This window comes from Comamonas sp. Z3, assembly GCF_008121565.1.
Taxonomy (GTDB): Bacteria; Pseudomonadota; Gammaproteobacteria; order Burkholderiales; family Burkholderiaceae_C; genus Comamonas; species Comamonas brasiliensis.
On sequence record NZ_VOQU01000003.1, the window covers coordinates 1 to 112,975 of the forward strand.

Annotated in this window: 106 protein-coding genes and 1 pseudogene; 38 read left to right on the forward strand and 69 right to left on the reverse strand. The window is 64.2% G+C overall.

The window, feature by feature from the left end:
• Positions 1-336 precede the first annotated feature (336 nt).
• The 7 genes from gshB to FSY59_RS08590 form a co-directional block, all read right to left on the reverse strand.
• Complete coding sequence (gshB, locus tag FSY59_RS08560; RefSeq protein ID WP_148728815.1) at positions 337-1,284, reverse strand: glutathione synthase; 948 nt, start codon at positions 1,282-1,284, stop codon at positions 337-339.
• Positions 1,285-1,357: 73 nt separating this feature from the next.
• Positions 1,358-2,536, reverse strand: coding sequence for a benzoate/H(+) symporter BenE family transporter (locus FSY59_RS08565; RefSeq protein WP_148728816.1), 1,179 nt, complete (start codon positions 2,534-2,536; stop codon positions 1,358-1,360).
• A gap of 138 nt (positions 2,537-2,674) precedes the next feature.
• Positions 2,675-4,543: a potassium transporter Kup gene (locus tag FSY59_RS08570; protein ID WP_003060516.1), complete on the reverse strand. Its 1,869-nt coding sequence runs from the start codon at positions 4,541-4,543 to the stop codon at positions 2,675-2,677.
• 78 nt (positions 4,544-4,621) lie between these two features.
• Complete coding sequence (gshA, locus tag FSY59_RS08575) at positions 4,622-5,917, reverse strand: glutamate--cysteine ligase (protein WP_003060514.1); 1,296 nt, start codon at positions 5,915-5,917, stop codon at positions 4,622-4,624.
• A 78-nt stretch (positions 5,918-5,995) separates the two neighbouring features.
• Positions 5,996-7,462, reverse strand: coding sequence for a TrkH family potassium uptake protein (locus tag FSY59_RS08580; RefSeq protein WP_043375692.1), 1,467 nt, complete (start codon positions 7,460-7,462; stop codon positions 5,996-5,998).
• Between the two features lie 9 nt (positions 7,463-7,471).
• Positions 7,472-8,932, reverse strand: a complete 1,461-nt coding sequence (gene trkA / locus FSY59_RS08585; protein ID WP_003060510.1) for a Trk system potassium transporter TrkA — start codon at positions 8,930-8,932, stop codon at positions 7,472-7,474.
• 81 nt (positions 8,933-9,013) lie between these two features.
• Positions 9,014-10,294, reverse strand: coding sequence for a glutamate-5-semialdehyde dehydrogenase (locus tag FSY59_RS08590; protein WP_003060508.1), 1,281 nt, complete (start codon positions 10,292-10,294; stop codon positions 9,014-9,016).
• A gap of 107 nt (positions 10,295-10,401) precedes the next feature.
• Here FSY59_RS08590 and FSY59_RS08595 point away from each other — a divergent pair, with 107 nt between their 5' ends.
• Positions 10,402-10,707: a hypothetical protein gene (locus tag FSY59_RS08595; protein ID WP_003060506.1), complete on the forward strand. Its 306-nt coding sequence runs from the start codon at positions 10,402-10,404 to the stop codon at positions 10,705-10,707.
• A gap of 145 nt (positions 10,708-10,852) precedes the next feature.
• Here the strand turns inward: FSY59_RS08595 and holA are convergent, their stop codons facing one another.
• The 3 genes from holA to leuS form a co-directional block, all read right to left on the reverse strand.
• Entirely contained in the window at positions 10,853-11,905 is a 1,053-nt protein-coding gene (gene holA, locus FSY59_RS08600; RefSeq protein ID WP_003060504.1) for a DNA polymerase III subunit delta, read from the reverse strand.
• 130 nt (positions 11,906-12,035) lie between these two features.
• Entirely contained in the window at positions 12,036-12,548 is a 513-nt protein-coding gene (gene lptE, locus FSY59_RS08605) for an LPS assembly lipoprotein LptE (RefSeq protein ID WP_003060502.1), read from the reverse strand.
• Between the two features lie 152 nt (positions 12,549-12,700).
• Positions 12,701-15,409 (reverse strand): leucine--tRNA ligase, encoded by a 2,709-nt coding sequence (leuS, locus tag FSY59_RS08610; protein ID WP_148728817.1) that lies wholly within the window; start codon positions 15,407-15,409, stop codon positions 12,701-12,703.
• Between the two features lie 368 nt (positions 15,410-15,777).
• Between leuS and FSY59_RS08615 the strand changes: the two genes are divergently transcribed.
• The 3 genes from FSY59_RS08615 (at position 15,778) to FSY59_RS08625 (ending at position 18,112) form a co-directional block, all read left to right on the forward strand.
• Positions 15,778-16,998 (forward strand): mechanosensitive ion channel family protein, encoded by a 1,221-nt coding sequence (locus tag FSY59_RS08615; RefSeq protein WP_003060498.1) that lies wholly within the window; start codon positions 15,778-15,780, stop codon positions 16,996-16,998.
• 59 nt (positions 16,999-17,057) lie between these two features.
• Positions 17,058-17,639 (forward strand): DJ-1/PfpI family protein, encoded by a 582-nt coding sequence (locus tag FSY59_RS08620; RefSeq protein ID WP_003060496.1) that lies wholly within the window; start codon positions 17,058-17,060, stop codon positions 17,637-17,639.
• Positions 17,640-17,758: 119 nt separating this feature from the next.
• Positions 17,759-18,112 (forward strand): ribbon-helix-helix domain-containing protein, encoded by a 354-nt coding sequence (locus FSY59_RS08625; protein WP_148728818.1) that lies wholly within the window; start codon positions 17,759-17,761, stop codon positions 18,110-18,112.
• A gap of 3 nt (positions 18,113-18,115) precedes the next feature.
• Here the strand turns inward: FSY59_RS08625 and FSY59_RS08630 are convergent, their stop codons facing one another.
• The 3 genes from FSY59_RS08630 to trxA all read right to left on the reverse strand — a co-directional run bounded on the left by FSY59_RS08630 (position 18,116) and on the right by trxA (position 20,755).
• Positions 18,116-18,604, reverse strand: a complete 489-nt coding sequence (locus FSY59_RS08630) for an META domain-containing protein (RefSeq protein ID WP_253279283.1) — start codon at positions 18,602-18,604, stop codon at positions 18,116-18,118.
• A gap of 65 nt (positions 18,605-18,669) precedes the next feature.
• On the reverse strand, positions 18,670-19,650 hold the full coding sequence (locus tag FSY59_RS08635) for a nuclease-related domain-containing protein (protein WP_148728819.1): 981 nt from the start codon (positions 19,648-19,650) through the stop codon (positions 18,670-18,672).
• Between the two features lie 154 nt (positions 19,651-19,804).
• Positions 19,805-20,755: a thioredoxin gene (gene trxA, locus FSY59_RS08640; RefSeq protein ID WP_003060488.1), complete on the reverse strand. Its 951-nt coding sequence runs from the start codon at positions 20,753-20,755 to the stop codon at positions 19,805-19,807.
• Positions 20,756-21,074: 319 nt separating this feature from the next.
• Here trxA and FSY59_RS08645 point away from each other — a divergent pair, with 319 nt between their 5' ends.
• The 10 genes from FSY59_RS08645 to FSY59_RS08690 all read left to right on the forward strand — a co-directional run bounded on the left by FSY59_RS08645 (position 21,075) and on the right by FSY59_RS08690 (position 31,325).
• A complete protein-coding gene (locus FSY59_RS08645; RefSeq protein ID WP_003060483.1) occupies positions 21,075-22,052 on the forward strand; it encodes an ABC transporter ATP-binding protein in 978 nt (325 codons plus the stop codon).
• Positions 22,049-23,461, forward strand: coding sequence for a hypothetical protein (locus FSY59_RS08650; RefSeq protein WP_003060481.1), 1,413 nt, complete (start codon positions 22,049-22,051; stop codon positions 23,459-23,461). Before FSY59_RS08645 ends, FSY59_RS08650 begins: the two co-directional genes overlap by 4 nt.
• A gap of 100 nt (positions 23,462-23,561) precedes the next feature.
• Positions 23,562-24,056 (forward strand): 5-(carboxyamino)imidazole ribonucleotide mutase, encoded by a 495-nt coding sequence (gene purE / locus FSY59_RS08655; RefSeq protein WP_019044139.1) that lies wholly within the window; start codon positions 23,562-23,564, stop codon positions 24,054-24,056.
• Positions 24,057-24,067: 11 nt separating this feature from the next.
• Positions 24,068-25,225 (forward strand): 5-(carboxyamino)imidazole ribonucleotide synthase, encoded by a 1,158-nt coding sequence (locus FSY59_RS08660; protein ID WP_003060477.1) that lies wholly within the window; start codon positions 24,068-24,070, stop codon positions 25,223-25,225.
• 177 nt (positions 25,226-25,402) lie between these two features.
• A complete protein-coding gene (locus FSY59_RS08665; protein ID WP_003060474.1) occupies positions 25,403-26,401 on the forward strand; it encodes an L-threonylcarbamoyladenylate synthase in 999 nt (332 codons plus the stop codon).
• A gap of 110 nt (positions 26,402-26,511) precedes the next feature.
• Positions 26,512-27,528: an ABC transporter substrate-binding protein gene (locus FSY59_RS08670; protein ID WP_003060472.1), complete on the forward strand. Its 1,017-nt coding sequence runs from the start codon at positions 26,512-26,514 to the stop codon at positions 27,526-27,528.
• On the forward strand, positions 27,525-28,418 hold the full coding sequence (locus FSY59_RS08675; protein WP_148728820.1) for an ABC transporter ATP-binding protein: 894 nt from the start codon (positions 27,525-27,527) through the stop codon (positions 28,416-28,418). The genes FSY59_RS08670 and FSY59_RS08675 overlap by 4 nt, the downstream gene beginning before the upstream one ends.
• On the forward strand, positions 28,415-29,248 hold the full coding sequence (locus FSY59_RS08680) for an ABC transporter permease (RefSeq protein ID WP_003060468.1): 834 nt from the start codon (positions 28,415-28,417) through the stop codon (positions 29,246-29,248). Before FSY59_RS08675 ends, FSY59_RS08680 begins: the two co-directional genes overlap by 4 nt.
• Complete coding sequence (locus tag FSY59_RS08685; protein WP_003060467.1) at positions 29,241-30,122, forward strand: hypothetical protein; 882 nt, start codon at positions 29,241-29,243, stop codon at positions 30,120-30,122. Before FSY59_RS08680 ends, FSY59_RS08685 begins: the two co-directional genes overlap by 8 nt.
• A 36-nt stretch (positions 30,123-30,158) precedes the next feature.
• A complete protein-coding gene (locus tag FSY59_RS08690) occupies positions 30,159-31,325 on the forward strand; it encodes an acyl-CoA dehydrogenase family protein (RefSeq protein ID WP_148728821.1) in 1,167 nt (388 codons plus the stop codon).
• 61 nt (positions 31,326-31,386) lie between these two features.
• Here FSY59_RS08690 and FSY59_RS08695 read toward each other — a convergent pair whose 3' ends face one another.
• From FSY59_RS08695 to dacB, 3 genes are all read right to left on the reverse strand, one after another.
• The gene (locus FSY59_RS08695; RefSeq protein ID WP_003060463.1) at positions 31,387-32,058 is read right to left on the reverse strand and encodes an OmpW family protein; all 672 of its coding nucleotides are present in this window, start codon (positions 32,056-32,058) and stop codon (positions 31,387-31,389) included.
• Between the two features lie 33 nt (positions 32,059-32,091).
• Positions 32,092-33,282 (reverse strand): SGNH/GDSL hydrolase family protein, encoded by a 1,191-nt coding sequence (locus FSY59_RS08700; protein WP_019044142.1) that lies wholly within the window; start codon positions 33,280-33,282, stop codon positions 32,092-32,094.
• 239 nt (positions 33,283-33,521) lie between these two features.
• Complete coding sequence (gene dacB / locus FSY59_RS08705) at positions 33,522-34,970, reverse strand: D-alanyl-D-alanine carboxypeptidase/D-alanyl-D-alanine-endopeptidase (protein WP_003060458.1); 1,449 nt, start codon at positions 34,968-34,970, stop codon at positions 33,522-33,524.
• 173 nt (positions 34,971-35,143) lie between these two features.
• Between dacB and tsaB the strand changes: the two genes are divergently transcribed.
• From tsaB to corA, 4 genes are all read left to right on the forward strand, one after another.
• Positions 35,144-35,851 carry a tRNA (adenosine(37)-N6)-threonylcarbamoyltransferase complex dimerization subunit type 1 TsaB gene (gene tsaB, locus FSY59_RS08710; protein ID WP_003060457.1) on the forward strand — a complete coding sequence of 236 codons (708 nt, stop codon included), beginning with the start codon at positions 35,144-35,146 and terminating at the stop codon, positions 35,849-35,851.
• Positions 35,852-35,858: 7 nt separating this feature from the next.
• Positions 35,859-36,371, forward strand: coding sequence for a ribosomal protein S18-alanine N-acetyltransferase (rimI, locus tag FSY59_RS08715; RefSeq protein WP_003060455.1), 513 nt, complete (start codon positions 35,859-35,861; stop codon positions 36,369-36,371).
• Positions 36,362-37,273: a uracil-DNA glycosylase family protein gene (locus FSY59_RS08720; RefSeq protein WP_148728822.1), complete on the forward strand. Its 912-nt coding sequence runs from the start codon at positions 36,362-36,364 to the stop codon at positions 37,271-37,273. The genes rimI and FSY59_RS08720 overlap by 10 nt, the downstream gene beginning before the upstream one ends.
• A 212-nt stretch (positions 37,274-37,485) precedes the next feature.
• Positions 37,486-38,472, forward strand: coding sequence for a magnesium/cobalt transporter CorA (gene corA, locus FSY59_RS08725; RefSeq protein ID WP_003060450.1), 987 nt, complete (start codon positions 37,486-37,488; stop codon positions 38,470-38,472).
• A 246-nt stretch (positions 38,473-38,718) separates the two neighbouring features.
• Here corA and FSY59_RS08730 read toward each other — a convergent pair whose 3' ends face one another.
• From FSY59_RS08730 to FSY59_RS08840, 22 genes are all read right to left on the reverse strand, one after another.
• Complete coding sequence (locus FSY59_RS08730; protein WP_148728823.1) at positions 38,719-39,990, reverse strand: MFS transporter; 1,272 nt, start codon at positions 39,988-39,990, stop codon at positions 38,719-38,721.
• Between the two features lie 151 nt (positions 39,991-40,141).
• On the reverse strand, positions 40,142-41,206 hold the full coding sequence (locus FSY59_RS08735) for a porin (protein ID WP_003060445.1): 1,065 nt from the start codon (positions 41,204-41,206) through the stop codon (positions 40,142-40,144).
• 196 nt (positions 41,207-41,402) lie between these two features.
• Positions 41,403-42,362: a PDR/VanB family oxidoreductase gene (locus FSY59_RS08740; RefSeq protein ID WP_019044144.1), complete on the reverse strand. Its 960-nt coding sequence runs from the start codon at positions 42,360-42,362 to the stop codon at positions 41,403-41,405.
• On the reverse strand, positions 42,359-43,384 hold the full coding sequence (locus tag FSY59_RS08745; RefSeq protein ID WP_148728824.1) for an aromatic ring-hydroxylating dioxygenase subunit alpha: 1,026 nt from the start codon (positions 43,382-43,384) through the stop codon (positions 42,359-42,361). The genes FSY59_RS08740 and FSY59_RS08745 overlap by 4 nt, the downstream gene beginning before the upstream one ends.
• Positions 43,385-43,408: 24 nt before the next feature.
• Positions 43,409-43,630 carry a recombinase-like helix-turn-helix domain-containing protein gene (locus tag FSY59_RS08750; protein WP_003060438.1) on the reverse strand — a complete coding sequence of 74 codons (222 nt, stop codon included), beginning with the start codon at positions 43,628-43,630 and terminating at the stop codon, positions 43,409-43,411.
• A gap of 213 nt (positions 43,631-43,843) precedes the next feature.
• Positions 43,844-44,821: a tripartite tricarboxylate transporter substrate binding protein gene (locus tag FSY59_RS08755; protein ID WP_019044147.1), complete on the reverse strand. Its 978-nt coding sequence runs from the start codon at positions 44,819-44,821 to the stop codon at positions 43,844-43,846.
• Positions 44,822-44,889: 68 nt separating this feature from the next.
• Positions 44,890-45,864: a VOC family protein gene (locus FSY59_RS08760; RefSeq protein WP_003060432.1), complete on the reverse strand. Its 975-nt coding sequence runs from the start codon at positions 45,862-45,864 to the stop codon at positions 44,890-44,892.
• A gap of 9 nt (positions 45,865-45,873) precedes the next feature.
• Positions 45,874-47,349 carry an aldehyde dehydrogenase gene (locus tag FSY59_RS08765; RefSeq protein WP_019044148.1) on the reverse strand — a complete coding sequence of 492 codons (1,476 nt, stop codon included), beginning with the start codon at positions 47,347-47,349 and terminating at the stop codon, positions 45,874-45,876.
• A gap of 35 nt (positions 47,350-47,384) precedes the next feature.
• Entirely contained in the window at positions 47,385-49,082 is a 1,698-nt protein-coding gene (locus tag FSY59_RS08770) for a thiamine pyrophosphate-binding protein (protein WP_019044149.1), read from the reverse strand.
• Between the two features lie 126 nt (positions 49,083-49,208).
• The gene (locus FSY59_RS08775) at positions 49,209-50,009 is read right to left on the reverse strand and encodes an SDR family oxidoreductase (protein WP_003060424.1); all 801 of its coding nucleotides are present in this window, start codon (positions 50,007-50,009) and stop codon (positions 49,209-49,211) included.
• Positions 50,002-50,874 carry an IclR family transcriptional regulator gene (locus FSY59_RS08780; protein ID WP_172671673.1) on the reverse strand — a complete coding sequence of 291 codons (873 nt, stop codon included), beginning with the start codon at positions 50,872-50,874 and terminating at the stop codon, positions 50,002-50,004. The genes FSY59_RS08775 and FSY59_RS08780 overlap by 8 nt, the downstream gene beginning before the upstream one ends.
• 161 nt (positions 50,875-51,035) lie before the next feature.
• A complete protein-coding gene (locus FSY59_RS08790; protein ID WP_003060420.1) occupies positions 51,036-51,812 on the reverse strand; it encodes an SDR family oxidoreductase in 777 nt (258 codons plus the stop codon).
• 314 nt (positions 51,813-52,126) lie between these two features.
• Positions 52,127-52,885, reverse strand: a complete 759-nt coding sequence (locus FSY59_RS08795) for a 5'-methylthioadenosine/adenosylhomocysteine nucleosidase (protein WP_148728825.1) — start codon at positions 52,883-52,885, stop codon at positions 52,127-52,129.
• Positions 52,886-53,005: 120 nt separating this feature from the next.
• A complete protein-coding gene (locus tag FSY59_RS08800) occupies positions 53,006-53,992 on the reverse strand; it encodes a tripartite tricarboxylate transporter substrate binding protein (protein ID WP_003060416.1) in 987 nt (328 codons plus the stop codon).
• A gap of 190 nt (positions 53,993-54,182) precedes the next feature.
• A complete protein-coding gene (locus FSY59_RS08805) occupies positions 54,183-54,983 on the reverse strand; it encodes an aspartate dehydrogenase (protein ID WP_148728826.1) in 801 nt (266 codons plus the stop codon).
• Positions 54,984-55,025: 42 nt separating this feature from the next.
• A complete protein-coding gene (locus FSY59_RS08810) occupies positions 55,026-55,832 on the reverse strand; it encodes an IclR family transcriptional regulator (protein WP_003060412.1) in 807 nt (268 codons plus the stop codon).
• Between the two features lie 5 nt (positions 55,833-55,837).
• Complete coding sequence (locus tag FSY59_RS08815) at positions 55,838-56,716, reverse strand: alpha/beta fold hydrolase (protein ID WP_003060410.1); 879 nt, start codon at positions 56,714-56,716, stop codon at positions 55,838-55,840.
• Positions 56,717-56,724: 8 nt separating this feature from the next.
• Entirely contained in the window at positions 56,725-57,258 is a 534-nt protein-coding gene (locus FSY59_RS08820; RefSeq protein ID WP_003060408.1) for a cupin domain-containing protein, read from the reverse strand.
• 236 nt (positions 57,259-57,494) lie between these two features.
• The gene (locus FSY59_RS08825) at positions 57,495-59,171 is read right to left on the reverse strand and encodes a long-chain-fatty-acid--CoA ligase (protein WP_148728827.1); all 1,677 of its coding nucleotides are present in this window, start codon (positions 59,169-59,171) and stop codon (positions 57,495-57,497) included.
• 213 nt (positions 59,172-59,384) lie between these two features.
• A complete protein-coding gene (fba, locus tag FSY59_RS08830; protein ID WP_003060402.1) occupies positions 59,385-60,449 on the reverse strand; it encodes a class II fructose-bisphosphate aldolase in 1,065 nt (354 codons plus the stop codon).
• Positions 60,450-60,579: 130 nt separating this feature from the next.
• Positions 60,580-61,938: a two-component sensor histidine kinase gene (locus FSY59_RS08835; protein ID WP_003060400.1), complete on the reverse strand. Its 1,359-nt coding sequence runs from the start codon at positions 61,936-61,938 to the stop codon at positions 60,580-60,582.
• A complete protein-coding gene (locus FSY59_RS08840; RefSeq protein ID WP_029158795.1) occupies positions 61,935-62,630 on the reverse strand; it encodes a response regulator transcription factor in 696 nt (231 codons plus the stop codon). The genes FSY59_RS08835 and FSY59_RS08840 overlap by 4 nt, the downstream gene beginning before the upstream one ends.
• A 155-nt stretch (positions 62,631-62,785) precedes the next feature.
• Here FSY59_RS08840 and FSY59_RS08845 point away from each other — a divergent pair, with 155 nt between their 5' ends.
• From FSY59_RS08845 to FSY59_RS08855, 3 genes are all read left to right on the forward strand, one after another.
• A complete protein-coding gene (locus FSY59_RS08845) occupies positions 62,786-63,376 on the forward strand; it encodes a phosphatase PAP2 family protein (RefSeq protein WP_003060394.1) in 591 nt (196 codons plus the stop codon).
• 240 nt (positions 63,377-63,616) lie between these two features.
• The gene (locus FSY59_RS08850) at positions 63,617-64,372 is read left to right on the forward strand and encodes a phosphatase PAP2 family protein (protein WP_148728828.1); all 756 of its coding nucleotides are present in this window, start codon (positions 63,617-63,619) and stop codon (positions 64,370-64,372) included.
• Between the two features lie 26 nt (positions 64,373-64,398).
• Positions 64,399-64,974 (forward strand): phosphatase PAP2 family protein, encoded by a 576-nt coding sequence (locus tag FSY59_RS08855; RefSeq protein ID WP_148728829.1) that lies wholly within the window; start codon positions 64,399-64,401, stop codon positions 64,972-64,974.
• Positions 64,975-65,130: 156 nt separating this feature from the next.
• Here the strand turns inward: FSY59_RS08855 and pyk are convergent, their stop codons facing one another.
• The 5 genes from pyk to FSY59_RS08880 form a co-directional block, all read right to left on the reverse strand.
• Complete coding sequence (gene pyk / locus FSY59_RS08860; RefSeq protein WP_003060387.1) at positions 65,131-66,567, reverse strand: pyruvate kinase; 1,437 nt, start codon at positions 66,565-66,567, stop codon at positions 65,131-65,133.
• A gap of 318 nt (positions 66,568-66,885) precedes the next feature.
• Entirely contained in the window at positions 66,886-67,665 is a 780-nt protein-coding gene (locus FSY59_RS08865) for a hypothetical protein (protein WP_043375759.1), read from the reverse strand.
• A gap of 22 nt (positions 67,666-67,687) precedes the next feature.
• Positions 67,688-69,097: an aminopeptidase P N-terminal domain-containing protein gene (locus tag FSY59_RS08870; RefSeq protein ID WP_043375761.1), complete on the reverse strand. Its 1,410-nt coding sequence runs from the start codon at positions 69,095-69,097 to the stop codon at positions 67,688-67,690.
• Positions 69,098-69,124: 27 nt separating this feature from the next.
• Positions 69,125-69,961, reverse strand: a complete 837-nt coding sequence (locus tag FSY59_RS08875) for a sulfite exporter TauE/SafE family protein (protein ID WP_148728830.1) — start codon at positions 69,959-69,961, stop codon at positions 69,125-69,127.
• Positions 69,962-70,136: 175 nt separating this feature from the next.
• Entirely contained in the window at positions 70,137-70,904 is a 768-nt protein-coding gene (locus FSY59_RS08880) for a nucleotidyltransferase family protein (RefSeq protein WP_029158796.1), read from the reverse strand.
• Positions 70,905-71,057: 153 nt separating this feature from the next.
• On the opposite strand from FSY59_RS08880, the gene tkt reads away from it, so the two are divergent.
• From tkt to FSY59_RS08895, 3 genes are all read left to right on the forward strand, one after another.
• Positions 71,058-73,106 (forward strand): transketolase, encoded by a 2,049-nt coding sequence (gene tkt, locus FSY59_RS08885; protein ID WP_043375765.1) that lies wholly within the window; start codon positions 71,058-71,060, stop codon positions 73,104-73,106.
• A 142-nt stretch (positions 73,107-73,248) separates the two neighbouring features.
• Complete coding sequence (gap, locus tag FSY59_RS08890) at positions 73,249-74,247, forward strand: type I glyceraldehyde-3-phosphate dehydrogenase (protein WP_003060372.1); 999 nt, start codon at positions 73,249-73,251, stop codon at positions 74,245-74,247.
• Between the two features lie 210 nt (positions 74,248-74,457).
• Positions 74,458-75,960 carry a rhomboid family intramembrane serine protease gene (locus FSY59_RS08895; protein WP_148728831.1) on the forward strand — a complete coding sequence of 501 codons (1,503 nt, stop codon included), beginning with the start codon at positions 74,458-74,460 and terminating at the stop codon, positions 75,958-75,960.
• 17 nt (positions 75,961-75,977) lie between these two features.
• On the opposite strand, the gene FSY59_RS08900 is transcribed toward FSY59_RS08895, so the two are convergent.
• A complete protein-coding gene (locus tag FSY59_RS08900) occupies positions 75,978-77,297 on the reverse strand; it encodes a hypothetical protein (protein WP_148728832.1) in 1,320 nt (439 codons plus the stop codon).
• Positions 77,298-77,601: 304 nt separating this feature from the next.
• On the opposite strand from FSY59_RS08900, the gene FSY59_RS08905 reads away from it, so the two are divergent.
• Positions 77,602-78,018 carry an OsmC family protein gene (locus tag FSY59_RS08905; RefSeq protein WP_003060365.1) on the forward strand — a complete coding sequence of 139 codons (417 nt, stop codon included), beginning with the start codon at positions 77,602-77,604 and terminating at the stop codon, positions 78,016-78,018.
• A 53-nt stretch (positions 78,019-78,071) separates the two neighbouring features.
• On the opposite strand, the gene FSY59_RS08910 is transcribed toward FSY59_RS08905, so the two are convergent.
• A complete protein-coding gene (locus FSY59_RS08910) occupies positions 78,072-78,353 on the reverse strand; it encodes a hypothetical protein (protein ID WP_003060364.1) in 282 nt (93 codons plus the stop codon).
• A gap of 232 nt (positions 78,354-78,585) precedes the next feature.
• On the opposite strand from FSY59_RS08910, the gene FSY59_RS08915 reads away from it, so the two are divergent.
• On the forward strand, positions 78,586-79,518 hold the full coding sequence (locus FSY59_RS08915) for a pirin family protein (protein ID WP_003060362.1): 933 nt from the start codon (positions 78,586-78,588) through the stop codon (positions 79,516-79,518).
• Between the two features lie 301 nt (positions 79,519-79,819).
• Positions 79,820-81,220, forward strand: coding sequence for an aspartate ammonia-lyase (locus FSY59_RS08920; protein ID WP_003060360.1), 1,401 nt, complete (start codon positions 79,820-79,822; stop codon positions 81,218-81,220).
• 117 nt (positions 81,221-81,337) lie between these two features.
• On the opposite strand, the gene FSY59_RS08925 is transcribed toward FSY59_RS08920, so the two are convergent.
• The 5 genes from FSY59_RS08925 to FSY59_RS08945 all read right to left on the reverse strand — a co-directional run bounded on the left by FSY59_RS08925 (position 81,338) and on the right by FSY59_RS08945 (position 84,655).
• Complete coding sequence (locus tag FSY59_RS08925) at positions 81,338-81,715, reverse strand: HPF/RaiA family ribosome-associated protein (RefSeq protein WP_003060358.1); 378 nt, start codon at positions 81,713-81,715, stop codon at positions 81,338-81,340.
• Positions 81,716-81,994: 279 nt separating this feature from the next.
• On the reverse strand, positions 81,995-82,438 hold the full coding sequence (locus FSY59_RS08930; protein WP_148728833.1) for a biopolymer transporter ExbD: 444 nt from the start codon (positions 82,436-82,438) through the stop codon (positions 81,995-81,997).
• 11 nt (positions 82,439-82,449) lie between these two features.
• Entirely contained in the window at positions 82,450-83,109 is a 660-nt protein-coding gene (locus FSY59_RS08935; RefSeq protein ID WP_148728834.1) for a MotA/TolQ/ExbB proton channel family protein, read from the reverse strand.
• Between the two features lie 60 nt (positions 83,110-83,169).
• On the reverse strand, positions 83,170-84,003 hold the full coding sequence (dapB, locus tag FSY59_RS08940) for a 4-hydroxy-tetrahydrodipicolinate reductase (protein ID WP_003060352.1): 834 nt from the start codon (positions 84,001-84,003) through the stop codon (positions 83,170-83,172).
• A gap of 106 nt (positions 84,004-84,109) precedes the next feature.
• Positions 84,110-84,655: an outer membrane protein assembly factor BamE gene (locus tag FSY59_RS08945; protein ID WP_043375773.1), complete on the reverse strand. Its 546-nt coding sequence runs from the start codon at positions 84,653-84,655 to the stop codon at positions 84,110-84,112.
• 145 nt (positions 84,656-84,800) lie between these two features.
• Between FSY59_RS08945 and fur the strand changes: the two genes are divergently transcribed.
• From fur to FSY59_RS08960, 3 genes are all read left to right on the forward strand, one after another.
• Positions 84,801-85,226: a ferric iron uptake transcriptional regulator gene (gene fur, locus FSY59_RS08950; protein ID WP_003060349.1), complete on the forward strand. Its 426-nt coding sequence runs from the start codon at positions 84,801-84,803 to the stop codon at positions 85,224-85,226.
• A gap of 155 nt (positions 85,227-85,381) precedes the next feature.
• Complete coding sequence (locus tag FSY59_RS08955) at positions 85,382-86,977, forward strand: DUF1800 domain-containing protein (protein WP_003060347.1); 1,596 nt, start codon at positions 85,382-85,384, stop codon at positions 86,975-86,977.
• 11 nt (positions 86,978-86,988) lie between these two features.
• Entirely contained in the window at positions 86,989-88,209 is a 1,221-nt protein-coding gene (locus FSY59_RS08960; RefSeq protein WP_003060346.1) for a DUF1501 domain-containing protein, read from the forward strand.
• On the opposite strand, the gene hprK is transcribed toward FSY59_RS08960, so the two are convergent.
• The 3 genes from hprK to hpf form a co-directional block, all read right to left on the reverse strand.
• Complete coding sequence (gene hprK, locus FSY59_RS08965; RefSeq protein WP_003060345.1) at positions 88,206-89,165, reverse strand: HPr(Ser) kinase/phosphatase; 960 nt, start codon at positions 89,163-89,165, stop codon at positions 88,206-88,208. The genes FSY59_RS08960 and hprK overlap by 4 nt on opposite strands.
• A 35-nt stretch (positions 89,166-89,200) precedes the next feature.
• Positions 89,201-89,674, reverse strand: coding sequence for a PTS sugar transporter subunit IIA (locus tag FSY59_RS08970; protein ID WP_003060344.1), 474 nt, complete (start codon positions 89,672-89,674; stop codon positions 89,201-89,203).
• A 156-nt stretch (positions 89,675-89,830) separates the two neighbouring features.
• Positions 89,831-90,190, reverse strand: a complete 360-nt coding sequence (gene hpf / locus FSY59_RS08975) for a ribosome hibernation-promoting factor, HPF/YfiA family (protein ID WP_003060342.1) — start codon at positions 90,188-90,190, stop codon at positions 89,831-89,833.
• A 442-nt stretch (positions 90,191-90,632) separates the two neighbouring features.
• Between hpf and FSY59_RS08980 the strand changes: the two genes are divergently transcribed.
• Complete coding sequence (locus FSY59_RS08980; RefSeq protein ID WP_003067010.1) at positions 90,633-91,550, forward strand: phosphoribosylaminoimidazolesuccinocarboxamide synthase; 918 nt, start codon at positions 90,633-90,635, stop codon at positions 91,548-91,550.
• 145 nt (positions 91,551-91,695) lie between these two features.
• On the opposite strand, the gene FSY59_RS08985 is transcribed toward FSY59_RS08980, so the two are convergent.
• From FSY59_RS08985 to FSY59_RS09000, 4 genes are all read right to left on the reverse strand, one after another.
• Complete coding sequence (locus tag FSY59_RS08985) at positions 91,696-92,181, reverse strand: peptidylprolyl isomerase (RefSeq protein WP_019044168.1); 486 nt, start codon at positions 92,179-92,181, stop codon at positions 91,696-91,698.
• A 77-nt stretch (positions 92,182-92,258) separates the two neighbouring features.
• A complete protein-coding gene (locus tag FSY59_RS08990; protein ID WP_148728835.1) occupies positions 92,259-93,236 on the reverse strand; it encodes a tripartite tricarboxylate transporter substrate binding protein in 978 nt (325 codons plus the stop codon).
• A 77-nt stretch (positions 93,237-93,313) separates the two neighbouring features.
• Positions 93,314-93,688, reverse strand: coding sequence for a hypothetical protein (locus tag FSY59_RS08995; protein WP_019044170.1), 375 nt, complete (start codon positions 93,686-93,688; stop codon positions 93,314-93,316).
• A 15-nt stretch (positions 93,689-93,703) separates the two neighbouring features.
• The gene (locus FSY59_RS09000; protein ID WP_148728836.1) at positions 93,704-95,065 is read right to left on the reverse strand and encodes an acyclic terpene utilization AtuA family protein; all 1,362 of its coding nucleotides are present in this window, start codon (positions 95,063-95,065) and stop codon (positions 93,704-93,706) included.
• 127 nt (positions 95,066-95,192) lie between these two features.
• Between FSY59_RS09000 and FSY59_RS09005 the strand changes: the two genes are divergently transcribed.
• A complete protein-coding gene (locus tag FSY59_RS09005; RefSeq protein WP_148728837.1) occupies positions 95,193-96,080 on the forward strand; it encodes a LysR family transcriptional regulator in 888 nt (295 codons plus the stop codon).
• A 7-nt stretch (positions 96,081-96,087) separates the two neighbouring features.
• Here the strand turns inward: FSY59_RS09005 and FSY59_RS09010 are convergent.
• Positions 96,088-96,999 (reverse strand): annotated as a pseudogene (locus tag FSY59_RS09010) (LysR family transcriptional regulator).
• Between the two features lie 88 nt (positions 97,000-97,087).
• Here FSY59_RS09010 and FSY59_RS09015 point away from each other — a divergent pair.
• From FSY59_RS09015 to FSY59_RS09025, 3 genes are read left to right on the forward strand one after another with little or no spacing between them, the layout of a single operon-like run.
• Positions 97,088-98,074: a tripartite tricarboxylate transporter substrate binding protein gene (locus tag FSY59_RS09015; protein ID WP_003060326.1), complete on the forward strand. Its 987-nt coding sequence runs from the start codon at positions 97,088-97,090 to the stop codon at positions 98,072-98,074.
• A gap of 16 nt (positions 98,075-98,090) precedes the next feature.
• Positions 98,091-99,500 (forward strand): lyase family protein, encoded by a 1,410-nt coding sequence (locus FSY59_RS09020; RefSeq protein WP_003060323.1) that lies wholly within the window; start codon positions 98,091-98,093, stop codon positions 99,498-99,500.
• Positions 99,472-99,927: a carboxymuconolactone decarboxylase family protein gene (locus tag FSY59_RS09025; RefSeq protein ID WP_003060322.1), complete on the forward strand. Its 456-nt coding sequence runs from the start codon at positions 99,472-99,474 to the stop codon at positions 99,925-99,927. The genes FSY59_RS09020 and FSY59_RS09025 overlap by 29 nt, the downstream gene beginning before the upstream one ends.
• Positions 99,928-99,935: 8 nt before the next feature.
• Here FSY59_RS09025 and FSY59_RS09030 read toward each other — a convergent pair whose 3' ends face one another.
• Positions 99,936-100,985: a pirin family protein gene (locus FSY59_RS09030; RefSeq protein WP_148728838.1), complete on the reverse strand. Its 1,050-nt coding sequence runs from the start codon at positions 100,983-100,985 to the stop codon at positions 99,936-99,938.
• A 146-nt stretch (positions 100,986-101,131) separates the two neighbouring features.
• The gene (locus tag FSY59_RS09035) at positions 101,132-101,854 is read right to left on the reverse strand and encodes a glutathione binding-like protein (RefSeq protein ID WP_003060318.1); all 723 of its coding nucleotides are present in this window, start codon (positions 101,852-101,854) and stop codon (positions 101,132-101,134) included.
• Between the two features lie 234 nt (positions 101,855-102,088).
• On the opposite strand from FSY59_RS09035, the gene FSY59_RS09040 reads away from it, so the two are divergent.
• Positions 102,089-103,132 carry a tripartite tricarboxylate transporter substrate binding protein gene (locus FSY59_RS09040; RefSeq protein ID WP_043375784.1) on the forward strand — a complete coding sequence of 348 codons (1,044 nt, stop codon included), beginning with the start codon at positions 102,089-102,091 and terminating at the stop codon, positions 103,130-103,132.
• Positions 103,133-103,149: 17 nt separating this feature from the next.
• Here FSY59_RS09040 and FSY59_RS09045 read toward each other — a convergent pair whose 3' ends face one another.
• The gene (locus tag FSY59_RS09045; protein WP_003060314.1) at positions 103,150-104,034 is read right to left on the reverse strand and encodes a LysR family transcriptional regulator; all 885 of its coding nucleotides are present in this window, start codon (positions 104,032-104,034) and stop codon (positions 103,150-103,152) included.
• A gap of 164 nt (positions 104,035-104,198) precedes the next feature.
• Here FSY59_RS09045 and FSY59_RS09050 point away from each other — a divergent pair, with 164 nt between their 5' ends.
• On the forward strand, positions 104,199-105,008 hold the full coding sequence (locus FSY59_RS09050) for a substrate-binding domain-containing protein (protein WP_003060312.1): 810 nt from the start codon (positions 104,199-104,201) through the stop codon (positions 105,006-105,008).
• Positions 105,009-105,074: 66 nt separating this feature from the next.
• Here FSY59_RS09050 and FSY59_RS09055 read toward each other — a convergent pair whose 3' ends face one another.
• Entirely contained in the window at positions 105,075-105,605 is a 531-nt protein-coding gene (locus tag FSY59_RS09055) for a hypothetical protein (protein WP_003060310.1), read from the reverse strand.
• 287 nt (positions 105,606-105,892) lie between these two features.
• Between FSY59_RS09055 and FSY59_RS09060 the strand changes: the two genes are divergently transcribed.
• A complete protein-coding gene (locus tag FSY59_RS09060) occupies positions 105,893-106,555 on the forward strand; it encodes a DUF924 family protein (RefSeq protein WP_148728839.1) in 663 nt (220 codons plus the stop codon).
• Positions 106,556-106,560: 5 nt separating this feature from the next.
• Here the strand turns inward: FSY59_RS09060 and FSY59_RS09065 are convergent, their stop codons facing one another.
• From FSY59_RS09065 to FSY59_RS09095, 7 genes are all read right to left on the reverse strand, one after another.
• The gene (locus tag FSY59_RS09065) at positions 106,561-107,664 is read right to left on the reverse strand and encodes an acyltransferase (protein ID WP_019042693.1); all 1,104 of its coding nucleotides are present in this window, start codon (positions 107,662-107,664) and stop codon (positions 106,561-106,563) included.
• A 435-nt stretch (positions 107,665-108,099) separates the two neighbouring features.
• Positions 108,100-108,870: a sterol desaturase family protein gene (locus tag FSY59_RS09070; protein WP_148728840.1), complete on the reverse strand. Its 771-nt coding sequence runs from the start codon at positions 108,868-108,870 to the stop codon at positions 108,100-108,102.
• A 50-nt stretch (positions 108,871-108,920) separates the two neighbouring features.
• Positions 108,921-109,883, reverse strand: a complete 963-nt coding sequence (locus FSY59_RS09075) for a transporter substrate-binding domain-containing protein (RefSeq protein WP_148729019.1) — start codon at positions 109,881-109,883, stop codon at positions 108,921-108,923.
• A 156-nt stretch (positions 109,884-110,039) separates the two neighbouring features.
• A complete protein-coding gene (locus FSY59_RS09080; RefSeq protein WP_019042691.1) occupies positions 110,040-110,876 on the reverse strand; it encodes a tRNA-uridine aminocarboxypropyltransferase in 837 nt (278 codons plus the stop codon).
• An 81-nt stretch (positions 110,877-110,957) separates the two neighbouring features.
• The gene (locus FSY59_RS09085; RefSeq protein ID WP_148728841.1) at positions 110,958-111,740 is read right to left on the reverse strand and encodes a hypothetical protein; all 783 of its coding nucleotides are present in this window, start codon (positions 111,738-111,740) and stop codon (positions 110,958-110,960) included.
• A 72-nt stretch (positions 111,741-111,812) separates the two neighbouring features.
• Positions 111,813-112,424 carry a class I SAM-dependent methyltransferase gene (locus FSY59_RS09090; protein ID WP_043377070.1) on the reverse strand — a complete coding sequence of 204 codons (612 nt, stop codon included), beginning with the start codon at positions 112,422-112,424 and terminating at the stop codon, positions 111,813-111,815.
• Positions 112,425-112,578: 154 nt separating this feature from the next.
• Positions 112,579-112,821, reverse strand: coding sequence for a hypothetical protein (locus FSY59_RS09095; RefSeq protein ID WP_019042688.1), 243 nt, complete (start codon positions 112,819-112,821; stop codon positions 112,579-112,581).
• Positions 112,822-112,975: the final 154 nt, after the last annotated feature.

The window sequence follows — 112,975 nt, forward strand, 5'->3', positions numbered from 1 at the left end:
TTTTTGTGAGCGTTTGATAACTCCGAAGAGTTTGTTCCGAAGAACTGGCTGCTTGCCCTCAAACGCCCACGCTTATCGGCTGTATTTTTTTAAGGAGCCGAGTGCAAAATCAAGAAGCTTGACTTTGGATCTCGTTGCTTGCTGCGATCAGCGAAGCCTTGAATTCTATCACAACTTTACCGACTGATTTCTTTCAGGCCGGCTAGCAAAAATTTGCATTTCGCTCAGTGCAGCCTTGCATTGTACACAGATTTTTGCTGTCCAGACAACACTCGCACGGACATCCAGACAAAGAACCCCGGCAGGCCTTGCCTGCCGGGGTTCTTTGTCGCTTCCTCAGACGCGAGCGGCCTGCTCCAGTGCGTCGACAAACAGCGACGCCACATCGCAGCCGGTCTGATCAAAGATCTCCTGGAAGCAGGTGGGACTGGTCACATTGATCTCGGTGACGTTATGGCCGATGACATCCAGCCCGATCAAGAGCAAGCCACGCTGCACCAGACGCTCCCCAATGAACTCGGCAATTGCCTTGTCCTGCTCTGCCAACGGCTGTGCAACCCCTTTGCCGCCGGCCGCCAGATTGCCGCGCACCTCATTGCCCTGCGGAATGCGAGCCAGACAGAACGGCACGGGCTTGCCGCCGATGATGAGCACCCGTTTGTCGCCATGAACGATGTCGGGCAGGAACTTCTGCACCATGACACTGGTGGAGCCGCCCTGATTCAGGGTTTCGATGATGCTGCCTAGATTGCGACCGTCTTCGCCGACTCGGAAGATGCCCATCCCCCCCATGCCGTCCAGCGGCTTGAGGATGATGTCCTGGTGCTCTGCATGAAAGGCACGGATGTCCTCGGCACTGCGCGTGACCAGCGTCGGCGAGATGAATTGCGCAAACTCCATGATGGCAAGCTTCTCGGGATGCTCGCGCAGGGCACCGGGCTTGTTGAAGACCTTGGCTCCCTCACGCTCGGCCTGGCCGAGCATGTGCGTGGCATAGAAGAACTCGGAATCGAACGGAGGGTCCTTGCGCATGACGATGGCGCCAAAGTCCGCCAGCACCGCCCGCGTAGACTGGGTTTCCTCGAACCAGCGATCCTTGACCCCGGTCAGGGTGATATGCCGCACCCGAGCCTTGACCTTGCCACCGCTTTGCCAGGAGATATGGCAAGGCTCGCAGGCCACGATCTGGTGACCTCGGCGCTGGGCCTCACGCATCATGGCAAAGGTGGAATCCTTGTAGATGACAAAAGATTCCAGCGGATCGGCGACAAACAGTATTTGCATGGTGAAGAACTCTAGCGGTTGATACAGGCATCATGCCGAGCCGGACATAACACCACAATATGACGGCTGATACTCAGGCCTTGCGAGCCCGCAGACTCTGGACAAGCAGGGCAAGGCTACCCGCGACCACACCCCAGAAGGCAGAGCCCACACCCGCGATGACGACACCGCTGAGCGTCACCAGAAAAGTGATGAGCGCGGCCTCTCTGTGCTTTTCCTCCTTGAAGGCCGTAGCCATGCCGCCGCCTATGGAGCCCAGCAAGGCCAATCCGGCGATGCAGGCCACCAGCTCCTTGGGAAAAGCCGTCAGCAGACCGGTGACCACCGCGCCAAAGATAGCTATCAATATATATAGCAGTCCACACACGGCAGCAGCGGTATAGCGCTTGTTTCTGTCCTCATGCGCCTCGTCTCCCATGCAGATCGCCGCCGTGATGGCGCTGAGGTTGAGGGCATAGCCGCCAAAAGGCGCCAGCAGCAAGGTCGCCACGCCGGTCATGCTGATGACCTTGGACACCGGTATCGGATAGCCCGTGGCGCGAATCACCGCCACGCCCGGCAGATTCTGGGAAGCCATGGTCACGACAAACAGGGGTAACGCCAGACTGATGAGCGCCTGCAGCGAGAACTCGGGGGCCGTATAGACGGGCATGGCCAGCCCGCCATGCACGGCCGACCATTGCATCTGCCCGCGCAGCGCCGCCCAGGCGGTTCCGGCCAGCAGGGTGATGATGACCGCATAGCGCGCAGCCATACGCCGCGAAAGCAGATAGGCAAGCAGCATGACCAGTACCAGCGACAGATTGGTCTCGGCCGCAGAGAAAGCCTGCATGCCGAACTTGGCCAGAACGCCGGCCAGCAGGGCCGACGCAATTTCCATGGGGATGCGGTTCATGATGCGCTCGAACCAGCCAGTCACCCCCACCAGGATGATGAGGGCCGCACTGACGATGAAGGCACCGATCGCCTCCCCCATGGAGAAACCGCCCGCCAGCCCGGCGGTCGCCAGCACCGCCGCCCCTGGGGTGGACCAGGCCACCATGACCGGCATGCGCAGAATCAGCGATGGGACCAGCGAACACAGACCCATGCCCAGGCCCAGCGCCCAGATCCAGGAAGTGATCTGCTCAGGCGTGGCATGAAACGCCTGTGCCGCCTGAAACACAAGGGCTACCGAACTGGTAAAGCCCACAAGCACGGCCACAAAGCCTGCGGCCACGGCGGCAGGACTCAAGTCTTTGAAAAAGCGCATCCGTGCATTCTGGCACCAGCCCCGCCAAAAATGATGCAGCCCGCGGAAGCGCGAATGGCGAAGCCGATCATCACTTCAAGATCAATAGCTATCAGCGCTTGCTGGTAAAGCGCCAAAGGCCTATTTGACTCAAAGTATCTACAGCTCGATCTTGGAGCCCAGCTCCACCACCGAGTTGCTCGGCAGGTGCAGGAAGTCCGCCACACGGCTCGCGTTCTTGTGCATCTGAGCGAACAGCTTTTCGCGCCAGTGTGCCATGGAGTTGTTCATGCGCGGAATGATCACGTCGCGCGACAGGAAATAGCTGGTGGCCATGGAATCCAGCTTGCAGCCCTGGGTGCGCAGCTGCGCCAGCGCTGCCGGCACGTCGGGTTCGTTCTTGAAGCCGTAGTGGATGATGACTTCCCAGCAGTCGCCCCCCAGAGACTCGGACTCCACCCGCTTGTCCATCCCCACCCAGGGCACTTCGTGGTTACGCACGGTCACAAAGAGATTGCGCTCGTGCAGCACCTTGTTGTGCTTGAGGTTGTGAAGCAGCGCATGCGGCACGGTACCGGGCTCGCCCGAGAGAAAGACTGCCGTGCCGGGGACTCGCATGGGCGGATGGCGCCAGGTGGCTTCCAGGAACTGGCGCAGATCCAGCGCATCCGCCTGCAGCTTCTGATGCAGCAATTCACGCCCTCGGCGCCAGGTCAACATCAGCGTGAAGACCGTGCCACCGATGAGCAGCGGGAACCAGCCACCTTCAAACAGCTTGAGCAGGTTGGAGGCAAAGAACGCCAGATCCACGACGAAGAAGAAGCCCGTCGCCAGCAGGCACAGGGCCAGCGGATAGTTCCAGCGGTAGCGGATGACAAAGAAGGTCAGCATGGTGGTGATCAGCATGTCCAGCGTCACCGCGATACCGTAGGCCGCCGCCAGATTGCCGCTGCTGCGAAACAGCAGCACGGCCAGAGCAATCGCCACAAACAGGCCCCAGTTCACCAGAGGCATATAGATCTGGCCGGTTTCCTTCACGCTGGTGTGGCGCACTTCAAGACGCGGGAAGTAGCCCAGCTGTATGACCTGGCGCGTCACGCTGAAGGCCCCGGTGATCAGCGCCTGCGAGGCGATCACCGTGGCCATGGTGGCCATGATGACCAGCGGCAGCAGCGCCCAGCTGGGTGCCATCATGAAAAACGGGTTCTTGACGGCCTCGGGATTGGCCAGCAGCAAGGCGCCCTGCCCGAAGTAGTTCAAGGTCAGCGCCGGCATGGCAATGCTGAACCAGGCCAGGCGGATCGGCTTCTTGCCAAAATGCCCGAGATCGGCATACAGCGCCTCGGCGCCGGTCACGCAGAGCACGACCGAGCCCAGAATGATGAAGCTGATGCCCGGACTGCCCCACATGAAGCGGACCGCGTAATGCGGGCTCAGCGCGGCCAGGATTTCCGGATGCCCCATGATCTGGTGCACGCCGAGCAAGGCGATGCAGGCAAACCAGGTCACGGTGACGGGACCAAAGAACTTGCCTATGCCTGCGGTACCGCGCTTTTGCACGAAGAACAGCAGAAACAGGATCACCAGCGTCAGTGGAATCACGGCCTTGGTGAAATGCGGCGAGATGACCTCCAGCCCCTCGACCGCCGAGAGCACGGAAATCGCCGGCGTGATCACGCCGTCGCCATAAAACAGCGAGGTGCCGAACATGCCCACCAGAAACAGCGTGCTGGACAGACGCGGCTTGTCCTTGACCGTCTGCGAGGCCAGGGCCAGCATGGCCACCAGTCCGCCCTCGCCGTTGTTGTCGGCGCGCAGCACCAGGACCACATACTTGAGGGAGACGATGACCGTGAGCGTCCAGAACAGCACCGACAGCACGCCATAGACGTTGTCCGGCGTGAACGGCACATAGCCCGAGCCGAAAACCTCCTTGACCGAGTACAAGACACTGGTGCCGATGTCTCCATACACGACACCGATCGCGCCCAAGGTCAGGGCGCCTAGCGAGGATTTCGAATTTTGCACAGGTCAGGAGCGACTCGTAAGGCAGTCACCGAGTGGGGAAATTGTCGGCATTGTGCGCTGTCCTCAGCGTCCGTGAAATCAGTCGTAGATTTCTGCGTCGGGATTAGTGGCTTCCAGCTCGTAGCTGGCAGCCAACATGGCCAAACGTGCTATCACGCCATACATATAGAAGCGGTTCGGTGCGCTGGCGCCCGGACGCGCGCTGACCTGAGGCAGGTGATTGCTCTGCTGGAAAGCCAGGGGCACATAGCCCGCACCGGGGGCGTTGAGGTTCTCGTCCTCGCCGCGCTCGGGGTGCATGCGGTAGAAACCACCCACCACGTAACGGTCCATCATGTAGACCACAGGCTCGGCCACGGCGTTGTGCATGCGCTCATAGGTCAGCACGCCCTCCTGCACGATGACGTCATGCACGGTCTGGCCATCCTTGATGACACCCATCTTGTTGCGGCTCTTGCGCGGCAGCGCGGCCAGTTCCTTGGCGTCGCGCACAGTCATCACGCCCATGCCGTAGGTGCCGTTGTCGGCCTTGACCACGGCAAACGGCTTCTCCTTGATGCCGTATTCCTTGTATTTGCGGCGCACCTTGGCCAGGATCACGTCCACCTGCTCGGCCAGGGCTTCCATGCCCGTGCCTTCGGCAAAATCGATGTTCTCCACATGCCCGAACAAGGGATTGATCAGCCAGGGATCGATGCCCAGCAGCTTGCCGAAGCGCTTGCCGACTTCCTCGTAGCTCTGGAAGTGGCGACTCTTGCGACGCACATTCCAGCCCGCATGCAATGGCGGCAGCAGGTATTGCTCGTAGAGCTCCTCGATGATGCCGGGCACGCCGGTCGAGAGATCGTTGTTGAGCAAAATCGTGCAGGGGTCGAAATCCTTGAGGCCCAGGCGACGCTTGCTGCGGATCACCGGCTCCAGCTTGATCTCGTCGCCCAGCGGCAGCGTGATGGACAGCGTCTTCTTGATCTCGGGGCTGATGGAGCCGATACGCACATTGAGACCCGCCATGCTGAAGATGCGCTTGAGCTGCAGCACGCTGGCCAGATAGTGGGTGTTGCGCGTGTGGTTCTCGGGGATGATGAGCAGATTGCGCGCCTCGGGACATATCTTTTCGATAGCAGCCATCGCAGCCTGCACGGCCAGCGGCAGCATTTCATCGGTCAGATTGTTCCAGCCACCTGGAAACAGGTTGGTATCCACCGGCGCCAGCTTGAAACCCGCATTACGAATGTCCACCGAGCAGTAGAACGGAGGCGTGTGCTCCATCCATTCCAGGCGGAACCAACGCTCAATGGCAGGCATGGAGTCGAGAATGCGCTGCTCAAGTTCGTTAATGGGGCCGGTCAAAGCCGTGACGAGATGTGGAACCATAAATACCCTCAGGAGACGGTGGTGGGGGGCAATTGTAGAGATTGAAGCATGAGATAGGTGTTTTCCCCAGCCTTTGTCTCAACGACGCCAAAATGCCGGCGAAAGCAAAGCCATGAAACTCAGTATCTCGAGCCGCCCCAACAGCATGCCCAGAGTACACACCCAGATCTGGAAATCCGTCAACACCGTGTAGTTGGATGCGGGCCCAACGGCCCCCAGGCCCGGCCCCATGCAGTGCACGCTGGCCAGCACGGCGGAGAAGGCGGTCAGAGGGTCGAGATCGGTCAGCAGCAGCACCATGCTCAGCACAATGACGGTGGCACCGTAGACCAGCATGTAGGCCAGCACCGAAAAAATCATCGGGTTATCTACCACCGCATCGCCCAGCCGCACCGGCTGCACAGCGCGTGGATGCACCAGACGCGTCATCTCGCGCCTGGCCTGCTTGACCAGAATCAGCATGCGCACCATCTTGATGCCGCCGCCTGTCGAGCCCGCGCTGGTGGCAACCCCCGACAGCAGCAGCAACAGAACGGGAATGAACACCGGCCAGGACAGATAGTCCGTGGTGGAAAAGCCGGTGGTCGTGGCGACCGAAACCGTATGGAACATGCCGTTGCGCAAGGCATCCAGCGGCCCGTAGACCCCCTTGACCCAGAGCAGCAGCGCCACCAGCAGGCCCGAGCCCAGCAGCACGCCGATCGTGGCGCGCATTTCGGGGTCACGCATAAAGCTATCGATGCGCCCCTTGCGCATGGCCACGAAGTACAGCGCAAAGTTGCAGCTGGCCAACAGCATGAACAGCAGGGCCGCGGCCTCCAGCAGCGGCGAATTGAAATAGGCAAAACTGGCATCGTGCGACGACAGCCCACCCAGACTCACCGTGGCGAACATATGCATCAGCGCATCCAGCGGCTGCATTCCGCAGACCCAGAAGGCCAGGAAACAGCCAATGGAGAACAGCGCGTACACGCCCCACAGGCCCTTGGCCGTTTCGGTAATACGCGGTGTCAGCTTGGTGTCCTTGACCGGGCCGGCGGCCTCCGCCCTGAAAAGCTGAGCACCACCGACCCCCAGCAGCGGCAGCACGGCCACGGCCAGAATCAGAATCCCCATGCCCCCCATCCACTGCATGAAGGTACGCCAGACATTGATGGACACCGGCAGCTGATCCAGACCGCTGAGCACCGTGGCCCCGGTTGTGGTCAGGCCCGAGACGGCCTCGAAGTAGGCATGGGTGAAACTGATGGAAATGCCCACCCGGTTCAGCCCCATCACCAGCGGCACCATGGCGCACAGCGGCAGCACCACCCAGACCAGCGTCACCAGGATCACGCCATGGCGCGGCTGCAGGTCCTGCTTGTGGCGGTGCAGGCCACCCCATAGCAGCAGACCCACGCCAACCGTCAGTCCGATTGACCAGGGGTAGATGCGCCAAATGCCATCCTGCGTGAACCAGGAGATGCCGAAGGGCAGCAACATGGCGCCGGCAAACATGATCATCAGCATGCCCAGCACACGCAGGACAGGAAGCAGGTCTTTCATGTACGCAGCTTAGAAAAAGGTGGCGCTGACACGGAACAGGTTTTCCACGTTGCGCACCAGTCGCTTGTTGGGCAGAAAGAACACCACATGGTCGCCGGATTCAATCACGGTATGGCTGCGTGGAATGATGACCTCGGTCTCCAATGCCGTGCCCGCCACCTCCTCGCAGGTCTTGCCCTCGGGAATGCCGCGCACGATGAGGCCGATGTGTACCTCCTCGGGCAGACGCAGCTCCTCCACCTTGCGCCCCACCACGCGTGAGCTTTTGCGGTCGCCGCGCGCCACGATCTCCAGGGCCTCGGCCACGCCACGGCGCAGACTGTGCACGGCCTGCACGTCGCCGCGGCGCACATAGGCCAGGAACTCGCCCAGCATGGCCTGCGCCGGCGACAGCGCGATATCGATCTGCGTGCCGTGCATCAGATCGGCATAGGCGCGGCGATTGATCAGCGACAGCACGCGGCGCGCGCCCATGCGCTTGGCCAGCAGGCTGGACATGATGTTGTCCTCGTCGTCGTCCGTCAGCGCGAGGAACAGATCCACCTCTTCGATGCCCTCTTCCTCCAGCAAGGCCTCATCGGTGGCATCGCCTTCCAGCACCAGCACTTCGGCAGGCAGCACCGACGACAGGCTCAGACATTGCTGGGCATTGGACTCGACGATCTTGACGTGAAAGCGCCCCGGGGTCTGCGCCAGCTTTCTGGCCAGCCGCAGGCTGACCTGGCCGCCGCCTGCAATCATGATGCGGAACACCGGGCGACTCGGACGCCCCTCGGGCAGGTTGATGGCCTTGAGAGCCTCGGATACATGTTCGGTCGCGGCCAGCATGAAGACTTCGTCACCTGGCTCTATGCGCGTGACACCGTCGCAGCGCACAAACCGGTCGGGCTCGTCCATGAAGCGGCGGTAGATCGCCACGATACGCATGGCCAGTTCCGGCATGCGCTCTCGCACCTGGCCAATCTGCAGGCCCACGGCAGGCGCGCCGGCGCGCGCGCGCACCGAGGCCAGGGCGGCCCGGCCGCCCGCAAAGGCGCGCACCTGCATGGCTTCCGGGTATTCGATGAGCTTGCGGATGTAATGGGTGACCGATTCCTCGGGACAGATGATGCGATCGACCGCAAAACCCTCCTTGCCCAGCACCGGGTCATCCACCGCAAAGCTGGACGAGCGCACCCGCGCAATGCGGGTCGGAATGTCGAACACGGCCTGGGCAATCTTGCAGCAGACCAGGTTGGTCTCGTCCATGGAGGCGCAGGCGATCAGCAGGTCGGTATCCTTGGCGCCAGCCTCGGCCAGGACCTGGGGATCGATGCCGTTGCCGACCACGCCGCGCAGGTCGAAGCGCGACTCCAGCTCACGCAATGCTCGCGCATCCGTGTCGATGACGGTGATTCCGTTTTGCTCGGACACCAGACTTTCGGCCACACTCTGGCCTACGCGCCCGGCACCCAGAATAATGATTTTCATGGTGTTATGGAAAGGGATCCAAGCTGCGGCATCAATTCAGACCGATGAGGGCCGCAAGCAGCCCCCTTCGGCGGGTGGATCTCAGGAACGGACTTCGCCGTCGCCCAGGACCACGTATTTGAGCGAAGTCAGGCCCTCGATGCCTACCGGCCCGCGCGCATGGAACTTGTCGGTGCTGATGCCGATCTCGGCACCCAGCCCGAACTCGAAACCATCGGCAAAGCGGGTGCTGGTATTGACCATGACGCTGGCCGAATCGACCTCGCGCAGGAATTTCTGTGCGTGCAGGTGATTGGTCGTCAGAATCGACTCCGTATGGTGGCTGGAGTACTTGTTGATGTGGGCAATGGCCTCGTCCACACCGTCCACCAGCTTCACGCTGATGATGGGCGCCAGGTATTCCTCGTACCAGTCCTGCTCCACCGCCTGGGCCAGCTTGGCATCCTTGACGGTCTGCAAAATGGCCAGCGCCTCGGCATCGCAGCGCATCTCCACGCCCTTGGCGGCATAGACGGCACCGATCCTGGGCAGGAAGTCCGCTGCCACGGCGCGTGCCACCAGCAGGCTTTCGCTGGCGTTGCAGGGGCTGTACTTGTTGGTCTTGGCATTGTCGGCCACTTTCACGGCCATGGCGATGTCGCAGGGGTCATCCACATAGGTGTGGCAATTGCCGTCCAGATGCTTGATGACGGGCACCTTGGCCTCGCGGCTGATGCGCTCGATCAGGCCCTTGCCGCCACGGGGGATGATGACGTCCACATAGTCGGGCATGGCGATGAGTTGGCCCACGGCGTCGCGGTCGGTGGTCTCCACCAGCTTGACACCGTCTTCAGGCAGCCCGGCCTCGGCCAGCGCCTGGGCCACCAGCTTGGCCAGCGCCTTGTTCGAGTCAATCGCCTCCGAGCCACCGCGCAAAATGCAGGCATTGCCGCTCTTGATCGAGAGGCTGGCCGCTTCGATGGTCACATTCGGGCGGCTTTCATAAATCATGCCGAACACGCCCAGGGGTACACGCATCTGGCCCACGCGGATGCCGCTGGGCATCTGCTTGAGGCCGCTGATCTCGCCGATGACATCGGGCATGGAGGCGAGTTGCTCGCAACCTTCGGCACAGGTCTCCAGCACCTTGGGCGTCAGACGCAGCCTGTCGACCATGGGGGCCGACAGACCATTGGCCACGGCACGCTCCAGATCGCGGGCATTGTCGATCTGCAGCGGCTCGACGTTCTCGCGCAGCAGACGGGCCAGCGCCTTGAGTGCTTTGTTTTTAGTAGCTGCAGACGCACGCGCCATCAGTGCAGAGGCGGCTTTTGCCTGTACACCGAGGTTGTGCATGTATTCGACGGTATTGAGCGCGTTCATGGCGTGATTTTCGCCGAGATAAGCAAGTTGCGCAGACAAGCCCGACCATGAGGGGGTTTATGGCCCTGCTGACACCTACACTCGGCCTCTGAATCGCAAGGAGACCTATGAGCCACAACACCACAGCGCTGCAGGAAAGCGCCCGCCAGCTTCAGCAGCTGCGCAGCGGATTCGAGCAGCTCGCCCACTCGCAGATCAGCGCCAGCGCCCTCGGCCAGCAGGCACGCGCAGCGACCAACTTGCTTGCGGCACTGCCGCCACGCTATGGCGAGGTGCTGCTCAATCTGCTGGACCGGCTCGAATCCAGCGCGCTGTTCACCGAGGAAAGCTGCTCCTTCAGCCAGAAGGACCTGCTGGACAACCTCCGAGCTTGGGCGGACAAAGCGCAGATACAACTGGAGAAGGTGCACTGAGCCGAGCACAACGAAAAAAAGACTCAGCTCTAGCGCGAGGGACACCGAGGAAGGGCCTACGCCGGCCGCGCCGCCCCGCACCGAAGGTGTCGTCCCCCTCCCGAAGAGAGAGGGGGAAGGCGGGGCCGCCCAGGCGCGCAGCACCTCAGGGGGTGTTCCCTATTGTCGCCAGCTGCATGGCCAGCTGTCGCAGGGCCTGCCAGCTGTCGCGCGGCCAGCCCTCGCTGGGCAGGCCTTTGACAATGCCGTCCACGGAATGGGCTGCCTGCAGCAACTCGGCCGCGCGTGCATCGCTGACACGTGGCAGCAGCCGCTCCATCAGCCTCTCCTTGGGGCCCCAGATGCGATTTTCGCGCAGCGCCATGGGCAGAGGCTTGCCGCCCGCCATGGCATCTTTCACGCGCTTGATGTTGCGAATGTCCTCGGCCAGCGCCCAATGCACCAGCACCTCGGCCTCGCCTTCGGCCTGCAGGCCGTCCAGCATGCGCATGCTGCGCGCCACCTGGCCCGAGAGCACGGCCTCGGACAGTTTGAACACGTCATAGCGCGCCACATTGAGCACCGCCTGCTCCACCTGCGCCAGGCTCAGCTCGCCCTCGGGGTGGAGCAAGGCCAGTTTCTGAATCTCTTGGTGCGCGGCCAGCAGATTGCCTTCCACGCGGTCGGCAAAGAACTGTAGCGTGCGCTGACCTTCTTCCCCGGCCGCCACGCGCTGGTTCTGCAGCGCCAGACGCTGGGCAATCCAGTGCGGCAGCGCACCGCGCTCCACCGGGTCGACCTGGATGGAGACACCGTTGCCGTCCAGCGCCCCAAACCAGGCCCCGGTCTTGGTGGCCTTGTCCAGACGCGGCAGACTGATCAGGGTCAGCGTGCTGTCGTTGCCCTGGGCGCTGCTGGCCAGCTGCTGCAGCGCAGCACTGCCATCCTTGCCGGGTTTGCCACTGGGAATGCGAATTTCCAGAATCTGCTTGTCCGCAAACAGGCTCAGGCTGCCGCCGGCCGCCAGCACGCCGCTCCAGTCAAAGTGCGCCCCCATGACGGTATAGCTGCTGCGCTCGGTATAGCCCCGAGCACGCGCCGCTGCACGAATCGCGTCGGCCGCTTCCTGCTGCTGCAAGGGCTCGTCGCCATGCAGCACATAGAGCGAGCGCAAGCCCTTGGCCAGATGGGAGGGAAGCTGGTTCAGCGCAAGCTGCATGGAGAAAAATTTTCTATAAAAAGCATCTGAAACGCCTTTATTTCGAGCGTCAGCAGCTATCAAATTTACCGAACCAGCAGTGGCGACTCGCTGGCCCGGGGGGGGAGCCGCTCAACAACTCAAAGAGGGTTCACGACACTTGCAGGCTCTTGACTGCAGCCAGACGGCGAATGATCTGCTGCACGATGTCGTTGCGCATGTCCTTGTTCAGCATTTCCTCTTCCGAGGCCTTGGACAAGGCATTGGTTTCGTTATAGGTCACGTTGCGGATCTGGCGAATCTCGACAGGCTCGATCAGCTCGTCGCCACCGGGCGTACGCAACGAGAAGCGCACGATCAGGCGCAACTCGATTTCACGGACCTGACCAGCCACGTTGGAGCCAATGATCACGCGCTGGGCCTGCTCGCTGATGATCTGGCAGATCACTTCGGCGGTATCGGGCGAAGCCGGGTCTTTGATCACGGTCAGCTTGTCGCTGGCCGACTCCAGACTGCGACGCAGCAGCACGCCCACGGGCGCACCGCGCCCCGCCTGTACGTAAATGGAGCGAAACACAAAATTCGGCGCACCGCGCAGGCGAAAGCCGCAGGCTCCCAGCAAAGGCGTCAGGGCCATCGCGGCCAGCAGCGTACGTTTTTGCATCAACTGTCCTTTTATCTTCAACCCGAGCAGCGAATTCGCCGCCCTGCCGCGAGGACCGCCTCTTGCGCCAGGGATAGCAAGCAAGGGCAGCCCCGCAGCGAGGCTATCGTCCCCCCTGGGAAGAAGGCGCGAAGCGCCTCAGGGGGAGTCATTTACACAACGATATTCACCAGGCGGCCCGGCACCACGATGATCTTCTTGGGTGCACGGCCTTCGGCAAACTTCTGATACTCCTCGTTGGCCAGTGCAGCCGCCTCGATGGCAGCCTTGTCGGCAGTGGCGGACACCAGGATCGCACCGCGCAGCTTGCCGTTGACCTGCAGCACCAGCGAGATCTCGTCCTGGACCAGGGCCTTGGGATCGACCTGCGGCCAGGGGGCATCGAGCAGATCGCCCAGGTGGTTGGCATAGCCCAGCTCGCTCCACAGCACATGGGCCAGATGGGGCGTAGCGGGGTAGAGCACGCGCAGCAGAATGCCGAAGCCTTCGATCAGCGCCACCTTGGCACCGGTGTCATCCAGGGCCTTGAAGTCTTCCAGCGCATTGATCATCTTCATCGCGCCGGACACCACGGTGTTGTACTGCATGCGCGAGTAGTCGTACTCGACCTGCTTGAGCACGTTGTGGATTTCCAGACGCAGGGCCTTGGCCGCCTTGCCGAATTCCACATCGTCCAGCGACTTGGCACCGGCCACGCCCTGCACGGCGGAAGCCATGTCCATGGCTGTCAGCTTGCTGCCGAAGTTGTAGACGCGGCGCAGGAAGCGATAGCTGCCTTCCACGGCGGCGTCGTTCCACTCCAGCGTCAGCTCGGGGGGCGAGGTGAACATGGTGTACAGACGTGCGGTGTCGGCGCCGTACTTCTCGATCAGATCCTGCGGGTCCACACCGTTGTTCTTGGACTTGGACATGGTGCCCACGCCCTCGTAGTCGATGGCGGTGCCCACGGGCAGCAGGCCGTCGGCGCTATCCACTTCGACCTTCAGCTTGGCGCCGATGATCTTGCCGGACTCGTCGAACACATGCTCCACATCCTTGGGCCAGAAGTATTCCTTGGCGCCCTTGACCGTGCGACGGCTATAGATGTGATTGAGCACCATGCCCTGGGTCAGCAGCTTGGTGAAGGGCTCGTCGATCTTGACCAGACCCAGGTCGCGCATGACCTTGGTCCAGAAGCGCGCATACAGCAGGTGCAGGATGGCATGTTCCACGCCGCCGATGTACTGGTCCATGGGCATCCAGTAGTCGGCGCCGTCGGCCACCATCTGTTCGCCGTTCTTGGCGTCGCAATAGCGCATGAAGTACCAGGACGAATCCACAAAGGTGTCCATGGTGTCGGTTTCACGGCGGGCGGGCTTGCCGCAGCAGGGGCAGACCACGCCGGCGTGGAAGGCCTCTGACTTGACCAGCGGATTGCCGGAGCCATCGGGCACCAGATCCTGGGGCAGGACCACGGGCAGGTCCTTCTCGGGCACGGGCTGAGGGCCGCAATCGGCGCAATGAATGATGGGGATGGGTGTGCCCCAGTAGCGCTGACGGCTGATGCCCCAGTCGCGCAGACGCCAGGTGGTCTTGAGCTCGCCCAGGCCGTTGTCGCCCAGGATCTTGGCCACGGCCTGCACCGCATCCTTGTGGTTCAGACCGTCGAGATCGCCGGAGTTGATCAGTACGCCGCGCTCCTTGTCGCCATACCAGTCGTTCCACTGCTTGTCGTCATAAGCGGCCTGGCCTTCCACGGCCACCACCTGCTTGATGGGCAGGCCGTATTTGTTGGCAAAGGCGAAGTCGCGCTCGTCGTGGGCGGGAACACCCATCACGGCGCCGTCGCCATAGCTCATCAGCACATAGTTGCCGATCCAGACCTCGACCTGTGCACCGGTGATGGGGTGGGTGACGAACAGGCCCGTGGGCTTGCCTTCCTTTTCCTTGACGGCCAGCTCGGCTTCGGTCGTTCCGCCCTTTTTGCACTCCTCGATGAAGGCTGCCAGCTCGGGGCTGGAGGCCGCGGCATGCAGCGCCAGCGGGTGCTCGGGGGCAACCGCGCAGAAGGTCACGCCCATGATGGTGTCGGCACGCGTGGTGAAGACATACATCCTGCCGTCCTGGATCAGCTGGCCGTCAGCGCCCTTGATGTCATGGGTGAACGCAAAGCGCACGCCTGCGGACTTGCCAATCCAGTTTTCCTGCATCAGGCGCACCTTGTCGGGCCAGCCGTTCAGAGTGGCCTTCTCGTTGCCGACCTGTACATGGTCCAGCAGTTCCTGAGCGTAGTTGGTGATGGCCAGGTAGTAGCCGGGAATCTCACGCTTTTCCACCAGCGCACCGGTACGCCAGCCGCGGCCATCGATGACCTGCTCGTTGGCCAGCACGGTCTGATCCACCGGGTCCCAGTTCACCACCTGGGTCTTGCGGTAGGCAATGCCTTTTTCCAGCATCTTGAGGAACAGCCACTGGTTCCACTTGTAGTACTCGGGGTCGCAGGTGGCGACCTCGCGGCTCCAGTCGATGGCCAGGCCCATGGCCTGCATCTGCTTCTTCATGTACGCGATGTTCTCGTACGTCCACTTGGCAGGCGGCACCTTGTTCTTCAGCGCAGCGTTCTCGGCAGGCAGGCCGAAGGCGTCCCAGCCCATGGGCATGAGGACGTTGTAGCCCTTCATGCGCAGCTGGCGCGTGAGCATGTCGTTGATGGTGTAGTTGCGCACATGCCCCATGTGCAGCTTGCCGCTGGGATAGGGCAGCATGGAGCAGGCGTAGTACTTGGGCTTGCTGCCGTCTTCGGTGACGCGGTAGGCGTCCTTGGCTTGCCAGTGATCTTGCGCGGCGCGCTCGACCTCGATGTGGTTGAATTTTTCTTGCATGGTGCAGTGCAGTGGCCGCCAGCCCCACTTGGGACCCGGCAAGGTAGAAATCTGAAATCAGCAGGGATTTTAGGCTGCCCGACCGCTTGCGCCGTTTTAGCCCTGCATGACCGCAGAACCCGCTGCGCCATCCCAGCGGCCTTCCTGCACGCCACGCTGGGAAATACGGCTTTGCGTAAGCTAGTGGCTGTTCACACATTGCTGAACTTTTTGCACGCCTGCCGGTCTGAACGGCCTGCTTCCGTGCCCGACGCCATCGCCTGCCTTCTGCCCGAAGTTGCCAGACTTGCGCTCCTGCCCCGGTCCATTCTTCTGAGGAGCTGCTCTTGCTTTCCCGCTGGTCTTTTGTTTCTGACTGGAATCCCGCCATGCAAATGCTGGCCTCGCTCTGCGTCCTGGCCCTGACCGCTCTTGTGGCCGGCTGGCTGACCCAGTGGCTGGGGCTCAAGGTCTTTCGCCGTATGCGCGACACCCTCAGGACCGGCTGGGCCCAGATCCTCATGCACGACAAGGTGCTGCGCCGCCTGGCCAAGGTCGTGCCCTCGCTGATCGTGCAGTTCGGCGTCCAGGGCGTGCCGCATCTGGAGCCGCGCTGGACCACGCTGATCACCAATGTGGCGGTTGCCTTCACGCTCTACCACCTGGCGCGCGTGCTGTGCGATCTGCTCAATGCCACGAACGAGGCCCATGAACGCGACGAGGCACGCAAGGCCGCCGTCCAGACCCATTCCATCAAGAGCTATGTACAGCTGGGCAAGCTGCTGGTCTGCAGCTTTGCCGTGGTGCTCATCGTGGCCACGCTGATGGACCGCTCGCCGCTGCTGCTGCTCTCGGGCCTGGGCGCCATGTCGGCCGTGCTGATGCTGGTGTTCAAGGACACCATCCTCTCCTTTGTCGCCGGCGTTCAGCTCGGCAGCAACGACATGCTGCGCGTGGGCGACTGGATAGAGATGCCCCAGGTCGGCGCCGACGGCTTTGTGACCGATATCGCGCTCAATACCGTCAAGGTGCAGAACTGGGACAAGACCATCACCACCATTCCCACCTGGCGGCTGATGACGGACAGCTTCAAGAACTGGCGCGGCATGTTCGACTCGGGTGGACGCCGCATCATGCGCTCGCTGAACCTGGACGCCAACACCGTGCATCTGCTCTCGCCCGAGGAACGCGCAGGCATGGGCCATATCGCGCTGCTGCAACCCTACTGGAGCGAGCGCGACGGCCTGCAGGCCATGCCGGGCGCAGCCGAGGCCGCCATGCCAACCCAGGCCATCGCCGCCCACCAGGTGACGAATCTGGCCGCCTTCAAGGCCTATGCCTACGCCTATCTGATGGGCCATCCGCGCATTGGCAAAGGCCCGGGCATGTTCCTCATGGTACGCACCATGGAGACATCGCCCACGGGGCTGCCGCTGCAGCTGTTCTGCTACACCAACACCACCGTCTGGGTGGAGTACGAAGGCATACAGGGCGAAATCTTCGACCATCTGATCGGCGTGCTGCCGCAGTTCGGGCTGACGCTGTACCAGCGCTCGTCGGACTACGGCACCCACTATCCGCCCTCCCGTCCCGATGTAGTAGCCCGTTAATACCCGCCGCGTGCCCTGACTGCCCACAATGGCCTGACCCAACCACAAGGAGACAGACCATGGCAGGCAAGAAGATTTTGATGATTTGCGGCGATTACTGCGAGGACTATGAAACCATGGTCCCGTTCCAGGCCCTGCTGGCCGTGGGCCATACGGTGCACGCGGTCTGCCCCGACAAAAAGGCCGGCGACCAGATCAAGACCGCCATCCACGACTTCGAAGGCGCACAGACCTATAGCGAAAAGCCAGGCCACAACTTCACGCTCAACGCCACATTCGCCGACGTGAAGCCCGAGCAGTACGACGCCCTGGTCATACCCGGCGGCCGCGGCCCCGAGTATCTGCGTGGCTATGAAAGCGTGCGCGCGGCCGTACGTCACTTCTTCGACACCAACAAACCCGTGGCCGCCGTCTGCCACGGCGCGCAGTTGCTCGCCGGGGCCGGAGTGCTCAAGGGCCGCACCTGCTCGGCCTACCCCGCCTGCCGCGCCGAGGTGGAACTGGCCGGAGGCAGCTATGCCGACATTCCCGTCGACCAGGCCCATACCGAGGGCAACCTGGTCAGCGCCCCGGCATGGCCCGCCCACCCGGCCTGGATCGCCCAGTTTCTCGCTCTGCTGGGCACGAAGATTTCGCACTGAAATCAGCCTCCAGAGCTTTCCCATCAAGCGCAGCAGGCTATCAATTCAAGAGTTCTCCTCTTGACGCCGCAGTCACCGGGCCACACCATGGCCCGGTTTTGTTTTTGGAGAGTCGCGCCATGTGCCAGGTCTTTGTCAGCGCCGATCCCCAGCTCTGGGCCCACCGGGCCCGCTCCATCCGGCTGCATGGAGTCGCCACCAGCATCCGGCTGGAAAACCTGTTCTGGCAGGTACTCGAAGAGATTGCCGCGCGGGACGGCTATACCGTGCCCCAGCTCTGCACCAAGCTCTATGACGAACTGCTGGCCGAGCGCAAAGCGGTGGACAACTTCAGCTCTTTTCTGCGCGTCTGCTGCACCCGCTATCTGGCGCTGCAGCTGTCGGGGGAGATTGCGCAGGACATGGGCATACCGATTCGCTCGCTGGGCAATGCCTCGTCACCCCAGTCCGCCAGCCCGCAACTGACACACTGAGGCTCAGCGCAGATACACGGCCTCGAACCGCAGCAGCACACGCCCCTCGGCATCGCTGAGCACCAGTTTCTGCCCCTGCACGGCGTAGCTGCTGACCTGAGCCAGAGTGGCCAGCAGCTGCTGCTCCCGGCGCATGCCCTGCACACAGGCCATGCGGGTGCCGCCCACGGCCGAAAAACGCAGCCAGCGCCCGTCCAGGCTGTAGTTGCCGCGCAGGCGATTGCAGCCGCCCGCGCCATGAAAACGGCCGCTGCCGGTCTCCAGCACCAGATGCGGCTCGGGCTGATTGTCATAGGCGCTGACATGCGGGCCGTCACCCAGCTGGACCAGCTTCCAATAGGTATTGAGCAGCGGTGCCGGCACGGCGGCCATGGCTTCGCCCTCGGACGCCACGCTCCCTGCATCTGCAGCGGCGCCAGCCGGGACTCCCAACAGCAAGAGCACCCCCAGTGCTGGGCCAAGCAGGGCGCGCAGGTTCGAGAAAGCAGTCATTACAAACACCTCTCTGGCCATCGACACACACAGACAAAGCGCTGGCAGCTCATATTTCAGGAGTATCAGACGTGCCCGCGCACAAAGCTGCAGGCCGCCGCATTGGTACAGCGCCAGATGGCCTGCCCCGCCAGCGGCCCGCGCTGCATCAGCAACTTGCGCAGCGGCCATTCGCATTGCGGGCAGACCGGCACATCATTGATCCGTTCGGGCTGCACCGGCTCTGCAACCTCTGCCGCAGTGTCAGCTACCGCAGCCGAAGCCGCAACCGCTGACTGGGCACGCGGTACCGGAATGACAGGCTCCGGCAGAATATCCACGGTCTCGGGCGCGGGCGGCTTGACCAGCTGTGCCGCGGCTTCCGCCACCGGCTCCCGCCTGGGTTTGCGTGCCTTGCTGGCCGCCTGCAGCTGGCGGACATGCGCCACATGCCGCCTGTCGGTGGCACGACCGGGCTGCAGCCGAAGTGCATCGAGCTTGTCCAGCAGCGCCTGCATTTGCTCGGGGCTCCACACGGGCTGGGTAAAGCTCTGGATATGGTCGACAAAGCCGAGGCCGCGCGTGACATGGGCCGGCATCTCGGTCTTGAACTCGCAGTCGCCCACAAAGGCGATCACCGAGTGCAGATGCTCGGGCGCAATGTCCAGCAGCGACTGCAAGGTCTTGACGTGCTTGTAGTTCTGGCGCAGCGGGTTCTGGAAGCGGCTGCGCTTTCTGAAAATCTGCTGCGTCCATTCGCGCTGCTTTTCGGTGCCGAAAATCCAGCCCTGGTAGTTCTTGGTTTCCAGCACGAACAGGCCGTAGGGCGAAAAGATCAGATGGTCGATCTGCGTGCTGCCGCCATCCGCCGTGGGCAGGGTGACGTTGTGCATGTCCACATAGATCAGCGGATTGAGCTGCCGGCGAATCGCCCCCTGCACGGCCCGCTCGCCGCGCCAACCCTTGAAGCGTGGCGAGCGCAGCAGTCCCGCCAGCACCACGAATGCCAGCGCCAGTCCCAGATAAACAAAGAGGCCCTGAAAGGCCACTGAAAAGATCTGATCCATCGCGAGTCTCATTCAACGCAAGCAGCAAAAACTGGCATACCCCAAGGCAAGGGACAGCGAGCAAGCGCCGCCGCGCAGCGAAGCTGTCGTCCCCCTCCCATAGCGCGAAGCGCGTAGAGAGAGGGGGAAGGCGCAAGCGCCTCAGGGGGAGCCTTCAATTCAACGCCATGCTCAGCCTGCGGCGATAGCTGTTGACCAGCGCCGTGGCCTCGTCCTGCTCGGCACTGCTCTTGCCCAGCAGCTCGATGCCGCCGCTGGTCTTGCCGGGCACGGCGTCCTGCTTCTTGGGCTTGGGCGGGGTCAGCAGCTCCAGCACGCCGACGATGAGCTTGCGCGCCGCCTGATCGTTCCAGGTCTTGTCGCGCATGATGATTTCGAGCATTTCGTCCATGGCATCAGTCCACTGGCTGTGGGCCAGCAGGGCACGGGCGCGGCCAAAGCGGGCGTCGAAGTCGCGCTTGTTGGCCGCGATGGCGGCGTCGTACTTGGCCACGTCGGCATTGTCGCCCTGCACGGCGAATTCCAGCGCCTTGAGCCACTGGTTCAGCGCTTCGAAGCGCAGCGGCTGGGGAATGCGCTTGACGGGCTCGGCCAGCAGTGCCGCAGCCTCCTCGAAGCTGCCGGTGGCGATCAGCAGGCGCACATAGTCAAAGCGCGCATCGTCATTGGCCGGGTCGGCCGCCAGCGCATCGGCCAGCTTCTGCAGCGCCGCCTGGGTGTCGCCGGACTCCAGCAGGGCCTGGGCTTCGTCGGCATCGGCCTCGGCCGCCAGCTCGCCTTCGGAGGGCAGATGCTTGTCCAGGAACTCGCGCAGCTTGCCTTCGGGCTGGGCGCCCATGAAGCCGTCCACGGGCTTGCCGCCGATCATCAGCACGCAGGTCGGGATGGAGCGAATGCCGAACATGCTGGCCAGTTGCTGCTCCTGATCGGAGTCGATCTTGACCAGCTTGAAGCGGCCCTCATAGGCGACTTCCAGCTTTTCCAGCACCGGACCCAGCGTCTTGCAGGGGCCGCACCAAGGCGCCCAGAAGTCCACCAGCACGGGCACTGCCATGGAGGCGGCTACGACTTCGGCTTCAAAATTCTCGAGGGTGACGTCAATCATGTGATTCCCAATGCTGCTTGTGCGCTGCCACGCGGGCAGCGGCGCTGAAAAGTCTGCGAGCCGGCCACTCCAGCAGAGTGCCCACCGCGCGATGCTGCGATTCTCCACGCAAATGCGCGAGCGCAAGCCATAGACCAGGCCGAACCGGGTCTTTGCTACTCAGATGGGAGCAGCTTGCGCATGTTTCAAGGTCGATTCGAGGTGTTTTATGCCGAAAACCAATGGAATGCATGCGCAAGCAGCTACGGTTTCAAGAGTAACCGCACCGCAACCGTGCTCGCCCCTGGGCTATATTGCTTGCGAACCAAGGAGCGCAGACTTGATTGAAGTTTCACAACTGGTGTTTGAATATCCGGGCCACCGCGCCCTCGACGGCGTGAGCCTGTCCATCGCTGCGGGCAGCGTGACGGCACTCGTCGGGCCCAACGGCGCCGGCAAGTCCACGCTGATGCGCTGCATCGCCGGACTCGAGCAGCCGCTGTCGGGCCAGGTGCGCGTCAAGGGCCTGTCGGTCGAGCAGCAGCCGCGCGAGGTGCATCGCCACCTGGGCTATCTCTCGGATTTCTACGGCCTGTACGACCGGCTCAGCGTGACGCGCTGCCTGCAGTACTCGGCCCTGTCCATGGGCGTGGCACCCGACGGCGTGGAGGCCCGCGTGCAGCAGGTGGCCCAGCAACTGGGCCTGACGCAGCTGCTGCACCGCCACCCGACCGAACTCTCGCGCGGCCAGCGCCAGCGCGTGGCGATCGGCCAGGCCATCGTCCACCAGCCCAGCGTGCTGCTGCTTGACGAGCCGGCCAGCGGCCTCGACCCCGATGCGCGCAGCAGCCTCTCGACGCTGTTCCGCCAGCTGCAGGCCCAGGGCATGACGCTGATCGTCTCCAGCCACATCCTCAGCGAGCTGGACGAGTACTGCACCCACATCCTGAGCATCCGCGACGGCCGCATCGAAAGCCACGAGGCGCTGCAGAACGCCCATGGCGAGGGCCAGCCCGCCGTCGCCGGCCAGCAGCCCCAGCTCTATGCGCTGGAAGTGGCCATGGAGCCGGACGAAGGGCTGGAGACGCGCCTGCGTCAGGCCTTGCTGAGCACCTCGGTGCAGGACTTCGACACCACGGGCCGCCGTCCGATTCAGCTGTGGCTGCCTGCAGCCGCCGGTGCACGCGCCCAATGGCTGGCCCAGCTGGTGCAAGCCGGCATTCCGGTCGCCGCGCTGTACCCGGTGCGCGAGCGGCTGCAGGACCGCTATGCGCGCACGGCCCAGTCCCGCGATACCGAAAGTCAGGAGCAAGCATGAGCCAACGCAATCCCGAATTCCAGCGCCAACTCTGGCTGAACTGGCGCCCGTCGCTGCTGGCCTGGAGCCTGGGCCTGAGCCTGCTCATCCTGGCCCTGCCCTTCGCCCTGTCCTCTGCCAAGGGTCTGCCCGGCACGCTGAGCATGACCGCCATCGCCGGCCTGTACCTGGCGGCCATCATCTACGGCAGCGTGCTGGCCGGGCGCAGCCTGGCCGAGGAAGCCAGCCAGAACACCTGGGACTGGCAACGCCTGTCCGTGCTCACGCCCTGGCAGATGGCCTGGGGCAAGCTGCTGGGCGCCACCTTGCCGGCCTGGCTGTATGTGCTGTGGTTTGCGCTGGCCGTGGTGGGCGTGACCCACTTCTGGGCACTGGAGCCCCTGAAGCTGCAGCACACGATTGGCCTGGCCGTGCTCTGGGGCCTGGGCCTGCAGACCTGGGCCATGAACTCCGTGCTCATGAGCTGGGGACTGAGGGACAGGCCCGTCAATCGCCGGCGTGCGGCCCTGCTGCCCCTGCTGCTGCTGTTCTTCGCCCCCGGCCCCTTTATCGACCATGTCTACAAAGGCATGGTGGACAGCGATGCCGCGCCGGTGTTCTGGTGGGGCCTGGACGTGGGCGGCCTGGGCCTGGCCTATCTGGCCGGTGCGCTGATACTGGGCCTGGGCCTGCTGGCCCTGTGGCGCCAGCTCTGCACCCGACTCGATGTACATACCTTGCCCTGGGCCTGGCCGCTGGGCCTGGCACTGACGGGATTTTTCGCGGCCGGCACGCTCAACCTGGGCATTGCCGCATTTTTCAGCAGCACCGCCTGGATCGCGCTGATCGGCACCGCCTATGTCGCCCTGCAGCACATGGACCAGCATCTGCGCGCCTGGCGCCAGGTGCAATGGTCGGTCAGCCGCCAGCGCTGGCGTGAGGCACTCGAGGCGCTGCCGCTGTGGCCGGTCAGCCTGCTGCTGGGCTTTGCCATGGCCTTGCTGCTGCTGTTCGCCCCCCAAAGCCTGGAGGCGGCCATCAGCGGCGAACTCAACAGCTTCACCCTCTATCTGTGCCTGCATCTGCTGCGCGACTGCCTGCTGCTGACCGGCTTCGCCCTGCTGGCAGGCAAGCTCAAGTCCCCGCTGGCCTCGTTTGTCGTCGCCTGGCTGATCCTCAACATCGCCGCGCCGCTGCTGGCCTATGGCGCAGGCGGCCATAGGGGCGCCATGCTGGTCCAGCCGGTCGTGGCCATGTGGATGGCTCCTTCGGATGCGGCAACGCAGGCCGGTTCCTGGCTGAGCTATCTGCCCTGGGCCTCTCTGAGCCTGCAGACCCTGGCTGCGCTGGCCTGGGTCGTCCATGTCTTCAGGGACCGCGTGCTGGGCTTTGCACGCGACAACGCGGCCGCCCGCATCCGGGGGTCATAGATGCTTTGACCGGGTGGCTTTGCCCCACAGCTGCCCGGCAATGCAGCGAAAACGTAAAATCAGGGGTTCCACTAGGCCGGGCGGCAGCGCCCTGAAGAACATGAACCCCATCCAAGTTGGCGTGGTCATGGGTTCCAGCAGCGACTGGGACACCATGCAACACGCAGTTGCCATCCTCCAGCAATTCGGTATCGCTTTTGAAGCCCAGGTCGTATCGGCCCACCGCATGCCGGACGACATGTTCCGCTTTGCCGAAGCCGCAGCCGACCGTGGCCTCAAGGCCATCATCGCCGGCGCCGGCGGTGCTGCCCACCTGCCCGGCATGATTGCCGCCAAGACCACCGTGCCCGTGCTCGGCGTGCCCGTGGCCAGCCGCCACCTGCAAGGCGTGGACTCGCTGCACTCCATCGTGCAGATGCCCAAGGGCGTGCCCGTGGCCACCTTTGCCATCGGCAATGCCGGTGCGGCCAATGCGGCCCTGTTTGCCGTGGCCCTGCTGGCCAGCGAAGACGCCGAGCTGCGCAAAAAGCTCGAAGCCTTCCGTGCCGAGCAGACCGAGGCGGCCCGCAACATGACCCTGCCGGTGAACGCATGAGCGCCCGCGACATGCAAGTGATACTGCCGGGTGCGACCCTCGGCGTGCTGGGCGGCGGTCAGCTGGGCCGCATGTTTGCCCATGCCGCTCAGGCCATGGGCTATTTCACCGCCGTGCTGGACAAGGACGAGACCAGCCCCGCCGGTCTGGTCAGCCACCAGCATGTGCGCACCGGCTACGAAGACGCCAAGGGCCTGGCCGAGCTGGCCGGACTCTGCGCGGCCGTGACCACCGAATTCGAAAACGTGCCCGCCGGCTCGCTGAACAAGCTGGCCGAGAGCCTGCCCGTATCGCCCGCCGGTTCGGCCGTGGCGATCGCCCAGGACCGCGCAGCCGAAAAAGCCCACTTCGTGAAGTGCGGCGTGCCCTGCGCCCCCTATGCCGTGATCGAGACGGCCGAGCAGCTGGCGGCCGTCAACGACGCGCTGCTGCCCGGCATCCTCAAGACCGCACGCATGGGCTATGACGGCAAGGGGCAGATCCGCGTCAAGACCCGCGACGAGCTGATCAAGGCCTGGAGCGAGCTCAAGCAGGTGGCCTGCGTGCTCGAAAAAATGCTGCCGCTGGCGCATGAATGCTCGGTCATCGTGGCCCGTGGCCGCAATGGCGACATCGTCAACCTGCCCGTGCAGCGCAATCTGCACCGCGACGGCATTCTGGCCGTGACCGAGGTCTACGAAGGCAACGTGCCCGCAGCACAGGCCGAGCAAGCGGTAGCCGCTGCGAAGTCCGTAGCTATCGGCCTCGACTACGTGGGCGTGCTCTGCGTGGAATTCTTTGTGCTGGACAACGGCCAGCTGGTGGTCAACGAGATCGCACCGCGCCCGCACAACAGCGGCCACTACAGCCAGAACGCGATGGATGTGTCGCAGTTCGAGCTGCAAGTGCGCTGCATGACCAATCTGCCCCTGGTGCAGCCGCGCCAGCACAGCGCCACCGTCATGCTCAACCTGCTGGGCGATCTGTGGTTCAAGGACGGCGAAACCGCCAAGGCCCCGGCCTGGGATCAGATCCTGGCCCTGCCAGGCGCCCACCTGCATCTGTACGGCAAGGTCGATGCCAAGCCAGCCCGCAAGATGGGCCACTTGAACATCACTGCGGCCAGCCCCGAAAAAGCGCGTGAAACCGCTTTGAAGGCGGCCGAGATCCTGGGCATTGACGCGTTCTGATAACACCCCCTGAGCGGCTTTGCCTAGGCGGCCCCGCCGCTTCCCCCTCTCTCGCTACGCGGGAGGGGGACGACGCCCTCGCTGCGGGGCGGCCCTTGCTCGGCGTCCTTCGCTGATGCTCTGCAAGCGCAAAAGCACCGCACATACGGCGGCGCAGTGCATGAAAGAGGAATTGAAATGATCTTGGATGGAACGCTGGAAGCCTCGGTGCAAGCCGCTGCGCTCGCCCTGCAGCAAGGCCGGCTGCTGGGCCTGCCCACCGAGACGGTCTACGGTCTGGCCGCAGACAGCGACAACGATGCCGCCGTGGCGCAGATCTTTGCAGCCAAGGGGCGCCCGGCCAACCATCCGCTGATCGTGCATGTGGCCGATGCCGCCGCCATCACCCGCTATGCCAAGGAAGTCCCGGTCTTTGCCCAGCAGCTGATCGATGCGTTCTGGCCCGGCCCGCTGACCCTGATCCTGCCGCGCCTGCCGCATGCTGCCAAGGCATCGACCGGGGGCCAGGACAGCGTGGGCCTGCGCTGCCCGTCCCACCCCGTGGCCCATGCGGTGCTGCAGGCCTGCCAGCAGCTCGATCCGCCGGTCTGGGGCGTCTCGGCCCCCAGCGCCAACAAGTTCGGCCGCGTCAGCCCCACCACGGCCGAGCATGTGGCCACCGAGTTTGGCGAAGCACTGCTGGTGCTCGATGGCGGTGCCTGCGAAGTGGGCATTGAATCGACAATAGTCGACTGCACGCGGGGCGTGCCCGTGCTGCTGCGCCCCGGCGCCATCACGCGTGACGATATCGAGCGTGCCTGCGGCCTGCGACCGCTCTCGAAAGAAGAGCTGACTGCTGATACCCCGCGTGCATCGGGAACTCTTTTGGCGCATTACGCGCCCAACGCCAAGGTGCGGCTCATGGATGCCGGACAGCTGCAATCGGCGCTGGACATCCTGGGCAAGGATGGCAGGAATATTGCCATCTATCACCGCGGTCCCCTCAATGTCACCACAGCCCAGCTGCTGCTGCGCCGCATGTCCGACGAGCCGCGCGACGTGGCCCGTGAGCTGTTCGGCATGCTGCGCAATTTCGACGACTGGGGCGCCAAGCTGATCTGGATCGAGACCCCGCCCGACACCGCCGACTGGGAAGGCGTGCGCGACCGCCTGCAGCGTGCGGCGGCTGCGGGCTGAGCGACCCCTTAGCTGATTTTCAAGTAAAGATACAAATTTTTATTCGTTTTCTTTATTAAACGCCTTCTCTAACCTCGCTTGCTTCAACAGCAACTTCAAAGGTTAGAACCATGGGAACCCGTCGCGACGCGCTTGGCAAGCTTCTGTCCATCAGTGCTGCATCCCTGGGCTTGGCGGCTTGCTCGCGCTCCGACAACCAGGCCAGCAGCGAAACGAGCCGCACGGCACAAAATGGCAAGGTCGTTCCCTTCAACTACCCCGACAACCCCTCTTTCGACCTGATCTATCTCGCCGACAGACTGGGCTACTTCGACGGGACCTCCACCCGCCCCAACTACGTGGGCAAGATTGCCGCCCCCCAGATCATTCCGCTGGTCGGCACGGGCGACATCCATTTCGGCTCGCGCATGGTGCCGCTGGTGATTTCGGCCATTGCGGCCGGGGCCGACATGAAGGTGATTGCCGCCGGCAGCAAGACGCTGCAGGAGGCACCGCATATGAAGTACTTCGTGCGCAAGGATTCGGGCATCCGCACGCCCAGGGATCTGGAAGGCAAGACCATAGGCTTCAACAGCTTCGGCGCCTGCGCCGAGTTTGTCTCCAAGACCTATTTCCGCGAGCACGGCGCCGACGTCGACAAGATCAACTTCCTGGTCGTTCCCGACAACCAGGGCGAGCAGGCCGTGATCGGCCGCAATGTGGATCTGGCCATCATCCACCCACCCCATTCCGGCGGAGCCGAGGCCAACCCCGAGCTGCAGCGCCTGTGGACCGACTACGACCTGGACCGCGGCCTGGGCGGCATGGCGCCCTACAGCGTCAACGGCAAGTTTGCGCGCGAGAACCCGCAGGCCGTGCGCGATGTGGTCACGGCCATCGCCAAGGCCGGCAACTGGGTCAACGCCAACACCGACGAGGCGCGCCGCTACACGGCCGAGCGTCTGGGCATGGAGCTCAAGCATGTGGAGCGCTATGCCTATGTGGACGACCAGATCATCACTGAGCCGCCCATCCAGTACTACATTGACGTGCTGGAGCGTGAAGGCAAGCTGCAGCCGGGCAAGGTGGCAGTCAAGGATGTGTACACCAACGAATTCAACCTCTTTGCCAAGGGAGCGGCGACATGAGCACGGCCCTCGACGACTCTGGCTCCGCCATCAAGATCCGGGCACGCGATGTCCGCATGGATTTCGCCATTGCCGACGAGCGCGGCCGCAAGCAGCAGATCGCCGCCCTGCAGGACTTCAATCTCGATATCCGAGAAGGCGAGTTCTTCACCCTCCTCGGGCCCTCGGGCTGCGGCAAGTCCACGTTTCTCAATGTGCTGGCCGGGCTGGCGCGCAAGACAGGTGGCAGCATCAGCATCGACGGCCAGCCGGCCAGCGGCATCAACCGCGAGCAGGGCGTGGTGTTCCAGGGCTATGCGCTGTTTCCGTGGCGCACCGTGCTGGAGAACATCGAGGTCGGGCTGGAGATCCGCAAGATTCCCAAACGCGAGCGCCGGGAGACTGCCGAGCAGTTTCTGCACCTGGTGGGCCTGGCCGGCTTCGGCCAGCGCTACCCGCACGAACTCTCGGGCGGGATGCGTCAGCGCGTGGCCATCGCCCGCTCCCTGGCCTATTCGCCCAGCCTGCTGCTGATGGACGAACCGTTTGCCGCCCTGGATGCCCAGACACGAGAAATCCTGCAGTCCGAGCTGCTGCGCATCTGGGAGCAGCACAAGACCACCATCGTCTTCATCACCCACAGCCTCGATGAAGCCATCTATCTGTCGGATCGCATCGCCGTCATGACGCACCGGCCCGGTCGCATCAAATCCGTTCTGGACATAGCGCTGCCGCGTCCGCGCCCAGCCGGGATACGCCATGCCCCGGCCTTTGTGCAGCTGCGCGAACAGGCCTGGGATGTGCTGCGCGACGAAGTCGCCTTTGCCAGCGGCCACCGCCAGCAACCGCTGGCACCGCTGCTGCCCACCGCCCCTGATTTCAGCCTGGCCTTGCGAGGATTTGCCATATGAGCCAACTGGCCGCATCCCCATCCCGGCGCCCCGCCAAGCCGGTGTCGCTGCTTTCCTCCCGGCAACTCGGGCTGCAATGGCTGGAGCGCTCAGCCTGCGTGCTGCTGTTCTTTGCCATCTGGGAATTGCTGCCGCGCGCGGGTCTGGTCAATTCGGCCTTTCTCAGCCCGCCATCCGCGGTTCTGGCGGCCATCGTCCAGCTGGCGCAGACCGGCCAGCTGGGCAAGCATATGGCGGCCAGCCTGCAACGCTCGCTGGCAGGCCTGATTCTGGCCGTCGTGGCAGGCGTGGCGCTGGGGCTGCTGATGGGCGTGGTGCGCCGCTTCGAAGCCTTTGTCGATCCCTTGCTGCAGCTGTTCCGTCAGGTCTCGGCCCTGGCGCTGTTTCCGGTCTTTCTGCTGTTCTTCGGCATCGGTGAAGCCTCCAAGATCGCCATCATCTTCTGGGCCGCCTTCTGGCCGGTGCTGCTCAACACCATCAGCGGCGTCAAGCAGGTGGAAAAGCTGCTGATTCATTCGGCGCTGTCCATGGGGGCCTCGCGCGGCTTCATCTTCTTCAAAGTCATCCTGCCGGCGGCGGCACCGTCCATCTTCACCGGCATCCGACTGGCGGGTGCCTATTCGATCACCGCGCTGGTCGCCGCCGAGATGATCGGCTCGCATGCGGGCCTGGGCTTTCTCACGCTGAACTCTCAGGAGATCTTCCAGATCCCCAGCATGTATGCCGGCATCGTGCTGCTGGCCGTTCTGGGCCTGGCCCTCAACTATGGGCTGGCCTTGCTGGAAAAGCGCCTGACACGCTGGCGCAGCGGACTGGAATTTCATGAGTAGCGCCGCGCAATCCTGGCGGCGTTTGGTCCTGGCCGGCACCGCGCTGGCAGCCGCTGCCGCGGGAGCCGGCGTGCTGTGGCCGGCACTGCCGGATCTCGGCGGCACGCAGGCTGCAGGCCCGGTGCTGCAGCAGGCGCAGCGCCATGGCGTGCTCCATGTGGCCCTGCGCAGCTATGCGCGCCCTTCCCTGCCCGGCGAACCCTTGCCGCCAGAGCCGGATGTCTACGATCAGGCCCTGGCGGACTGGCTGGGCCGGCAACTGGGCACCAGTGTCAAAATCACCCCCGCAAGCGATGCCGACCTGGTGCTCGAAGGCGTGGCGCTGCAGGACGGCCCGGTCGCTGCTGATCGACAGACCGGCGGCAGCTATATGCCGCAGAGCCTGCAACTGCTGGTGCTCAAGCAGCAGGCCTCCCTCTGGAGCCGCCATGCCCCTGGTCACTGGAGCTCCTGGCTGCCGCATGTGGGGCAGAAGGCCGCCCCCAGACCCACGGCCTGCGTCGCCACGGGTCAGGCCTCTGCCAGCACCTTGCAGGCCCAGGGCCTGCAGCCTCTTTTCGCGCCATCCAGCATTCATGCAGTCAGCGATTTCCTGGCCGGCAAATGCCATGTTCTGGCCGAGTCTCCAGAGGTCATCGCGCGCCTGCTGCAACAGGACAACTGGCGCTTCTACACCCGTCTGGGCAACCGCTTTCGCACCACGGATCAGGCCCATGTCCGTCTGACCAAGGCCGATGCGCAGTCCACCCGCTGGCTGCAGCACGCCATCCAGCAATGGCAGCGCAGCGGTCTGCAGCAACGTGCGCAGGATAACCGTGTCAGCACGATTGCTCTGGAAGCTTCCTTGCTGGAAGACGGAGCCATCTGCCACTGACCACCCGCCTCTTTTCCGCTCTCCACCTTTTTCACCATGTTCTCCAGCCACTTCAACGATGTACTCGGCACCCTGGAAAAAACTGCCGTCGCACGCGACCGCCAGGGCGGCCATGCGGCAGCGGAAAAAGCCTTGCTGCGCGATGCCGGCCTGCTGCGCCTGGCGATCCCCCGCGAACATGGCGGCGATGCGCTGAGCTGGCCCGACATCTACCGCCATGTCCGGGCCCTGGCCGCAGTCGACAGCGCCCTGGCCCATGTGCTGGCGTTTCACCAGCTCCAGGTCGCCACCGTGCTGATCTATGGCTCGCGCCAGCAGCAGCGCCTCTGGCTGCGCCGCACCATCGATGAGAACGGCTGGTGGGGCAATGCGCTGAACCCGCGCGACACGCGTCTGCAGGCTCTGCCCCGCAGCTCGGAGCTGGCCGGCGGTTATGTGCTCGACGGTCTGAAAGGTTTTTGCTCGGGCACACGCGGCTCTCACTACCTGACGGTATCGGCCAGCGTGGCAGGCCATGCGCAGCCCGTTCTGGGCCTGCTTGAGACCGCTTCGCCCGGCATTGCCGTCAAGGACGACTGGAACCCCATGGGCCAGCGTCAGACCGACAGCGGCTCGGTGCAGTTCAATCGCGTCCAGCTTCCCGCCAGCGCCGTCATGCGCGACGAGAATGCCGAAGTCACGGCCTTTCATACGCTGCGCAACTGCCTGGCGCAGCTGGTGCTGGTGAATCTGTTTGTCGGCGTGGCCCAGGGCGCGCGCCGGCAGGCACGCGACTACGCGCGCGAACATGGCCGGCCCTGGCTGGGCTCGGCGGTGGAGCGCGCCACCGACGATCCCTATCTGCTGCGCCGCATGGGCGAGATGCAGGCCCAGATTTCGGGGGCCGCCCTGATGGCCGACCACGGCGCAGCGCTGCTGCAAAAAGCCTGGGAGCGCGGCCCTGGGCTGAGCGCGGCGGAACGTGCCGAGGTGGCCATCGCCGTCTTCGAAGCCAAGGTCATGGCGCATCGCTGCACCCTGTTCGCCACCCAGGAAATGTTTGATGTGGTGGGCTCACGCGGCACCCATGCCGACCTCGGCTTCGACCGCTTCTGGCGCAATGTGCGCACCCATACCCTGCACGATCCGCTGGACTACAAGCTCCAGGCCCTGGGCCGCTGGGCCGTGCATGGCGAGGAGCCTTCGGCGCAGCACTACAACTGAAGCCGCAGCCAAAAAGAAAAATCCGGGACCAGCCCGGATTTTTCGTATCGGCCGCGCAGCCTCAGAAGCGGTAGCCTATGGCCATGGAAAACACATCGGGATTGAGCCTGACGCTGATGCTCTGGCCCGAAGACAGGTGGATCTTGGTCTTCAGAAAGCTCTTGGAGTAGGACGCATCCACAAACCAGCGCTCGTTGAACTGGTAGACAAAGCCCAGCTGCGCCAGCGCACCGAACTTGTCGTCGAGCTCGGCCGTGGTCGGATTGGCCAGCGTGCCGCCGCTCAGACCGTTGAGCGTGGCCGTGGTCTTTTCGCCATAGAAATGGGCATAGGTCACGCCGGCTCCCACATAGGGGCGAAACGCCGCCTTGGCCTCGTTGAAGCGGTACTGCAGCATCAGCGTCGCCGGTATCGCCTTGGTGCTGCCCAGCTTGCCCACGCCGGCAATCGCGCCGGCTCCCGTCAGGTCATGCTTGAAGGGCGTCGCCAGAGGCACGTCCAGCGCCAGATTGTCGGTCACCATATAGGTGATGCCGCCACCCAGCTGGGTGTTGCTGCCTGCGTCGACCTTGGTGTTGGGAAAGGATGGGGCCGACAGATTGCCGCTGCTCACATCGGGCGACAGATGGGTGATGCCCACACGTGCCGACCAGGTGCCCGCAGATTGGGCGCCGGCCAGGCCGCAGGCCGTCAGGGCCAGAACGGCGGCAGAAATCCGCATAGGTTTCTTCATTGTTGTCTCTCCTGATTCTTGCTGCGGATGGGCTTAGAGCCAGCCGGCCTGTGCCAGCGAACGCGACACCAGCTGACCCATCTGCTGGTAGCCGTAAGGGGTGGGGTGGAAGCTGTTGGCGAAGACATAGCTCTTCCACCAGTCGGGGCTGGTTTCGCCCTGAGGAATGTTGGCGGCCAGCTTGTCGGCACTGCAGGTGGACAGCTCATCGGTACCGATCTTGGAGCAGACTGCCACCGTGGCATTGGTGAAGTTGTAGGCCGCAGGGTTGGAGATCTGGCTCTTGAACTCGGTATAGAAATCCACCACGGCAATGCGGCTGTCATTGCCTGCGGCGGTCTTCAGGGTGGCGTTGAACGCGCTCACCCAGCCGTCCAGCAGGGCTTCGGCCTGCTTGGAGGCAGCCGTGCCCTGGGCCTGGGCGATCTGGGCCAGCACGGTGGTGAACTTGGGGGTCATCTGGATGGCCGGGATGTTCAGCACGGCGATGCGCGTGGCGCCCTTGGCCAGCAGATCCGTCTGCATGCTGGTCGCCAGGTTCTGGGCCAGCGTCTGCATGTACAGGCCGCCGGCCTTGACGATGCCGTCCGAGCCCTGGGACAGCAGGGCCGTCAGCGTTGCCGTATCGATCTTGGAAGCCAGGAAGGCCTGCAGGTACTTCTGCGCCGCCAGCGCCTTGGCGCCATCGGCAGGCGAACCCGTCACGGCATAGGTTGCAGCCGCCGACTGATAGGTCAGCACGGCCGTGATCAGCGCGGCTGCGTCATTGGCGCCGCCATCGATGAGGATCAGGTCGTTGGAGGACACACCGGCCGCGCCCGCATCCTTGATCTGCTGCAGCACGGAGATGGGCGAGTTCACCACCTGGCCGGAGGCATCGACATAGTTGATCTGCGCGCCGCCGATGGCGTAGTTGGTGCAGCCGGCATTGGCGGTCACAAACGTGGTCTGGCTGGTGGGCTTGTAATGCGCGCACAGCGAGGTGCTGTAGAGATCGGCAATGCGCTCAGGCCAGACCAGATAGGGCTTGCCGGTCGTCGGATCGTTGCCCTGCACGGTGAACTTGTAGCCGAAGGTGCCGCTGTCCGAGAGGCTGTCGCCCATGACCTTGACCGAAGTGACCTTGGCCTTGGGGGTGGTATCGGCTCCGCCTCCGCCGCCGCAGGCCGCCAGCAGGCCCACCGTTGCCATTGCCGCCGCCAAGAGTTTGAGTTTGCTTGCCAAGATGATGTTCTCCTGAGGTGTTGTGAATCGCACGGTCGTGCTTTTTTCCTCAGCGTCATCCTAGCGACACTCATCCAGGCGTTGTTATCGGGCAATTACCGATGGTCGGACAAAAATCCAACGCCCAAGAAACTGGTCATCAGGCTGTCACGCAACAAAAAAACCGGACCTGGGTCCGGTTTGTCGAGGCTGGCAAAGGGGGGCAATTGGGCAGGGATAGAGCGGCCGCCCCCGGGCGGCTACTGTGCCGCCGTCCAGTCCACCAGTGCATCCCAGGCCGTACGCGCCGCGGCCGCATTGGCATGGTTGGCCATGGCTACCAGCACATAGCGCTGGCCGCTGGCACCGTCGACATAGCCGGCCAGTGCCGCCGAGTCGCGCAGGCTGCCGGTCTTGAGGTGGGCCGCGCCCGCAAAGCGGCTCTTGCTGCGGCGCAGCGTACCGTCCACGCCGACGATGGGCATGGAGGAGACGAACTCGGGCATCACGGGCGAGACCCAGGCGTTCTGCAGCATCTGCCCCAGTCCGCTGGCCGTGATGCTGGCATTGCGGCTCAGGCCTGCACCGTTGTCCACCACGGGCTGCTCGGCATTGCCCCAGCGCGCGGCCCACCACTGGGCCAGCGACTGCCTGGCAGAGTCGAAGCTGGCCACGCCGGTGCGCTGCATGCCCAGGGTGAGCAGCACATGCTGGGCCATGATGTTGTTGCTGTATTTGTTGATGTCGCGCACCACTTCGGACAGTGCCGGAGATTCCAGCTGGAACGCCGGCTGCAGGCCCTGGGGCACGCTGCCGTCGCGCACGGCGCCGGTGAGCTTGCCGCCCAGCTCGCGCCACATGCCTTCTATGGCCTTGGCCGCAAAGCGCTCGGGCTGCGCCGGTGCGATGGACCAGCTCTTGTCGCCGCAGCTTGCCGGATAGCTGCCGTTGAAGGCGATGCGCTGCGGATTGTTCATGTCCAGCTGCATTTTGCTGCGCCAGTCGCCGCAATCAGAAGCAGGAGCAGCCAGCGCAACTGTTTGCTGGTTTTCCATGCCAAACATTGGTGGATCGTACTGAATACGAGCGACACCAGCTCCTGCATCGGGAGCAATATTCAGCGCCACGGCCTTGTAGTTGATCAGCAGCGCATCGGGCGAGGCGTTGTAGGGCCGCCAGGGCTCGTTGTCGAAGACCGCCGCATCATGCGCGGGCAGCTGAAAGGCGCTGCGGTCCAGCACGATATCGCCCACGATGACCTTGATGCCCATGCCTTGCAGGCGGCGCAGCATCAGCCACAGGCGCTCCAGCACCAGCTTGGGGTCGCCCTGGCCCTGGATGTAGAGGTTGCCGCGCAGGGCACCATCGACCACCGGGCCGCCCAGATAGACGGGCGTGCGCCAGACATAGGCCGGGCCGAGCTGGTCGAGCGCCGCATAGGTGGTGACCAGCTTCATGACCGAGGCCGGATTCATGGCCTGGTGCGTGCGCCAGGCCAGGTTCGGTGGCGATCTGCCATCCACATTCATCACCAGCAGCGATACGGCATCGCGCGGAATCTTGGCGCGTTGCAGCGCCGCGTCCACGACAGCGGGAATGCGGGTGTCGGCAGGCAGGGACTGCGCCAGCGCGGGCTGGGCCAGCAGCGCCAGCAACGATGCGCCCAGCGCGCTCAGGGTCTTGCGAAGAAAGAAGGGGGTCTGCAGCATGGGGCCAGAGTCTACGCCGGGCTTCGCCCATGCCGGGCATTGGCAGCGCCCGCGGCAAGCTGGCGGCGGGCGTCCGATAATGCAGGGCTACGCTGCCCTCTCCCGCAGCCCAGTGCAGCCCAGTGCAGCCCTTATTGCGCTCCAGCCCGCCTGCGGCTGACGCCCCGCCGAACATGAATCTTCTCGCCATCGACACCAGTACCGATACCTTGTTTGTTGCCGTCCAGCGTGGCGATGCCATCTGGCAGCACAGCGGTCCGGGCGCGCAACAGTCGTCGGCCCAGTTGCTGCCGGCCATCCGCCAGCTCATGAAGGAGGCCGGGCTGAGCTTTGCGCAACTGGACGCCATTGCCTTCGGGCGCGGTCCCGGCTCCTTCACGGGCCTGCGTACGGCCTGCGCCATCACCCAGGGTCTGGCGTTTGCCGCCAAGGTTCCCGTGCTGCCCGTGGACTCGCTGCTCACCGTGGCCGAAGAGGCCCGTCATCTGCATGGCTGCACCGAGGTAGAGGCCGTGCTCGATGCGCGCATGCACGAGGTCTATCACGCCGCGTTCCGCTATGTGGACGGCCAGTGGATCGAGCCCGAGGACTTCGGCCTGTGCGCCCCCGAAGCTCTGCAGGCTGCAGCCGGCCATGCCGTGGCGGGCAATGCCCAGCCCGTCTACCCCGAGCTGCTGGCGCCCGCCGCCCGCCATGTGCACGCCATGCCCACGGCCACGGCCATGCTGCGCCTGGCTCCGGCACTGTTGGCAAAAGGCTGCGCGGTGCCGGCCGAAGAGGCGCTGCCGCGCTATATCCGCGATAAAGTGGCAAAAACCACGGCCGAGCGCGAAGCCGAGAAGGCCGCCGCTGCTGCTGCCTCCGACGCCGCCTCCCGATAAGCACCTCATGACCTTGCCCAGCAGCTCCACACTCGCCACTGACGCCAGCACCCAGGATGCGGCATCCCTGGTGCATTTCGAGCCGCTGTCCGCGCTCTGGCTGGACACCCTGCTGCCGATCGAGGAGCAGGCCTATGTCCACCCATGGACGCGCGGCAACTTCCAGGATGCCATGGTGGCCGGCTACCAGATACAGCTGCTGGTCGATGCCGATCACCAGTTGCTGGGCTACTTTGTCGCCATGCAGGCGCTGGACGAGGTACATTTGCTCAATATCACCGTCAATCCGGCCTGCCAGCGCCAGGGCTGGGCGCGCGTGCTGCTCGATGCGCTGGCGCTTTGGTCGCGACAGCAGAATGCCCAATGGATCTGGCTGGAAGTGCGCGAAAGCAATGCCCGCGCCCGCGAGGTCTATCTCAGGCACGGCTTTGCCGAAGTCGGTCTGCGCAAGAACTACTACCCCAACCCCAACGGCCCGCGCGAACATGCGGTGCTCATGAGTCTGAAACTATGGCCCTGAACCTGGACGCCCGCCAGCGGGCCATGCTGGAAGCCATGGGCATCACCGTCTGGTTGCCCGAGCCCGTGGAACCCGCGGCAGTGTCTGCTGTCACTGCAGTCGCCGCCGCACCGTTACCGGTCGCCGAGCCCCTGCCCGTCGCGGCACCGGCAATGCGCGTGGCGCCGCCGGACCCCGTAAGCCCGCCCGTGGCGCAGGCCGCCGCGCCCGCAGCCGAGGCATCGCCGGCACCGGTTCAGCCGCCTGCCCAGACCGCCAGACCCGTCAGTCCACCGCCCCAGCATCTGTCCGGCCACCGGGCGCACGAACCGCGCCAGTTCGTGCAGCAACCCGCCGCAGGCCCGGCCGGCGAGCCTGGCCTAGGCTGGACCATCAGCCCGGCCCAGCTGGTCTACCCCCATGCGCCTCAGCATGTGCAAAGCACCGAGCAAGGCGGCTGGCTGATCCTGCTGGAGCCTGCCGCCAACCCGCCCCTGCTGAGCCCCGCGCAAAGGCCTGCGGCCGACTGCGCCCAGACGGCGCTGCAGGGCGATGCCGCCAGGCTGCTGGACAATATGCTGCGCGCCCTCGGACTGCAGGAAAAGCCGCGCGTCTTCAGCGCCGCCCTGCACCGCGCGCCGCCCGATGCCGATCTCAGCCATGCCCAGGCACTGCAACCTGCACTGGAGACGCTGCTGCGCGAACTGCGCCCCGACTGCGTGCTGGTCCTGGGCCTGGCCAGTGCACGCGCGGTGCTGGGCCGCCATGATGCGCTGGGCCGGCTGCGGGCCGAACCGCACCACATTGCAGGCGTGCCCACGGTGGTGACCTACGACCCCAACTATCTGCTGCGTGCGCCGCAGGCCAAGGCCGGAGCCTGGGCCGACCTGGTGCAGGCCGACGCGTTTACCAAGGGGCTGTGACAGGCGGGCGACAAGCCCCGCTTACCCACTCCCCCAACTATGACGCACGCGACATGCTGCAGTGCAACGTAGCATAATCACTGGCTTCGAATTATTGAAAGACATCCGTGGAAACCTACCCTAGTTGGTAGCTTTCAGCTCCCGGTGAAGACTGCGGGGGTTGAAAGCGCCCTGATCCCTGCAGAACCTCAAGAACAATCGGGAGTGAGCTGATGCTCAACATCTTTACGCTGGCCAATGGTCGACTCGCTCAGGAAGAAATCGAGTCCCTGGCAGACCTCGAACGCTTTCGCCCCATCTGGGTCGACCTGGAGTCGCCCACCCTCGAAGAAAAGCGCTGGATCAAGCAGCACTACGAGCTGTCCATCCCCGAAGACGCGATGGACGAGGACATCGAGGAGTCGGCGCGCTTCTACGAAGAAGACAACGGCGAGCTGCATATTCGCAGCGACTTTCTGATCGACGATGACGAAGACCCCCGCTCGGTGCGTGTGGCCTTCATCCTCAACCAGCACAACGCCGCGCTGCGCAGCCACGGCGTGCTGTTCTCCATCCACGACGAGGATGTGCCGGTGTTTCGCCTGCTGCGCATGCGCGCGCGCCGCGCACCGGGTCTGATCGATGCGGCCGAGGACGTGCTGCTCAAGCTGTTTGACGCGGACGCCGAATACTCGGCCGATACGCTGGAGCGCATCTACGACGACCTGGAAAAAGCCAGCAAGATGGTACTGTCCGGCGATGTGACCGACGAGATGGCCAAGGAAGTGCTGGGTGCGATCGCCCGCCAGGAAGACTTGAACGGCCGCATCCGCCGCAACGTCATGGATACGCGCCGCGCCGTGAGCTTTCTGATGCGCTCCAAGATGCTCAACGCCGAACAGTTCGAGGAAGCGCGCCAGATCCTGCGCGACATCGAGTCGCTGGACAGCCACACGGCCTTTCTGTTCGACAAGATCAACTTCCTGATGGACGCCACGGTCGGCTTCATCAACATCAACCAGAACAAGATCATCAAGATCTTCTCGGTGGCCAGCGTGGCCCTGCTGCCGCCCACGCTGATCGCCAGTGTCTACGGCATGAACTTCAAGTTCATGCCCGAGCTGGACTGGGAGTTCGGCTACGGCTATGTGGTGTTGCTGATGATTCTGAGCGCCGTCGGCCCCATGCTGTATTTCCGCAAGCGCGGCTGGCTGAAATAGCCCCCCTGTGGCGCTGCGCGCCTTCCCACCGAGGGGGGCGACACCTTTGCTGGGGGCAGCCTTGCTGGGGCAGCCCTTGCTGGGGGCAGCCCTTGCCCGGTGTCTGCTCACATACGCTGCACCAGAGCCAAGGCGTTATCCATAAAAAGAGGAGCTGTTTACGCCTGACCGATGGTCATCTCAGACTCAAAAGATGCTGAAACCCCTACAAAATGAGCGCTAGGCGCTCCTTTTTTTGCTTGCGCATCACGATGACTGCGCTTCGGCACCGCGCTCGCGCACCCAGAGCACGATGCCGCAGAGCATCACGATCACCTGCGTGCCAATCAGCGCTGAAAAGCCTGCGAAGAATCCAGCAGCCACGCCGCCGCGTGCCGACAGCGCGCCGATCACCGCACCCATGATGGCCGGCATGAAGCCCGCGACCAGACTGCCCGCACCGTTGACCACGCCATAGGCGCTGGCCACATGCTCGGGCCGCGCGCAATGCTGCACGGTGCTCGGAATGGCCGGGCTCATCAGCCCCCAGCAGAAGTTGGCGGCAATCAGGCAATAGGCCGCCGCATAGCGGTCTTCCATATGGATGGCCAGCCACACGGCAATCGCCACGCCCATGCTGCCGAAGACAAAGATCAGCGGCACCTGCCTGCGCGCGATGCGGTCGATGATCATGCCGCCCACGAAGACCGCCGCCACGCTCGCGTATTGCGGCAGCGAAGCCAGCCAGCCCATCTCGCGCATGGAAAAGCCGCGCGACTCCTTGAGATAGGCGGGCAGCCAGTTGCTGCTGCCCCAGAGATAGGACAGAAAGGCCGCCGTGAGAATGGTGATCAGCCACAGATAGCGCGTGTGCATGGCGCCGCGCACGATCTGGCCAACCTGGCCCACGGCCTGGCCCAGCGACTGGGGCTTGGGCATGCCGGTCTCCACCTTGGGCATGCGCACAAAGGCCCAGACCAGCGGAACGCCCAGCAGCACGTTGATCAGGCCCAGCACATGGAACGAGGTCTCCCAGTTGTGGCCCACGACCAGGTAGCCGACGAAGGGATAGCCCACCGCCAGGCCCAGTCCGGTGCCCATATTGACCAGGGAGTTGGGTTTGCCGTTCTCGCGGCTCTCGAAATGCGCCTTGATGTAGCTGCCAGCCAGCGAGAACAGCGGCCCCTCGGACACGCCCAGCAGAATGCGCGATGCCAGCAGCAGCCCGTAGCTGTTCATGGCCGGCGACAGAAAGGTCACCACACCCCACAGCAGCAGCCCCGCGAAGAGGCTGCGGCGCACGCCGAACAGCGCCGCGCAGAACGGCGTGAGCACAAAGGACGAAACACCGTAACCGACCATGAAGGCCGTGGCCAGCAGACCCTGACGCGTTCGGTCGTCAGGGGTGAGGCCGATGTGCGACAGAAAGTCCTGATCGGTGATGAGGACCGAGATATTGATCCGGTCCACGTAGGAAATGGCGACGATCACGAACAGCGTGACCACGCCCCACCAGCGCAACGAGCGTGAGTCTTTCATGACAGGAGTCCGGCTAGCGTTGAGAGAGAAAAAAGCCGGGACCGGCACCCGCCGGCCCCGCCAGGGCGCACGTCCTGGCGGGCGCGCGGTACGGCAGCCGTGCTGCCGCCGAAACCCCGGGGCCGGCCCATGCCGGCCCGACGGGGCAGGATCAGAAGAAGTGGCGGATGCCCAGTTCCAGGCCGCTCGCGTTGCCGCCCGGCGTGGTGCCGGGAGCGCTCAGCCCCTGCACGCCGATGGACTTCGCCGCCGAGCCCTTGTTCTTCAGGAAGGCATAAGTGCCGTAGACCTGGGTGCGCTTGGAGAGGTTGTAGCCATAGCCCACGCTGATCTTGTTCCAGTCCGCATTGCTGCCGGACAGGTTGTAGTGGCCGAAGGAGGCACGGGCCTCGCCATTGCCCAGGGGAGCAGTCACGCCCAGCTGCACGGCCGTGATCTTGGTGCCGCCGCGCTTTTCCGAGGCCCACAGCAGCATGGGCTTGGCCACTCCGAAGTCGTAGGACAGGCCGACATTGTTCGCCGTCAGATTGGTGTCGCTGGTGTTGCCGTAGAGCCGGCCCGTGGCCAGCGCGCCGTTGAACGCCCCCTGGCGATAACCCAGGCGCAGGCCGCGATAGTCGCCCTCGCGCTTGTTGGGTGCGCCGCTGGGCTGCTCGCCGAATGCCAGCTGGACCTGGCCGTAGAAGCCGCCCAGGTTCTGGGGCAGGAAATAGCTCACCGCATTGCTGATCTGTATGGGCGCACCGCCGGTCGATGGAACGCCCGGAACGCCCAGCATGGTGAAGGCACCGGTGCCGCCCACGCCGTTGGTCAGGAAGGGATCGAAGATCAGCGTGTTCAGAAAGGTCGCCGAATCGTCGCGCCCCAGGCGCACCTCGCCCCAGTTGCCCATCAGGCTGACGGTGGAGCGGCGGTTGAAGTTCAGGCCGCCGCCCGTGGCCTTGCCCGCGCCGCTGTCCACGTCCAGGCCGGCCTCGAGCCAGAAGCCCGCCTTCAGGCCGCCGCCCAGATCCTCGGTGCCGCGAAAGCCCAGGCGGCTGATGTTGGCGCCGCCTGTGGAAAGGCCGGTCTTGGAGGCTCCCGAGCCGCCCAGATGAGCCACGCCGACGTCGACGACGCCGAACAGCTCGACCTTGGATTGCGCAAAAGCCGCGCCGGGCAAAGACGCCAGGCAGGCTAGCGCCACGCCGAGAGCCGGCGTATGGATGGATTTCATGGTTGCTCTCCTCTAGGGGTGGTGGGTTGTCTTCAGTTGCTGGCCCAGGGCCTCACTCGTCAATTCGGCATGGTCCAACCAAGGGATGCCGAGGAAGGGCCCGGGCCGGCCGCGCAGCCCCGCACCGAGGGTGTCGCCCCCCTCTCCCGCAAAGCGGATACAGAGCGGGGGAAGGCGCGCAGCGACTCAGGGGGTGTCATATATCCAGGACCAGGCGCTCGCTCTTGCAGCCGGAGACGCAGACCATCATGACCTTGTTGCCGGCGCGCTCCTTGGGGCTGAGCACCGAGTCGCGGTGGTCGGGCACACCTTCCAGCACGCGGGTCTCGCAGGAGCCGCAGACCCCTTCGCAGCAGCTGTGGTCCACATCGACACCGGCGTCCAGCAGCGTGTCCAGCAGGGACTTGTCGGGCGTGATCTCGATGAAGCGGCCGCTGCGCTTGAGCTCCACCGTGTAGTTGCTGCGCGCATCGGACGACGCCTTGACTTCCACCGGTGTGAAGCGCTCGATGTGGGCGTTGACATGGCCGAGCTCGGCGCAGAACTTCTCGAAGGCGTCGAGCATGGGCGTCGGGCCGCAGGAATAGTGGTGCAGGCCCGCATCGGGTGCGCGCTGCGCCAGCAATGCCCGCAGGTCGGGCGGGCCGCCCTCCTCTGCATCGAAGTGCAGATGCAGCGGCATGCCCAGGGCCTGCAGCTCGGCCAGAAAGGCCGCGCTCTTGCGCTCGCGCGCAAAGTACAGCATCTCGAATGAATGCCCCAGGCTCTTCAAGCGGCGTGCCATGCACAGCATGGGCGTGATGCCGATGCCGCCGGCCACCAGCACCGAATGCGTCGCCGCCTCGTCAAGCGCGAAGTGGTTGCGCGGCTCGGAGATGGTGATGGGCATGCCCACGCGCAGCGACTCGTGCACGCAGCGCGAGCCGCCGCGGCTGGCGCGGTCGCGCAGCACGCCAACCACGTAACGATGGCGCTCGCTGCTGTCGTTGGACAGGGAATAGCTGCGCACCAGCCCGTTGGGCAGGTGCAGGTCGATATGCGAGCCGGCCGTGAAGGCCGGGAACTCGCCGCCATCGACCGGGCGCAGTTCCACGCTGATGGTGTCCTGGGCCTCGAAGCGCAGCGTGTGCACAAAGGCCTGCAAGCTGTTGCTCATGATGCGATGCCTTCGTCGATCTGTTCCTGGGCCTGGCGACGCAGATGGCGGCGCAGGCGCACCAGGCCGATGTCGTGCTGGTAGAGGTTCTCGCGCTCGTTGGCGTCGGCTTCCATCTGCTCCATCATGATGCGGTCCTGCTCCAGCACGGCCCAGTGGCGTGCCTCGAGGCGGTTGCGGTAGAGGAAGCGCCAGGTGTCGCGCATCCAGCCCTGCACCTTGCGCGCGCGCCAGAAGAAGACGGCGCACAGATCGGCGCTGATGGGCGTGACGCAGGCCACGATGGCGAAGTTGCCGCCGGGGCCGCCGGTCTTGGGATAGGGAATCTCCAGGCGCATCCACTGCGCGCCGGTTTCGCCGTATTCGGTCCAGTCGAAGTTCACGCCGCGCTGGCCGACCTTCTCGAACACAAAACCGTGATCGGTGTCACGCACCTGGAAGCTGGCCTTGCTGTCGCCCTCGGCCATGGAGTGCGACTGCTTGTGCAGGAAGGTGCCGTGCATGGGGTCCATGACGTTGTCCAGCGCGTAGCGGTAGTCGCTGCGCCACTCGGCATAGCACAGGAAGTTCGAGTACTCGGGCGAGCTCAGCTCCTCGGGCAGGCTGAAATCGGGAGCCTCGTCCACATGCTTGTCGCTGTTGTAGAGGAAGATCGCGCCATGCATCTCGCGCACATGGAAGGCCAGCGCAGCGCGCGAGCCTTCGAGCTTGCAGCCGGGGCTGCCGGGCACCTTGGTCACCGTGCCGTCGCAGCGCACTTCCACGCCGTGGTAGGGGCAGGCCAGGCGGTCGCCCAGGATCACACCCTGGGACAGCGGCGCACCGCGATGCGGGCAATGGTCTTCCAGCGCATGGACCTGACCGGCAGCATCGCGCCACAGCGCGATCTTGCGGCCGAAGCGGCGCAGCGAGACGGGCTCGCTCTTGACGAAATCCGAAGGGCAGACTGCATACCAGAGGTTCTTCAGACCCGTATTGAGCAGACGGTCCACCGGATCGATGGTGATGGTTTGTACGTTCATGGGGTACTCCTGTCCTGTGCTGTCTCAATAGCCCAGACGGGCCATCAGCGCCTGAAAGCTGTCTTCGGTCCAGGGCTCGCCGTTCTCGCCGGCGGGGCCGCTGCGGTTGATGTAGGCCACCAGCTCGGGCAGCGTCTGCACGCCCTCGCCGAAGGCGCGCTCAATGGAGTCGCCCAGCAGGTCCTCAAACAGGGTGGAGGCGCGCTCGCGCGCCTGATGCGGCTCGAGATATCGATCAGCGGCCATGGTTCTCTCCTTCGAAAACTGTCTTGAATCGTGGTTCGGTTTCATTGCCCGAAGCGCTGCGTGCCACCCGTATCGCGTGAAACTGGCGCGGCCCAACCTCAGGGACACCGTGGAAGGGCCTGGGCCGGCCGCGCCGCCCCACACCGAGGGTGCCATCCCCCTTGGGGGCGCCGTGCAACGGGAAGGCGCGAAGCGACTCAGGGGGTTGGTCATTTAGTCGGCCCGGATATCCAGGTCCTTGATGAGCTTGCCGAAGCGGTTGTAGTCGGCAGCATTGGTCTTTTCCAGACGTGCCGGCTCGCCGCCCGCAGGCAGGGCGCCGAAGGCCGCCATCTTGCTGACCACATCGGGCATCTTCAGAATTTCATTGAGGTGGGTGTTCAGCAGCTTGACGGTCTCGGGCTTCATGCCCTTGGGGCCGAACAGGCCTTGCCAGGCCGACACTTCCACATCCTTGACGCCCTGCTCGGCCAGCGTGGGCACATTCGGGGCCAGCGGGCTGCGCTGGGCATCGGCCACGGCCAGCACGTTGACCTTGCCGCCCGCATAAGGTGCGATGGGGCCCCAGGTCATGAAGGTCGTGGGCACATGGCCACCGATCAGATCGTTGACTGCGGGCGCCACGCCCTTGTAGGGAATGTGGGACAGCTTGGTGCCCGCCGCCTTGTTGAACATCTCGCCCAGGATGTGCATGGGCGAGCCGCTGCCGGGGCTGGCATAGGTCAGGCCATCGCGCTTGCCCTGGCTCGCCAGGGTCTTGATGTCCTTGATGCCCGAGCCCTGGCTGGCGGCCACGAACATGGGCTGCACGCTGGTCTGCACGATGGGCGTGAAGCCGCCGAGCACGTCGTAGCTCGAACCCGCATTGGTCTTGAGCACGAACTGGGCGATGGCAAAGGTATTGGGCGCCAGCAGCAAGGTGTAACCGTCGGGTGCGGCCTTGGCCACATGCACGGTGCCGATGGTGCCGCTGGCACCGGGCCGGTTGTCCACCACCACGGGCTGGCCCAGTCGCTGGCCCAGCTTCTCGGCATACAGGCGCGCCATGGCATCGGTATCGCCGCCGGCCGGATAGGCCACGACGATGGTGATGGGCTTGCTCGGATAGGCTTGCGCCAGCGCGGAACCGGACATCTGGGCTGCAGCCAGCAATGCAGCAGCGATAACTACCTGGCGACGAATGTTTTTCATGAAATAGCCCGTGGGGTTGTGGAATCGTGGTGGGAGGGATACCGGCCAGCCGACGCTGCCAATGCCTCTTAATGCTTCTTGTCGGTCAGGAACTTGCCGTCGGCAGCGCCCACGCCCTTCTGGCGCCGGGTGTTGCCGTCCAGGCCGCCGTCGATGGCCCACTCGGCGAACACCGTCGGGCCGGGCTCGAACTCGCGTGGCTGCCAGTCGGCAGTCAGCTGGTCCTCGTCGGCGTAGTACTCGACCAGCGCGCCGGCCGGGTTCTTGAAGTACCAGAAATAGGCCGAGGACACGGGGTGGCGACCCGGGCCGAGCTGGGTGTCCCAGCCGCAGCGCGAGATATGCATGCCGCCGCCGAAGACCTCGTGGATGTCGCGCACGGTGAAGGCCACATGGTTCAGGCCGGCATGCTTGTCGGGGCGCTGCAGCAAAAAGATGTCGTGGTGGCCGCCGTCGGGCGCGGTGCGCAGAAAAGCGCCGCGCTCGGGATAGCGGTCCGAGGCCGCAAAGCCGAAGTTCTCCACATAGAAGCGCTCGCAGGCCTGCACGTCCTTGACGAAGAACACCACATGGCCGACCTCGATGGGCTGGGCGCGCTCATAGGCCGGGCTGGCCTGGTTGATGCGGCCCTTGCGGTCCCAGGTGTTGTACTCGGCGCTTTGCATCTGCACATCGCGCTTTTGCGTGAGCTGCAGGCGCACGGCCAGGCCATTGGGGTCGGTGCAGCCAATACGTCCGCCGTTCGGGCCGCCCTGCTTCACAAAGCCCGGCAGCTGTGCAATACGGGCTTCATAGAGCGCGAGATCGGCTGCACTTTCCACGCCCCAGACCACTTCGCGCAGCGTGGGGCCGGCTTCGATGGCGGACGGCAGATCGGGGTGATTGGTGGCGGCCACGATCACGCGGCAGCCGTTGAGTGTCTCGAACACCAGCCGGTCGGCCTGCTCCTCGGCCAGGCTCAGGCCCCAGTCGAGGAAGAACTGGCGGCAGGCCGCCAGGTCGTCGGCGCCGTAGCTGATTTCGTCAATGCCCAGTACGCTCATGATCTTTCCTTAATTTGCCCAGCCCAAGGGGTTGGCGTTCAGGCCCCAGTACAGGCTTTTCTGCTCCATGTACTGCTGTATGCCCAGACGGCCTTTTTCGCGGCCCAGGCCGCTGTCGCGCCAGCCGCCGAAGGGCGTGGAGATGGAGAACTGCTTGTAGGTGTTGATCCAGACAGTGCCGGCCTGCACGGCGCGGCCTATGCGCCATGCGGCCTTGTAATCGCGCGTCCAGATGCCGGCGGCCAGCGCGTAGACGCTGTCGTTGGCCTGCTCCAGCAATGCCTCTTCGTCATCGAAGGGCATGGCCACGAGCACGGGGCCGAAGATCTCCTGCTGGCAGATCTGGTCGTTGTTGGTCACGCCTTCGAGGATGGTTGGGCGGTAGTAGTAGCCGCGCTCGTACAGCGCACCCTCGGGGCGATGGCCGCCGGTGCGCAGCCGGCCCCCTTCAGACAGGCCCAGCTGCACATAGCTCTCGATGGATTCGCGGTGCTTGGCGGTGATCAGCGGGCCCATCTGGGTGCATTCGTCGGCCGGATCGCCCACACGCAAGGCGGCGGCCTTCGCTGTGAGGCGTTCCATGAAGTCGCCGTAGAGCTTCCTCGCCACGAACAGGCGCGAACCGGCGATGCAGGATTCGCCCGAGGAGCTGAAGATGCCGTAGAGCACGCCATTGACGGCGTGATCGAGGTCGGCATCCTCCAGCACCATGGTGGCCGACTTGCCGCCCAGCTCCAGCGAGACGGGCATCATCTTGTCGGCCGCGATGCGGGCGATGTGCTTGCCGGTGGAAGTGCCGCCCGTGAAGGACACGCGCTTGACCAGCGGGTGCTTGGTGATGGCGTCGCCGATCACCGAGCCGCGGCCGGGCAGCACGCTGACGATGCCCTTGGGCACGCCTGCCTCTTCGCAGATGCGGGCCAGTTCCAGTGCCAGGAGCGGCGTGGCTTCGGCAGGCTTGACGACCACGGCATTGCCGGCGGCCAGCGCCGGTGCGAGCTTTTGCGCCTCGCTGGCGATGGGCGAGTTCCACGGCGTGATGGCCGCGACCACGCCCATGGGCTCATAGACGCTCATGGTCATGAAGTCGCCACGCGAGGGCGTGATGGTCTCTTCCATGGTCTCGCAGGCCGCCGCGAAGAACTGGAAGGTGCCGGCAGCGCTGGCCACCAGGGCGCGCGTCTCGCTGATGGGCTTGCCGTTGTCCAGGCGCTGCAGCTGGGCCAGAGGCTCGGCGCGCTCGCGGATCAGCTGGGCCACGCGGTGCAGCACGGCGGCGCGCTCATGGGGCTTTTTCTGGGCCCAGCCGCTGGTGCGGAAGGCATGGTCGGCCTTCTCTATGGCCTCTTGCACATCGGCCAGGCTGGGGGCGCGCAGGCGGCCCACCACCTCGCCGGTCGCGGGGTAGAGCGTGGCAGACTCGTCGCCGCCGCCAAGACGCCATTCGCCGCCGATATTGATGGGGAGCAGTTCTAGGTTCGACATCGTGAAGCTCTTTCGTTCTTGCTGGTCGTGCTGGCTCACTGGCCCTTGGTGGTGGCCGGGATCTGATCGAGCTTGTTCACCGGCGGGCCCGAGAACGTGGTCTTGAAGCTGCCGATGGCGCGCATGTCGATCTCGAGCAGGAAGGGTCCCTTCTTGCCCCAGGCGCCTTCCAGCACCGCAGGCAGCTCGTCGAGATGGCTCACGCGGGCATGGGGCAGCTTGATGGACGCGCACAGCTGGGCGTAGTCGGGGGTGTGCAGCTCCACATAGCAGCGGCGGCCGCCGTAGGACGCATCCTGGATGTTCTGGATCACGCCATAGCGCTGGTCGTTCATCAACACGATCATGGTGTCGCACTCCTCCTGCACCAGGGTGGCGAGCTCGCCCAGGTTCAGGATGAAGCCGCCGTCGCCGGCCAGGCCCAGGGTCTTGCGGCCCGAGCCGCTTTCGGCCGCGCCGATGGCCGCACCGATGGCCATGGGCATGCCCATGCCGATGCCGCCGCCCGTGGCGTGCACGCCCGCGTTGGACTCGAAGAAGCGCAGCTCGCGGTTGCCCCAGGTGCTGTTGGAGACAGTCACGTCACGCACCCAGTTGAAGTTGCGGCCCACGGCCTGCTGCAGCTGCTGCACCAGGGCGCTGTACGGACCCAGGCCGTCGCGCATGGTGGCCACGACTTCGTCGTGCACCTGGCGCAGGTCGGCCAGCAGCTCGGGATCAGCCTTGTAACCGCGTGCTTCAAGGCGGTCGGCCAGGCCGCTCAGGGCCAGGGCCGAGTCGCCGCAGACAAAGCCGTCATCCATATAGCAGCGGCCCTGCTGGGCAGCGTCCACATCGATGCGCAGCAGCGGGCGCGGCAGCTTGAGTTCGTACTTCAGCGTCTCGTTGCTGCGCAGGCGCGTGCCCACGGCCAGCATGGCGTCGCAGCGCTGGTAGAAGGCCTCGACGGGCTTCTGGATGTTGTAGGCGCCTAGGGAGGCTGGATCGTCCTCGGGCACGATGCCGCGGCCCTGGCCGGTGCTCACGATGCCGAAGCCCAGGGCCTTCAGACGCTGCACGGCAGCGCCGGCATGGCGGGCACCACCGCCCAGCCACAGCAGCGGGCGCCTGGCCTTGGCCAGCTGCTCGGCCAGCGCGTCGAGCGCGGCTTCGCTGGGAGCCAGCACCGCCACCGGCAGCGGCGACAGGTCGGCCGGCATGTCGATCAGCGCCTGCTGGATGTCGATCGGGATCTCCACGCTGACCGGGCCCGTGGGAGCGGTCATCGCGGTCTGCACCGCAGCCTTGAGCGTGGACAGGCAGGTCTCGGCGCTCAGCACGCGGAAGGCAGCCTTGGAGACGGACTTCAGCATGGTCAGCTGATCCGGCGCCTCATGGATATAGGACAGCTTCTTGTCCAGGTACTGGGTCTCGATCTGACCCGTGATGTGCAGCAGCGGCGTGCCGGCCGTATAGGCTTCCACCAGGCTGCCGGCGATGTTGCCCGAAGCCGGGCCGGTGCTGGTGATGCACACGCCCAGGCTGGAAGTGGAACGCGCGCAGGCATCGGCCATATTGCCTGCGCCGGCCTCGCCGCGCGCCATCACGAAGCGCAGCTTGCCGCGAGCAAACATCGCGTCGAGGATGGGCATGTTGTGGATGGAGATCACCCCGAAGGCGGCCTTCACGTCGCAATGCTCGAGGAATTCGGCAACGACGGCGCCGACGGTGATTTGGTTTGCGGTGGATGTCATGTTCTGGTCTGAATTTCGTTGGTGGTCGAAGCCGGCGCGGGACGCCAAGCAAGGGCCCAGGCGACACCGCCCGCCCCCAGCCGCGAAGCGAGAGAGGGGGAGGCGGTGCAAGCAGCGCAGGGGGTGCTACGCATATCTCGAAAGGCCTCCGGAAACATCGATATGGCTGCCGGTCGTGTATGAAGACAGGGGCGTGGCAAGGTAGAAGATGGCGCGTGCGGCTTCGGCGGGCGAGCCCAGGCGGCCCAGCGGAATGGACTTCTTGCGGGCCAGCTCGGCGCTCCACTGCTCCCAGGTCTGGCTGCGGTCCTCTCGGGCATCGAAGCGGCGGCGCCACTGGCCGGACTCGATCAGGCCCACCAGGATGCCGTTGACGCGCACGCCCTTGGGCGCGAACTCGGTGGCCATGGAGCGCACCAGGTTCTTGAGGCCGGCGCGCGCCGCCGAGGTCGCGACCATGTGGGGCTCGGGCTGGGAGGCCAGCAGCGAGTTCACGCAGACAATCGCCGACTCCGTGCCGCGCTCGAGCTGGGGCAGAAAGGCGCGCGTGGGATGCAGCACCGAGAAGAACTTCAGGTGCAGCTCCTCGGTCCAGGCTTCGTCGCTGGTGTTCTCGAAGGTCGAGACACGGCCCTGACCGGCGTTGTTGATAAGAATGGAAGCCGGGCCCAGCGCCGCTTCGCTGGCGCGCGCGAACTGCTGCACCTGCTCGGCATTGAGCACGTCGCAGGCCTGGGCGAACAGGCGCTCGCGGGCCTCGGGGTGGCGCTCCAGCAGCTGCTTGACGGCCTGCTCCAGACGCTCGGGGTTGCGGCCGCACAGGGCCACGCGGGCTCCCTGGGCCAGCAGCAGCTCCACGGTGGCCAGGCCTATGCCCGAAGAGCCGCCGGTGACGACGGCCGTGGCGTCGAGTTTGAAATCATGCATGGCCGCCTCCTGCGCGCCTTGAAGTGATGGACAGAACCTGCGCGCTGGACTGCGGCCGGTAGTTGAGCAGCTCCGACAGTTCGTCGGCAGCCGCGCAGACGCACGGCACCAGCTCCGTCTGGCGCTCGGGATCGATCTGCGCCGAGGCCAGGGTCACGCCCAGGGCCGCGATGACGCGGCCGCTGTGGTCGCGCACGGGCGCGGCGATGGTGGAGATCGAGCTTTCGTAGAAACCGGCACCGGCCACATGGCCGCGCTCGCGATCGGACTGAACCAGATCGAAGAGCTCGATCACGGTCCTGGGCGTATTGGGCGAATGGCCTTCCAGGTGCTCTTCGGGATAGATGGCACGCAGCTCGGGCAGCGAGAGGTCGGCCAGCAGGATGCGACCCAGCAGCGTGGCATGGGCAGGCAGCCGCGTGCCCACGCGTACCGAGCTGGTCAGCGGCGTCGGCGGCGTGACCTTGGCCACATAGACGATGGAGCGGCCGTCGCGCACCACGATGTTGCAGGGGAAGCGGATTTCCTCGCACAGCCGCGCGATCACGGGCTGGCCCAGCTCGGTCAGGTCCATGGAGGACAGGAACTCGAAGCCCAGACGCAGCACGGACAGGCCCAGCCGGTAGTCGTTGCCGCCCTCGGCGCGCTGCAGAAAGCCCATGCACTCCAGCGTGTTGAGCATGCGGAACACCGTGGCACGCGGCAGCTGCAGGCGACGCGCCAGCTCGGGCGCGCCCAGCGCGGCGTTGTCGCGGCCGAACTCCTGCAGCAGGCGCAGACCGCGCTCCAGCGCAGGCACCATGTACTTTTCGGAGCCGCCGTCCGGCGCGCCACCAACATCTTCAGGAATAGTGGAAGCAGACATATCCAACTTTCGGTTCATTCCAGCTTGTTGCACCCGAGCTTGAAGCGCCCCCGCTGCATGCACCGTTTCCGTCGCCAGAGACAGCAAGCAAGGGCCGCCCCGCAGCGAGGCTGTCGTCCCCCTGGGGGGAAGGCGCGCAGCGACTCAGGGGGCAATTCATGTCAGTTCATGACGAAGCCGCCGTTGACGGGCAGCACCTGGCCCGTCACAAAGCGCGCACCGTCGGACAGCAGATAGGACACGGCACCCGAGACATCCTCGGGCCCCTGCTCGCGCTGCAGTGCGCGCTGGTCGATATAGAGGCGATGGCGGTGCTCGGGCACGTACTCGGTGGCCTCGACCAGCACCAGGCCGGGGGCCACGGCATTGATGGTGATGGCATCCGCGCCCAGCTCGCGAGCCATGGAACGCGTCATGGCCATCACGGCGCCCTTGCTGGCCACATAGGCCATCAGGTTGGGAGCGCCCCACATGGCAGTGTCGGAAGCCAGATTGACGATGGCACCGCGACCGCTGTCCTTGAGAGCCGCGCGGCAGGCACGGGTCATCAGCCAGACGCCGCGCACATTGACGTTCATCACCTGGTCCCATTTGTCCAGGGCAATGTCGTCCATGCCCTTGCCGCCAGAGTCCGTCACGGCCGCGTTGTTGACCAGGCCATCCAGACCGCCGAGGGTCTGCACGGCCTGCTGTGCGCACTGTTCTATGGAAGCCGGGTTGCTGGCATCAAAGGCGACGCCGTGAGCCTCGAAGCCCATGGCGCGCAGCTTGGCAACGGCTTCGTTCAGCAATTCGGCGCGCAGATCGGCCATCACAAGCTGCGCCCCCTGCTGGCACAGCGTCTGCGCAAAAGCAAAACCCAGGCCGCGCGCAGCGCCGGTCACAAGGATCCGGCGCCCAGCGAGCTGACCGGTGGAAGGCATGGTGTTGAGGGTCATCTTAAACCTTGTTTGTTTCAAATATGAAATGACACTTTTTTCTTGAAACAAGCCTGCAGTTTAGTGAGCCTTCTTTTGAGTCAATACCCGGAGAAACCCGTAGTTCCACCCCACAGCGACACACGGGCGTAAAAAAACCGCGACAAGCGCGGTTGAAAGGAAAACGAGGCAACAAAAGGTATCCGGCCTGCAGCTGCGTACAGGCCGGATCGGTTTCATCAATACTGATAGCTTCTAGTGCCTGTCAATAAAGAAACACAGAATCAGAACAGTATGAAAATACTGTGTATAAAGCGATACAAGCTACTAAATAGCTAGCAAACCCTCTGATCCTTCGCAGGCGTCAGGCGCAGAAAATCCAGCACCACGCGTTGCGCGTAGCGGCTTGCCACAGTGCGCACGAAATCCGAGAAGTCCACATGGGCGCTGTCGTCCGCCCGATCCGAGATGGTGCGCATCGCGGCAAAAGGCGTGTCGTAATCCCGGCAGGTCTGGGCCACGGCAGCCCCCTCCATCTCCACCGCCAGCACGGCGTGGCCGGCAGCCTCCAGATCGGCCCTGAGCTGCGCGCTGGCCTGGCGCGAGCTGACAAACTGATCGCCGCTGGCAATCAGGCCCTGATGCACACGGGCCGAAGCATACGAAGCCACGATGCCCGAGCGCAGCGCCGAGTCGGCAGCCTGCATCAGTCGGTCCGCCGCCGGCTCGTCGCAGGCCAGGGTGCTGCAGCCGTAACCGGGCAACTGCCAGCGCGGAAAGATCGGCGAGGCATCCATGTCATGCTGCAGGAAAGTCCGCGCGATCACCACATCGCCCACATTCACATCCGTGCCGATGCCTCCCGCCACGCCGGTGAACAGAATGCCGCGCACGCCAAAGCGCTCGATCAGCGCCGCAGTGGTGGTGGCGGCGGCCACCTTGCCTATGCCCGACAGCGCACACACCACCTGATGCCCGTGCAGCCGGCCCAGCCAGAAGTCGCGTCCGGCATGGCGCAGGCATTGCATGTCCTGCATGGCGTCGACCAGGCCGTGTTGCTCTTCGGCAAGAGCGCTGAGAATGGCGAGCGTCATGGATGGGGGTACTCCGGAACAGGGGCCAGGCGGCCCTGGTGAAAGCTCAAAAGAAAGCACAAAAGCGGCACCGGGCCGCTTTGGTGGGATGCGCAAGAGGCGCGATTAGAGCACGAGGGCTTATTGCGCCTCGATGTCATGACTTTTGATGATGGGCGCCCAGAGCCCGGTTTCCTTGCGGATCAGCTCGCCGAAGGCCTCGCCCTTGACCACCCAGGGCGTCATCCCCTGTGCCTTGAGCTGATTGAGCGCCGCCGGGGTCTTCAGAATCTTGTCGATATCCTCGCCCAGCTGCTTGACCACCTCAGCAGGCGTGTTCTTCGGAGCCAGCACGCCATACCAGGAGGAAATGGCAATCCCTGGCACGCCGGCTTCGGCCAGGGTCGGCACATTGGGCAAAAAGCCCGAGCGCGCGCCGTCGGTCACGGCCAGCGCGCGCAGCTTGCCCGACTGCACATGGGGCAGCACGGTGGGCAGATTGGCCACGATCATGGGAATGGTGCCGCCCAGCACATCGGTCACACCCTGGGTCGAGCCCTTGTAGGCCACATGCATGATGTCCGCGCCCGACTTGTCCTTGAACAGCTCGCCGGCCAGATGCAGGCTGGAGCCCACGCCGGGCGAAGCGTAGCTGATGGAGTTGGGCTTGGCCTTGGACAGCGCCACCAGTTCCTGAACCGACTTGGCCGGCACCTGCGGATTGACCGCAATGACATTGGCCGTGCGCCCCATGGAAGCCACGGGCACGAAGTCGCCGAACACGCTGTAGGGCAGCTTGGGCATCAGCGTCGGGTTGATGGTCAGATTGCCCTGAGGCACGACCAGCAGCGTATGGCCGTCGGGCTTGGCACGCTTGACCATGTCGATGCCGATATTGCCGCTGGCTCCGGGACGGTTATCGACGATGGCGGCCTGCTTGTAATGCTCGGTCAGGCCGGTTGCCAGAATGCGCGCCAGGATGTCCACAGGGCCGCCGGCAGGGAAAGGCGCAATGACGGTGAACTGCCCGGCGGAAAGCTGCTCGGTGGCGGTCGCCGCTTGAGCGACGGGCAGGGCCAGGACGCTGGCCAGAGCCAGGCAGGATTTGAGAAATTCGGAGCGTTGCATGAGGGTTCCAGAAGGTGGAGATGTCAAGCCGGCCGAGGTTCGATGCACGCCCTGTTTGACGACGCGCAAGGAAATATTCGCACAGGCCTGACACCATGCTGAAGTGGGGAGATCTGCTTGCAGGTTTCAGCAACAAGCAAGAGAGGTGCCAAGCCCATGGCGCGCATGAAGCCACAGGCCTGGCTCCGGATCAGATGGCCAGCGGCGCCACGTTGTTGAGCACCGAGCGCACAACGCTGTACACCGTCAGCGCCGATGTCTTGGGGTTGGCCGCCAGCGGCTTGCCGCGCATGGTCAGCTCCATGGCGCCGAAAGCACCCCGCGCCTCGACCTGGTGCACGTTCTCGTGGACGCCAGGATCGGCAAACAGACGCACCATGGTCTTGTCCAGCCCCAGTCCGGCCAGCGACAAGGTGGCCGCCACATTGGCATTCTTGGGATAGAGCTGTGCGGCCTCACGCGCCGAGCCCTCGAAAATGCAGAAGGCCTCGGTCAGGCCGTCCAGATCACAGACCTGCTCGGCCGGAGTGCCGCTCCAGGCCTTGGGCGGCTTGCGCCCCGTGTAGACCACCGTCCCCAGTCCGCCGACACGCGCCGCCGCCAGGGCATCTATGCCGCCGATGGCGCCCGACAACAGCTGGGCCTGAGTCTTGCCGGCCTCGGCCGCGGCCTGTACGCGCTCGGCCATGCCCGGGGCACTCAAGGCGCCTATGGATGCGATGACCGCCGGAATGCCGCGCGTCAGGGCCGGCAGCACATGCTCTTCAATGGCGGCGTGACCCGCACATTCCACCAGCAGATCCGGCACCGCATCGCCGGGCAGGGCCTGCAGCAGCTGCGCCTGTGGTGCCAGGCGGGCAACCGTCTCGCGCACTGCTGGCGTGATCTCGGGAACCAGTATCCAACCCACCTGCAGGCGGGTATCTCCGCTCAAAAGCTCCAGCACACTGGAGCCGATCGCGCCGCAGCCAATCAAAGCAATATTTTTCATCTCTAGCCTCCTGAAAAATGCGCTGGCCCGGCGTGATCGGGGTCAGCGCAAATGGTCCGGGTGCTGCTGGCGCAAATGAGCGGACAGGGCTTCTGCCGCCTCTTGCACCTTCTGCACCCAGAGCTGGGTTTTCTCGGGCACCAGCTCGGTAAACGGAATGGCCATGGCCAGTCCCGCAACCACCCGCCCGTCTGCGGCGCGCACCGGCGCTGCAATACTGGAAACACCTGGCTCGTAAAAGCCCTCGCCCATGGCGTAGCCACGCTCACGGTCCTGGGCCAGCAGGCCCAGCAGCTCGTCGATGTTGCGCGGCGTGCTCTCGGAGAACTGGGGCAATTCCTCGCCGCCAAACACCGAGCGCAGTTGCGCGGCATCCATGTCATGCAGCAGGGCTCGCCCCAGCACCGTCGCATGTGCAGGCAAGCGCGAGCCCACGCGCACAGCGCCCTGGAACGCTCCGGCCGGAGTGACGCGTGCCACATAGACCACGGAGGTGCCGTCACGCAATGCAAGATTGCTGGTCATGCCCAGCTCATCACACAAGGCCTGCAGAGCAGGCTCGGCCAGTTGCGCCAGCGGCTGGGTGGACAGGTAGTCGTAGCCCAGACGCAGCACGGCCAGACCGAGTCGGTATTCGGTACCGCTGCGCTGCAGATACCCCGAGTTTTCAAGCGTGGTCAACATCCGAAACACCGTGGAACGCGGCAGCTCGAGGTTGCGCGCCAGCTCGGGCGCGCTCCAGACAGGTTGCTCCGGGCCAAAGCAGGCCAGCAGGCGCAGTCCTCGCTCGAGGGCGGGCACGGTGTAACGGTCTTGGTCGTTGGTTGAAATCTCTGGGGTTTCGCTCATGGCAATCAGCTGGTGTTGGGCAAATAACTTTGGTTCAACAAAGATGCCAGCCTATGCGCAACCTCCACAGGTTGTTCCACGGGTGAAGCATGACCGGCAGCCGCAAGCGTACCGTAGTGCGCGCCCAGCAACTCGGACCAGGCTTTGCAAGCTGCAGGCGGAGTCACCACATCGTGCTCGCCGACCCAGACCTGAACCGGCATGCCCAGCCTGCCCTGTGCCTGCGCCAGATCACTGCCGCAGAGCAGCTCGACCGCCTGCGCATAGCCCTGCGGCTGCATGCGCGCCGTATTCCAGCGCACCCATGCACGCACGGCTTCAGGGGCTTCGGAAGACACCAGACGCTGGTCGATGACGGCCGCCAGGCCGGCGACACCTTTCTCGGCCAGCGCAGCCAGACGTCCTTCGCGCACCTTGGCTTGCTGCTCGGCCTTGGCCGCTGCGCCGTAACCGCCGGCCGGGCTGATGAACACCAGTTGCTCGACCAGTCCGGGGGCCGCCGTGACTGCCAGCCTGGCAGCCATCAGGGCGCCCAGGGAATGGCCGACCAGCAGACAGCGCCGCACGCCCAGCACCAGCAGTGACTGGGCCAGCGCCTGCGCATAGTCGGCATCGGCAGGCGCGGCTGGCGCCAGCGGCGTCGACACGCCATAGCCGGGTGCATCCCAGGCCAGAACGCGCGCCTTGTCACCCAGCTGCAGCGCCACATCCAGCCAGGAGGCAGCCCCGGAGCTGATGCCATGCAGCAGCACCACCGCAAAATCGGAGCTGGCATCGCCAGCCTCGCGCCAGGCAACCTGAGCGTTCTGCGGGAGCTTTACCAGTCGCTCGGGAAATCCGGTCTGCAGCAGCTGCAGCTTCGGCGACAGCAAATCCTCGTGCATGACGAAGCTCAGCGCTTGATCTTGGCCAGAGGATGCTCTGGCGGATAGGTCGGCGTGACGGGTTTCTTGGCGCCCAGCATCACGCACATCAGCGCATCTTCGTCACCGACGTTGATCTCTTCGCGGTAGACGCCGGGCGGCACCGACACCACATCGCGATCGGTCAGGATGGTCTCGAAACGCTCGCCATCCTTTTCCAGCACCAGCTTGAGCTTGCCGCGCATCACGAAGAACACCTCTTCGACATCGGTGTGCAGATGCGAAGGGCCTTCATGGCCGGCAGGAATCACCATGGTGGAGAAGGTGAAGTTCTCCGACGGAATGGTGTTGCTGTCGGAGGCCACACCCGTGCCGCCGGTGCCGATGTAGCGCATCTGGCCGCGGCGGTACTTGGGGTCGAAATCGGCCTGGAACTTCAGGGCATCGAAGTCGTACTTGCGCGTGGCAAAACGCGCAATGCGTGTGTTCATCCAGTCTTCAAAGCTGGAGCCCTCGGGGCGATCCCAAGTGCGGGCATTGTTGTCCTGTGCGATATCGCTCATATGTCTCTCCTGAAACCGTTGGTGAACACAAAAAGCGATCTGCTTTTTGTTTTACTAATAAAACCAGGTTCATTTGGCGAAACAATTATAAGAAGACTTGCCTGATCGCAACAAGCACATTTCTTTGCCAGCGAGGTCTTGTCGCCTTTTCATCGAGGCAAACGCCAGATTTCAGACGCAAAAAAGGAGCGCCAAGCGCTCCTGTGAACTCGCCTTGAAGGACAAGATGAAAACTCTCAGGCGTCGCGCAGCTCCCTGCGCAGGATCTTGCCCACGGGTGTCTTGGGCAGATCGGCGCGGAAGACGATGTGGCGCGGACGCTTGTAGCCGGTCAGATTGGCTTGGCAGTAATCGCGGATGGCCTGCTCGGTCAATGCCGGATCCTTTTTGACGACGATGAGCTTGATGGCCTCGCCGGACTTCTCGTCGGGCACACCGACCACCGCGCACTCGAGCACGCCGGGACAGTTGGAGACCACGTCCTCCACCTCGTTGGGATAGACGTTGAAGCCGCTGACGATGACCATGTCCTTTTTACGATCCACGATCTTCACAAAGCCGCGCTCGTCCATGGTGCCGATGTCACCGGTCAGGAAGTAGCCGTCCGCTGTCATGACCTTGGCGGTTTCGTCGGGACGCTGCCAGTAGCCGGCCATGACCTGCGGGCCCAGCACCGCGACTTCGCCGGGCTGGCCGAGTTCGTTCACATCCCGGCCATCGTTGCCGACCAGCTTCACATAGGTGCTGGGCAGGGGCACGCCTATGGTGCCCGAGTAAGCCGTGGCCGTGACCGGGTTGCAGGTCACCGAGGGACTGGTTTCCGAGAGGCCGTAGCCCTCGCAGATGGGGCAGCCGGTCTTCTTGAGCCACAACTCGGCCACGGCGCTCTGCACGGCCATGCCGCCGCCCACCGACACCTTGAGATGGCTCCAGTCCACGGTGTCGAAGTCGGGGTGGTTGGCCAGCCCGTTGAACAAGGTGTTCACGGCCGGAAAGCTGTGGAAACGGTGCCTGGACAGCTCCTTGAGCGTGGCCTTGAGATCGCGCGGATTGGGGATCAGCACGGTCTTGCCGCCGGTACGCATGGCCAGCATCATGTTCACCGTGAACGCGAAGATGTGATAGAGCGGCAGCGCGCAGATGCTGGTGGGCTGCTCGCCTGCCGGCACCTTCTTCATGGCGGGCTCGTTCCAGGCTTCGGACTGCAGCACATTGGCAATGATGTTCCTGTGCAGCAGCACGGCACCCTTGCTCACGCCCGTGGTGCCGCCCGTGTACTGCAGCAGCGCCATGTCGTCGGCCTTGAGCACCGGCGCCTTCAGGCTGGCGCCACGCCCCTTGGCCAGCGCATCGTTGAAGCGCACGGCACCGGGCAGGCTGAAGGCCGGCACCAGCTTCTTGACGGAGCGCACCACGTAATTGACCAGCATGCCCTTCAAAAGGCCCAGCTCGTCGCCCATGGCGCAGAGCACGATATGCTGCACGGCGCTGCCATGCATGCCATCCTGCAGCGTCCTGGCGAAGTTCTCGATGATGACGATGGCCTTGGCGCCCGAGTCCTTGAGCTGATGCTCGAGCTCGCGTGCCGTGTAGAGCGGGTTGACGTTGACCAGCACATAGCCGGCACGCAGCACCCCGGCCACCGCCACCGGGTACTGGGGAATATTGGGCATCATCAGCGCCACGCGGTCGCCGCGCTGCAGCCCCAGGCTTTGCAGATAGGCGGCAAAGACCTTGCTCTGGGCATCGACCTGGGCGAAGGTCAGCTCCTTGCCCATGAAGGAATAGGCCACCTTGTCGGCATGCTTGGCAAATGCCTCCTCCATCAAGGCCACCAGCGATGGATACCGGGACGCGTCAATGTCCGCAGGAACTCCCTCTGGATATGCATTCAGCCAAGGACGGTCACTCATTCTTCTGTCTCCGTGTCTTATCGTCTGATCCGGCCATTGTGATAAAAAGCACGGTCGTTCGATACTGTAGTAACCCTAGGAAACAAGCGGGGACACCTTGGTAACAGAAGTCAAACCCCATGAAAAAAGCCCGCAGGCAAAAGACTGCGGGCTTTGAGTGTTTTCAGCTTTCAGCGCTTACTGGTAAAGCGCTGAAAGCTATCAAACTTGAGTTTACTTGACCAACTGGGCCAGATCGCCGGCGGCGTACCTCTTGGCCATTTGCTCCAGGCTGTAGCCCTTGATCTTGGCGCCCTGGCCTTCGCAGCCGAACTCGATGTAGCGGGCCTTGCAGACTTGCTTGGCCGCTTCGCGAGCAGGCTTGAGCCATTCGCGGGCGTCGAATTTGTCGGGGTTCTCGGCCAGGAACTTGCGCACCGCGCCGGTCATCGCCAGACGGATGTCGGTGTCGATATTGATCTTGCGCACGCCGTACTTGATGGCTTCCTGGATTTCTTCCACGGGCACGCCGTAGGTTTCCTTCATCTTGCCGCCGTACTGGTTGATGATGGCCAGCAGTTCCTGAGGCACGGAGGAGGAGCCATGCATCACCAGGTGGGTGTTGGGGATGCGGGCGTGGATTTCCTTGACGCGGGAGATGGCCAGGATGTCGCCTGTGGGCTTGCGGCTGAACTTGTAGGCGCCGTGGCTGGTGCCGATGGCGATCGCCAGTGCGTCCAGCTGGGTGGCCTTGACGAACACGGCAGCTTCTTCGGGGTCGGTCAGCATCTGGCTGTGGTCCAGCTTGCCTTCGGCGCCGATGCCGTCTTCTTCGCCGGCTTCGCCGGTTTCCAGGTTGCCCAGGCAGCCCAGCTCGCCTTCCACGGTCGCGCCGATCTGGTGGGCCATGGCCACCACCTTCTGGGTCACGTCCACGTTGTAGTCAAAGGACGAAGGCGTCTTGCCGTCGCTCATCAGCGAGCCGTCCATCATCACCGAGCCGAAGCCCAGGTTCAGCGCGCCCTGGCAGACTTCAGGCGTGGTGCCGTGGTCCTGGTGCATCACCAGGGGAATGTGGGGATACATCTCGGCGGCCGCCTGGATCAGGTGCTTGATGAAGGGCTCACCGGCGTACTTGCGGGCGCCAGCGCTGGCCTGCAGGATCACGGGCGCGCCGACTTCGTCAGCCGCCGACATCACGGCCTGGACCTGTTCCAGGTTGTTCACGTTGAAGGCGGGGATGCCATAGCCGTTTTCAGCAGCATGGTCCAGCATTTCGCGCATCGAGATCAAAGGCATGGTGGGTTCCGTTCAAAGTTTTGAGAGGCAACGCCCCCGGCGATGAATCACTGCAGTGCGCCGCACGACAGCTGTGGCCCGGGGAAAGACCAGCGGCCACGCTTCGGTAACCGCTTAGTAACCGGTTATTTTAACCGGCTAGCGGTATTTCCATGCGATAGCAGGTGGTGAAGCCTTGTGGTGCCTCGGCCACCGTGAAGCTGCCGCCATGGGCCTGCATGACGCGGCTGACGATTTCATGGCCCAGGTGCAGACTGTCCGCGGGCGGCACATGGGCCGGCGCCGCATCGCGCCGTCCATCGTCGCAGACCTGCACCCAGGCCAGCGCCCGGGTCGAATCGAGGCCGGCCTGCACCTCGATCTGCGTGCCCGCCGGCGTATGGCGCACGGCGTTCTCGACCAGATTGCGCAGCGCCGAATCGAGCAGCAGCGCATTGCCGCGCACAGGCAGCTCCTGCGGGGCGTCCACGGAAATCATGTCCTCGCGCTGCCAGGCATGCTGAGCCTGCGCCGCCGCCACATTGCGCGCCACATCGGCCCAGTTCACGGTCTGCAAAGGCGCATCCAGCATGCCGCGCCCGGCCCTGGCCAGGGTCAGCAGCTGATCGAGCACATGGCCGGCATGCAGGGCGTCCCGGCCTATGCGCTGCAGCGCGGCCTGCAGGGTTGCGCTGTCGGTCTGCGCCGGCGACTTCAGCGCCTGGGCCTGAAGAGCGATGGAGGCCAGCGGCGTGCGCAGCTCATGGGCCACTTCGTTGGCCAGATTGCGCTCGCGCTCCAGCGCCTCCTGCTGGCGGTCGAGCAAGGTGTTGATGGAGCTGACCATGGGCGCGAGCTCGCGCGGCACATGGGCATCGGAGAGCCGCTGGTCGCGGCTCAGATCCAGCGCCTCCACGCGCTGCGTGAGCTGATTGAGCGGGCGCATGCCGCGGCGCATGGCCACGCCCAGCGCAATCACGATCACGGGCAGCAGCCAGAAGCCCGGCTCTATCATCTGCATGGCGATATCGTCTGCCAGACTGTCGCGTTCGGCCAGGTCAATCATCACCGTGACCTTGGCTGTCCTGTCATGGCTCCACTGCGTGTAGCTGCGCCAGGCCTGGCGTTCATGCACGCCAATCGTGGCAAAGCCCTGTTCGATGTCGAAGTCCGGCAAGGGCGCCTGACCGGTGCGCGAGATCAGCAGACCTTGCGCATTCCAGAGCACCACGCTCAGCGACTCCTGATAGTCGTGGGCGTGCAGGCCTGCAGGCGGCTGGACCGCCGTGGCCTCCCCGGCCGGCACATCGTCCTGCACATGCCAGTTCAAGGTCAGCGCGGCCACTCCAGCCAGATGCCCGTCGGTCAGCTCGTCGGCCTCGTGGACTCCGGTCTGATAGCCCCAGATGACGAAGCTGCACCAGACCAGCACCAGTCCCCCCAGCATCCAGGCCAGCAAATTCAGCTGCAGCGAGCTGCGGCGCTTGCCGGTCGATGCAAGGGTCGTCATTCCTGCTCCTGCGGCATGAAGTAGCCCACGCCGCGCATGGTCACAATGATCTTCTGGCCCAGCTTCTTGCGCAGATGGTGGACATAGACCTCCACGGCATTGCTCTCCACCGTATCGCCCCAGCTGTAGAGGTGCTCTTCGATCTGCGGGCGCGACAGCACGCGCCCGCGTGCCAGCAGCAAGGCCCAGAGCACGGCGAACTCGCGCGGTGAAACCTCCACCTTCTGCCCTGCCTGCCTGATGGTGCGCGCTGCCGGGTCCACCTCCAGATCCGCATGGCGGATCACCGGCGATGCCTGACCGGCGGCGCGGCGCATCATGGCGCGCAAACGGGCCTCCAGCTCGTCCATGTCAAAGGGCTTGACCAGGTAATCATCGGCACCCAGATTGAGCCCCGCCACCCTATCCTGTACCTGATCGCGTGCCGTGAGAATCAGCACCGGTGTTGCCGGATCGGGCAGCTGCGGCACACCGGGCCGGCCGGTCTGCAGGCGCAGGCGACGCACCACCTCGCTGCCATCGCCATCGGACAGCCCCAGGTCCAGCAGCACGGCATCGAAGCGCTCGGTGCTCAGGGCATGCCAAGCCTCGGCCACGCTGGCGCACACATCCACCGCATAGCTGCGCTGCATGAGATTGGCTCGCAGCCCTGCTGCAATGCCTTCGTTGTCTTCGACCACCAGAATTCGCATGACCGCATTGTGCGGGCCAATGCCGAATCCGCTCAACTGGCCGGTCAACGCCGGAGCCCGCTTCCCCTGCTCCCGCATGGACTTGACATCCGCAAGCCCGGATTTCGCCTTAACATCGGCCACCTTTCATTGCCGCAATCCGCCGCAGCGCCTTCATGTTCTTCTTCGATCCGTTTCTGTTTGCGCTGTTCAATGCCGATGCCCAGACGCACTGGTTCAGCATCCAGCTGGCACGTTCGCTCTCGGCCTGGTTGCCCAATCTGAGCGGCGTTCTGGTCCTGCTGGCCCTGGTGTTCGGCTCACCGGCAACACGCCGCACCATGCTGATGCTGCTGCTGTCCATGGCGACGGCCTGGCTGATCGCCAGACTCATACGCTGGGGCTTTCCGGCGCCGCGCCCGTTCCAGCTCAATCTGGGCACGCTATGGATTCAGCATGGCGGACGTGCGGGCTTTCCCAGCCTGCATGCCAGCGGTGCCTTTGCCCTGGCCATGGCCATCAGCCTGGGTACGACCCGCCATCGCAAGCCGCTGGTCTGGCTGGCCTGGCTGGCGGCCATCGGCATTGCCTGGAGCCGCGTCCATCTGGGCGTGCACTTTGCCTCCGACCTGCTGGCCGGCGCGCTGGTAGGCATCAGCGGCGCCGTCATCGTCTGGAATATCGCCTCGCGGCTGCGCCGCCGCCGCCATCTGCGCGTCGTGCCGCATCTCAAACGCCTGCGCAGCGCATGGACGGCCCAGGGCTGAGCAAGACCTCAGAACATGTCTGCGATCTCTACGCAGCCGCGTTGGAGCGCAATCGGGATGAGTTCGAAGCGATGCCTCGCCGGCCGCGCGAATCCTCGCAATAGCACGGCTATTGCTGCGGTATCGCGCGCGGGGCCCCTCCCCCTTGCATCCCATCCCGCAAAGCCTCTGTCGCGGCGCGAGGAGATCGTGAGCACGTTCTTAAGCGCTTGTTAAGAAGCGCTTTCTATCGTGGCGGCCATGAAGTCGTCCGCCCCCTCGCTCCCTCTCCCTTTTCTTCACCAAGCCTCCGCCCCGGCCCTGCTGAGCTGGACCGTCGTCGCCCTGGCCTGCGTACTGGCCTGGGACATGAGCGGCCTGGACATGGCCATGGCGCACTGGTTTGGCAGCAGCCAGGGCTTTGCGCTGCAAAACGACTGGTTCATGGTCAATATTGCCCATGAAGGCGCGCGCAAGCTGGCCTGGATCATCGTGATGGGACTGAGCCTGATGATCTGGTGGCCCGCCGGCTGGATGCGCCAGCTTCCCTATGCACGGCGCATACAGCTGGTCGTCGGTGCACTGCTGTCGCTGGTCATCATGGCCGTCATGAAGCGCATCAGCGCCACGAGCTGCCCCTGGGACATCGCCGACTTCGGCGGCGTGGGCCACTATGTCTCGCACTGGGCCTGGGGCGTCACGGATGGCGGCAGCGGCCACTGCTTTCCGGCCGGCCACGCCTCGGCGGGCTTTGCCTTCATCAGCGGCTACTTTGCGCTGCGCCACGATCTGTCGCGCGCAGCACGCCTGTGGCTGGCCGCAGCTCTGGTAGCCGGTTTTGCCCTGGGCCTGGCGCAGCAGATGCGCGGCGCCCACTTCATGAGCCACACCCTGTGGACCGCCTGGCTGTGCTGGGCGGCCAGCGGCTTGTGCGATCTGTTCACCACCCGTCGCCTGGCGCACCAGCCACCTGCGGATGCGGCCCTGTCTCCTGACGAGCTGCTTGCCTCGGACTAGGCGCTGCGCACACGCAAAGGTCATTCATGCTGTTCTTCGATGCCCCTGTCTTTCAATTTCTGAATGCCAACACCCAGAGCCCGCTGTGGTGGATCCAGGCCTCGCGCTTTGCCTCCGCCGGGCTACCCGGACTCTGTGCCCTGCCCGTGATCGCCGCCATGCTGGCGCTTGGCAAAGGCTGGCGGCGCAGCCTGCAGCTGGCCCTGCTGTCCATGGCCTGCGCCTGGGTGGCCTGCCGTCTGATTCGCTGGGGCCTGCCCATGCCCAGGCCGGCGCAGCTGAGCCTGGGCATGCAGTGGATAGCGCATGGGGCCAGCGCCAGCTTTCCCAGCATGCATGCCGCCGGCGCCTTTGCCCTGGCGCAGGGCATCCATCTGGGCGTGGGCAGACACCAGCGCTGGCTGGTTGTCGTCGCATGGTTTCTCGCCACCAGCGTGGCACTCAGCCGCGTGGTGCTGGGCGTGCATTTCCCCTCAGATATTCTGGCCGGCATGCTGGTCGGTACCGCCAGCGCCGTGCTGGTCTGGCGCAGCGCCCTGCAGATCCAGCAAGCCCGGCGTCGCAAACAGCTCAAGCGCCGCCTGCAGCCCCGGATCGCCTGATGCACGCTACAAAAACAAAGCTGCCAGCGCTTTATTCATAAGCACTGGCAGCTTTTTTGATGAGGCATGCTTCAAGTCAGAGGCATCGAGCAAGAGCCGCCTCGCAGCGAAGATGCCGTCCCCCTCGGGGGGAAGCGGCATAGCCGCTCAGGGGGCTCACTCCACCCTGCAAATCTTGAGCATATTGGTACCGCCTGGCTGGCCCATGGGCTCGCCGCAGGTGATGGCGTAGACATCGCCGGACTGCACGATGCCGCGGGCCAGCAAGTGACCCTTGGCCTGGTCCAGCGCCATGTCGCGCTCGGCGCTGGTGTCCATCAGCAGAGGACGCACGTTGCGGTACAGCGCCATCTTGCGCTGCGTGGCCAGCTTGGGCGTCAGCGCGTAGATGGGGATATGGATGCGATGACGGCTCATCCACAGCGCGGTCGAGCCGGAGTCCGTCAGCGCCACGATGGCCTTGGCACCCAGGTGATGCGCGGTGAACAGCGCGCCGATGGCGATGGCCTGGTCGGTACGCTTGAACTGGCTGTTGCTGAAGTCGGCGTCCTTGACGCGGTCTTCGGCCGCTTCCGCAGCGGCGCAGATGGCCGCCATTTCACGCACGGTCTCCAGCGGGTACTTGCCGGCAGCGGTTTCGGCGCTGAGCATCACGGCATCGGTGCCGTCCAGCACGGCATTGGCCACGTCGCTCACTTCGGCACGGGTGGGCACGGGGTTGGTGATCATGGACTCCATCATCTGGGTCGCAGTGATCACCACCTTGTCCATGTCGCGCGCCATGCGGATCATCTTCTTTTGCAGCGCGGGCACGGCGGCATTGCCCACTTCCACGGCCAGATCGCCACGGGCGACCATGATGCCGTCGGAGACCTTGAGAATCTCTTCCAGGCGCGGAATGGCTTCGGCGCGCTCGATCTTGGCGATCAGGCCGGGCTTGTGGCCGTACTGGGCAGCGGCCACATTGCACAGCTGGCGCGCCATTTCCATGTCGGTGGCGTTCTTGGGGAAGCTCACGGCCACATAGTCGGCCTGGAAGGACATCGCGGTCTTGATGTCTTCCATGTCCTTGGCGGTCAGCGCGGGAGCCGTCAGGCCGCCGCCTTGCTTGTTGATGCCCTTGTTGTTGGACAGCTCGCCGCCCAGCTTGACGATGGTGTGCACCTCTTCACCGCGCACGGCGTCCACGGTCAGCACGATCAGGCCGTCGTTGAGCAGCAGCACGTCGCCGGCCTTCACATCACGGGGCAGCTCCTTGTAATCCAGGCCCACGCCGTTGATGTCGCCCAGTTCGGTGCGCGACGCATCCAGCACGAAACGCTCGCCGGGCTCGAGCATGACCTTGCCCTCGGCAAACTTGCCGACGCGGATCTTGGGACCCTGCAGGTCGGCCATGATGGCCACTTCGCGGCCCGCGCGCTGGGCGGCCTCGCGCACCATGGTGGCACGGTCGATATGGTCTTGCGCCTTGCCATGGCTGAAGTTCAGGCGCACGACGTTCACGCCTTCGCGCACCATTTGTTCAAGCAGTTGCGGATCGCTGGAAGCGGGGCCCAGTGTGGCGACGATCTTGGTAGCACGACTCACTTGCATGAAATGTCTCTCTCGCGATGGAATGTAATCGGGTTTCAATTCTGGCACGAATGCGGTTACATGACTGCATCTTGCACAGTGCTGCAGCACCAGGACAGCGAGCCGCAGAACAGAAAAAACAGTAGCTGCTTGCGCCTGTCCATTCTCGAAATCAGATTAAATAATGCAGGAAATGTCGATATTTCAAGTGCTTGCAGCTACTGATTCGGAAGCATAAGAGGGAAACTTGCGCCGGAACCGACAGGCCTTGTGCAGCGCATCAATGAGCGCGTCGAAACAGTTTTGCCCGGCAGGTTCAAATGTGCTGGCGTGCTGCCCTCAGATCAGGCCGTGCGAGAGCAGATAGGTCACCACATGCGTGAGCATGGCGGCCTCAAGCCCGTAGCGCCAGAACATGATGCCGGCCAGCAGCCCATAGACACTTTCGCACATCAGCAGCTGCAGCACGGCAGGCGCCGGCAGCTCGCCGACCACGCCCCAGTTCAGAAACACCGGAATGCAGCCCGACAGCAGGGCAGCCAGCGCGATGGCCGACCAGCCCAGCCGCCAGTCCGGGCGCTGCCTGGAGCTGCCGAAGAGCAGCCACAGCAGCCACATCACGCCCGTCAGCATGCCCAGCCTCAGCAGCAGCTCTTCGGTGATCGCACCATAGAGCAGCTTGGGCCATAGCGGCAGGCCGTAGACCGGGTCCACGAAAGGCATGCTTTCGGGCCAGACCACGGCCAGCGTCACCAGCCAGGCCGCGCCGATCACGCCGCCTGCCACGCCGGGCAGGCTCAGCACACGAATGCCGCGCCAGGGCACGCGCCCCTCTGCCAGGGCATGGATCAAGGGCGCACTCAGGCCCAGCTTCGGGCCCAGCCGGACCCCGAGGCACACGCTCAGCGCCAGCAGGGCGCTCAGCCCTGCCGTCACGGCCCAGCTGCCCGCGACCTCCAGACCGTCTCCGGTCAGAAAGCCCAGCCAGGCCGGCGGCACCGTCCAGGCCAGCGCCACCACCCCGGGCAGACCCAGCAGCCACAGCAGCAAGCCCATGCGCGCGGCGGGCAGAGGCCTGACTGCAGCGCCATGGGACAGGTGATTGAAGGTCTGCGGCATGCTGAACTCTGGCGCCCGTCGCTCAATCACGCATCAGAGCTTCGATCTCGTCGGGCTTGACGGGCACGCCGCGGGTGATGAGCTCGCAGCCGGTCTCGGTGACGATGGCATCGTCCTCGATGCGGATACCGATGTTGTGGAACCTCTCGGGCACGCCGGGTGCCGGTCGCACATAGATGCCCGGCTCTATCGTCGTGACCATGCCGGGGCGCAGGATGCGGCTGGGGCGATTGGCAATGGTTTCGCCCGAGATCGGGTCCTTGCGCTCACTGACCACGCCCAGCTCGCTGGGCTCCACATAGCTGCCACAGTCATGCACATCCATGCCCAGCCAGTGGCCGGTGCGGTGCATATAGAACTGGAAGTAGGCGCGCGACTCGATCACATCCTCGGCCGTGCCGTACTTGGTACGGTCCAGCAGCCCGAGGTCCAGCATGCCCTGGGCCAGCACGGCCACGGTGGCGTCATGCGGGTCGTTGAAACGCTTGCCGGCCCTGGTGACGGCAACCGCAGCCTCCTGGCTGGCCAGCACCAGCTCGTACAGCGCGCGCTGCGCCCCGCTGAACTTGCCGTCGGCCGGGAAAGTGCGCGTGATGTCGCTGGCGTAGCCATCCAGCTCGCAGCCTGCATCGATGAGCACCAGCTCGCCCGCGCGTACCGGCGCCTTGTCGGCCTGATAGTGCAGCACGCAGGCATTGGCGCCGGCAGCCACGATGGAGCCATAGGCCACGTACTGCGAGCCATGCTGGCGGAACTCGTGCAGCAGCTCGGCGTCCAGATGGTATTCGCGCACCTCCTCGCCATTGCGCAGCATGCGGGCCGAGCGCTGCATGGCGCGCACATGGGCCTGGGCACTGATCTGCGCGGCACGGCGCATGATGTCCTGCTCGTGCGCGTCCTTGACCAGACGCATCTCGTCCAGCAGCGCACAGGCATCGCCCTGCTGCGTGGGGCAGATCACGCCAAAGCGCGAGCGGGCGCGCACCTGACCCAGCCAGCCTTCGACCTGTTCGGCCAGGCCCTTGTGCGTGGCGAAGGGGAACCAGACACGCTCGCGGTTTTCCAGCAGGCGCGGCAGGCGGGAATCGATCTCGTCGCTGGAGAAGGCCTGAGCCACGCCCAGCTTGGCCTTGGCCGCCTCGGGGCCGAGGCGATAGCCGGTCCAGACCTCGCGCTCCAGATCCTTGGGCTGGCAGAACAGCACGCTCTTGCCATCGCTGGTCAGCACCAGGCAGGCATTGGGCTCGGAAAAGCCCGTGAGGTAGTAGAAATAGCTGTCGTGGCGGTACAGATACTCGGTATCGCGGTTGCGATGCAGCTCGGGAGCCGTGGGAATGATGGCGACACCGCCGTCGCCCAACTGGGCGGCCAAGCGTGCGCGGCGTTGGGCATATACAGAAGTCATGGGCATATCGTAATGCTGGCCGGACATCTGTACATCAGCTTACATCTGCAGATGTCAGCTATTTCGACACAGCCCTGTTTCCGCACCGCCCCAAAGCGGGGTCATCAGCAGCGCCGTCGCATCGTCGGGCACCAGGGCCTCGGGCTGGCTCGCGCGCCAACCCGACCAGAGCAGGCTTGCGCCCGACAGGATCAGCAGACCGCAGACCAGCCATTCCACCAGTCTTCTGGGCCAGGCAGGCGGATGTCTGACACTCCACCAGGTCACGCCCGTGACGACAGGAAAAGCCAGCGCCGTCCAGCCCATGACGGCCCAGTTCAGCTGGCCCTCCACCGCCACCATGGCAGCGCGCAGCAAGGAGCAGGAGACAAACATGGCAAACAGGCAGTGGCGCACCAGCAGGCGATCCAGCGGCTGGCGGTAGAGGTGATAGACCATGGGCGGGCCGGGCGTGGCAAACAAACCACCGAGCAGACCCGACGACACGCCGGCCACCCAGAGGGAAGCAGGGCCCGAAGGCCGGTCCAGCGCCTTCTTCTGCATCAGCAGCAGCATGGCGCAAAGCACGATCACCAGTCCCAGCAGCATGCGCAGGCCATTGAGCGTATTGCCGCTGAGCCAGTGCAGCAGCAGCACCCCGCCGACCACGCCCAGCACGCTGCTGATGAGCATGGGCTTGAGCATGGCCCAGTCAGGCTCGAAGCGGTAGGCGCGCATATAGCTGACGCCGTTGATGATGGACAGCAGACAGGCCACATTGGCCGCATCGGCAATATTCATCAGGCCCGTGGCGCCTGCGACGCCCACAAGGATCAGCCCGAACGCGAAGCCCGTGAGGTTCTGACAGAACGCGGCCAGCCCCACCAGAGCCATGAAGAAAACGATTTGCATGCACTCATCCGATGACGGCCCCAGGAGAATGCGCAAAGATGCATCCGGTAGTGCCTGTCTGAAGAGCGAAGGAGCTTAGCAGACGCTGGCGATGAACTTGCGATGACAAATAATCTGGCGCTGCAGCGCAGTTGACGCAGGCATCAGTGCCAAGCCCGTGCGACGGCGCCCCAGCTTAGCGCTGATTGAGCTGGGCCAGTCGCTCGGGCGTTCCGACATCGACCCAGCGGCCGGTGTAGAGCGATGCACCCACCCGGCCTTGCTGCATGGCGCGGCGCAGCAGCGGGGCCAGTGGGGCACGCAGGCCTTCTGGGTTTCCGGGCTGCACATCGAACCACGGTGATGCAAACAGCTCGGCTTTCAACAGCGCAATCGTGCTGTAGGTGTAGCGCGGTCGCTCGTCATCGGCAGGCAAATCCAGTGCCTTGCCGTCCTCGCTCAGGCCGAAGTCGCCACGCGGATTGTGCGCAGGATTGGGCACCAGCCACAGGTGAGCGAGTTCATCGCTTTGGGCAAACGCCTGGGCATCCTGCAACGCAAAGCTGAAATCCGGCGCATAGACATCACCTGCGGCCAGCCAGAAAACCCGGTCCAGCTGCGGCAAGGCGCGGCTGATACCGCCCGCGGTTTCAAAGGCTTTCTCGGGTTCCTCCGAATAGGCAAGCGATAGCTTCGCGCTTGCGCCTCCATCCGGCTGCGGCACGAATTCATCGCCGAAATACGCGGGAATCTGCGCCCCGAGCCAGCCGGTATTGATGACGGCTTGCGACACGCCGGCAGCCAGCAGCGCCTGCAGGTGCAACTGCAGCAGCGGCACGCCCTGCACCTTGAGCAGCGGCTTGGGCGTGACATCGGTCAGCGGCCTCATGCGCTCGCCCCGGCCTGCGGCCAGCAGCATTGCAGGGGGTTGCACCAGGAAGGAAGCAGCGTTTTCTACAGTCATTGCAATCAGCTTTTCAACATGGTTTGGGGTGTGCAAGACACCTGTTTCTGGGGTTGCACTGTAGAGCATTGACCCGCATCCCGCCTGCGAAAATTGGGCCTCCATTAAAATGACGGGCTTAGCAGAATTACCCCTCCTTTTCGGAGCGCCCTGATGGCCAACACTCAAAATATGGCGAATGCAATCCGTGCACTCGCAATGGATGCCGTTCAACAAGCCAATTCCGGCCACCCCGGTGCCCCCATGGGCATGGCCGACATGGCCGTAGCGCTGTGGAGCCGCCACCTCCAGCACAACCCCGTGAACCCTCACTGGGCCAATCGCGACCGCTTCATTCTGTCGAACGGTCACGGCTCCATGCTGATCTATGCGCTGCTGCACCTGAGCGGCTACGACCTGCCCATCGAAGAGCTGAAGAACTTCCGTCAGCTGCACAGCAAGACTGCCGGCCACCCCGAAGTGGGCATCACCCCCGGCGTGGAAACCACCACCGGCCCTCTGGGCCAGGGCATCACCAATGCCGTGGGCTTCGCACTGGCTGAAAAGCTGCTGGCTGCCGAGTTCAACAAGGACAAGCACGAGATCGTCGACCACCACACCTATGTGTTCCTGGGCGATGGCTGCCTGATGGAAGGCATCTCGCATGAAGCCGCCGCCCTGGCCGGTGCCTGGAAGCTGAACAAGCTGATCGCCCTGTATGACGACAACGGCATTTCCATCGACGGCAAGGTGACCCCCTGGTTCATCGACAACACGCCCGAGCGCTTCGAAGCCTACGGCTGGAACGTGATCCGCGCCGTGGACGGCCACAATGTGGACGCCCTGGACAAGGCCATCGCCGCTGCCAAGAAGAGCGCCGACAAGCCCACGCTGATCTGCTGCAAGACCCATATCGGCAAGGGCTCGCCCAACCGTCAGGACACGGCCAAGGCCCACGGCGAACCTCTGGGCGCCGAGGAAATTGCACTGACCCGCGCGGCTCTGGGCTGGACTTACGGCCCCTTCGAGATCCCTGCCGACGTCTACACCGACTGGAACGCCAAGGATCTGGGCGCCAGGGCCGAAGCCGCCTGGAACGAAAAGTTCGCCGCCTACACGGCCGCCTTCCCCGAGCAAGCCGCCGAGTTCACGCGCCGCATGGCTGGTGACCTGCCCGCCAACTTCGGTGAAATCGCCGCCAAGATCGCATCCGACGCCCATGACGCCGGCGCCACCGTGGCCAGCCGCAAGGCCAGCCAGCTGGCCCTGGAAGGCCTGACAGCCGCTCTGCCCGAGCTGCTGGGCGGCTCTGCCGACCTGACCGGCTCCAACCTGACCAACACCAAGTCCACTCCCTCTTTCCGCGTGGATGACAAGGGTGCCGTGGTCAAGACCGAAGAAGGCCAGATCGGCCGCCACATCAACTACGGTGTGCGCGAGTTCGGCATGGCAGCCATCATGAACGGTGTGGCGCTGCACGGCGGCTTCATCCCCTACGGCGGCACCTTCCTGACCTTCTCCGACTACAGCCGCAACGCCATCCGCATGGCGGCCCTGATGAAGCAGCGCGTGATCCACGTCTTCACGCACGACTCCATCGGCCTGGGCGAAGACGGCCCCACCCACCAGTCCATCGAGCACGCAGCCTCCCTGCGCCTGATCCCCGGTCTGGACGTGTGGCGCCCCGCCGACACCACCGAGACCGCCGTGGCCTGGACCGTGGCCCTGAGCCAGAAGAACAAGCCCACAGCCATGCTGCTGAGCCGCCAGAACCTGGCTTACTCGCCCAAGAGCGAAGACGCGCTGGACGACATCGCCTGCGGCGCCTATGTGCTCTCCGAGCCCAAGGATGTGGGCCTGAAGGGCAAGAAGGCCCAGGCCGTGATCATCGCCACCGGCTCCGAAGTGCAACTGGCTCTGGCTGCCCAGAAGCAGCTGGCCGAACGCAAGATCGCCGTGCGCGTGGTCTCCATGCCCAGCACCACGACCTTCGACAAGCAGGATGTGAAGTACAAGAAGGCCGTGCTGCCCGCCGGCCTGCCCCGCATCGCTGTGGAAATGGGCGTGACCGACTTCTGGTGGAAGTACGGCTGCGCCGCCGTGGTCGGCATCGACAGCTACGGTGAGTCCGCTCCTGCAGGCGTGCTGTTCAAGCACTTCGGCTTCACCGCCGAGAATGTGGCCGACACCGTGCAGGTCGCCCTGCAGAACGCTGGCAAGTAAGCGCAAAAGGGGCCTCGTGCCCCTTTTTTCCGGCTGAAGTTTGCTCACCCGCAGTCCTCAGCCCTCCGGACCAGGCCTCAGGGTGCCGAGTCCGGGCACAATCCGCTCCGGTTTTTCACTACTCACTATCTACGAGGCAACTATGACGATCAAGGTTGGTATCAACGGCTTCGGCCGCATTGGCCGCAACGTGCTGCGTTCCGCAGTGCAAAACTTCTCCGACATCGAAATCGTCGGCATCAACGACCTGCTGGAGCCCGACTACCTGGCTTACATGCTGAAGTACGACAGCGTGCACGGTCGTTTCGACGGTGAAGTTTCTGTCGAAGGCAACACCCTGGTCGTCAACGGCAAGAAGATCCGCCTGACGCAAGAGCGCGATCCCGCCAACCTGAAGTGGAACGAAGTCGGTGCCGACATCGTGATCGAGTCCACCGGCCTGTTCCTGACCAAGGAAACCGCCCAGAAGCACATCGACGCAGGTGCCAAGAAGGTCATCCTGTCCGCTCCCTCCAAGGACGACACGCCCATGTTCGTGTTCGGCGTGAACCACGGCACCTACAAGGGCGAAGCCATCATCTCCAATGCTTCGTGCACCACCAACTGCCTGGCTCCCGTGGCCAAGGTGCTGAACGACAAGTGGGGCATCAAGCGCGGCCTGATGACCACCGTGCACGCAGCGACCGCCACGCAAAAGACCGTGGACGGCCCTTCCAACAAGGACTGGCGCGGCGGCCGCGGCATTCTGGAAAACATCATTCCCTCCAGCACTGGCGCAGCCAAGGCTGTGGGCGTGGTGATCCCCGAGCTGAACAAGAAGCTGACCGGCATGTCCTTCCGCGTGCCCACTTCCGACGTGTCCGTGGTTGACCTGACCGTGGAGCTGAACAGCGAAGCCACCTACGAAGAAATCTGCGCCGAAATGAAGGCCCAATCCCAAGGCGCCCTGAAGGGCGTGCTGGGTTACACCGAAGACAAGGTCGTTGCCACCGACTTCCGCGGCGAGACCTGCACCTCCGTGTTCGATGCCGAAGCCGGTATCGCCCTGGACAAGACCTTTGTGAAGGTCGTGTCCTGGTACGACAACGAGTGGGGCTATTCCAACAAGTGCCTGGAAATGGTGCGCGTGGTGGCCAAGTAATCCTCAAGGATTAGCTACCGAAACAAGCTCAATCGCTTATCAGATAAGCGCTGACAGCTATCAAAAAGCCAGCATGGGACGCCATGCTGGCTTTTTTTCATCCCGCAAGACCGGAGCCGGCCGGAGCATGTCTCGGATACATTTGTAACACGCAGCTGCCACCGGCGCCCAAGAGCGTGAAGCACTGCCACTTCCTCGGACAAGGCCGCCATGTTTATTGCGATTCCTCTTGAGAACAAGCCTTCCTGGCGCTCGCCGCCCTGGATGACGGTGCTGCTCATCATCATCAACTGCATGATCTTCTGGGGCTGGCAGGCCCCCGAGGAACATGCCGTCGAAAAAGCGGCCCAGCAATATGCCCAGACCGCTTTGCCGACGCTGGAGCTGCCACCGTTCCTGACCTATCTGGAGGAACAAGCCGCCCAGGGCAGCAAGCGCTTCGACCAGCACACGCTGCAGACCGTGCGAAAGCTCTATCAGCACAAGGCCTATGCCCAGCTCTATGCGCTGCTGTGGCAGGAGAAGAAATTCCGCCAGCGCCTGCTGGACGGCCAGGTCATTACCGCCAGCCACCCGCGCCATGCACAGTGGCAGGCGGCACGTGCCGCCTTCGCGCCCCACGAGCCGCGCGGCAGCTTTACCGAGCGCTGGTCCATCAGCTATGCGAATGGCGCCGGCTGGCAGCCCCTGCAGGCCTTAACCTCCATCTTTCTGCATGGCAGCACCAGTCATCTGCTGGGCAATATGGTGTTTCTGTTCCTGTTCGGCTTCACCCTGGAGCTGGCTTTGGGGGCCTTCACCTATCTGGCCTTCTACGTGATCGGCGGCATCGGTGCCTCGCTGTTCGCGCTGATGTTCTATGCCGGCATGGGCGGTTACGGCCTGGGGGCATCGGGTGCGATTTCGGCCCTCATGGCCATGTATGCGGTGATGTACCGCATGCGGCGCATCCGCTTCTTCTACATGCTGCTGTTCTACTTCAACTACGCGAGCTGGCCGGCCCTGATCATGCTGCCGGTCTGGATGGGCGTGGAGTTGCTGCAGCATCTGCTGGGTGGCAAGCAGGTTGCCTATATGGCCCACTTTGGCGGTCTGCTGGCGGGCAGCCTGCTGATGTGGATCTATATGCGACTGCAGACCGTTGCTGCGCCGGTCAACGAAGAAGAGCAGGCCCAGGCCGCCGCCCGGCCGCTGGCCGAGGCCGTGGCCCGGGCCCAGCGGCATACCGATGCGCTGGAATTTGGCCGTGCCGCTCCGGCCTGGCGCGAAGCGGCACGTCTGGCCCCCTCGGACCCGGCCATTCTGCGGGCCTGGTTTGAAAGCTCGCGCCATCAGCCCGCCAGCGAGGACTTTCATGCTGCGGCGCGACGCATCTTCAAGCTGCCGGCCACCACGGACGCCGAACGCCAGCTGCAGCTGGCCAGCTATCGCAGCTATCAGCAGCGCGCCCAGCCCGGCATGCGCATGAGCGCGGACACCATGCATGGCCTGGTGCGCAGTTTCGTACGCCTGGGAGCCCTGCCCGAGGCAGAAAAACTATGCCGCTCCCTGCACAAGCTGGCAGACCATCCCCAATGGCCGGCAAGCTTGCTGCTGCTGGTCAACGGCATGGCCCAGGCCGGACGCATTCAGGATGCCAAGGTCTGGCTGCCCGTGCTGCAGCAATCGGCACCCGAGGAAGCTCTCACCCGCTGGCTGGCACAGCAGCGCTAGCCAACGCCTTGCCGCGCTCAGGTCTTGGCCTCCAGCTCCTGCAGCTCATCACGCAACACCCACTGCGCTTCCTGGGTGCTCGCGTGCTCGGGAAAGTGCTGCTTCATGCGCATGTACACCGACACCCCCTGCATGGGCTGCTCCAAGCCCTGCTTGTAAGCGCGCACCAGCAGCTCCAGCATGGGCGGGATCCAAGTACTGCCGGCAAAGCGCTTTTCAAAATCCTTGGCCAGTATCAACACATACCTGGGCTTGCCGGCCTTCCAGGCCTGCTGTGCCAGCTCGTAACTGGGCCGGGCCGCGTCGGGCTTGAAGTCCGGCTTGCGCTTGACGCAGCTCACCCAGGCCTCCAGGGCCTCGCTGGCGCGCTGCTGGGCGAGCAGCATGGGAATGAAACGCTGGCCCAGCTCCGCCAGTGCGTCCGCGCGTTCGGTCAGCTTGAGCACCCGGAAGTAACGGCGGCAATCGGGCAGGCTCTCATAGTCCTCCCGCTGCCATTCGCGGGCCTGGTTCACAGCCTCGTCCATCTTGTTGTCCTGCACCAGTCTGGCCACCAGCGCATCGCGACGCTTGGCCTCCAGGGCCGCAGGGTCGATCTGCACGGTCGCAGGCCCCTCGGGCGCTTGTACGGGATCGATATCCAGAGCCGCATGGTGCTGGTACATGACATAGCCGATCATGGCCGCCATCACCCAGCTGAAATAAATCATCACGAAGCTCACCAGGGGCAGCACCAATCCGGGCGCCGCAACCTTGAGCAGCATCGCCAGGACCATGGGCGAGCCCTGCTGCAGCAGAAACAGAAAAAAGCACAGCAGCAGATAGGACTTGCCGATACCAAAAATCGTCGCCAGCAGCTCGAACGGATTAACGGCCGAGCTCAGGCTGTTGGTATTGATCAGCACCATCCAGGTCGCAGGAATCAGGAAGGCCACCAGCAGATTGGCAATCACTCCCAAGGTCAGGCTGCGGGTTGCCATAAAGCCCACAAAGATTCCGAAAACGACGAGTACCCCGAAAAACTTCCAGGGTAGCCATTTCCAGTCTTCATCGACCTGACTGGACCGGAAATCGGAACTATGGGTAATTCCACGCGAGGCGAGCGCCGAAACCTTGAATGCATAGCGGCTGACGGCCAGCATCAAGCCCAGGCCCACGAACAGAACCCCCACCCACCCGAACATCAGCCCGTAACTGCATGCCGACAGCAGCAATGCATAGAGCAAAGGCTCGGTCTGCAGGGGAAACAAGAAGAAGCTATTGAGCTTTTGCCAGAACGGAGGGATTTTCCACTCGGAAGAATCACCTTTTTGGTGAACACCACGTATCGAAGTCAATGCCTGTTCTCCCACTCTCGGTTTGATGAATCATTTGCAAGCCTGCTTGCAATGACCGAATCCGCTCTGGTATTGCCCGATTTTTCTTTGAAATCGGGTCATTGCGGAATTCTGCGGTAGAAACTCGCCCTGAATTCAAATACCGATAGACCACCGGCATATTGTTTTTTTCTCTTGCCAGAAACCCCGTAAATGCTTTTGCAGCCAAGCCGGCCTGCCAAACCGCCTTGAACCGATAACGGATACGACTGCAAGGATTGCAGGCAGCGCTTAAAGTGGTCCAGGTTTTATGGAGAAGCAGCGAATGATTCACAGCGCACACGCACAAAGCAGCCCCACCCCGTACCGCATCACCCTGACAGATGCCCAAGGCCATGTCTGGCATGCCGATGAACCCGTGAATGATGGCGGCACCGATTCCGCCCCCAACCCCATGCAGCTGATGCTCTCGGCCCTGGGAGCTTGCACGGCCATCACCCTGCATATGTACGCGGGTCGCAAGCAGTGGCCGCTGAGCCATGTCGATGTGGACCTGCAGCTCAACCCCGACGGCAAGCCTGCGGATGCCAACCAGATCACGCGCAGCATCACCCTGCATGGCGAGCTGGACGATGAGCAGCGTCAGCGCCTGCTGCAGATTGCCAATGCCTGCCCCGTGCACAAGCTGCTGGAAGGCAAGGTTTCCATTCCCACCGCCTTGACCGAAGCCGCGCAGGCATGAAAAAAGCCCTGCAGTCACCTGCAGGGCCTTGGTCGCTGGCGCGTGTAACTTGATTACACCGATACTTCCAGCGCGCCCACTTCCACATAGTGCTCGAACTCGCGTTTGGCCAGCGATGCGGTTTCGGGCTGCTGGTCCTCAGGATCGACCCAGGACAGCACGTAGCTGGCGATGGCGGTATCGACCTTCATCTCTATGCCCATGGGAATCTGCTCGGACGGGCCATCTCCGACACGGTGCTCCACCTTGCCGGTGACACGGGCGGCAAAGTGTTCGGGATACAGCTGGATCTCGACTGCCGAGATCTGGTTGCCTTGAGTGCTGTGTTCGTTCATGTTGATTCCTCCTGCAGTTGTTAGGTCGCTGCGCACGAAAGCGCCGCGTGAAAGCCACTGCTAGCGGCCTACGCCTTTAAATTAGCCGACTCCGGGCGGAGTCCTTGTCAGCCGATTGGCTGAATCCTCACAGTGATGTAACTGCGTGCAAGGCGCTGCTGCATTCTGCCGTCGGATTGCGCGAATACTGCATATCCCTGACACTCGAAACTCCTCGCCGTCAGGATTTGTCATGAGTGAATCAAAGAACTTACAACGTCTGCCCACGCGCATAGCCGATGTCGGCGGCATCCCCATCCACCGTGCCATTCCGCAGACGGCATTGCGCAAGGTAGGGGCCTGGTGCTTCCTCGACCACGCCGGCCCGGCCCTCCCACCTCCTCCCGGCATGCAGGTCGGCCCCCATCCCCATATCGGCCTGCAGACTTTCACCTGGATGATCGAGGGCGAGGTGTTGCACCGCGACAGCCTGGGCAGCGAGCAGATCATCCGCCCCGGCCAGGTCAATCTGATGACGGCCGGCCACGGCATTGCCCATTCCGAAGAGGCCCAGACACTGGGCGTGCATGCGGCCCAGTTGTGGATTGCACTGCCCGACAGCCATCGCGATATAGCGCCCCGCTTCCAGCATTACCCCGACCTGCCCAGGACCGAGATCGGCGACTTTGCCGTGACCGTGCTGGCCGGCGAAGCTCTTGGCCTGACGGCGCCCGCAGAAGTCCATTCCCCGCTGATGGGCGTGGACCTGCTGGCCTGCGGCACGGCCAGCCAGTCGCTCGCGACCATGCCCCTGCGCGCCGACTTTGAACATGCGGTGATGAGCCTGTCAGGCGAGGTCAAGGTGGAAGGCCAGGTGCTGCCCTCGCAAGAGCTGATCTATCTGCCCGTCGGCACCCGGGAGGTGCAGCTGGAGTGCACGCCCGGCAGCCGCCTCATCATCATCGGCGGCGAACCCATGGATGAGGCCATCTTGCTCTGGTGGAACTTTGTGGCACGCACCACCGAAGAGATGCAACAGGCCCAGAAGCAGTGGGAGGCCGAGGCCGCCACCGATGCAGAACTCGTCAACGGCCAGCCACGCCGTTTCGGCAGGCCCGTGGCCTCGGCACTGAAGTCCCTGCACTCTCCGTCGCTGGCTGGCGTCAGCCTGCGCGCTTCCAGATAGGTCTCTGACCCCCGATTCAATTCGCACCAAATTGGTGCGAATTGAATTTCTTGGGCAGGTGAATAGAAGCACCTTTGCGAATTTTGATGGCTTTTGAAAGCATTTAGGCGCATCAAATCTTCTGCAAGAGATCACAGCCCCGATGTTATGCATGAAACGTTTGGACTCATGCACACCTAGCTTTCATAATCCATCCAACGCCCTGGCCACGAGATTGCGACCGCCGCTTTTTCATCCAGGGCGTTGCCACGTCCTGTCCGTGGGGCGGTGGCCAATTCAACTTTGCAAAGAAAGCAGATCGATGCGTCAAGAACATGACTTCATTGGCATCAAAACCATCCCTCCCGACGCGTACTGGGGCGTTCATTCCGCACGCGCAGTGGAGAACTTCCCCATCACCGGTCACTCGGTCGCGCACATGCCCGAGCTGATCCGCGCATTTGCCTTTGTCAAAAAGGCAGCGGCCCAGGCCAATCTGCAGTTTGGCGCCATCAATCTCAAACAAGCCACCGCCATCTCCCAAGCCTGTGATGATCTGATTTCCGGCCAGCTGCACGAGCAGTTTGTGGTCGATGTGATCCAGGGCGGCGCCGGCACCTCCACGAATATGAACGCCAATGAGGTGATCGCCAACCGTGCACTCGAGCACCTGGGATTGCCCAAAGGCAGCTACGACGCGATCCACCCCAACGATCATGTCAATGCGTCGCAGTCCACCAACGACTCCTACCCCACAGCCGTCAAGCTTGCCACCTACGCTGGCATCCAGAAGCTGCTGATCGCCCTGGCCGGGTTGCGCTCTGCTTTCGAAGCCAAAGCCGGCGAATTCGCCCACATCCTGAAAATCGGCCGCACACAATTACAAGACGCCGTCCCCATGACTCTGGGGCAGGAATTCTCGGCTTTTGCGGCCATGATCGCCGACGATGAGAAGCGTTTGCGCGAATCCGCCTATCTGATGACCGAGGTGAACATGGGGGGCACTGCCATCGGCACCGGCATCAATGCCCCCGTGGGCTACACCGACGCCGTGATCAAGGCTCTCGCTGAAATCTCGGGCGTGCCCGTGGTCAAGGCGGCAGATCTGATCGCCGCCACCGGCGACACCGGCGCCTTTGCCGACATTTCCGGCATCTTGAAGCGTATTGCCGTCAAGCTGTCCAAGATCAGCAACGACCTGCGTCTGCTCTCTTCCGGCCCTCAAGCGGGTGTGGCAGACATCAAGCTGCCGGCACGCCAGGCCGGCTCGTCCATCATGCCCGGCAAGGTGAACCCCGTAATCCCCGAGGTGATGAACCAGGTCTGCTTTGAGGTGATCGGCAACGATGCCGCCATCACCATGGCCGTGGAGGCCGGTCAGTTGCAGCTCAACGCTTTCGAGCCGCTGATGGCCTGGGCCCTGCACAAGAGCCTGAACCACCTGAGCAGCGCCTGCAAGACGCTGCAGACCAACTGTGTGGAAGGCATTGTGGCCAACGAGGCCCTGCTGGATGCCCGCATTGCCGAGTCGGTGACGCTGGTGACGGCGCTGAACCCGCTGATCGGCTATGAAAAGGCTGCCAGAATTGCCAAGACCGCCATCGCCAACGGCAAACAGATTGCCGTGGTGGCGGAGGAGCTGGGCATCATGAGCCAGCTCGACATGAACAAGCTGCTGGTCGCCGACAAGCTGACCCGGGCTGGCGCCTTGACTGCCGCCTAAGCAGGCGGCCGAGCAGCAAAAAGGGCATGTTCATGATGAACATGCCCTTTTTGATTGACGGGTGTCACGCGCCTGGGGCGCCTGCATTCAAGGTGCGCCAAGCCCCAAACACCTCATTCAAGCCACGGCGGCATTCTCGTCACTGGGATCATCCACGCCGCGCACGCTTTCCCGCAGATTCTTGTCCTTGAGCTTGCCCAGATCGGTTTCCACCGCGCGTTTGAGCTTTTCAATCGCGGCGCTGAAGGCTTCCTTGACCTTTTCGGCTTCCGCGTTCACTGCGATGGGAGGACGTCCTGTGGCCCGGGTCTCGAGAACACAGCGTTTGCCTGGGCCGCCCGTGGTCTTCAGGGCATCAACGCCCGTGAGAAAGACCTCCACACGCACCACATACTCCTTCAGGCGGGCCAGCTTGGCATTGATCTCCTCCTGCGCCCATTGAGCCAGAGACTCTCCACCCTGGATGGAATCGTCGGCATGAACCTGTACTTGCATGCAAATCCTCCTAGTCACCAAATGCCGCAACCGCTGCGGCGAAATCTGTAGGGGTGCCCTAAAGGCAGGCGAAAACATCGTAACGCCAGAACCTTGTTCTGCCCATCAGGGCTTTTTACGCCAGCCATGGACAGGGGCTTTGACCATTGTGGAGGCAGCTTCGCAGCGATTTGAAAGAGATAGCAACAAGGGTATGTTCGGCGAGCTTTGCCCTTGCGCCAGAGCAAGAAATCCTGGTCCGTGACTTGCAAAAAGTAGGCGTTTTTACGCCTTGGGTCGTCAGTTACTGCCAGCCTTCGATTCAGGTTCGGCCACAAAGCCGATCCGCGTCAGACCTGCCGCGTGGGCCCATCCCATGACCTGCACCACGCGACCATAAGGCACGCTGGTGTCTGCGCGCAGCTGCACCTCGGCCTGAGGATTGCGGCGTCCCAGCGCCTCGAGTTGCTGCTGCACTGCAACATCATCCGCCACGACTCCCCGAATCCAGATTTCGCCGGCAGGGCTGACCTCGACCATCAAGGCATCGCTCTTGCTCACCGCGGGCGGCTTCACTGCTGCCTGCGCCTTGGGCAGTTGCACGCGCAAGCTGGCGGCCAGCATGGGGGCGGCCAAGATGAAGATCACCACCAGCACCAGCATCACATCGACCAGTGGCGTGACGTTGATGGTGTTGATCGGGGTTTGTGCCCCCTCACGGTGGCTCATGCGACCGAATGCCATGGCGCTGCCCCTCAGGAAGCCTGCGCCCCGAACTGGGCATGCAGGTCATGGGCAAACCCTTCCAGGACAGCCTCCAGCTGGCTGGCCGAGCGGCCCAGCAGGTTATAGGCCAGCACGGCCGGCAAGGCGACGGCCAGGCCGGCAGCCGTCATGACCAGGGCTTCACCCACGGGCCCGGCGAGCTGGGCGATGTCGACCTGACCACTGCCCGCCAGCGTGCCCAGCGCATGATGAATGCCCCATACCGTGCCCAGCAGGCCCACAAACGGCGCTGTCGCGCCGATGGTGGCCAGCAAGGTCTGCCCCCATTGCAACTGGGTCGATGCCTGGCCCAGGGCCTCGCGCAGCCTGCGCATCAGGCGCTGGTCCGGTGCAGCGCGCTGCTCCAGAGAGCCTTGATCGGCACCGCTGCCCTGCTCCACGGCCACAGCCATGGGCTGCACCAGACCTTGCCTGTCGCGCGCCCTGACCTGCGCCAGTGCCTGGGTCAGATCAGGCATCTGCCAGAACACGGCCACGGCCTGCGGCACGCTGCGGCGGGCTGCCGCCATGAACCAGAGCTTGTAGAGAATGACCACCCAGCTGAGCACGGACATCAGCAGCATCAGGGCCGCCGTGGCCCATGTGACCGCATCGCCCTCTGCCAGCCATTGCCACATTCCTGCAGACATCTCTCACCTCGCTCCCAGAAACAGCAAGGGGCCGTCACGGCCCCTTTGCAAATTGCGCGATCAGCGCAGCTTCAGCACATCGTACATATCGTACTGGCCGGTCTTCTTGTCGGCCAGGTAGGCCACGGCACGCAGGCTGCCATTGGCATAGCCGGCACGGCTGCTGGACTTGTGCGAAATCTCGATGCGCTCGCCGGTACCGGCAAACAGCACGGTGTGATCGCCCACGATATCGCCGCCGCGCACGGTGGCAAAGCCAATGCTGTCGGCCTTGCGTTCGCCGGTGTGGCCGAAGCGCTCATACACGGCGCGGTCGGCCAGCTTGGTGCCCTGGGCTTCGGCAATCACTTCGCCCATCTTCAGGGCCGTTCCAGAAGGTGCATCGACCTTGTGCTTGTGGTGCGCTTCGACGATTTCGATGTCGTAGCCGCCTTGCTGCAAGGCCTTGGCGGCCATCTCCAGCAGCTTGAAGGTCACGTTCACGCCCACGCTCATATTGGGGGCAAAAACGATGGAGGTCTTCTGGGCAAACTCGGCGATCTGCGCCTTTTGCTCTTCCGAGAAGCCGGTGGTGCCGATGACCACACCCACGCCCAGATCGGCCGCCACGGCCAGATGCTCCAGCGTGCCTTCGGGGCGCGTGAAGTCGATCAGGCAGTCGGCCTTGGACAGGGCCTCGCGCACATCGCTTTCGATCTTCAGGCCGCTGGGTCTGCCCAGAAAGGCCGAGGGATCGGTCCCGATGGCAGGGCTGTCCGCACGGTCCAGCGCCGCAGCCAGCACGCAGTCGCTGCTGTTCAGAATCGCTTCGATCAGCATATGGCCCATGCGGCCGGAGGCTCCCGCCACGGCAACGCGCTGGGGAGTGGAGGAATGGGTGGTGGATGCGGTCATGGCGCTATCACTCGGTCAAATGAACAGACGGCAGGAGTGCATCCGGGCCGTCATAAAAAGAGAGCATCCACCGCTTTGTACAAGCGGGGAACAGCCTGTTTTGTGCTTAACGCGATTCCAGCGGTGGATAGCTGGCGGCAGCAGGCGGCAGATTGGCCGCAGCCTGCTCGGCTTCGCTGTTGGTGCGGGCAGGATATTTGGCCAGCTGGGCTTCGCTGGCTTCCAGCTGCGGAACCTTGGGCGTGCCCTTCATGCCCTTGAGGCTGGCCACGAAGTCGGACTCGGAAGGCATCTCGTCACCTTCGGCGCGGGCAAAGACATCGCCATTGAAGAAGACGGTGAGCTTGCGGATCTGCGACTCCACGCCTGGGCGATTGATGGTGAACACGTATTCCCAGCGATCGCCGTGGAAGACGCTGGTCACGAGGGGTGTGCCCAGAATGTCGCGAATCTGCTGACGGCTCATGCCGGGCTGCAAGGCCTCGACCTGCTCCTTGGACACGAAGTTGCCCTGCACGACATCGACCTTGTAGGGAGTGACGGCATTGGCGACACGGTGCGCGGCACCGTCGATACTGTTGCAGCCGGCCAGTGCCGCTGCGATTGCCAACGTCAGGGCCAGACCTGCGCGGCTACGGGCTTGAACATGCATGGGTAATGGCATAGGGATATGATCGGGTTCATTGTAGCGGCAGGCCCCGGAGGCACTTGGAGATTCCCTTTATCCCCGTGTAAAGCTTCTTCCAACCAGTGATTCCAGCCTTCCATGTGCCCGTAGTCCACCAAGAGATACCGACATGAAAAATATTGATGAACTCAAAAGCACGGGCCTCAAAGCCACTTTGCCGCGTCTGAAGATCCTGGAAATCTTCCAGAAGGGCGCCCAGCGCCACATGACGGCCGAAGACGTGTTCCGCGTGCTGCTGGACGAGCGCTCGGATATTGGCCTGGCCACCGTTTACCGCGTGCTGACCCAGTTCGAGCAGGCCGGCATCCTGATCCGCAGCAACTTCGAAAGCGGCAAGGCCGTCTATGAGCTCAACGAAGGCCAGCACCACGACCACTTCGTCTGCACCAGCTGCGGCAAGGTCGAGGAGTTCTATGACGCCGAGATCGAGAAGCGCCAGAACCTGATCGCCAAGGAAAAGGGCTGGGTGATTCAGGATCACTCCATGGCGCTCTATGGCCAGTGCGCCGAGTGCGCCACACGCGCCGCCAAGTAGGGACGCGAGCGTGAATCCCGGGGCAAGACATGCAGATGTCTTGCCCTTTTTACATTTGGAGAGAACTTCTTTACATAGCTCCACCAGGCCTCAAACCACTATCGGGCCGGACTGCTTATGCTGCAGTCATTCCCGCGTTCGAGGAGACCTGATCCATGCGGCTGCTGCACTTTTCACCTACCAGGACCCTGCTCTGTCTGGCTGCCGTCGCCCTGGCCGCGTGCGCCCCGCTGTCGCCATCATCAGGCCGCGCCAGTCCGGAGGTATTGCAGGTGCTGAGCAGCAGCTCCTTGCCCGACAAGACCAGCGCGCTGCAAAGCCAGCAATGGCTGGACCGGGTCACCTGGGGGGCAACCGACCATGATGCCGCCCAGTTGCAGCAGCAAGGCCTCAAGCGCTGGCTGGCCGCTCAGTTCAGCCCCTCCTCAGCGCCCATGCCGGCCGAGGTGCAGCAGCACATCGATGCCTTGAGCATCACTCAGAAGCCCATGGCGCAGATCCAGCGCGAGATTGCCGACCAGCGTCTGGCCATTCGCAACAGCCAGGATCCCGAAGAGGCCGCCAAACTGCGCAGCGAGCTGCAACGCCAGCTCAACCAGCTGGGTGCCGAAGCCCAGAAGCGCCAGATCTGGCGCGCGCTCTACTCGCCCCACCAGTTGCAGGAGCAAATGACCTGGTTCTGGATGAATCACTTCAATGTCAGTACCCGCAAGGGCGATGTACGCATGTGGGTGGGCGACTATGAGGAGCAGGCCATTCGCCCCCATGCGCTGGGCAAGTTCCGCGAGCTGCTGGCCGCCAGCATGCGTCATCCGGCCATGCTGCTGTATCTGGACAACGCCAGCAATGCTGCCGGCCGCATCAACGAGAACTACGCGCGTGAACTGCTGGAGCTGCACACCATGGGCGTGGGCAGCGGCTACACCCAGGCCGATGTGCAAGCCATGGCCCATGTGCTGACCGGTGTGGGCTTCAGCACCAGGGAGGCCGATGCTCCTCCGCCCAAGCTGCGCCCCGAACGCCAGGGGGACTATGTGCGCCATGGCTTCTTCGAATTCAACCCCAACCGCCACGACTACACACCCCAGGTCTTACTAGGCAGGCCGCTGGAAAAAAGCGGCCTGGCCCAGGTCAACGAGGCGATAGACCGCATAGCGGCTTCGCCAGTCACCGCAAAGTTCATAGCGCGCAAGCTGTCGGTCTATTTTCTGGGAGACAACCCGGCCCCGGCCGTGATCGACCACGCAGCACTGGCCTTCGAGCGCAGCCATGGTGATATTGCCGTCACGCTGGCGACCCTGCTGAGCGACCCGCAGGCTCAGCAATTCGGCCAACGCTTCAAGGACCCGGTCCACTATGTGCTGGGTGCCACACGCCTGGCCTATGACCAGCGCGTGGCCAGCGATGTGTCCCCGGTACAGAACTGGCTGAACCAGCTGGGACAGCCGCTGTACGGCCACGAAACGCCGGATGGCTACCCCCTGGCCCAGTCGGGTTGGTCCAGCTCCGGCCAGATGAATGCCCGCTTCGATGTGGCCAGACAGATCGGCAGCCGGGGTGCCCTGCTGTTTCGCAGCGGCCCCCAGCAGCCCCTGGAAAAGCCACCTTATCCCGAACTCGGCAAACGCAGCAGTGTCCAGGCTCGCGTGCAGGCGCTTGGTGCAGCCACACGCACCGCGCTGGCCCAGGCCAGGAACCCGGCGGACTGGAACAGCTTTTTCCTCTCCGCCCCCGAAATGATGTACCGCTAAGGATGGCAGCCATGCATAGACGTCAATTTCTCAGCCTCGGCGCGGCCCTGCCGCTGGTCTGTCATCTGGGCCAAGGCCTGGCCACACCCTTGCAGAGCAGCTCGCCGCGCTTTCTGCTGATCTTCCTGCGCGGCGCCTACGACTGCAACAGCCTGCTGGTGCCTACTCATAGCGACTTCTACTATCAGGCCAGGCCCAGCATCGCCATAGCGCGCCCGGGATCGGCCGACGGCGCACTGGCCCTGAACCCTCAATGGGGGCTGCATCCTGCATTGCAAAGCACTCTGCTGCCTTTGTATGAGCAGGGCCAGGCCTGCTTTGTGCCATTTGCGGGCAGCAACGACCTCTCCCGCAGCCATTTCGAAACCCAGGACTCGATCGAGCTGGGACAGCCACAAGAGGGTGGCAAGAGCTTTCAGAGCGGCTTTTTGAACCGGCTGACCCGGGTGCTGCAAGCCGACAGCCAGAGCCGGACCAGTCTCAGCCCCATGGCGTTTACTGCCCAGTTGCCGCTATGTCTGCGCGGCAGCGCCCAGGTGGCGAACATGGCGCTGGCCTCCGTACGCAAGACGGCCGTGGACGAGCAGCGCAGCCAGATCATTGCCTCCATGTACCAGGGCTCGGCCTTGGAAGTCCCGGTGCGCGAAGGCTTTGCGGTACAGCGTGCCGTGCAGCGCAGCGTGCAGGAGGAAATGGACCAGGCCGGGCGCAATGCCATCAGCGCCAAGGGTTTCAGCCTGGTAGCCCAGCGCATGGCCCACCTGATGCGCGAGCAGTTCGACCTGGGCTTTGTCGATATCGGAGGCTGGGACACCCATGTCAACCAGGGAGCCGCCAGTGGCAATCTGGCCAACCGGCTCAGCGATCTGAGCCAGGGCCTGGCGACGTTCGCCGGATCCATGGGAGCCGAGGCTTGGCGCCATACGGTGGTGGCGGTGATCAGCGAGTTCGGCCGCACTTTCCGCGAAAACGGCAACAAGGGCACAGACCACGGCCATGGCACGGCTTACTGGTTTCTCGGCGGCGGCCTGTCTGCCCAGGCCGGCGGCAAGGTGCTGGGCGAGCAGATCGAAGTGACCGAAAAAGCGTTGTTCCAGAACCGCGACTACCCCGTACTCAACGAATACCGCTCCCTGCTGGGCGGCCTGTTCGCGCGCATGTACGGCCTGAACGCATCGCAGCTGCAGCAGATCTTTCCGGCCTCGCAGCCCGGCAGGCTGCAGCTGGTCTAGAACGACTCGCCGCTCTCCATGGCGCGGCGGTGGCGCATCACGAACTCCTGGTAGGTGTCGATGCCGCGCAGCTGCAGGATGGCATTGCGCACCGCAGCTTCCACCAGCACGGCGATGTTTCGGCCCGCCACCACCTGAATCACCACCTTGCGCACGGGCACGCCCAGCACGTCCTGGGTCAGCGGCTCGGCGGGCAGGCGCTCGTATTCGCGCTCCATGGTTTCCTTGCGCACCAGATGCACGATGAGCTTGAGGCGCATCTTGCGGCGCACCGCCGTCTCGCCAAAGATGGCGCGAATATCGAGCAGGCCGATGCCGCGCACCTCGAGCAGGTTCTGCAGCAGCTCGGGGCATTTGCCTTCGACCGTGGTCTGGTTGATGCGGTACAGATCCACCGCATCGTCGGCCACCAGGCCATTGCCGCGTGTGACCAGCTCCAGCCCCAACTCGCTCTTGCCCAGGCCCGATTCGCCCGTGATCAGCACGCCCATGCCCAGGATATCCATGAACACGCCGTGCATGGTGATGCGATCGGCGAAATGCTTGGACAGATAGGCACGCAGCACGTCGATGACGAAGGCCGACTGCTCCTTGGTGGAGAACAGCGGGATGTGCGCGCGCTCGCACATGGAGATCAGTTCGTCGGGCGCGTCCTGACCATCGGCCAGCACCAGCACCGGCGGCTCCAGCGTGACGATGCGGGCGATGCGGCGCAGGCAGTCCTGTGAGGTGGCATTGGTCAGGTAGGCGATTTCACGCTCGCCCAGCACCTGCAGCCGGTAGGGGTGGATGTAGTTGAGGTAGCCCACCAGATCGGCGCCCGAGCGGGCCGAGCGCACGGCCATTTCGTCGAAGCGGCGCTCGGAAGCACCCAGCCCCGCTATCCACTGCCAGCGCAGGCTGGAGTTGCGAAATGCCTCGAACAATACGTCGGCACTGATGGCGCTGGGTCTCATGGCAAGGCCCTGTCAGTCAAAAAAGAAGCCAGAACTCAGGCCTGGGAGGTGATGGAGGACTGCCAGCTGTCGATCATGCCGTGCAGCTGCTGCGCATCGGTGGAGGACTTCAGGCGCTCGCGCAACTGGCTGTCGCTGAGCAGCTCGGCGATCTCGGACAGGATTTCCAGATGCTTTTGCGTCGCCGCTTCGGGCACCAGCAGGAAAATCAGCAGGCCGACCGGCTGCTCGTCGGGCGCATCGAAGCCGATCGGGCTGGCCAGCTGGAACACTGCCGCCATGGGAGCCGTCAGGCCCTTGATGCGGCCATGGGGAATGGCAACTCCATGCCCCAGACCGGTAGAGCCCAGGCGTTCGCGTGCGAACAGGCTATCGGTGATCAGGGCACGAGACAGACCATGCAAGCTCTCAAAGAGCAAACCCGCTTCCTCGAAAGCGCGTTTCTTGCTGGTGACATCAACGCTCACAAGCACTTGAGCGGCGGGAAGGATAGAAGCTAGGCGATTCATGGTGTGATCAACAATTATGCACCGCAGCGCTGAAAACCGTGGGGAAACCCTGATCACCATCAAAAACCGCCCCGTAGGGCGGCACTTTTAGCGTTGTAACAAGGCGACAGCCCTGCAACAAACCGGCGCAAACGCTGGGCTTGCGCCTCGCTTTCATCAACCTGACACCTGCACCAGCTGCAAGCCGCCGGAATCCAGTCGCTTGGCTGTGGCACGCGGGCCTTGTTGACGAGTCTTGTAGCGCATCACCACACGGTCGAGTTTGTCGGCCAGGGCGTCCACGGCGGCATAGAGGTCGAAATGCTGCGTCTCCACGAACAAGTCTTGCCCTTTCACGCGTACGGTGCAACCGGCGCGCTGTCGTTTGTCTTTTTCCTTTTGCTTGTGGACTGTGAGCAGCACCTTCACGTCCACGACCTGATCGAAGTGCCTGAGAATGCGTTCCAGCTTGGCCATGACATAGCTGCGCAGCGAGGGAGTGACCTCCAGGTGATGCCCGCTAATCGTCAAATTCATAACAAAACACTCCTTAGCTCTCGGTGAAATCACTGCGGTTTCACAGCACCTGATGGCTGTGCCGCAGCCTGGCAGTTCGGAATGCGCATTCGTCTTTGCTGTGAATCCACTATGCGCCCGCCCCACGCCAAAGGCAACGAAATGACCGGGATAGCGCAGGCTCGCCAGGGGCCTTGTTTGACGGTTTGATGACAGCCGGTTTTGACGCCACAATGAGTGGCTTTGGCCCGCATGCAAAGGATACGCCTGCATGCCCCAGGGCCTCGATCGCGGCAGGCGCGCGCTGGCAAAGACCGTGACCGTCCAAACCCCTGCCTGCGCCATTAAAATCGCGTTTTTACGCAGCCGCCTCTCGGGCCTGCGACGCTGGCAGCCCCTTGGGCTTTCAGGCGCCTGCTGACCGACTGCACGCCTGAATTGCCTGACAGCCCCTATCTCGACCATGACCACCCAGCCCTCCGCCCTGCATACCTCCAACATTGCCTCGCTGCCCCTGCTCGCGCGCGGCAAGGTCCGCGACAACTACGCCGTGGGCGATGACCGCATCCTGATGGTGGCCTCGGACCGCCTGTCCGCCTTTGACGTGATCATGGGCGAGCCCATTCCCGGCAAGGGCGTGCTGCTGACGCAGATGGCGCTGTTCTGGTTCGACAAACTGGGCCATATCTGTCCCAACCACCTGACCGGCGAAGCGCCCGAATCCGTGGTCAAGCCCGAGGAAGTCAAGCAGGTCGAAGGCCGCTCCATGCTGGTCAAGCGCCTCAAGCCCGTGCTGATCGAAGCCGTGGTGCGCGGCTATCTGGCCGGCAGCGGCTGGAAGGAATACCAGGAATCGCAATCGGTCTGCGGCGTGAAGCTGCCTGCCGGCCTGACCAATGCCGCCAAGCTGCCCGAGCCCATCTACACCCCCGCGGCCAAGGCCGAAATGGGTGACCACGACGAAAACATCACCTACGAGCGCACCGTGGAAATGGTGGGCGAGCAACTCGCTGCCCAGATCCGCGACACCGCCATCCGCATCTACAAGGAAGCGGCCGAGATCGCGCTGACCAAGGGCATGATCATTGCCGACACCAAGTTCGAGTTCGGCCTGACCGAAGACGGCACCCTGGTGCTGATGGACGAGGTGCTGACCCCCGACAGCTCGCGCTACTGGCCCGTGGAAGGCTACGAGGACGCGCTGGCCAAGGGCGAGAACCCTCCCAGCTACGACAAGCAGTTCGTGCGCGACTGGCTGGAGCAGGCGCAGGTCAACGGCAAGGCCTGGGACAAGAAGGCTCCCGCGCCCCGCCTGCCCAAGGAAGTGATCGACAGGACGGCGGCCAAGTACCGCGAAGCGCTGGATCGCCTGACCGCCTGAGCGATCAGCCCCAAGCAAACAAAAGGCCCCTGGACAAAAATCCGGGGGCCTTTTGTTTTGATAGCTGCTTGCGCTTTCAGGCAAAGGATTTCAGCTAGAAATAATGCTGAAATCCTTTATTTGCATACGCTTGCAGCTATGTTTTTTAGTGGTGATGACCGTGGCCGCCGTGCACGTGCTTGTGGGCAATTTCTTCTTCGGAGGCCTCACGCACCTCGTTGACCACCGCGCTGAAGCGCAGCGCGAAGCCGGCCAGAGGGTGGTTGCCGTCCAGCAGCACCACGGGGCCCTTGATCTTCACCACGTTGTAGATCTGGGGCAGGCCCTGGTCATTGGTGCCGCGCAACTGGCCGCCCACCTTCACGCCCGCAGGGAATTCACCCTTGGGAATGGTGCGCTTGAGGCTTTCGTCGCGCTCGCCGAAGGCGTCTGCCACGGCCAGGTCCACGGTCACGGCATCGCCTTTTTGCTTGCCGTCCAGAGCGGCTTCGACCTTGGCGAAGATGTTGTCATAGCCGCCGTGCAGATAGGCCACATCGCCCTTGTCCAGCAGTTTGACGGCCACGCCGCCCGCGAGCAGCTCGTGAATCTTGTAGTTGATGGTGACGGCAGTGTCTTTGGTGATGTTCATGACGATGGATTTCGAGTGGGGCGGTGCCTGAACCCGAGTCAGGCATCGCGCAAAGCTGCCATTGTCGGCGACTCGGGCTATTCCAGCGTCACGCCCGTGGCCTTAACCACGCCGCGCCATTTGTCCACGTCGGCACGGATCTGCTGCGCAAAGACCTCGGGCCTGCTGGCCACGGGCTCGGCGCCCAGGCTGCGTAGCTGCCGTGTCACCTCGGGGTCGCGCACGGCCTGGGCGACTGCGGTCTGCAGCGTGTCGAGCACCGCCTTGGGCGTTCCCGCCGGCGCCAGCAGGCCGAACCAGCCCGAGACCTCGTAGCCGGGCACGCTTTCGGCGACGGTGGGAATGTCTGCCGCCCCGGGCCAGCGCTGCGGCGTGGTCACGGCCAGCGCCCGCAGCTTGCCGCTGCGCACGAAGGCGATGGTGGACGGCAGGTTGTCGAAGCCGGCCTGTATCTGCCCGCCCATGAGATCGGTGAGCATGGGCGATGCGCCCTTGTAAGGCACATGGGCCATGTCCACGCCGGCCATCATCTTGAGCAGCTCGGCGCTCATGTGCGGAGAGCCGCCGGGGCTGGTCGAGCCGAAGTTGATCTGCCCGGGCCTGGCCTTGGCCAGCGCCAGCAACTCGCCCAGGGTGCGCGCGGGGACGCTGGGATGGACCACGATGATGTTCGGCGTGCTCGCCACCACGGTGACGGGCGCGAAGTCCTTGACGGCGTCATAGGGCAGGTTCTTCTGCAGCGCTGAATTGATGCCGTGCGAGCTGGCCGTTCCCATGACCAGCGTGTAGCCGTCAGCGGCGGCCTGGGCCACGGCCACCGAGCCTATGGCACCGCTGGCGCCGGCCCGGTTTTCGACGACGAAGGGCTGGCGCAGCCGCTCGGACAGCTGGGCCGCCGCCAGCCGCGCGATGATGTCCGTGGTGCCTCCTGCCGGATAGGGCACGATGATGCGCACGGGCTTGGCGGGGTAGGACGGGGCCTGCGCGAAGGCCACGGCCGTGCAGGCCGCCATGGCCAGCGCGGCAGCCAGGGCGCGAAACAGATGCGAGGTCATTGCGGTGTCTCCTGGTGGTGTTTTATGGAATATGCGGCGGATGCCCGCACTGGATGTCGGTGCCGGCTCAGCCCGGCTCAGCCCGGTGCACGGCGGCGCAGCAGCGGCACCAGCGCAGCGGGCACGAGCAGCTCGAAGCCCAGGATGGCTGCCGACAACGCCTTGCCGTAGTTGTCCACCGACAGGCTGCGCGAGACGCCGCCGCCCAGTGCACCGTGCGCCACGAAGTTCAGCGCGTGCAGGTTATCGGCCTCGTAGCGCAGCACCTCGCCGGTGATGGCCGGGCCATGAAAGGCCTTGAAGCGTTCGGCGCTCAGCTGCTGCTTGAGCAGCGCATAGAGCTCGGGCTCGTAGGCAAACACGGCGATGTTGGAAGTATTGCCCTTGTCGCCCGAGCGCGTATGCGCCACCTGCTCCAGCGGCACCCGGATGTCCTGGTTCATGTCCTGCATGCTTTGCTCCCCTGCTCAGCTCGTGAAGTAGTCGATATGCGCCGTCACCTGCTCGCGCGGCACCAGAGCGGACCACACGCCTATCACCTCGCGCGTGCGCTCCTGGTGCGGCACGCGCTTGCCGGTGTGGGCAATCCCCGAGACCGCCATGCCGTCCACTTCGCGCCCCACCTTGACGGCCTCCTCGCGCGACCGGGTGCGTGCCGCCACGCGCACGGCCACTTCATAGGGCTCGGGCACGTCCACTGGCGTGGCAGCGCCATGCACGGCGTTCAGACCCAGGAAGTCGATGCGCACTTCCTCGGCATCGAGCTTCACGATGCGCAATCGCTCCTCCAGGATGCGCCTGGCCAGCTGGGCACGGCGCAGCGCGCCGGGGCCGGCATAGAAGAACATGTCCTCGCCGATGAAGCCCTCGGTGCACCCCATGGAAACCTTGAGCGTGGGTGTGCGCGGCTTGCCCGTAAGACCCGTCACGCGCACGCGGTCCGGCGCCAGCTGCTCGATGTGGGCCTGCGTGAAGTCGACCACCACATCGGGCGTGATGTAGTTCTCCGGGTCGTGCACCTCGTAGAGCATCTGCTCCTTGACGGTCTGCAGGCTGATCATGCCGCCCGTGCCTTCCACCTTGGACAGGGTCACGCCGCCTTCGGCATCGACCTCGGCGATGGGAAAGGCCAGGTTCCAGGGCTCGGGCACGTCCTTGAGGCCCGGGTCTGCAAAATATCCCCCGGTGACCTGGGCCCCGCACTCCATCAGATGGCCTATCGCGCTGCCGGCTCCCACGCGCTCGTGGTCCAGCAGGTCCCAGCCGAACTCATGCACCATGGGAGCCAGGAACAGCGAAGGGTCGGCGACGCGGCCCGTGACCACGATCTGCGCACCTTCCGCCAGAGCGTCAACGATGGGAGCGGCCCCGAGATAGGCTTCGGCCGAGATCAGCGAGTGGGCAATGCTCTGCGTGGGGGCACCGGTCTCCAGGATGGTGGGGGCCAGCGACAGCACGCGGTCAGTGATCAGACTGCCGCCCACGGCCGCCACCTTGACGCCGGTGATGTCCAGCTCGCGCAGCAGCTCGACGATGCGCCGGGCCGCACCCTGCGGATTGATCCACCCCTGGTTGGAGATGATGCGCGTGCCCTGGCGCATGCAGGCAGGCAGCACGGCGCGCATGCGGTCGTCGAGATAGGTGTCGTAGCCCGGGAAGGAGGGGTCCCGTCGGATCCTGACCTGTGCGGCGCAGACCGTGGCCTCGGCCATGGTCTCGAAGCACAGGTAGTCGAGCCGGCCACGCTCGGCATTGAGGGCGGCGGGCTCGATCCGGTCGCCCCACCAGGCGGCTCCCGCGCCTATGCGCAGGATCTTGCTGTCATTCATTGCGCTTGTCTCCGTTGTTCCCCCAGACCCGGGGGCTGGAGCCATTCTGTACAGTCGTTTTTGAAGAGACAACGCATGCGCGCGCACAGCGCATGTGAATCAATTTCACAGGGGGCGAAGACCTTAGATGGACCAGTTCGGCGAGATGACGGTATTCCTGCGCGTGATCGAGGAAGGTAGTTTTTCCGGTGCCGGCAGAAGGCTTGGGCTGTCGCCTTCGGCGGTGAGCAAGCTCATCGCGCGCATGGAGGCACGCCTTGGCGTGCGACTGTTCGAACGGATTGCCGCAGCCATACGCCTGACGCAGGAAGGCGAGCGCTTTCGCATCGCCAGCCAGCGCGTGGTGCAGGCCATGGAGCAGGCAGAGGCCTGTGTGCGCGTGACCGATGCCGAAATCTCGGGCACGGTGCGCATCCATACGGCGCTGACCACGGCCAAATACCTGGTGGCACCGCGCCTGCACCTGCTGCTGGACCGGCACCCACGCCTGCACCTGGACTTCGTCCTCGGCACGGAGCGCGGCGACTTCGTGCGTCAGGGCATAGACGTCGCCATCCACAGCGGCAGGCCTACGGAGCAGACGCTGATCGGCCGCCCGCTGATGCTCAGGCCCTGGGTGATAGCCGCGTCGCCGCAGTACCTCCAGCGTTTCGGCCACCCCGAGCAGCCCGAGGATCTGCTGCAGCACCGCTGCCTGAACTTCACCATACGCACGCAGTGGAACCGCTGGACCTTCCATGAGGAAGGCGGACTCAAGACCATAGACATTCCCAGCCACATCGGCGCCAACCAGGGTGAGCTGTTGCGCAGCCTGGCGTTGCTGGGCCACGGCGTGGTGCGGCTGGCGCACTTCCATATCGCCGCCGACCTGGAGCGCGGAACCCTGGTGCCGCTGCTGCCGCAGTTCCAGGAACGCAGCGAGGACGACCGCTTCTACCTGCTGTATCCACGCGGCAGATCCCTGGCGCCGCGCGTGCGCGCCGTGGTGGACTTTCTCGCAGGGGAGTTCGGCTGAGCGGGCTTCACGCCAGGCATTGCCGCGCGCAGTCGAGCAGGCTGCGCGCCCAGCGCGCGCGCGCCGAGGTATTGAGCCACAGCAGGCCGACCTTGCGTGCGTCCGGGGCGCGGTCGCCGGTGCCGCCAGACCCGTTGCCCGCTCCTGGCAGCGCCAGCGCGCACACCTCGCGCCCCTGGGCAAGCACGCTGCCAATGTCGGGCACCAGGCCTACGCCCAGGCCCTGGTCGACCATCATGGCCACGGCCAGTACCGAGTTGAGCTCCATGCGCTCCACGGGGACTATGCCCTGGGCCTTGAGGTAGCGGTCGGCCAGGCGCCCGCCGGCCAGCGCACGGTCATAGCGCACCAGGGGACGGCTGCGCAGCAACTCCAGCGGGTCCTGACGTGCGTCCTCGCGGCGGCACAGCACGACCAGGGGTTCCTCGCGCAGTTCGGCCCAGCAGACGGTCTTGGGCAGGTCGAAGGAGGGCTTGAGGCAGATCAGTACGTCGAGCTCGGACTGCACCAGGGCGGTGTACAGCTCGGGCGTGAGCCCGGCACGCACGCTGATGCGCACCTGCTCATGGCGGGCCACGAAGGCCTGCAGGACGGCAGGCAGAAAACCGTGCAGGGCCGTGTTCACCGTGCCCAGGCGCAGCTCGCCGCCGTCGGCGTCGCCCAGCACCCATTCGCGCAGGCCGTCGAAGTCCTGCAGCAGCCGCTGCCCGCGCTCGAACAGGCGCTCGCCGGCTGCAGTGGCACGCACGCTGCGGCCATGGCGCACCAGCAAGGGGGCACCCAGCGCAGCTTCAAGCACGCGCATCTGCTGGGCGATGGCCGAGGGACTGAGGTCGAGCTGGCGCGCGGCTTAGGACATGGAGCCGGTCTGCACGACGCGCAAGAAATTGTGTATGTACTTGACATCCATCTCGCACATTTTCTTCAAACAAATGCCAGCCGCAAGCCCTGTTTTCGAGAGCGTGCCTGGACCACACTGCGGACAACGAACTGACAAGGAGACAAAAATGCGTGAGTCCGATTTCCTCAGCCGCCGCCGGTGGCTGTCCACCGCAGCGGCCGGCCTGGGCGCTGCCGCCCTGCCCGCCTTCGCCCAGCGTCGCAGCACGCGCATCGTCGTGCCTTTTGCGCCCGGCGGCGGCAACGATGTGCTGGCGCGGCAGATGGCGTACGGCCTCAACGACTCCCTGGGCTACGGCATGATCGTGGAGAACAAGGCCGGCGCGGGCGGCAATCTGGGCACGGAGATGGTGGTTCGCGCTCCCGCCGACGGCAGTATCTTCCTGCTCGGCCATACGGGAACGGTGTCCATCAATCCCTCGCTCTACCCGGGCCTCAAGTTCAATGCCTCCACCGATCTGCAGCCGGTGGCCATGTTCGCCTCCTCGGCCTTGCTGCTGGTGGTGCCGGCCGCGTCGCCCGCCCGGAACGTGGCCCAACTGGCCGAGCTGCTGCGCCGCCGCAGCGGCGAGCTCAACTACGCGTCCAGCGGCTCGGGCACGGGCGGCCACCTCACGGGCGAGATGTTCGCCCATGCCCTGGGCGCCAAGGCCATCCACGTGCCGTACAAGGGCACCGCACCATCGCTGACCGATCTGGTCGGCGGCAATGTGGACTTCAGCTTCGGGGTGATCCCGGCAGCCATGGCCCTGGTCAAGGCCGGCAAGCTGCGCGCCCTGGCAGTGACCGGGGCCAAGCGCCAGCCCCAGCTGCCCGACGTCCCCACGGTGGCCGAGTCCGGCGTGCCGGCCCTGGCGGATTTCGAGAGCTCGCTGACCTATGGCGTGCTGGCCCCCAAGGGCACGACGCAGGAGACCGTCGCCACGCTGGGACGCGACATCCTCAAGGTGGCAGCCTCCAGCAGCTTCCAGTCCCGCCTGGAGGTGGAAGGGGCCGTGCCGCTGCTGGGCGACAGCAGGCAGTACGCAGCCCGCATCCGCCAGGAAAGCAGCAAGTGGGCAGCGGTGATCAAGGCATCGGGAGCCACGGCCTGAGGCCGGCGCAAACATCATGACTCTGGTGAACGACTATCTGGGCCCGGCCGGCGGTGGCGCCTGGTTTTCCGATGCGCAGTGGCTGCAGGCACTGCTTCGCTTCGAGTCCGGCCTGGCCCGGGCACAAGCCGATTGCGGACTGATTCCGGAGCCTGCGGCCCAGGCCATTGCCAGCGCCTGCGAGCAGGCGCCCCTGGACCGCGACCGCATTGCAGAACAGGCACGCGCCAGCGGTGCGCTGGGCCTGGCCCTGGTCAAGCCGCTGCAACAGTGGCTGCAGGCGCATGGCCCCCAGGGCCTGCCCTGGCTGCACTGGGGCGCGACCACGCAGGATGCCGTGGACACGGCCAGCGCCCTGCTCACGCAACAGGCGCTGCAGGCCCTGCTGGCCGAGTTGCAGGCCCTGGTCGACGCATTGCTGAATCTGGCCGCTCGGCATGCTGCCACGCCCATGCTGGCGCGCAGCCTGCTGCAGCCCGCGCAGATCACGAGCTTCGGCCTCAAATGCGCACAGTCGGCCGCTGCCCTGCAACGCAGCATCGACCAGCTCTCGCAGCTGGCGCCCCGGGCCTTGTGCGTGCAGCTGGGCGGCGCCGTGGGCAATGGCGCGACCCTGGGCACGCACAGGCTGGCGGTGGAGCAGGCGCTGGCGCAGCACCTGGGCCTGGAGGCCTGCGGCCACAGCTGGCATACGCAGCGCGACAGCTGGATGCGCCTGGCCATGGAAGTGGCCGTGTGCTGCGGCAGCCTGTCCAAGCTCGCGCGCGACTGGTCGCTGATGTCGCAGTATGAGGTCGCAGAGATCAGCGAGGCAGCGCGCGGCAGCACTTCCAGCGCCATGCCGCACAAGCGCAATCCCGTGCACTGCATGCAGGCCGTGGCCCAGACCCAGGCCGTACCGCCGCTGGCCGCCCTGCTGCTGGGCTGCATGGCCCAGGCCCATGAGCGCGCGCTGGGTGAATGGCAGGCGGAAGTCGCCCACTGGCCCGAGCTGTGGCGCCACGCTCATGGCGCGGCCGCTGCACTGCGCCAGGCCGCGCAGACGCTGCAGGTCCACCCGCAGCGCATGCTGGCGCATGTGGCCGGTCTGCGGGGCCTGGTATTTTCGGAGGCCTGCGTGCATGCCCTGGCGCCCTTCACCGGCAAACATGAAGCCCTGGCCGCCGTGGAGCAGCTCGCCCCCCTGGCGCTGGAGCAGCAGCGCGAGCTGCAGGAGCTGCTCATGCAATGGGCTGCCAGCCGCACCGCACCCGAACTCCCCCCCGAACAACTGCCAGCGCTGCGCCGCGCGTTGTCCCAGGCCTGCGACCCGCAGCAGGCCGTACAGGCTTCGCAGCGCGAATGCCTGGCCCTTCTGGCCAGCCGTTCGCCAACCCCAATGGAAGAAAGCCCTGCCCATGCAGAACAAGACCCACCCTGCCTCTGAAGCCGCCGACAGCCTGCAGCGCGGCTTGGCCAATCGCCGCCGCGTGCTGGGCAATGCCTGGGTGGACCGGTCCGTGGAGAGCGCGAATGTGCTCAATGTGGAGTTCCAGCGCATGATCACCGCCTATGCCTGGGACGGCATCTGGAGCCGCCCGGGCCTGGAGCGCCGAACGCGCCGCATCATGGTGCTGGCCATCACGGCGGCCATGGGGCGCTGGGAGGAGTTCGAGCTGCACATACGCACGGGACTGCAGGCCGACCCGGCCGACAGCGAGGCCGCGCCGCTGGACCTGGACACCATCCGCGAGGTGCTGTTGCAGACCGCCGTCTATGCCGGCGTGCCTGCGGGCAACACGGGCATGGCGGTCACGCTCAAGGTGCTCGGGGAACTGGGGCGCATGCCGGAGGCCGCGAGCTTCGCCCCCTGAGCCTGGTCTTATCGGGCCAGTGGCGGCTGCTCGTCGATGTCCGAGCCCGGGTAGCGTGCAAAGCGGCGGTTCTCGGCGCCATGTACCGGGTCGTTGTCCTTCCAGGGCCAGCCGCCGAACTGGGTTCGGCGATAGTCCTGCATGGCCTGCATGATCTCCTCCTGCGTGTTCATCACAAAGGGGCCGTACTGCGCCACCTTCTCGCCAATCGGCTTGCCCTGCAGCAGCAGCAGCTCTGCGCTGATATCGCCGGTGTTGACCAGCTCCAGATCGCTCTGCGCATCGACATGCATGGCCAGATGTCCATTCACGGCTTCGCCACCCACAGTCATGCTCTTGCCCACAAAGAAGTAGAGCATGCGATGGGTTTCAGGGCCTGTGGCCCTGGGCATGGTCCAGCGGGCGCCGGGCTCGAGCTCGAGCGTCCAGATGGCCACGTCGCTGTTGGCCTGGGAGGCCCAGGACTCGGGCGGTGGCGGCAAGGCCGGGTCCGCACCGTCCAGGGCTCCCGCCACCACGGTGACGGTGGTTTTGCGGCCCGCCGCATCGCTGAAGCTCAGGCGCGGAATCTGCTCGTTCCAGAACATGGTGAAGTGGGGCTCCACCATCTTGTTCCTCGCAGGCAGGTTCAGCCAGATCTGGAAAAGCTCCAGCGGATTGGGCTGGTCGCTGCTCAGCAGCGGAAACATCTCCGAGTGCTGGATGCCCTTGCCGGCCGTGAGCCACTGCACATCGCCGCCGCCGAAGCGCGCTGCCGCACCCAGCGAGTCCGCATGGTCGATGCGGCCCTTGCGCACCAGGGTCACGGTCTCGAAGCCGCGATGCGGGTGGCCCGGGAAGCCCGGAATCGGCTCGCCGTGGTACATCGAAAAGCCATTCCGCGCGCTGAAGTCGCTGCCCATCTCGCGGCCCTCGAACTCCACGGCCTGCACGCCCATCTTGCCGTTGCTGGCCGGATAGCTGTCATCGTGGTGAGCGCAGAACAGAAACGGATCCAGGCAGGGCCAGCGCGCCCCCAGCGGGGCGCTTTCCAGAATGGGGGGGCGATTCGTGGTCATGGAATTCTCCTCTTGAGAGGCCGCTGCCAGCTGCAGTGCCTGAAGTCTCGAAGATAAGGCCGACCCACGGGCTTGAAAGACATCACCGCTGGGACAGTACTTGCCGCTTTTGCAACAACGGCCAGCCTGTCTGCCCGTGCCGGCGCTCAGCCGCGCTGCGGAACGTTCAGCCCTTTTTGCGTCGCCGGGCGGGCCACGAAGGCCTTGAGCACGCGCTGCAGCTCGGGAAACTCGCTCCAGCCCACCAGCTCGGCGGCGTTGTAGCCGTTCTCGTCGACCATATTGCGCACCCAGGGCCAGATGGCGATGTCGGCAATCGTAATCTGCTCACCCATGATCCACTCGCGGCCCTGCATGCGCTGTTCCAGCACGCCCAGCAGACGTTTGGATTCGTTGATATAGCGGTCACGCGGGCGCTTGTCCTCGAAGTCCTTGCCCGCGAACTTGTGGAAGAAGCCGACCTGACCGAACATGGGCCCCACGCCGCCCATCTGGAACATCAGCCACTGCAGCGTCTCGTAGCGCGCTGCAGGGTCTGCGGGCAGCAGCGGGCTGCCGCTCTTGTCGGCCAGATAGATCAGGATGGCCGCCGACTCGAACAGCGCCAGCGGCTTTGCGCCCGGGCCCTGCGGGTCGATGATGGCGGGAATCTTGTTGTTGGGGAAAGTGCCGACAAACTCTGGTGTGAGCTGGTCATTGGTCTGGAAGCTGACCAGATGCGCCTCGTAGGGCAGCTGCATTTCCTCCAGCGCAATCGATACCTTCACGCCGTTGGGGGTGGGCAGCGAGTACAGCTGGATGCGCTCGGGGTGCTGCGCGGGCCATTTGCGGGTCACGGAAAAATCGGCGAGGACTTGGGGTTGCGTCATGGGTTTCCTTCGGAGCGTGTTGGCAATCTCTGCGGCCCCGCAAGGGGCTGTCGGCGTGGCCTGGCAAGCCACGACACAGAGCTCCCGAGCATCCTAACGGTTGTCATGCGGCCTTGCAGGCAGCGCTGCCGATGGCTGGGATGGCCAGATGCGGGTACGCAGATTCCCTCATCGAAGACGGCGCTTCAGCGGGTGATATTGAGTGTTTACAAGAACTGAACACGGAGATATGACATGCATCAGCTTCCAGGCAGGCCCGATTCTTTTTTCACCGGCGCAAAGACGCCTGCTTGCGCTTTGCTGAGCCGGCGGCAAGTGCTGGGCCTGGGCGCTACCGCGCTGGCTGCAGGGCTGATGCTGGCCAGCGGTGCGACCGCTGCCGCAGGCTTTCCGGAGCGCGCCGTGACGGTCGTCGTGCCGTATTCGCCGGCCGGAGGCGTGGACATCGTGACCAGGCTGGTCACCACGCCCATGGCGGAGTTTCTGGGTCAGTCCATCGTGGTGGAAAACAAGCCCGGAGGCGGCACGAATATCGGCATGGCGACAGTGGCACGCTCCGCGCCCAATGGCTATACGCTGCTGACGGCCTCGAACACGCTGACCACCAACAAGGCGCTGTACTCCAAGCTCAGCTTCGACCCCGCGACCGACCTGGTTCCGGTGGGGCGCATCGGCGAGGCCCCGCTGGTGGTCGTGGTCAACGCCAAGTCACCGTACAAAAGCCTGGCCGAACTGATTGCAGCGGGCAAGGCCAAGCCCGGCGCCCTGTCCTATGGCACGGCAGGCGTGGGCAGTTCGGGCCATATGGCGAGTGCCTTGCTGGAAACAGCCGGGCAGTTCAAGGGCGTCCATATTCCCTACAAGGGTGGCTCCACCGCCGTGACGGATCTGCTGGGCGGACGTCTGGACTTCATGGCGATCAATCCGCTGGAAGTCGCGGGTCATGTGAACAGCGGCAACCTGCGCGCACTGGCGGTGCTCAACAAGAATGGCTCGCGCCTGCTGCCCCAGGTGCCTACCGCGCGTTCCCTGGGTGTGGATGTACAGGCCACCGTATGGTGGGGCCTGGTAGCCCCCAAGGGAACGCCTGAGGCCGTGATCCAGACGCTGAACGCTGCACTCAACAAGGCGCTGACCACGCCTGCGGTCACCCAGACGCTGGCTGACATGGGTGCCACGCCCCTGGGAGGAACCCCGGTTCAGTTCGGCAGCTTCATCCAGGCCGAAACCCGGGAACTCGGCGACGTCATCCGAGCCGCCGATATTCGCGCGGACTGATGCCGGCGAAGGCCGCCCTAGCGCAGCAACTGCCAGAACATCTGCACGCAGGGTGATGGCGCCTGCTGCATGCTGACCAGTGCAATGCGCGAATGGCGCGCGGCGTCGGCCAGCGGCTGCAGCACCACGCCGGGCGGGCAGATGCGCTCATAGACGCTGGGCACGATGGACAGCCCCAGGCCGGCGGCCACCAGTGCCAGCATGGTCGAGGTCTCACGCGCTGGCTGGGCGATGCGCGGCACAAAGCCGGCCTCGCTGCACAGCGCCAGAATATGTTCGTGCAGACCGCCACCCAGCACGGCCGGATGCAGCACAAAAGGCTGATCGGCCAGGCTGCTCAGTGCCAGTGGCTCGTTCGCCGCCGAGGCCGCATGCGCCACGGGAAGGGCCAGCCTCAGCTCGTCGCGCCACAGCGTCTGCTCGCGTATCGGCACGGGGATGCGGAAGGTCGGCGAAGGCCGCATAAAGCCGATGTCGATCTGACCGGCCGTCAATGCCGCGATCTGCTCGCCCGTGGTCATATGCTGCAGATCCAGCTCCACCTGCGGGTGGCGGCTGCGAAAGTCGCGCAGCATGGCCGAGAACTCGTCAAACAGCGGCACCGATGCCGTGAAGGCGATGCGCAACCGCCCCGCCAGGCCATGGGCTGCCATGCGCACCAGCTCGCCCGCCTGCTGATGCAGTTCCACGATCTGCCGCGCCTTGTCCTGCAGCAGCAGGCCTGCCGGCGTCAGCGCCACGGCGCGGCGCGAGCGTTCGAACAATTGCGCCCCCATCTCCTGCTCCAGCAGACGGATCTGCTGGCTCAGCGGGGGCTGGCTCATATGCAAACGCTGGGCCGCACGGCTGAAATTCAGCTCCTCGGCCACAGCCAGAAAACAGGTCAGACGGCGCAAATCCATAGGACGATTTTCGTATCAAGTCCAGACGCAAACGGTATTGGACGCAAAGGCCGCAACTTTTCACAATCCGCTCAGCCGCAGAAGCGATGACAACCGTAGCTGTCTGCGTCGATTCAATAAGGGTTCAAGGCCTATCCAGACCCGCCCAATACAGAGAGACATTGATGAAGCCGTTTCCCCTTTTCACCGTTCGCCGAGCCCTTCTGATCAGCGCTGTGGCCCTGGCTGCAGGCTGTGCCCAGCAACCGGGCAGCACGCCCAAGGAGCCCGTGCGCCTCATGACTTCGGGCGGCTTCACTGCAGCACACAAGCTGCTGGCACCGCAGTTCACGGCCCAGACCGGCCTGGCAGTGGAGTCGGCCTATGGCTCGTCCATGGGTGCCTCGCCCACCTCCATTCCCAACCGCCTGAGCAAGGGTGAAAAGGCCGACGTGGTGATTCTGGCGCGTGGCGCGCTCGACGATCTGGCCGCCAAGGGCCTGGTGCGCAACGGCACCCAGATCGACCTGGTGCGCTCTGCCGTGGGCGTGGCCGTGAAGAAGGGTGCCCCCATCCCCGACATCAGCAGCGAGGACAAGCTGCGTCAGGTGCTGCTCAATGCCAAGAGCATTGCCTACTCGGCCAGCGCCAGCGGTACCTACTACGAAACCCAGATGCTCAAGAAGCTGGGCATTCACGACCAGGTCATGCCCAAGAGCAGGAAGATCGTGACCGAGCGTGTGGGCACCATCGTGGCGCGGGGCGAGGCCGAAATCGGCCTGCAGCAGGTCAGCGAACTGCTGCCCATCGAGGGCATCAGCTATGTCGGCACCCTGCCCGATTCGGTGCAGCACTACACCATCTTCTCGGCCGGCACGGCCGGCACTTCCACCAACCCCCAGGGGCTGGAGCAGCTGCTCAAGTTCTACACCTCGCCAGCCGCCGCCAAGACTATCCGGGAAACAGGCCTGGAGCCCGTCGCCCAGCCGCGCTGAGCAGCGCGGACCCGCAAAAAAAGCCCGTCAGGCACAGCCTGCGGGCTTTTTTTGGCGCCAGGCAGCTCAGCGCTTGCTGCCCGGTCCGGCTTTCTGCACCAGGGCCACGGTCAGCCCCTGGGCGGTGACGGTAATGGCGCCAGGCTCCATCGCCAGCGCATCGACCAGGGCCAGATCCTGGTCCTGCAGCTGATAGAGCACCAACTGGCCCATGGCCTGCTCGGCCAGGGCCGTGGCATAAGTACCCAGCATATCGCTGAGCGCGGGCGACAGCCCGTCCATGCTGAGCTGGTTGACCTTGATCTGGTAGGCACGCAAGGTGCGGTCGGTGGGTTCATAGCGCAGGGCGAAATCGACATTGAGCAGGCCGCTGTACTGCTCCTTGAGCACCTTGCCGCTGAGCTCGGCCGGAATCACGGCGTTGAGCATATTGCGCTCGGGCACCATGCTCAGCTGCGGTGCCTTCAGATCCAGCTGCAGCAAACCCGCCACCGGGAACTGCCTGGGGAAACGCCTGGCCAGCATCTCCTGCAGCTTCTGCTGGCTCACGCTCACGCTGCTGGGCACTGACTTGCCCGAGCAGCCCGTGGCAGCCATTCCCAATCCCAATACTGTCACCGCCAACCATGAGCGCCGATTCATCACGACCACCGAACTCCGTAAAACCTGATTCAAAACCCGTGCAAACGCTTGATAAACCAACGCTATCAGCTATGGTTTTTGAGTACTCCATTGTCTCCGAGCCTGCTATTCCACAGAGTCTCGATGGATGTTGGCAGTTCCCTATCTGATGCAATCTGCAGGTAAAAGACTGTTATCTAACGTCCGAGGCCACCAGGGGTTGACCGAAGGCACACGGCAGCAGTGCATGCACAATGATTTGCATGACTGCATATCCCTCTTCCCTCAGCCATGAGGCACTGACTGCCGCCGCCCAGGACACCAGCCTGCCCGACCAGATCCTGGCCCAGTGGTTCGGCAGCCCCAGGCCCGGCAATGCCGATGCCCTCAAGCACAAGACGCAGTGGTTCACCAAATCGGCGGCCTTCGACGAGGAGCTGCGCCAGCGCTTTGGCACTGCGGTAGAGGCCGCTCTGGGCGGTGCCCTGCAGCACTGGGCAAGCCAGGGTCCATGGCAGCAGCTGGCATTGGTGATCCTGCTGGACCAGTTCACGCGCAATATCCACCGCAACACCCCCAAGAGCTTTGCCGGCGACGCACAGGCCCTGGCACTGGCGCTGCAAGCAATGGACTCCGGCAGCGACCGGCTGCTGCCCGAGGTGGCCCGCGTCTTCATGTACCTGCCACTGGAACATGCCGAGGACCCGGCCATGCAGCAACGCAGCGTGGCCGCCTTCGACGCATTGCAGCAGAGCGCCACGGACGCCGAACTGCGCGAATATCTGGCCGGAACGCTGGACTACGCCCATCGCCATCAGGTGGTGATAGAGCGCTTTGGCCGCTTCCCGCACCGCAACCACATTCTGGGCCGCGCCAGCACCGCCGAAGAGGCCGAGTACCTGGCTCAGCCCGGCTCAGGCTTCTAGGGCGATCACGAGCCGCGCGTAGCCTCGCGCAGCGCGGGCTCCTGGCGCGGCTTGTGCTGGCGCATGGGCTTTTTGCCCGCCCCCAGGTCGCGGTGGCGCATGGCCCAGCGCTCCACCGTGTAGAACGACAGGGCCGACAGCGCAGTCGAGATCAGCAGGCCCGCGACCACAGTCACGGGCCAGGAGTAATCGGCACGCAGATAGCGCACCACCGGGTAATGCCAGAGGTAGATGCCGTAGGACAGCTGGCCCAGCTTGATGAGCATTGGCGCCGTCAGCATTTCATAGACCAGACCCGTGGGCTTTTGCACGGCCAGCAGCACGACCAGGGCGGCGCACTCCACCACCGTGACACCCCAGACCATGGCGTGCTGGTTGTCCCATTCCAGCTCCATGATCAAGGGCACGGCCAGCACAAACCACATGGTGTAGGCGCGCAACGACTGCAGACGCTCTATCCATTGGGGGCGCTCCATCATCAGCGCCGCCAGCAGGGCACCGGCCAGCAAACCCGAGGCCCGCGTATCGAATCGGAAGAAGATTTCGTAGAACTGCTGGCCCTGCACCACCCAGAAGATACGCCACAGCGTGCTCAACAGCCACAGCGCCGCAAGCGGCGCCCAGACCCGGCCCGGCGTGGCCTTGCGTAGCAGCAGGACCAGCAGCGGCGGCCAGATCAGATAGAAATGCTCCTCCACCGACAGCGACCACATATGCAGCAGCGTGTCCGGACTGTCGAAGAAGGCAATGCCGTAGTCAGCCAGGTAGAGGATGGAGACCAGGGCGTCCGAATAGATATCCGTGAGGTCTGGCCAGATGAACGGCGCGAACACGCAGTACGCGAGCAGAAACAGCGCCAGCGCAGGCATGAGCCGGAAGAAGCGGCGACGGTAAAAGCGCCAGTAATCGAGCTTGCCATGCTGCTGATATTCCATCAGCAGCAGCGAGGTGATCAGAAAGCCGCTGAGCACGAAGAACAGATCGACGCCGAAGAAGGCGCCGTCGAACATCGGGGCATGTGCGTGCGAGAGCAGCACCAGCACAATGGCTATGCCTCTCAATCCATCGAGCGCTGGGTTGTAGCGCAGCTTGAACGCCGACTCCACCAAAACCGGACACCTTTCCTTTCGCCCAGGCACGGGCCGGGCTTGCAGACAAACGATCACAGCCACGCATGAGACATGGCTGAAGCAGTATTCAGAATTTGAGCAAAGAGGCAGTAACAGCTCTTTGCAGCGACCCGGGGGTCGCAGAGCGCATGGAAACACGCTCGGGGGTGCCGGAACCTGGCAGGCGATTTGTCTGTTGCAGCTCACCGGTGGTGAGGCCACAGAATGTTATGAATGCCCGCAGCCAGACGGCTTGGCGTCTGTTGACAGGTGAACAGACCGGGGCAATTTGAACAGATTTTTGCCACCCGCCCAAGCAGGGGACGGAGCTTGCCGAGCTCTGGCAGGGTCTTGGCAATCCGTGTTAACAATTAAGAACAAAAACAGCAGGCTGTGCCCCACCCACCAGCACCATCAGCTATCAATTTCGAAGCTTCAGGATGACTTGCGGCGCCCGCAAGCGGGCGCACTCTGGTGCACATCGCGCCACAGCAGCATCTCGGCCACGCGTTCGGACTTGTCGTCATCAAAGCCCAGTTGCTGCGCACGCTCGGCGGGGTTGGTCCAGGTGCCGAACAGCATGTCCCACAGCGGCAGGCCGTAGTTCTGCGCATGGTGGCCATGCTGATGGTGCACGGTATGCATTTCCGGGCGCTGCAGCACATAGCCGAGCCAGCGCGGCGTGCGCAGATCGGCATGGGTGAACAGATCGAAGGCCGCCGTCAGCCCCAGGGCCACGGCTGCCGCCGCCGGGCTGGCGCCCAGCACCCAGTAGCTGGAGATCACGCTCAGCAGCATGGCGGCGCAGGAGTCCAACGGATGGGCATAGAACGAGGTCAGCACCTCGATGCGCCGCGCGCTGTGATGCAACTGGTGGAACACGCGCCACAGCAGATCCGAGGCGTGGGTGGCGCGGTGCCACCAGTAAAAGACAAAGCTGGTGATGAAAAAGCTCAACAAGCCCACCAGCAGCGGGTTCCAGCGTGCGCCCACATCCAGCAGCGCATGCTGGCGAATCCGGTCTTCCAGCAACCAGCCCAGCGCCAGCGTGCAGACCAGCGTCAGCGCGCCCAGGGCGCTGCTGTAGATCAGCCAGCGCCGGTCACAGAGATTGCGCGAGGCGGGCGCAATCACCTCGCGCGTGAAGACCGCCACGAACAGCAGCGCAATCAGCGGATAGACCAGGTACTCCAGCACGGCAATCATTTCCCTTGAGGTTTGCCTTGCAGTCTATCGGCTGATGTGGGCCTGCCGCTTTATTGGGGCAATACGAACTGCTCCAGCGGCGTGTCGTTGGGTGCGGCCAGCTGCTTCTTGAGCATCTCGCCCATGGGCAGGTTCAGGTTCACGTTCTTGGGCGCAATGGGCTGCATGAACCATTTGTTGTAGAGCTTGTGCAACTCGCCCGAGCGGATCATCTGCAAAATGGCGCCGTCCACGGCCTTCTTGATCTGCGGGTCGTTCTTGCTGAACTGGATGGCAATCGGCTCGGCACCGATCACCTCGCCCACAATCTTGTAGCCCTTGGGGTTCTTGCTCTGGCCGATCACGCCGGCCAGCATGTTGTCGTCCAGCACAAAGGCATCGACTCGACCCGACTCCAGCATCAGAAAGCTCTCGAACTGGTCCTTGCTCATCAGCGTCTTGAAGTTCAGTTCGTTGTCGCTGGCGTATTTGCGCAGAATCTGTACTGCCGTCGTGCCGGTGATAGCGCCCACATTGCGCCCCTGCAGCTGCTTGAACGAGGTGATGCCCGAATCGGCACGCACGGCCATGCGCACCTCGCTGACATAGGTGGTCAGGCCGAACGCAACCTGCTTCTGGCGCGTGAGGTTGTTTGTCATGCTGGCGCAGTTGAAATCGGCCGTGCCGTTGTTGATCAGCGGCATGGTGTTCTGCGGCGTCAGCACCATGTACTTGATCTGGGCCCTGGGCGCGATCGCATGCACCACGCGCTCGCAGAGGTCCATGTGATAGCCGACGAACTTCTCGTTGGCACCGATCGCGTAGGACATGGGAACCGCAGCCTCCCGCACCCCCAGCACCACGGCGCCGCCTGCCTGCCAGCGCTGCAGCGTGGGCGATGCGGACAGTTCCACCGCCGTGTCGATATTGGCACTGATAGTGGAGCTCGCCGCCTCGGTCTTGCCCGCAGCCATGGCAGAACCCGCACATACCAGCGCTGCTGCCAGCCCGGCCCATTTCAACGACTTGCCCATCATCCACTCCCGAAAAACAAAAGCGCCGAGACCCCTGGTCATCGGCGCTCATCACCCACCCGATCCGGCACGCACCCCATGCCCTCATGAGGCCCTGGCCCGATTGTCGTTGCTCGCTTATCGCTTTGAGTGGAATGCTTATGCCTGCGCGTCGCCTCACACGTCGCGTTTGGCGGGGGCCGCCCCCGTCAGTTCACGCAGGCGCTGATGGACGCTGCTGGCTTCATCGACCGGCTGCTGGTGCTTGGCCCGCAGATAGCGCTCGGTGAACACGCCCAGATAGCTCTCCAGCACCTGGCCAGCCTGCACATCGCCGGCATCGCCCACCAGCTCCAGACACAGGGCCGCCACCTCGCTGGTGCAGAAATGGTCGTCGCGCTTGGATCTGCGCAGCTGGTAGCGGGAGATCAGGTCCGGGTTCAGGCTGAGCACGGGAAAGCCATCGAGATACGGGCTTTTGCGGAACATCTTGCGCGCCTCCGACCAGGTCGCGTCCAGCAGGATGAACAGCGGGCGTCTGCCGGGCTGCAGCGCACGGCTGTCGCCGCCGTCCAGCGTCTCCAGCACACGCTCGGCAGGCTCCGCATATTCGCCGGGAAACACCACATAGGGCTGCCATTGCGGATCGGCCAGCAAGACCTCCAGCTGCGGATCCTGCTCGGTGCGCGACCAGCCGAAGGCATGGGTGTCCTTCACCACATCGGCAATCAGCCAGCCCGTGTTGCTGGGCTTGAGCGGCTCGGCATCATGCATCAGCAGGCAGAAGGCCGCGCGCGTGGCCAGCTCGGGGCGCAGCGCGCACATGCAGTGGGAAGGGCGCAAGCGGCAGCCCTCGCAGCGCTCGCCCTTGGGGCCGCCACGCGCCAGAAACGGACGCGTGCTGCGCGCCAGCCGTGCCTGGCGCAAGCGCGAGACGGCATGCGGGGGCAGCGTGGAGGCAACGGTTTTCTGCGGAGTCAGAGCGGCAGGGGACAAAGGCGTGGAAGCAGGCAAGACGGACACCAGCGGGTTCGGGCAGATGCCCGGATTGTCCCGCCTTTGCCAAACCCAGTGCTGATGCTGCAGGAGCGCCGCTTACTCGCAGCCCCCCTGTTCGAAGGTCGGACCACGGCCAAAACTGAACACCGTGGGCCTGGCATTCCTGAGTCCTGCGGAAATCACATTCCTGAAGCGATCCGGCTCGCAGTTGAAACGCGTGTCCAGCACATAGTCGTCGGACTCGGCCTTGACCATGGCGTCGCGCCAGGCGGCCGTCGCATCCAGCACCTTGCCGTCAACCATGGGGGCCTGCACCGAGTAATTGATGAAGTTGGTCAGGCGCGAGCCCTTGGCCTCCAGATACACCACGGGGTCGGCGGCATTGCCGCACAGCGTCAGGCAGTCGGCGTAATAACGGCTGTCCAGCAAGGGCTCGAAGCCGCCAAAAGTCAGGTCGCCGAGCTTGATATCGGGCTGGCCCTCGGACACATTCAGCACGCTCTTGAGCGAGAGATTGCAGCTGGGTGCGATATCGATCTCGACCGACTCGATCACCTTGTCGGCCTCGTCGCTGACCAGGGTGATATCGCAGCCATCGGTGCGGAACTGGTGGCGGTGGAACTCCGAGCGCATGGCCGGGCCGGCAATCTTTTGCGCATAGGCCAGATTCATGCCTATGGTTTCGGTGCTGAACAGCTGGTCGATCACGCGCCTGGCTTCTGCGGCAGGCGCTGCGGGCGCAGGGGCTGGCGCAGTTGCGGGGGCCTGTGCCGGGGGCGCGGCGCCCTCGGTCTTGGAATCCGAGCAGGCCAGCAGCAATGCCGCTGCCGCCATGGCGCCCGTCCAGACTCCGCAGCGTTTGATCCAGCGATGAGGCATCTCCATATCCTTGTGAGTTCGCAAGCCCCGCAATATAGGTGCAGGCCCCGAAATCACCAAGAACCAGAGGTTTCAGCCTCCCACGCACTCCAGCTCGAACAGCGGCATATCGCCGCTTCGGCTGAGCCAGACACCGCCGCCCAGCTCCTTGAAGTGAGGCTGCAGGCCGCGGCGGTACAGCTCGGCGCGGTGGCGATACAGGCGCGGGTCGGTCAGCTCCTCGTCGATAATGTCGCGCTCGTAGTCCTCACGTGCCACGGCCTCGATGTAGAGACCGCCACGCGACAGCCGGCCCAGATTGGCCAGCGCCTTTTTCAGGTCGGCAGGGCTCAGATAGGGCAGCACGCCCTGGCAGATCACCAGATCGAAAGGCTGACCATCTTTGGGCTGCCAATCCACCACCGAGCCCTGCTCCCAGCCATAGCGCTCGCAGAGATAGGGACTGAACTCCACGCCCTGATACTGCACGCCCGGAAAGTGCTTTTGCACCGCCTCGCGCCACAGGCCTATGCCGCAGCCCACATCAAGCACCCGCTGCACGGGCACGCGCAGATACGCAAGATACGAGCAGACAAACGCACCCAGCCGCCGCGCGTGCTCGGGATCGATCACGCTGGTCTTTTTGTCAAAGTAAAAGCGCTGGTAATACGCCTCGTCAAACCACTCGTTGCTTGCTGATTGCACGCAGCTTCCTTCAAAAAACAAACGGCGCCCGAAGACGCCGAAACTTCAAAAAACCGACGCTGACTCAGGAAAGAGACAGCCAGCAAGGGCCTGAGCGGCCCCGCAGCGTGGCCGTCGTCCCCTACCGGGGGAAGGCGCGCAACGCCTCAGGGAGTTAGATTCTGCCGACCACGGACCAGCCCTTGCGCTGGTCCTGCTTGTTGTTCTCGTAGTCCCATACCGTGCCGCAGCGCTCGCAGACATAGCGGGTCACCGTCGCCGTGGTCGAGCCGCGCTCCTCCTTGCGGTTGCCGCGCTGCATCAGTTCGGCATGGCCGGGGGCTTTGCGCCAGTTGCGCTGAATGCCGGCACAGGCGTCGCACAGATGGTCTTCGGCAGGAGTGGTGGTGTTGGTCATGAAAAAACTACTGAATGTGGTGCAGGCCCCGGACATCCGCCCGCGCTGCAAAGCAGCCATTGTGCCGCCTGCCCCGGTTTTGCACCTGAGGCGGGCACAGCATCACCGCTTGCAGGTCGGGCATGACCGCGTTCGCTGTTGCCGCTCGAAGCTC

Coding starts and splice junctions, on each gene's coding strand:
- gshB (WP_148728815.1), bottom strand. CDS start 1,284: ATGCAAATACTGTTTGTCGCCGATCCGCTGGAATCTTTTGTCATCTAC.
- FSY59_RS08565 (WP_148728816.1), bottom strand. CDS start 2,536: ATGCGCTTTTTCAAAGACTTGAGTCCTGCCGCCGTGGCCGCAGGCTTT.
- gshA (WP_003060514.1), bottom strand. CDS start 5,917: ATGGTTCCACATCTCGTCACGGCTTTGACCGGCCCCATTAACGAACTT.
- FSY59_RS08580 (WP_043375692.1), bottom strand. CDS start 7,462: ATGAAAGACCTGCTTCCTGTCCTGCGTGTGCTGGGCATGCTGATGATC.
- trkA (WP_003060510.1), bottom strand. CDS start 8,932: ATGAAAATCATTATTCTGGGTGCCGGGCGCGTAGGCCAGAGTGTGGCC.
- FSY59_RS08590 (WP_003060508.1), bottom strand. CDS start 10,294: ATGAACGCGCTCAATACCGTCGAATACATGCACAACCTCGGTGTACAG.
- FSY59_RS08595 (WP_003060506.1), top strand. CDS start 10,402: ATGAGCCACAACACCACAGCGCTGCAGGAAAGCGCCCGCCAGCTTCAG.
- holA (WP_003060504.1), bottom strand. CDS start 11,905: ATGCAGCTTGCGCTGAACCAGCTTCCCTCCCATCTGGCCAAGGGCTTG.
- lptE (WP_003060502.1), bottom strand. CDS start 12,548: ATGCAAAAACGTACGCTGCTGGCCGCGATGGCCCTGACGCCTTTGCTG.
- leuS (WP_148728817.1), bottom strand. CDS start 15,409: ATGCAAGAAAAATTCAACCACATCGAGGTCGAGCGCGCCGCGCAAGAT.
- FSY59_RS08615 (WP_003060498.1), top strand. CDS start 15,778: ATGCAAATGCTGGCCTCGCTCTGCGTCCTGGCCCTGACCGCTCTTGTG.
- FSY59_RS08620 (WP_003060496.1), top strand. CDS start 17,058: ATGGCAGGCAAGAAGATTTTGATGATTTGCGGCGATTACTGCGAGGAC.
- FSY59_RS08625 (WP_148728818.1), top strand. CDS start 17,759: ATGTGCCAGGTCTTTGTCAGCGCCGATCCCCAGCTCTGGGCCCACCGG.
- FSY59_RS08630 (WP_253279283.1), bottom strand. CDS start 18,604: ATGACTGCTTTCTCGAACCTGCGCGCCCTGCTTGGCCCAGCACTGGGG.
- FSY59_RS08635 (WP_148728819.1), bottom strand. CDS start 19,650: ATGGATCAGATCTTTTCAGTGGCCTTTCAGGGCCTCTTTGTTTATCTG.
- trxA (WP_003060488.1), bottom strand. CDS start 20,755: ATGATTGACGTCACCCTCGAGAATTTTGAAGCCGAAGTCGTAGCCGCC.
- FSY59_RS08650 (WP_003060481.1), top strand. CDS start 22,049: ATGAGCCAACGCAATCCCGAATTCCAGCGCCAACTCTGGCTGAACTGG.
- purE (WP_019044139.1), top strand. CDS start 23,562: ATGAACCCCATCCAAGTTGGCGTGGTCATGGGTTCCAGCAGCGACTGG.
- FSY59_RS08660 (WP_003060477.1), top strand. CDS start 24,068: ATGCAAGTGATACTGCCGGGTGCGACCCTCGGCGTGCTGGGCGGCGGT.
- FSY59_RS08665 (WP_003060474.1), top strand. CDS start 25,403: ATGATCTTGGATGGAACGCTGGAAGCCTCGGTGCAAGCCGCTGCGCTC.
- FSY59_RS08670 (WP_003060472.1), top strand. CDS start 26,512: ATGGGAACCCGTCGCGACGCGCTTGGCAAGCTTCTGTCCATCAGTGCT.
- FSY59_RS08675 (WP_148728820.1), top strand. CDS start 27,525: ATGAGCACGGCCCTCGACGACTCTGGCTCCGCCATCAAGATCCGGGCA.
- FSY59_RS08680 (WP_003060468.1), top strand. CDS start 28,415: ATGAGCCAACTGGCCGCATCCCCATCCCGGCGCCCCGCCAAGCCGGTG.
- FSY59_RS08685 (WP_003060467.1), top strand. CDS start 29,241: ATGAGTAGCGCCGCGCAATCCTGGCGGCGTTTGGTCCTGGCCGGCACC.
- FSY59_RS08690 (WP_148728821.1), top strand. CDS start 30,159: ATGTTCTCCAGCCACTTCAACGATGTACTCGGCACCCTGGAAAAAACT.
- FSY59_RS08695 (WP_003060463.1), bottom strand. CDS start 32,058: ATGAAGAAACCTATGCGGATTTCTGCCGCCGTTCTGGCCCTGACGGCC.
- dacB (WP_003060458.1), bottom strand. CDS start 34,970: ATGCTGCAGACCCCCTTCTTTCTTCGCAAGACCCTGAGCGCGCTGGGC.
- tsaB (WP_003060457.1), top strand. CDS start 35,144: ATGAATCTTCTCGCCATCGACACCAGTACCGATACCTTGTTTGTTGCC.
- rimI (WP_003060455.1), top strand. CDS start 35,859: ATGACCTTGCCCAGCAGCTCCACACTCGCCACTGACGCCAGCACCCAG.
- FSY59_RS08720 (WP_148728822.1), top strand. CDS start 36,362: ATGGCCCTGAACCTGGACGCCCGCCAGCGGGCCATGCTGGAAGCCATG.
- corA (WP_003060450.1), top strand. CDS start 37,486: ATGCTCAACATCTTTACGCTGGCCAATGGTCGACTCGCTCAGGAAGAA.
- FSY59_RS08730 (WP_148728823.1), bottom strand. CDS start 39,990: ATGAAAGACTCACGCTCGTTGCGCTGGTGGGGCGTGGTCACGCTGTTC.
- FSY59_RS08735 (WP_003060445.1), bottom strand. CDS start 41,206: ATGAAATCCATCCATACGCCGGCTCTCGGCGTGGCGCTAGCCTGCCTG.
- FSY59_RS08740 (WP_019044144.1), bottom strand. CDS start 42,362: ATGAGCAACAGCTTGCAGGCCTTTGTGCACACGCTGCGCTTCGAGGCC.
- FSY59_RS08745 (WP_148728824.1), bottom strand. CDS start 43,384: ATGAACGTACAAACCATCACCATCGATCCGGTGGACCGTCTGCTCAAT.
- FSY59_RS08750 (WP_003060438.1), bottom strand. CDS start 43,630: ATGGCCGCTGATCGATATCTCGAGCCGCATCAGGCGCGCGAGCGCGCC.
- FSY59_RS08755 (WP_019044147.1), bottom strand. CDS start 44,821: ATGAAAAACATTCGTCGCCAGGTAGTTATCGCTGCTGCATTGCTGGCT.
- FSY59_RS08760 (WP_003060432.1), bottom strand. CDS start 45,864: ATGAGCGTACTGGGCATTGACGAAATCAGCTACGGCGCCGACGACCTG.
- FSY59_RS08765 (WP_019044148.1), bottom strand. CDS start 47,349: ATGTCGAACCTAGAACTGCTCCCCATCAATATCGGCGGCGAATGGCGT.
- FSY59_RS08770 (WP_019044149.1), bottom strand. CDS start 49,082: ATGACATCCACCGCAAACCAAATCACCGTCGGCGCCGTCGTTGCCGAA.
- FSY59_RS08775 (WP_003060424.1), bottom strand. CDS start 50,009: ATGCATGATTTCAAACTCGACGCCACGGCCGTCGTCACCGGCGGCTCT.
- FSY59_RS08780 (WP_172671673.1), bottom strand. CDS start 50,874: ATGTCTGCTTCCACTATTCCTGAAGATGTTGGTGGCGCGCCGGACGGC.
- FSY59_RS08790 (WP_003060420.1), bottom strand. CDS start 51,812: ATGACCCTCAACACCATGCCTTCCACCGGTCAGCTCGCTGGGCGCCGG.
- FSY59_RS08795 (WP_148728825.1), bottom strand. CDS start 52,885: ATGACGCTCGCCATTCTCAGCGCTCTTGCCGAAGAGCAACACGGCCTG.
- FSY59_RS08800 (WP_003060416.1), bottom strand. CDS start 53,992: ATGCAACGCTCCGAATTTCTCAAATCCTGCCTGGCTCTGGCCAGCGTC.
- FSY59_RS08805 (WP_148728826.1), bottom strand. CDS start 54,983: ATGAAAAATATTGCTTTGATTGGCTGCGGCGCGATCGGCTCCAGTGTG.
- FSY59_RS08810 (WP_003060412.1), bottom strand. CDS start 55,832: ATGAGCGAAACCCCAGAGATTTCAACCAACGACCAAGACCGTTACACC.
- FSY59_RS08815 (WP_003060410.1), bottom strand. CDS start 56,716: ATGCACGAGGATTTGCTGTCGCCGAAGCTGCAGCTGCTGCAGACCGGA.
- FSY59_RS08820 (WP_003060408.1), bottom strand. CDS start 57,258: ATGAGCGATATCGCACAGGACAACAATGCCCGCACTTGGGATCGCCCC.
- FSY59_RS08825 (WP_148728827.1), bottom strand. CDS start 59,171: ATGAGTGACCGTCCTTGGCTGAATGCATATCCAGAGGGAGTTCCTGCG.
- fba (WP_003060402.1), bottom strand. CDS start 60,449: ATGCCTTTGATCTCGATGCGCGAAATGCTGGACCATGCTGCTGAAAAC.
- FSY59_RS08835 (WP_003060400.1), bottom strand. CDS start 61,938: ATGACGACCCTTGCATCGACCGGCAAGCGCCGCAGCTCGCTGCAGCTG.
- FSY59_RS08840 (WP_029158795.1), bottom strand. CDS start 62,630: ATGCGAATTCTGGTGGTCGAAGACAACGAAGGCATTGCAGCAGGGCTG.
- FSY59_RS08845 (WP_003060394.1), top strand. CDS start 62,786: ATGTTCTTCTTCGATCCGTTTCTGTTTGCGCTGTTCAATGCCGATGCC.
- FSY59_RS08850 (WP_148728828.1), top strand. CDS start 63,617: ATGAAGTCGTCCGCCCCCTCGCTCCCTCTCCCTTTTCTTCACCAAGCC.
- FSY59_RS08855 (WP_148728829.1), top strand. CDS start 64,399: ATGCTGTTCTTCGATGCCCCTGTCTTTCAATTTCTGAATGCCAACACC.
- pyk (WP_003060387.1), bottom strand. CDS start 66,567: ATGCAAGTGAGTCGTGCTACCAAGATCGTCGCCACACTGGGCCCCGCT.
- FSY59_RS08865 (WP_043375759.1), bottom strand. CDS start 67,665: ATGCCGCAGACCTTCAATCACCTGTCCCATGGCGCTGCAGTCAGGCCT.
- FSY59_RS08870 (WP_043375761.1), bottom strand. CDS start 69,097: ATGTCCGGCCAGCATTACGATATGCCCATGACTTCTGTATATGCCCAA.
- FSY59_RS08875 (WP_148728830.1), bottom strand. CDS start 69,961: ATGCAAATCGTTTTCTTCATGGCTCTGGTGGGGCTGGCCGCGTTCTGT.
- FSY59_RS08880 (WP_029158796.1), bottom strand. CDS start 70,904: ATGACTGTAGAAAACGCTGCTTCCTTCCTGGTGCAACCCCCTGCAATG.
- tkt (WP_043375765.1), top strand. CDS start 71,058: ATGGCCAACACTCAAAATATGGCGAATGCAATCCGTGCACTCGCAATG.
- gap (WP_003060372.1), top strand. CDS start 73,249: ATGACGATCAAGGTTGGTATCAACGGCTTCGGCCGCATTGGCCGCAAC.
- FSY59_RS08895 (WP_148728831.1), top strand. CDS start 74,458: ATGTTTATTGCGATTCCTCTTGAGAACAAGCCTTCCTGGCGCTCGCCG.
- FSY59_RS08905 (WP_003060365.1), top strand. CDS start 77,602: ATGATTCACAGCGCACACGCACAAAGCAGCCCCACCCCGTACCGCATC.
- FSY59_RS08910 (WP_003060364.1), bottom strand. CDS start 78,353: ATGAACGAACACAGCACTCAAGGCAACCAGATCTCGGCAGTCGAGATC.
- FSY59_RS08915 (WP_003060362.1), top strand. CDS start 78,586: ATGAGTGAATCAAAGAACTTACAACGTCTGCCCACGCGCATAGCCGAT.
- FSY59_RS08920 (WP_003060360.1), top strand. CDS start 79,820: ATGCGTCAAGAACATGACTTCATTGGCATCAAAACCATCCCTCCCGAC.
- FSY59_RS08925 (WP_003060358.1), bottom strand. CDS start 81,715: ATGCAAGTACAGGTTCATGCCGACGATTCCATCCAGGGTGGAGAGTCT.
- FSY59_RS08930 (WP_148728833.1), bottom strand. CDS start 82,438: ATGGCATTCGGTCGCATGAGCCACCGTGAGGGGGCACAAACCCCGATC.
- FSY59_RS08935 (WP_148728834.1), bottom strand. CDS start 83,109: ATGTCTGCAGGAATGTGGCAATGGCTGGCAGAGGGCGATGCGGTCACA.
- dapB (WP_003060352.1), bottom strand. CDS start 84,003: ATGACCGCATCCACCACCCATTCCTCCACTCCCCAGCGCGTTGCCGTG.
- FSY59_RS08945 (WP_043375773.1), bottom strand. CDS start 84,655: ATGCATGTTCAAGCCCGTAGCCGCGCAGGTCTGGCCCTGACGTTGGCA.
- fur (WP_003060349.1), top strand. CDS start 84,801: ATGAAAAATATTGATGAACTCAAAAGCACGGGCCTCAAAGCCACTTTG.
- FSY59_RS08955 (WP_003060347.1), top strand. CDS start 85,382: ATGCGGCTGCTGCACTTTTCACCTACCAGGACCCTGCTCTGTCTGGCT.
- FSY59_RS08960 (WP_003060346.1), top strand. CDS start 86,989: ATGCATAGACGTCAATTTCTCAGCCTCGGCGCGGCCCTGCCGCTGGTC.
- hprK (WP_003060345.1), bottom strand. CDS start 89,165: ATGAGACCCAGCGCCATCAGTGCCGACGTATTGTTCGAGGCATTTCGC.
- FSY59_RS08970 (WP_003060344.1), bottom strand. CDS start 89,674: ATGAATCGCCTAGCTTCTATCCTTCCCGCCGCTCAAGTGCTTGTGAGC.
- hpf (WP_003060342.1), bottom strand. CDS start 90,190: ATGAATTTGACGATTAGCGGGCATCACCTGGAGGTCACTCCCTCGCTG.
- FSY59_RS08980 (WP_003067010.1), top strand. CDS start 90,633: ATGACCACCCAGCCCTCCGCCCTGCATACCTCCAACATTGCCTCGCTG.
- FSY59_RS08985 (WP_019044168.1), bottom strand. CDS start 92,181: ATGAACATCACCAAAGACACTGCCGTCACCATCAACTACAAGATTCAC.
- FSY59_RS08990 (WP_148728835.1), bottom strand. CDS start 93,236: ATGACCTCGCATCTGTTTCGCGCCCTGGCTGCCGCGCTGGCCATGGCG.
- FSY59_RS08995 (WP_019044170.1), bottom strand. CDS start 93,688: ATGCAGGACATGAACCAGGACATCCGGGTGCCGCTGGAGCAGGTGGCG.
- FSY59_RS09000 (WP_148728836.1), bottom strand. CDS start 95,065: ATGAATGACAGCAAGATCCTGCGCATAGGCGCGGGAGCCGCCTGGTGG.
- FSY59_RS09005 (WP_148728837.1), top strand. CDS start 95,193: ATGGACCAGTTCGGCGAGATGACGGTATTCCTGCGCGTGATCGAGGAA.
- FSY59_RS09015 (WP_003060326.1), top strand. CDS start 97,088: ATGCGTGAGTCCGATTTCCTCAGCCGCCGCCGGTGGCTGTCCACCGCA.
- FSY59_RS09020 (WP_003060323.1), top strand. CDS start 98,091: ATGACTCTGGTGAACGACTATCTGGGCCCGGCCGGCGGTGGCGCCTGG.
- FSY59_RS09025 (WP_003060322.1), top strand. CDS start 99,472: ATGCAGAACAAGACCCACCCTGCCTCTGAAGCCGCCGACAGCCTGCAG.
- FSY59_RS09030 (WP_148728838.1), bottom strand. CDS start 100,985: ATGACCACGAATCGCCCCCCCATTCTGGAAAGCGCCCCGCTGGGGGCG.
- FSY59_RS09035 (WP_003060318.1), bottom strand. CDS start 101,854: ATGACGCAACCCCAAGTCCTCGCCGATTTTTCCGTGACCCGCAAATGG.
- FSY59_RS09040 (WP_043375784.1), top strand. CDS start 102,089: ATGCATCAGCTTCCAGGCAGGCCCGATTCTTTTTTCACCGGCGCAAAG.
- FSY59_RS09045 (WP_003060314.1), bottom strand. CDS start 104,034: ATGGATTTGCGCCGTCTGACCTGTTTTCTGGCTGTGGCCGAGGAGCTG.
- FSY59_RS09050 (WP_003060312.1), top strand. CDS start 104,199: ATGAAGCCGTTTCCCCTTTTCACCGTTCGCCGAGCCCTTCTGATCAGC.
- FSY59_RS09055 (WP_003060310.1), bottom strand. CDS start 105,605: ATGGCTGCCACGGGCTGCTCGGGCAAGTCAGTGCCCAGCAGCGTGAGC.
- FSY59_RS09060 (WP_148728839.1), top strand. CDS start 105,893: ATGACTGCATATCCCTCTTCCCTCAGCCATGAGGCACTGACTGCCGCC.
- FSY59_RS09070 (WP_148728840.1), bottom strand. CDS start 108,870: ATGATTGCCGTGCTGGAGTACCTGGTCTATCCGCTGATTGCGCTGCTG.
- FSY59_RS09075 (WP_148729019.1), bottom strand. CDS start 109,883: ATGGGCAAGTCGTTGAAATGGGCCGGGCTGGCAGCAGCGCTGGTATGT.
- FSY59_RS09085 (WP_148728841.1), bottom strand. CDS start 111,740: ATGCCTCATCGCTGGATCAAACGCTGCGGAGTCTGGACGGGCGCCATG.
- FSY59_RS09095 (WP_019042688.1), bottom strand. CDS start 112,821: ATGACCAACACCACCACTCCTGCCGAAGACCATCTGTGCGACGCCTGT.